Source organism: Calothrix sp. NIES-2100 (assembly GCF_963875285.1).
In the GTDB taxonomy this organism is placed as follows: Bacteria; Cyanobacteriota; Cyanobacteriia; order Cyanobacteriales; family Nostocaceae; genus Aulosira.
This window is the reverse complement of the sequence record NZ_CAWNLA010000001.1, coordinates 3,870,435-3,985,777: the sequence shown is the minus strand read 5'-3', so window position 1 is coordinate 3,985,777 and position 115,343 is coordinate 3,870,435. Positions and strand designations below refer to the sequence as shown.

Below are 115,343 nucleotides of genomic sequence, written 5' to 3'. Positions count from 1 at the left end.
AATCACTGTTAAACTCCAAATAACTAATTAGTAAAGATTCATCCCAGTTCCCATGAGAGAAACTATCCTAGAAGTTCGGAATCTCCAAGTTGAATTTTCCGGTGATGGCAACATCCTCAAAGCCGTTGATGGAATTTCCTTTCAACTGCATCGGGGAGAGACTTTAGGAATAGTGGGAGAGTCGGGAAGTGGTAAATCAGTAACATCCCTAGCAATCATGGGTTTGTTACAAAGTCCTGGTAGAGTTAGTGGCGGGGAAGTTTGGTTTCACCCTCAAGGAAATGGTACGCCAATTAATTTGGTAGAGTTACCGCCACAGGAAATGCAGCTATACCGAGGCGGTGACATCGCCATGATTTTTCAAGAACCGATGAGTTCACTGAATCCAGTTTATAACATTGGGTTTCAGCTAACAGAAGCGATTTTGCGACATCAGAATGTTTCAGTAAATGAAGCGCGACAAATTGCGATCGCACTTTTGCAAGAAGTCAAACTCCTGCCCAGTGATGATCAGATAGCACAGCAATATCTGGAAACTTGGAACCAAACTAATTTTAAATCACCTAAGCCAGAGGGAAATAAACTAGCTTCTTTGGTGAAGCAGCATAAACAATCGATGCTGGAACGCTACCCCCATGAACTTTCTGGAGGACAGTTACAGCGGGTAATGATCGCAATGGCAATTTCCTGCAACCCATTGTTATTGATTGCTGACGAACCAACCACAGCCTTAGATGTAACAGTACAAGCGACAATTCTGGAATTGATGCGAGAATTGCAGCAGCGCCGCAACATGGCAATAATTTTCATCACCCACGATTTAGGATTAATTTCGGAAATTGCTGACCAAGTAGCGGTGATGTATCGAGGCAAAATTGTTGAATATAATACGGCGACGGCAATTTTTAGCAATCCCCAGCATCCATATACTAAGGGTTTAGTTGCTTGCCGTCCCACACTTACCCACCATCCCCACAAACTCCTCACTGTTTCCGACTACATGAGTGCAGAGGAAACAGCAACGGGATTGGTAATTCAGGAGAAAACACCCGCACCACCCCCAGAAATTACCACCGAAGAGATAGTTAAAAGATTAGCTGACCTCAACGAAAAACAACCTCTGTTGGAAGTCCGCAATCTCAAAGTTGGCTTCCCGATCAAAGGCATATTTGGCGGTACAAAACGCTACATTATGGCAGTGAATAACGTTTCCTTTGATGTCAAACCTGGGGAAACAGTGGGATTAGTAGGAGAATCAGGTTGCGGTAAAACCACTTTGGGGAGAACTCTGCTGCGCTTAATTGAACCGATGAGTGGTCAGATTATCTTTGAGGGACAAGATATTACCACCCTCAAAGGCGAACCGTTGCAAAAACTCCGGCGGGAAATGCAAATAGTCTTCCAAAATCCATTTAGCGCCCTTGATCCGAGGATGAAGGTAGGAGACGCGATCGCCGAACCCTTGGTAATTCACTCTGTCGGGAAGACAAAGCAACAACGGCGAGAACGGGTAGCAGAACTGTTAGAACGGGTGGGATTGAGTGCAGATGCAATCAATCGCTATCCTCATCAATTTTCTGGTGGTCAACGTCAACGAATTTGCATCGCCCGTTCCCTAGCATTAAATCCCAAATTTATTATCTGCGATGAATCAGTTTCCGCACTGGATGTATCGGTACAAGCGCAAGTATTGAATCTACTCAAAGAATTGCAGTCAGATTTTCAACTCACTTATATCTTCATTTCCCACGACTTAAGCGTAGTCAAATTTATGAGCGATCGCATTTTAGTCATGAATCGCGGTCAAATAGTCGAACAAGGTACAGCCGAAAGTATCTACCGCGAACCAAAAGAAGAATATACCCAAAAATTAATCGCCGCCATTCCTACAGGTAGCCCTGAGCGGAGGCGGAATCGGCTCGCTTCGTAAAGAGCAGGGGAGCAGGGGGACAAGGGGACGCGGGGAAATGACAAATGACAAATGACAAATGACAAATGACAAATGACAAATGACTAATTTTCAAAAGTAATAGCTTCAGATTGGTAGGCTGGGGGTTCTACATGAATGAGAATTCTCACAGGTCGGAAACGTTCTTCTAGTTGTCTTTCTACTTCTTCGGTGATGCGGTGGGCGGTTTCTACATCGGAAGCATCGACAATTAAATGCATTTCTATAAAGACTTGACGACCGAGAACGCCACGGGAAGCAATGTCATGACAGTTAATCACTCCTGGAACCGAAAGAGCGATCGCATTAATGGCTTCAGGTGCGATCGCCATTTCATCCACTAGTGAAGGTAAATTGTCTTTTAAAACTGACCAACCACTCCAAAATACCAGCAAAGCTACAGGAAAAGCTAAAACGACATCCAGCCATTGATAACCTAGCCATACCCCAATCAAGCCACCAATGACGGTAATAGTTACCCACACATCACTCATGGTATGAGTAGCATCAGCAATCAAAATCGGGCTACCTACCCGCTTTCCTTCGTTGCGTTCGTAAAAAGTCACAAAAATATTTACACCCAGCACAATTAGTAATAACCACAATTCTGCTGCTGATATTGTTACAGGTTTACCACCTTTGAGAATTCTTTCGACTGCTCCTTGGAGAATTTCAAAACAAGCTATTCCTAAAAATGCAGAAATTCCCAAAGCACCCACAGCTTCAAATTTTTGGTGTCCGTAGGGATGCTCGCGATCGGGTTGTGGCGAAGAAAACTTACTCGTAATTAATCCTAAAACATTGTTGGCGCTATCTGTGACACTATGTAACGCATCAGCTAGCAAGCTAAGAGAACCTGTTGAGTAACCCACAACAGCTTTCAATGCCATGACAAACAGGTTTAACAGTAAGGTGATAATTAGAACCTTGCGTACCACCGCGCGGTTATCGTAAGTCATAAATTATTTTTAACATCAAGTTCTACGTTTTTTAATTAAAACTCAAATTGTCATTAATTAAGTATCAAACTATTTTTGATTAAAAGATACATCTCTCTACAGACTAAATTTTTTTTATAAAATTATTGACATTAATTATAATTAACAACTGCTAAAAGCCGACTATTTATTAGTACTTGCTTTTTGTCTTATAGCTAATTAATAGCAACAATTTAATTTTGAGATTCTCTGACTTTTAGTAGATTCAGGTAAATTGATACTCTCGTGAATTCTCAGTCAACCACTGGAAATAAACATAACTATCTTAAGAAGGAGTAAAAGTTTTGACATTTACCCTTTAACCTTTCCCCTCCTTTAGCCCGAAACTCCGCTAAAAAAGCTGATTGAGGGCGCGACGCACATATTCTGTCCAAGACTCAGAAGTCGGTGGAAAAATTAAGGCGTAAAGCATGATACCGCTCATTGTGTCGAAAACTAAGCCAGGATCAAGGTCTACCTGTACTTCCTGTCTGGCTTTGGCTCGTTCTAATACCACAGCAAAGGCTTGTCGTCGCGGTTGCAGATATTTTGTCCAGTAAATCTCAGCAAACTCCGGATTGCTTGATGCACTGCTAATAATCATGGCAACCGTTTGTCTTCCGAGAGGGCTGAGGGTAATTTGGGCAGCGTTTTCGATTAAGGCATCTAGATCTTGTTGTAGATTTCCCGTATCCGGAATAAGTACTTCCTCTCGCAAACTCTCGATCGCATCCGCTACAAGTTCTGCCTTACCGTTGTAGCGGCGGTAGATAGTTGCCTTGCCAACCCCTGCACGGGCGGCGATCGCATCCATACTCATCACATCAAAGCCCACTTCTGCCAGCAGTTCTAAAGTGGCTTGCAGCATAGCTTGATGGGATTGGATACTGCGAGGTCTTCCTGGTGCTTTTTTATCACGGTTGCTCATAGGTGTTATTATAATTTACGGAACTGTCTCGTATCAAAATTAAAATATGAGCCAACAACCCCGCTACATGGACAAACAGAGTACTCAAACACTGCGAGAAGGGTTGGCAGAGTACTACGCCTTCAATCCCCACGTCACAGATCCAGCGACTCAACCCTCAGATTTTGCCAAAATTTTACGGGCGCACGATGTTGGTCATGTCATTTATGGTTGCGACACGGGAATGTACGATGAGTTAAAAATCCTGCCACTGTTTTGGTGGACGAGCGAATGTACCTTTGGGACTTATCTGAGGATGAAAAATTCACCCGCAGTTGATGTCATGTATGACGATTTGATCAAAGAGAAAGGGGCACTCTGGCTGTATGGATCAATTTTGAGAGTACTCCCGGCGGTGATTGTCGAGTTAATTCCCATTTGGTTCAAAACACGCAATCGTCAAAAGCTGCTGCCGTTTCTGGAGTTTGAGCCATTACTAGAGCGATCGCTTTTAGATATTCGCCAAGAGTTTGACCTTTTACCATTGATCAAATAAGGCTTTACTAAAAAAATACAGTCTCTTTATATCTTCAGCATCATTTATGAATAAGATTTTAATATTATCAGGATATTTCAGTAGAAAATAGCAAAAAGCTTTGTAGCTTATAAGACATTGAAATGTTCAAACCCACATCTTTGAGCGTACTGTTTGAGCTGTTTCCTTAGTCATAAAGCTTAGTAGCAAGGACAAAACCCCTGAGGAAAATATGTTATCAGAGTCAACTATCAGAATTAATGCTGGTGGAGATACCTATACGGATATTTCCGGCAATGTTTGGGCAAAAGACGCTTATTTTACGACTAGTGATACTTCTGCTACAAACAAACCTATTAGTGGTAGCAGCGATCCACTACTGTATCAGACAGAACGTTCCGGAAAAGAGTTTTCGTACAATATTCCCATATCCAGTAGTGGTACTTACACAGTAAATCTGGACTTTGCGGAGATTTTCTGGTCTAGTCCAGGGCAGCGGGTTTTTGATGTGAATATTGAAGGTGAATCTGTCATCAAAAACCTGGATATCCTTGCCCAAGCAGGGGTAAATACAGCACTGAGAAAATCAGTAGACGTTCAGGTTACAGATGGGACACTCAATATAGACTTTTTGGCTAGTGTAGACAATGCAAAAGTTTCTGATATTGAGGTTATTCCTATGTCAGAACCAACACCACTAGCAACACTACAAGCAACGGCACCAGCAGTAGCGATTCGCCTAGAAGCAGAAAACATGGCACTGACAAACTACAAGGTTGAATCGAATAGTGTCGCTTCTGGTGGCAAGGTCGTTAGCCTTTCGGGTAAAACAGGCACAGCCACCACTACTTTTAATGGTGCTGCTGGTATCTACAATATCGTAGCCGGTTACTATGACGAAAATGACGGAGTTGGTAATTTTGCCGTGAATATTGGCGGTAAGCAGGTAGATACATGGAATCTTGACCAGAACCTGGGCAGTAATAAAGCCACCACCCAGACTTTTGTACGTCGAACCGTTGCTACTGCGCTAGCACTCAAGCCTGGAGATTTAATTGCGATCAAAGGTACACAAAACAAGTCAGAGTACGCAAGGTTTGATTACATTGAATTTCTTTCCCCTAACCAAACAGACTCAACACCACCAAAAGCAAGTTTAGCTGCTGCAAATATCACTACTAGTGGTGGCAAAACTCAAAACTTGACGGTTTCCTATACTGATAACGTCGGAGTAAATGTATCTACCCTGGATTCTCAAGATATTGTAGTCACAGGCCCCAATGGATATAAGCCGTCGGTAACATTAGTAAACGTAAATACCAATAATAACGGTACACCGCGAACAGCCACCTACCAATTTACTGCTCCTGGTGGTAGCTGGGACGCTGCTGATAACGGAACTTATACTGTGTCAGTACAAGCCAATCAAGTTAGCGACACCAGCAATAACTATCTCCAAAGCGGTACTTTAGGAACATTTACAGTCAACATCTCTTCCGGAAATTCTTTAACAACTCCAGGTATCTGGGATTCGCCTGCAAAAATGCCCGTATCCCTGGGTGAAGTGAGTTCGGGCGTAATTAACGGCATAATTTATGTTGTAGGTGAAGCTAACAAGGCCACCCTTGCCTACAATGTGGCAAGTGGAACCTGGAGTAATGTCGCTGTTAGACCATTGGCAGGCAATCACCATGCAGCCGAAGTTTTCAATGGGAAACTCTACCTACTGGGAGGTTTAGGTAGTGGTGCCAATGGGAAAGTACAAATCTACGATCCAGTCACTAATAAGTGGAGTTTAGGTGCTAATATGCCTTTTGCACCAGGCTCTAGTTCATCTGCTGTCATTAATGGGGAAATATATGTAGCTGGTGGAATTATTGGTTCTTCTACGACTAATCAAGTAGCTAAATACAATCCATCAACGAATACTTGGACAATGCTAGCACCGATGAAACAGGGACTTAATCATTCAGCATCGGGTACGGATGGCAGTAAACTATATATATTTGGTGGTCGTCAAGGCGGTAATTCTGTATCTAATGGATTCGATACTGTAGAAATCTACGATCCTGCTACTAACACCTGGACATCCAGTCTAGATGCTGGCTCATCGCTCAAGCCTCTGCCACAAGCAAGAGGCGGGACAGGTAAAGCTGCTTATCTCAACGGCGAGTTCTATGTAATGGGCGGCGAAACTCGCAGTGGTGGAGGTACAGCTGGTAATGGTGTTTACAATCGTGTCGATATTTACAACCCAAAAACCAATACTTGGCGAGTTGGTAAACCTATGCCAACTGCTAGACATGGCATTTTCCCTGTAGTTTATGGTGGAGAAATTTGGGTTGCAGGCGGTGGTGTGAAAGCAGCGTACAGCAATTCTAACGTTTTTGAGGTTTTTTAATTGACAAAAAAGGCGATCGCATCCACATGCAGTCAATGCTTATAATTGCTCATCAGGATAGCGATCAGCCTATTTTCTTGTAAAATATCAAGAACAACTGGTAAGGGCTGCACCACATTGATCTTCTCTGACCAACCAACCTTTAATTCCTTTATATTCCACCAGCGCCCATCCTCCTTGACAGCCTAATAAATTAACACTTGTATTAGGAGGAACGCGAACGATTACTTGGCTGTTCTGATTAGTTTTGGCATAAAGTTTCACACCTTTAGTACCATAGCCTTTTGTCGAGAGACCTAACTTTGGCAAAGATACCCACCCAGTACCTTTAAAACCACCACTAGCATTAGTCACCTTTGCCCAATTTGGTACAACAGCCACAACCTTAACAGTATCGTTAACAGGTACTTGTCCTAAAATTTTATTTTGGGTACTTGCGCCAGTGCGCACATTTAAAGCTTGTCCAGATGAGACATTAACGTAGGCATAAATATTACACTTTGTGGGATTTGTGGTTTTTGCTAAGACCATTTGATTAGCTATACCCGTGTTGATAGTTACACTAGTACATATAAGTGCTAATCCGGTAGCTACCCTCAATACTTGGTTTTTCACTTTTTTTGTCCTAATAAGCTTCGATTTCAGGGCACCAATATTAACATTGATGTCTTATTTCTAGCTCATATGTTAACGGATCGAGTTAGGCTCGAATGAGAACCATATTTTTTTTCCAGATTCAATATCCTTAATTTTAATTTATATTAAAAATATTCACCTTTTCACTATTAAATGCAATATAGTAATTAACTTTGAGTAAATAAAATATTGCTATTTGGCTAACAAAACATAAAAAAATAATAACTTTTTGCAAGTTTTATTAAAAAATACAAACATATCAAAATTTTTGTCTGATGGGTACTGTTTACCTATGGTTAAAACCTTGATTGTTTTATTGTGGGCACAAAGAAACCCGATAGTGATAGTGGGTGACGCGATCGCATAACCCAGCCACAGGCGTAGTAGAGTAGGGTAGTTCATGGCTGTAGATAATTGTCGCAAGCGATCGCTATCTAGGTTAGTAGGTTACTTCATCGCCCGCCAATTGCCGGAAGGAATAAAACTCGCCCAATAATAAGGATGCTGATATTGCGGATTCTTGAGTAACTCTAACTGCACCTCTCGCAACGCTTCATGTCTACCCTTTCCCGCTCGCAATTTATCATAATATTTCACCATTAAATATTTAGTACCATCATCAGCAACTTGCCATAAACTTAACAGTTGAGTTTGCGAACCTGCAATTACCAAAGCACGCCGCAACCCGTAAACACCGCCACCAATTTTCACATCACCAAGCCCAGTTTCACAAGCAGATAAAACTACTAATTCTGTACCCCGTAAATTTAAACCTGCAACTTCTAAAGCCGTGAGAACTCCATCATCTGTATCAGTTTTTTGTTTATTTTGACGGTTATTGACACCAGCTAAAGCCAAGCCAGAACGTAATAAGGGATTTTCTACATTTAAAGCTGGGGCTTTTTCTAATTGCTGATTAAAATTATTGCTTGGGGGTTTAACTTCTTCATCTGGTAAAAAGAACCCATGAGTAGCTAAATGTAAAATTCTGGGTGCGTTTAATTGTTTAATCGCGGCTTCTGTGGCTTGTTTTCCTAATATCAGGCTTGCTTGGGGGAAAATCTTTTGGATTTGTTGCCCTTCTGCTAAAGTTGATGTTAATGAGCCAAATGTTAAATTAGCAAAGTCAATAGAACGCTGATTTGCACCACGGGATTTGGCTGCAACAGTGGTATCTTGTTGATCGTAGTCGATATTTGCAAAGACTACAGGATTTGCGGCTACTTTGGCTGTGGTTTGCAAGCTGAGTAAATCTCGCCCAGTGGTGAGGTAAGAGAAAGCGTAACGTTGGAGTAGATATTGATTTTGCTCATCTTTGAAGGCTTCAAAGGGTATCAAGTTTAACTGTCCATCTGGTGAAAGCAACAGGTGACGCGCATCGCTTAACAGGGGACGGATGGGAGCCATGATTTGCTCATCTAAAGCGCGGGCGGCTTTCTGGAGGCGAGATACAGAGGTTTTACCATCAACTGGTTTGGGTATAATTCCACCCCGTTGTTTGGAATTAGTGTTATTAAGAAAGGCAGAGGGGACACTTCGACTTCGCTCAGTGTCCCCACCGCCTTCTTCAATTCCTTGACTAATTAGAGGAGGAGATACCAAAACCTGGCGGAAACTCGCAACAGATTTATCAATAGTTGCAGCATCACCCAAATCAACCCACTTCGGTTCCCCCGCAGCACGCAACACTGCTGCTGCATAACGCGATTTACCAAATTTTTCGCTGTCTTTTTTAGCTTTGGGATTAACTGGCTGATATTGCACAATTTCCACCAGTGCAGCATCCTGGGGAATTTGGGCTTGGATAGCAGCTAATTCCACTGGTTGAATTGCTTGGCGGAACTCGGCACTTTTAGCACTTACCTGTTCTTCTAACTGTTCTTTTTGGGCTTCTAGTTGTTTAATTTGAGCTTGATAAACTTCAAATTTTACTTCTCCCTTGCCGCGATATACTAGGGCGGCTAACTGTTGCTGCACGTTCAACCAATCATCAAACAGCTTTTTGGTTTCTGGGTTGGCTGCTAACTGGGTGCGTAATGTCTGCACTGTGTCAGTCATGGCATCTAGCACCCGTCCTTTACGCCTCAGTACAGTAGTTAGGGCGAGTTTGGCTAATGTGGGATTTTTGGGAGATTGTTGTAGGGCGAGGGAAACAGAAATGTCTGTACTGCCGCTAAAGGTTTGAGCGTAGTTTTGTTTTCTTTGTTCTGAACCCACAGCATAGATGAGTTGCAAATTTTGTTCTTGAATTGCGAGTGCGCGGGTGAGAAAATCAGTAGTGCGATTGATATCACCCTTTGCCCAATAAAGTAATGCTAAATTGTTGAGGCTACCTGCCACATTAGGATGTTCTTGACCCAGTACTTTCTCCCAAATCCCCAGAGAGCGCAGGTACAGGGTTTCAGCTTTGGCATAATTCCCCTGTTCCCGGTAAAGTTCTGCTAAATTGTTGAGGCTACCTGCCACATCGGGATGTTCTTGACCCAGTACTTTCTCCCAAATCACCAGAGAGCGCAGGTAAAGGGGTTCGGCTTTAGCATAATTCCCCTGTTCCCTGTAAAGCTCTGCTAAATTGTTCAGGCTTTGTGCGACATCGGGATGTTCTTGACCTAGTACTTTCTCTAGAATCGCCAGGGAGCGTAGGTAAAGCGGTTCAGCTTTGGCATAACTCCCCTGTGACTGGTAAAGTGCTGCTAAATTGTTGAGGCTAGATGCCACAAGTGGATGTTCTTGACCCAGTACTTTCTCCCGAATCGCCAGAGAGCGCAGGTAAAAGGGTTCGGCTTTAGCATAATTTCCCTGTACTCGGTAAAGTTCTGCTAAATTGTTGAGGCTAGATGCCACAAGTGGATGTTGTTGACCCAGTACTTTCTCGTAAATAGCCAGAGAGCGCAGGTAAAGTGGTTCAGCTTTAGCATAATTCCCCTGGGACTCATAAAGTGCTGCTAAATTGTTGAGGCTAGATGCCACAAGTGGATGTTCTTGACCCAGTACTTTCTCCCGAATCGCCAGAGAGCGCAGGTAAAGGGGTTCGGCTTTGGCATAACTTGCCTGTGACTCGTAAAGTCCTGCTAAATTGTTGAGGCTAGATGCCACAAGTGGATGTTGTTGACCCAGTACTCTCTCCCGAATCGCCAGGGCGCGTAGATAAAGCGGTTCAGCTTTGGCATAATTTCCCTGTGATTCGTAAAGTGCTGCTAAATTGTTGAGGCTAGTAGCCACATCGGGATGTTCTTTCCCCAGCACTTTCTCTCGAATCGCCAAAGACTGGAGGTAAAGGGATTCGGCTTTAGCATAACTCCCCTGTTCCCTGTAAAGTTCTGCTAAATTGTTCAGGCTAGATGCCACATTGGGATGTTCTTGACCCAGTACTTTCTCCCAAATCGCTAGAGAGCGGAGGTAAAGCGGTTCAGCTTTGGCATAACTCCCCTGTGAGTAGTAAAGTAATGCTAAATTATTTAGGCTTTCTGCCACATCGGGATGTTCTTGACCCAGTACTTTCTCCCGAATCGCTAAAGCTATTTCTGCCAGGGGGATGGCTTCACTGTATTTGCCTTGCTGATACAACTGCACCACTTGTTCATTCAGTCGCTCGACTTCGGCTAACTCTGCGGACTGTTGGGCTGATAGTGGTGGTTGGGTAACTCCTGCAACTTCCCTGGGTATACTTACCAGTAGTCCTAATGTCATTGCTGTAGCGATTGACCAAGTTAGCAATTTCATAGGGTTACGCTTGGGGGGTTGTGGCTGGGATAATTGAGGAGACAAGTCTTTCTGCTTCCTGGTACGGTTGGCAAACACTTTATAATTCGTAGTTCGTAAGCGGGAAAGCTGGCTTTTGGCTGTAGTAGCTAGTATTGCAGGGTTTATCAGTAGTTTTTTGGATATTTTTTGAAGATTTAATGAAAGTTGTCTGAGCATAAGAATCTGCTGACGCTGTTGGTGCTGAGTTTTTCGGTGTTGCGATTATATATCTCTGAGGCTTGAGGGCTTATGCAGTTGAGAATTAGGTTATGAAGCAAACACACCTATCGTAGGGGTTTAGCAGTGCTAAACCCTCCATAGCGCGGATATATAGCGATTCTCGTTCGGATGCATTACACCATAGGGCATGGCAGTGCCATGCCCCTACGAATGAATCTGTATTCTCAGTTATGAAGCAAACACACTGATCGTAGGGGTTTAGCAGTGCTAAACCCTCCATAGTGCGGATCTATAGCGATTCTCGTTCGGATGCATACACCATAGGGCATGGCAGTGCCATGCCCCTACGAATGATCTGTATTCTCAGCAATTGAGAACTGTCTACGCATTTGTCGTTTTCGTCACCAACGTTACCTCATCCATAGAGAACCTGATAGGAGATCCGACAAACGTTATTAGGTTACTTATTGCTGTTACTTCATTCATAAGTAACGTTATCAGAGATGTGACGAACGTTATAACGTTACTTATGACACTAACTTCATCCATAAGAACCATTAATGCATTTGTGATGAAAGTTATAACGTTTCTTATCTCCGTTATCTCATTCATCAATAACCTGAATGGATTTGTGTCTTTTGACTTCCCTTAGGGGGCTGGCTATAGTTTACGCATAATTACATAATTGTATTCCAAAATTTTGTAAAAAAAAGCCAAAAATTTGTGAATTTCCCTGAGCCGGAATACAGCTTGTTTAAGACAAGCTAACACTAGAACATTTATTAGGAGTGCATCTATTATGCGTCCCAAACAGTCATCTCCCATTCTAAAAAAAGCTCAACTTAGAGTTTCTGGACTGCAAGCCATCGATCCAAATATCGATTTTGGCAATGCTAACAGCTTGCAGAATATGCAACAACAAATTGAGCAGTTACGTAATAAGCTGAATACTCATAACACTGCTCTGGCTGTAATTAATGCTGCCAAAAAAGATATTGCAGAGCTAGAAAAAAACTTGGGCGCTTTGTGTGAAACGATGCTGATGGCAGTTGCGGTAAAATACGGAAAAGATAGCCAAGAGTATGTGATGGCTGGTGGCGTGCGGAAAAGCGATCGCATCCGCAAAGGCACTATCACCCGGTTAAAAGGCGTTGCAGAAAAAGCAACTGTTGATCCGGTGGAAGGCGTATAGTAAATCATTTGGAGGGCACAGCAGTGCTGTGCCCCTACCCATTTGTGACATTCTTTTTTTTAATTGGTATTACGCAAGGTTTTGGAGAAGTTCATCTCAGAGGTTGTTTGAAAAGTGGTTGGCTGTATCTTCGCACTTATTGATCCCCCCTAGCCCACGCCAGTCGTCTCAAGTCGGGAAACCCGCCCACGACGCTGGCTCCCCTTAATAAGGGGGGAACCGGAAAAAATCTCTCAAAGTCCCCCTTTTTAAGGGGGATTTAGGGGGATCTAGATATGTGCAACTTCACATTAAATTGGTATTAAAGGCGGGAAAACCCCGCCCATACTAACACCAAATTTGAATAACACGACCTTGCAATTGTTGTCCTAGCCAAGGTGTATTACTAGAAAGTGTATGCAGATTTTTGCTCTCAACTTTCCAGCTTTGCTGCGGATCAAAAAGAGTTAATTCGGCTTTTTGATTTGCTGTTAACCCTGTGATTTGCTGTCTCAAACACTCTGCTGGACGGGTACTCAAAGCACGCCATAATTCTAATGCTGTGAATTCCCCTGTTTCTACAAGATGTTGCCATAACAATGGTAATGCTAACTCATAGCCTATTGCTCCCGGTGGTGATTCTGCAAAGGCTTGGACTTTTTCTTCGTAGGTGAATGGTGCATGATCGATCGCGATCGCATCGATAATTCCTGTTCGTACTCCTTCCCGTAACGCCGCTACATCCCTAGGCGTACCCAATGGTGGATCTAAATGCAAGCTTGTGTGATAACTCTTAACAGCTTTGGTATCTAATAACAAATGCATCCAGGTAGTACTGGCGGTGATTGGTAAACCAGATGCCTTGGCAGATGCAATTAATTCTACACTCCGCGCCGTAGAAACACGCATAATATGCACATGGGAATTACCTGTGGCGGCGATTAATTCCAATAAAGATGCGATCGCAGCAGTTTCTGCACTCTCTGGTATCGGTGGTAACCCCAGACGAATCGCATCTGCCCCTTCGCGCATCACCCCATTAGCGGCTAATTGCTGGTCACAAGGCCAAAAAGCTACTGGTATGTTCAAAGGTAGTAGATATTCTAACACCCGCCTCACCAGCCCCAAATTTTCCCAAGGCTTAGCATCAGTAAATCCAACAACCCCCGCCGTAGCTAAATCGGCTAATTCTGTTAACTGCTTTCCCGCCAAATCCAAGGTAATCGCACCCCAGATTTGCAGATGGGGGAGAGGAAAAGACGCGGAGAGTGAGAGACGGGGTGACGCGGGGATGTTATTAACAACTTCTCCGCGTCTCCTTGTCTCCTTGTCTCCTTGTCCCCCTTGTCCCCTGCTTATGTTCTGCAACTGTGCCACAAGCGCCGGGTTATCGATAGGTGGAGATGTTTTGGGTAAGATGCTGACTCTGGTAAAGCCGCCAGCCGCCGCCGCTTGCAACAGCGATGAGAGGGTTTCCCGTTCTTCAAACCCCGGTTCGCCAGAGTGGCTGTACAAATCCACTAATCCCGTCCCTAGAACTAATCCCCGACAATCTCTAATTTGAGTATCGGAATTGATATCGGTAATGTGCGGGGCGATCGCTTGGATATAATTATCAGCAATTAGCACATCCACTAGTTCGTCTGTTCCAGAAACCGGGTCTATCACCCGTACTTGTTGTAGCAATTCAGTTGTCATGTGAGCTATCAGCTATTACTTATGAGTGCGTCAACTGTTTGTCTATTGGGATCTATCTTTTGACCGACAGTTTAGCACTGACCGAAGAAAGGATAAAGGATGTAGACGCGGAGCGGCTTGCCGCAGGCTAGGATGAAGTGAGAATTGGTACAAGCTGGACTTCGTCCCGCTACGCTAACGCCCTTTGGGAAGTCAAAAGTCAAAAGTGAAATTCTTTAATTTTGACTTCCACGAAGTCGCGTAGGTGGGGTAATTTCATACGGGCGGGTTTATCCAAAATATCGTGAATAATTGAGGATATCTGTGAACCCGCCCCTACTTAATACTGAGCGCCTTCAGTTGACCTCTACAATGCTCCAGCTGCGGTTTTATCGAACACGCCACCACTTAAGTGAGTGGTGATATTCATTGCTTGCAGCACTGGTAAACCATCTAATCCAGATGGATAATCAATGACGCTGACCGCGCCGTTACCCTGGCGGAAATTCCAGAAGCTGTCTGTTGGTAAACCCAAAATGTGACATAGTAAAGTCTTGTTAGTAGCGTCGTGAGCCACTACTATTCCAGTTTTGAGTTGATTGTTTGCTGCTGCTTGCACAATTGACTGCCAAGCGGTAACGCTACGTTCCCACACTTGTTGTAAATTTTCCCCTTCTGGCATTTGGACTGCTGCTGGTTCTGTCCGCCAGCGTTCCAATTCGCCGGGAAATTCTTGTTCTATTTCTGCTTCTAATTTTCCTTCCCAAAGTCCGTGGCTGATTTCCCTTAAACCATCTTGCAATTCCAACTTTACACTAGGATGGTGCTGCAAAATTATCTCTGCTGTTTCTTTGGGACGTTGCATTGAGCTGCTAACAGCAAAGTCAATGGCGACATCTTGCAGAAATTCTCCAGCTTTTTGCGCCTGTTTTCTGCCGTTGTCGTTGAGCGGAACGTCAATTTGTCCTTGAAATCTGGTTTGGCGATTCCACTCTGTTTCCCCATGACGTACAAGCAACAATCGTATTCCTTGATGACCTGGGCGAAATGTCGGCAGAGTCTCTCCTGTATGTTGCGTCTGATTTAGCGACTCTAGTTGAACTGGATCTGCCAAACCACCAGCAAAATTTAATACAGTAATGCCACAGTTAGATTGTTGAATAGAATGGTAGCGACTGGGAGAAATGCCTAGGGCTGTGCTAATTAAGGCGCGATTAATACCGTTATGCCCCACGATCAAAATGGTTTCGCCTTGATGATGGGGTAAAATTTCTTGCCAAAACTCTCGCGCCTGTGCATACAAAGAGAGGACAGGAAAATGTTCTTTGGTTCCCGCTGCATCTTCTAATAACATCCGGAATTCGTCGGGACGTTCGTGCCAAGTTTTGTAGTCTTCAGCATACTTTTCTTTGACCTCAGCCGTGAGCATTTTCTCCCACAAAGGCAGGTCTATTTCCAGCAATTTATCAGAAGTTTGTACAACAGCAGGTGTTCCCGTTGGAATTGCTAACTCACTATGGATAATTTCTGCTGTTTGTTTGGCTCGCCGTAAGGGACTGCTGTAAATCGCGTTAAATAAAATACTGCTGAGGGCTTTGCCTAATTGGGTAGCTTGATTTTGACCTTTTTCAGTCAATTGCGACGCATCAATGCGCCCTTGGATACGCCGCTCGGTGTTATAGCTACTTTGACCGTGGCGTACAATGATGACTTTTAAACCTTTATTTTTCAATACTTTCAGCCTCCAACTTAGGAATAATGCTCAAAAAGTGCTTAAAAGTCCTATTTTGAGTATCTGAGACGAGTATATGAGCATACTTTTATACCAAGTATCATGCTCAATGAATGCTCGTCAGATGTAGAGTGCATGGTAAATTTTATCAGATATCTTTTCTGATAAATCCCAGACAACCACACTAACCTTCCCGTACCGTCGCCAAAATAGTCGTCGGGTTATAGAAAAACGAAATTCTATAACCTTAGTTGATTTTGTTTTATTGATTTTTCATTTGTTCAAGTTGCTCTTGCAGTTTTCTCATTGCTTCCTGCTGTTGTCTTATTTGTTCCTCAAGTAATTCAATTTTGGATTGTTGGTTATCAATCTGAACTTCCGCAAACTGTTGCTGACTGTATGGTATCTCTGGGTTGATTCCCTTCATGAATATCGCCTCATCTTGATAATGCTTATTGCTTACATCTGGTTTGTGACCACACATATAACACACAACTTTCTCAGGTATTCCTAAGTCATGAATAGCGTGATTGATGAAAGTATGACGTGTGTTATATGGACTAAGGTATTTACTGAGTAAGCCTTGCTCTACCAAGTCAGGGATAATTCCCTTGCGGTTAAGGTGCTTTCTTCCGCGCCAAATTTGACTAAAACCTGTTTCATCAATTATTTTTCCCGTCTTACTTTTAAGTACTATGTCGTTGAGTTCACCTTGGGGTATTGACTTTAGTAGATTCCAAAGTTTCCCGTCTTTGGGCATAGGGAACTTTCTAACATCCTCACCTTTATAGGTTTTATCGTTCTTTAAGGGGTAGAACTTTTTGGTTATTCTGTCGTATGTTCTCCTAATCAAAACTCGTTCTTTATCCCATTCAACGTCACACCACATCAAGCCTATTGCTTCACCAGTTCTACAGCCTGTTAGGAACTTGAATTTAAGGAAACTGTGCCAGTGAGGGTATTTATCCTGAAGGCATTCGAGTATTGCTTGTGCCTCATCCCAGGTATAAGCTTTGGTTAAATCATCCGTATCGTTATCAGTCCCAATCTCACTTTGTTGTCTACTCTTAGCGCCTATTTTTCCTATTTCTTCCGCTAAACCGTCATAAGGGTTATGAACTAGTAATTTATTTTTAATTCCTAGCTGATAAGCTTTTGAAAGATTAGAGAACAACAATTTGATTGTTTCTAAGTCTCTATTCTCTATCAACCAATTTCTGATCTTGATAGCATCCTCAGATTTAGTAGCTTCAATTGCTGATTTGAGGTAGTTTTTGTACCTTCCCTGGTATTTCCCCAAGTAAACAGTTTCTCTCAAGTCAGTTCTGTACTCGCAGTACATATCCCAGATTTCTAGAAGTGACAGTTCAGGTTTAGGTGGTGATTGGTCATTGACTGCTGCTACAGCATCTCTGACTAATCTTAATTTTGCTCTTAACCCATATTCCTCAAGTATTTCTAAAGGACTAATTTTACAGACTACAGGGGGAGAAAGAAAGCCCATCGCTTCTTGCTCATCTACCCAATTTGTTTATGGGAAATTCCTTAGTGCTGAATACCGCTATTTTCTTCACAGGCAAAATAGATAAATTTCCAGAGTAGCGCGGCGATCGCACGAGGTATCTTTGCGTTGTCTTACATAAAGAGTGAAATTCTCTTAATTTGAGGAATTACATCAGTTTCGGTGGTAATTGAACCACAGACAGGTATATCTGCATTCGCGTTCCTCTGCGATACCATCCCCAAGCGATTCTTTCACAATTAATTTCTCGCTATGGCTTAACAGTGAATAATCCCCATTCCCTTGTAGGAAAGGGGGGGTAGGGGGGTTAGGTTTTTGAGGCTTACACATCCTTTAAAGTTAAATTAAGATCCCCGACTTGTTTAAGAAGTCGGGGATCTTAAGAGCAATTGTTGCTGTTGACTATCAAACGTTAATGCGATCGCTAAACTCGGAGTTGTAACCTTCTTCTCCGTGTTCGTTAATATCTAGACCTTGTTGTTCAGCTTCTTCTTTGACGCGCAGACCGACTGTAGCATCAATAATCTTCAGAATGATCCAAGTCCCCACGGCGGCAATAATATAGGCAATAACAATGGCGGCTAGTTCAACTCCTAATTCGCCAAAATTACCTTTCAATACGCCGTCTTTACCGCCTCCGTTGACTTCTACGGTGGCAAAGATGGCTGTTAAAATTGCACCGACTGTACCACCAACGCCATGCACTGGGTAAGTATCTAAGGCATCGTCAACTTGTAATTTGTGCTTGAAACTTACAGCATAGAAGCAAATAAAAGCGGTGATGAAACCAATAAAAATCGCTGACAAGGGAGTCACAAAGCCAGCTGCTGGGGTAATCCCCACTAAACCAGCAACGGCTCCTGTAGCTGCTCCCACTGCGGTGGGTTTACCGCGTAAAGCTGCTTCCAGAATCAACCACATTAAAGCTGCTGCGGCTGCTGCTGTATTGGTGGCTACAAAGGCTGTGGTGGCTACATTTGTGACTAAGTTTCCCGAAGTTCCACCAGCAGCAGACAAGGCACTTCCAGCATTAAAGCCGAACCAGCCAAACCAGAGCAAGCCCGCACCCAACAAAATAAAGGGAACGTTGTGTGGTGGACTGAGACGATCGGGATGGTTTTTCCGGGGGCCCAAAACGATCGCGGCGACCAGCGCCGAAACACCTGAACTGATGTGAACTACTGTACCACCAGCAAAGTCAAGGGCACCTAAACCACCATACAAGCCCAAAAATCCACCTTTAGCCCAAACCATGTGCGCTAGGGGGGTGTAAACAAAGGTTGACCACAGCAACACAAACAGAGCATAAGCTTTAAAGCTCATCCGTTCGGCGATCGCCCCAGAAATTAAGGCTGGGGTGATGATGGCAAACATGGCTTGATAGATCATGAATGCTTGGTGAGGTATTGTCCCCGCATAGGAAACAACCTCAGGCGGGTTGGAACCTTTGAGATAATCTGTGACCTCTAAGCCAACGCCATTCAACCCTAGCCATTGCAATCCACCGATAAACGGCGTTCCCGGTGCAAAGGAAAGGCTATAACCCCACAGAATCCAGGTCACTCCGACGATCGCCATCAACACAAAGCTCATCATCAATGTGTTTAGGACATTGCGCGATCGCACAAACCCCCCATAGAAAAATGCCAGTCCTGGTGTCATCAGTAGCACTAGTGCTGCTGATATCAGCATAAATGCTGTATCTCCTGTATCGGCAGTAGGAGGAGGAGTAGCAGCCGCTTGGGCTAAAGCATTGCCCATTAGCGGGCCTCCCAGCAGTATTAGGGTCATAGCCCCAATCATTACAACTTTCTTCAACACTTTTTTGTCCCCGATCACCAACATTGTTGAGTTCATTCTCGACAATAGAGTACTTTTTTATACCCTAATCTCTATTCAGTTCATCAACTTTAGTTATTTAGAAAGGTTTATAAAAATATAATACTAATTGCAGTTGCGAAATGTTCAATTATTAGATAAAGATGCAAAAATTACATTTTTATATTTAATTAATGTAATTTTTTTTTAAATTCTAGAAACTTTTTTGCTTTTTATGGTATCGAGTCGTTCCTATCAAAAACTCAGCAACTAGTAATAATTGATAATTCAGAAAATTTCTCATTAGCGTTAACAGCAAAGTAAGTAATTTTTGTGTGAATTTTTATTTTTATCTCAGACATCAATTCTGCTATAGCAATTCTCAATCATGCGTCAAAAAATCTATTACCTATAGCCTCAAGCAGCCTCAGCTAGTAGTTTAAGAATCAATCAAAATCGAATGTCTATATTCTGCGTGCATACATAATAACGAAAACACTAACTAAGCTTAAACAGGCTCCAATTAAGTCGTATCTATCTGGAGCTACACCATCTACCTTCCATCCCCAAAGCATTGCCATAGTTATAAATACACCACCATAAGCAGCATAAACTCTACCAAAATTTGCCGGTTGGAGGGTAGCGATGATCCCATAAATAGCTAAAGCGATTCCACCCCATATCCCCCACCAAATAGACTTACCTTGCCGTAACCATAACCATATTAAGTAACCACCTCCTATTTCAAATAAACCAGCCCATAAAAAATAAAACAGGGACTTAATCATTGGCGCAATTTTTGAGTTGTGAAATTTTAAAAAAAAATCCTACCACCTGTATCAGGATAAAAGCTACAGGGGTAGGTTTTTATCTTATAAAACCAACAGACTCGAAATTTACAACAAGGGGGGAAAGACCATTCCTCTAAACTATGGAATCAGCTTAAAGGGTATTTGGTAAATCACTACCTTGGGGAATTTCTCCAGAACTATAACCTTGAGAAAATCCATCTGTGTTAGTTTCTGTGATAAATCCGCTATAGGCTTCCATACCGTGTTCGCCAATATCCAAGCCTTCCAACTCTTCTTGGCGAGATACACGGATACCCAAAGTAGCTTTTAGTGCTAACCAAAATACACTACTGAGGAGGACAGTGATACCACCTACAGAAAGAATGCCAACTATTTGCGGAATTAATGTACCGAAGTGACCACCAAAGAATAAACCATGCGGCCCTATTGGTTTACCAGCTAAGTCAACCATCCAAGGATAGCCACCAGGCCCAACCGCAAATAGACCAACGGCTAGAGTTCCCCAAACACCACAAACTAGGTGAACCGAAGTTGCTCCTACTGGGTCGTCAATGCCGAGTTTGTCAAAGAAGGGAACAGAGAAAACTACTAATATTCCCGCAATTAAGCCAATGACCACGGAACTGCCAATGTTAACGTAAGCACAAGGTGCAGTGATAGCGACCAAGCCAGCCAAAATCCCGTTGATAATCATTGATAAATCTGGTTTGCCTAGGTACAGCCAAGCTGTTACTGTCGCCGCAATCCCACCAACTGCTCCTGCCATGTTGGTTGTTAACGCAATGTGAGTAATTGCGCCAGGATCGGCAGCCATGACTGAACCAGGGTTAAAACCAAACCAACCCAGCCACAGAATTAAACAGCCTAAGGTGGCAATACTCATGTTGTGACCGGGGAGGGCGACAACTTGCCGATCTTGATATTTACCAATGCGGGGACCGAGAAATGCTGCTCCCATTAAAGCCGCCCAGCCACCGACTGAGTGAACGACTGTCGAACCAGCAAAATCCCAAAAACCCATATCAGCCAGCCAACCTGCACCCCAAATCCAGTGTCCGGTAATGGGGTAGGCAATACCAACAAGTAATAGGCTGAAAACTAAGAAGTCAACAAACTTAATTCGTTCTGCAACCGCACCAGAAACAATCGTGGCGGCTGTTCCGGCGAACACTAACTGAAATAAAAACTTACCTGCTAAAGGAATTCCTGTCCAATTGAGAGCGCTAAAAACACCTTTGTAGGCATCACCAGTAGCGGGACTGTTATCTGCACCTGCGAGGAAAAATCCATTCAGTCCAATAAAGTCATTACCATCGCCAAACATTAAGCCAAAACCAATTGCCCAAAACGCGACTGTCGATAAGGCAAATACAATCAAGTTTTTAGCCAGCACGTTAACCGCATTTTTTTGGCGACAGAAGCCGGTTTCTAACATACAAAAACCAGCGTTCATGAAGAATACCAAAAAGGCGGCGATCGCTACCCACAACGTGTCAATCGCCACTTTTAGTTCTGCTGTTGTTGGCCCTGCTGCTGGAGTCTGGGCAACTGCTGCATAGCCCCATCCCAAGACTATTAACGCAGCTAAAGACAGGCAAGCTTGCCAATTGGGAGACAGTCGCTTAATTGTTGTGAATAAGTTAATTTTTGATGTAGATTGTGCAGTTTTAGAGAAGGCCTTTACAGACCTACGCCTATTTTTTGTTTTTAATTTCTGCTTGTGCATGAAGTTGAACATTTTACTCCAAACCATTCTTAATGGGATAAATATGTCAGCACGCAAAACTAAGGCTTGAATTTTCATCAAGACATTTTTGACATTTGTGATGCAAGCAATTAGTTTGCCAACCAGAAACTCAAATAACCTAAATAAAAGTTTAGGAAACTATTGCTACTTTTGTAAATAACTTGGCAAATTTTGGGATGAGTTGAAAGAAACAATTATTATGTAGCTTCGACAACAATCAGTCAAGCTGTTTTCACTAAATCTTTAATTTTTAACTAAACTGGACATTGATTCATGCAGATTATCCTTTGTCATTAGTCATTGGTGTTAACAAAGCAGAAAGCGCAAAATTTTACCGCCAAAAGCCTCCGCTCATAACTTGATCACAGAGGACTAATGTCCCAGACGCTACACAAACATGAAAAAATGTTCAATTTACAACTGGATTAACTTATGATGGCAACTCCGAATTCTACAAAATGTGGGTTTTGAATTTATAAAATGTTGTTTTTAAGAATTAGATCAAGTAATTCCTCAAGACAAGTTTTTTATAAACTCACTCATAAATTTGATTGATTGTCTATGTTACCAAAAACATAATTCTGTATCAGGATATACGATTTGTTTGTTTAACCTCTGACATGAGCTGCTGAATATTTGAGTTCAGCAAACTGAATTCTCTGTATTTCAGCATTTCCTGACATCAGAATTAAAAAAAACCAAAAAATATTAATTTTTCATACAAAAGATTAAACAAACTTTGTTCCGTAAAAGCTGTTCTAATCTTTACATTGCATAATTAATGACAATACAAATACAGTAGTTTTATGACATACTTAGTTGTTTAATTACAATTAACTCTCCGCTTGGGCTATAAAATATTACTTACAATTCCAGTTTTAATCCAGTTCTAAATATTTTTCGTAGCCGAGTTGTTCTAGTTTGGCTTGCTTTGCCATGACTGATTCAGACAGCGTTTGTCGGTATTTTTGGACTTTTTCCAGTAATTCTGGTTGCTGGGTAGCGAGAATTTGAACTGCTAAAAGACCAGCATTTTTTGCATTACCTATAGCTACTGTTGCTACAGGTATACCAGCAGGCATTTGTACAATTGAATACAAAGAATCTACACCTTGCAAGTTACGAGTAGCTACAGGCACACCAATTACTGGAAGTGGCGTTAAAGAAGCTACCATTCCCGGAAGATGGGCAGCACCACCAGCACCAGCGATAATCACCTTAATGCCGCGTTGATGTGCAAGTTGAGCGTATTGCACCATGCGTTCTGGGGTGCGATGAGCAGAAACGATCGCCACTTCGCGCTCAACACCAAATTCGTCACAAACTGCGATCGCGTCTTTCATGGTGGGCAAGTCAGAATCACTGCCCATGATAATACCGATAAGGGGAGCCATAGAATTTTAGATTTTGGATTTTGGATTTTGGATTTGGGATTTTGGATTAATGGTCAATGGTCATTGGTTGTTCACAAATGACAAATGACAAATGACAACCCTAACCTGAATTTAGTGTGTCAGTTGCGTAAGTCCTACTAAAATCAGATTTAGCCATTTTCCCGCCAATGTGATGACTAAAGCAACACCAAGCGCGATCGCCACAAATCTAGATATTATCAATGCACGAGTACCAGGGTACCAAGGCTTGCAAATGCTCTTGATTAATCAACAGGGCATAATTGAGCATATCTTAACGATGGGTACTGTGTTGAAACGCTTTCCATCAAAAGACTTGCAAGTGTTAGATGTTGCAGGTGATTGGATTTCCTTGGGTGGTGTTGATTTGCAGATTAACGGCGCATTGGGATTAGCATTTCCAGAATTGCAAGCAGATAATGCCCACTTGCTGCCAAAAATTGCGCAATTCTTGGGTAATATGGGTGTAGATGGATTTTTACCGACATTGGTGACAACTTCAGTAGAAAATATTCAGCGATCGCTTTCGATCATCGCTGATTATAATTCCTCCCCTCTCCTTGAAAGAGAGGGGTTAGGGGTGAGGTTAAATGCTCAAATTCTGGGCGTACATCTAGAAGGGCCATTTTTAAATTCGCAAAAACGCGGCGCACATCCAGCAGAATACCTGTTACCCCTAACAATTGAGCAAGTAAAGCGTGTTTTGGGTGATTATGCCCAGATTGTCAAAGTCATCACCCTAGCGCCAGAGTTAGATCCCACTGATGAGGTTATCCCATATTTGCGTTCTTTGGGTATCACTGTCAGTTTAGGCCATTCTCAAGCCACAGTAGCCCAAGCGCAACATGCTTTTGAACTTGGTGCCACAATGGTAACCCATGCCTTCAACGCTATGCCACCATTACATCACCGCGAACCAGGATTATTAGGCGCAGCAATTACCCATCCTGGTGTGATGTGTGGTTTTATAGCCGATGGACAACATGTCGCACCGACAATGTTGCAAATTTTACTCCGTGCTACCAAAGGACTGTTTCTCGTCAGCGATGCTCTCGCGCCTCTGGGGCTACCCGATGGGGTGTATCCTTGGGATATTCGGCAAATAGAAGTCAAAAACGGGACGGCGAGATTAGCTGATGGTACTTTATCAGGGACGACTTTACCTTTATTGGTGGGTGTGCAGAACTTGGTGAAGTGGGGGATTTGTGACGTAGAAACAGCCATTTTACTAGCCACCGATGCACCCAGAAAAGCGATCGCTTTATCAGGAATTGCACCCCATCAACCCGCTAATTTATTGCGTTGGCATTGGAATGAGTCCACAAAGGAACTTAACTGGGTGAGATTATAGCAGTCCTACATACCCTCAGATCCCTGACTTCTTTCCTTCGGGGATCTTGTTTTGAAGAGCATGGGATAATTTGAAAGTGCGATCGCTTGAAGCTTTCGAGATAATCAGAAGCTTCTGAAGATAATATGTTAGGTTGCACGTTCACTCATCCTATAAAATCAGCGATCGCACTATAGAGCCTTGACTCTGAGCGTAGTCGAAGGTTTAAAATTCCAAATTAAGAATCTGTCGCTGAATTTTGGATAATTGGTGTAAGTAGCTAATCTGATAATTGATAATTATGAATTAGCTGCTTTTGAGTTAAACACATAGCAATTCCCTTTTCGTAATAAGCAGCTTCGTTAATAAAAACTGGATACACAGTTAATTCACCTTCGTAAGTAATAGTCTGTCCATCAAAAGTTAAAAACATCGGTTGTCCTGGAGCAAGTGGCTGATAATCTTGAAACTGAAGTTGCGGATGAATCATCGCTTGCAATTCACCAGATTCATTTTTGGGATAATCAATCGTTCCCAGATGGCGATAAATGGTGAGGCTGTTGTCAAAAGGTAGAATTTCTCCGCGATTATATTTTTCCAAGTAATTTAAAGCATTGATGATCAAGGCTTCAGTTTGCTGAAAGCAATCAGCTTGTAAAACGCCTTGAGCTACTGCTCCCACTTCAATTGTGCAGCCGAATTCACAAATAGATGGCAAACTAGAGGATTCTTTCGACTTAGGTAATATGTAGATATTTACCGCAGGTTTTAAGCTTTGAAGATAAGCAACTAATTGCAGGTTGAAAGGGCGATCGTTGGTGATTACAGTTAAGCCCATGTTTGCAGTTGTGCTATGAATATCTAAAATCACATCAACCGGAGTTTTGCCATTTGCACCAAATAAATAATTGATTTCTTTGGCTCGGATATCTTCATAACTAGAGCGCGTCAAATCTTGTAAATCGGACTTTCTAAAACTCCGGTTGAGGTCTTGATCAATATATCGACGTACTGCTGCAAATGCTTTGGGATTCGCTAGCAATGTCAAAGTTTCAAAGCTATTTCGACGTATCAAATCGGGATGCTGTACAAATTTTTTGAGGGCATAAATACCATTAAGTTCATTTCCGTGAACTCCCGCAACTATTAACGCTCGTTGAATTGAGTGTATTATGTTTGTCATCAAATTTTTCTCTTCCAGTGATTGTTGCAATTAATTTTAGGATGTCACTGACTATAAATCTAGTTATGGGGCTATATCTAAATTGGTATGCATATAAGTTGAAAATTCGTAGTAATTTTGATGATATCTATCTACTTTTAACAAATCTGGTTTAAAATGAACCCAGAATATCGAAAACCCATAAATATAGAACGTCTAAAACGTTTTGTATTTTTAGCAGAGCAAGAAGATATAAATCTCAGTCATGCTGCCAAAGAACTGCACATTCCTCAGCCCTATCTCACCAGACAAATTCAACAACTAGAAGAAGAATTAGGCGTAGAACTGTTTGTCCGTAACCCTCGCTTGGAACTAACATCTTACGGCAAAGTATTTCTGAAACAAGCACAACACCTCCTAGGACAAGTTGAGCAGTTTCAACACTTATCTCAACAAGCAAAGCAGGGTGAGATTGGACGATTAAGCATTGGCATTAATACTTCGATTTCTAATAGTTTGTTGCCAGATATTCTCCGTGTTTTTCGTCAGAAATTCCCGCAGGTAGATTTAGTATTGCAAGAGCTGTTATGTAAAGAGAGTCGCCAAAGACTGCAAAATCGGACTCTAGATGTAGATTTTGAGAATTTATACAATTTACAAGATGTGGACAAGCACCATGTTCTTACCTACGAAGTTATCAGCAAAGAACCACTGGTGATGGTACTACCTCAGCAACATTCCTTAGCTAATAATCCACAAGTTCAACTCGCAGATTTTGCCAATGAACCTTTTATACTTCCTTGTCGTGAAACAGTACCAGCACTACATCAACTGACGCGAATGGCTTGTATAGAAGCCGGATTTCACCCAAATGTAGTGCAAGAAGCTACATGGATGCCAACAGTCCTCGGTTTGGTTGCGAGTGAAATGGGGGTAGCATTATTACCAGCCAATGTGATGAATCTTCAGCGTACTGGTGTTGTGTATCGAGAAATCATCGGCAAAGTGCCGATGTTTCAAATGGCGATCGCTTGGCGACGAGATAATCACTCAAAAATTTTATTTAATTTCCTCAATGTAGTCAGAGAAATTTCTCCTGGTGTCTATTAACCTAGCTCCAATATCAGGAATTAGGCTAGTCATACAATTGAGCATTTTAAGACTCGTTTGGGAACACTAAATCTGTAACTTATCAAGATTTAGTGGTAAGAGCATGACTCCAGTATATATTTCCGGATACCACCTTAGTGAACAGCTCTACAATGGTTCGAGAACCCTTGTTTATCAAGGGTATCGAGAAAATGACGCATTACCAGTAGTCATTAAACTGCTGAAAAATCCCTATCCTAATTTCAGCGAACTGGTGCAATTTCGCAATCAATACACCATCGCCAAAAATCTTAACTCACCTGTAATCATCCAAATCTATGGCTTAGAAACCTACCAAAATGGTTACGCCTTGGTAATGGAAGATTTTGGGGGCATTTCTTTAAAAGATTATTTTACCTCTGGAGAAACATTCAATACCAAGTCTCTCCCAGATTTTTTCCAAATTGCCATCACCCTATGCAATGCTCTAGAAATACTCTATCGAGAGTGCATTATTCATAAAGATATTAAACCCAGCAATATTTTAATTAATCCCCAAACAAAACAAATTAAATTAATTGACTTTAGTATTGCATCTTTGCTGCCTCGAGAAACCCAAACACTAATCAGTCCCAATATTTTAGAAGGGACACTAGCTTATATTTCTCCAGAACAAACAGGCAGGATGAATCGTGGTATTGACTACCGCACTGATTTTTATTCAACTGGTGTCACTTTCTATGAATTACTCACAGGTGAGTTACCATTTCCATCAAACGATCCAATGGAGTTGATACATTGTCATATTGCTAAAACCGCAACCCCAGTACATGAAATTAACCCACAAATCCCGATTGTACTTTCGGAAATCGTTCACAAATTGATGGCGAAAAATGCCGAAGAGCGTTATCAAAGTACATTGGGTTTAAAATCAGATTTAGAAAATTGCTGGTTTCAAATAAAGGAAACAGGCAAAATAGAAAACTTCCCAATAGCTCAAAGGGATGTGTGCGATCGCTTCCTCATCCCCGATCAACTTTATGGTAGAGAAACCGAAGTTACAACCCTGCTGCAAGCATTTGCCAGAGTCAGCCTTGGTGCTACAGAAATGATGCTAGTTGCTGGGTTTTCTGGTATTGGTAAAACCGCAGTCGTCAACGAAGTTCACAAACCAATTGTCCGGCAGAAAGGCTATTTTATTAAAGGCAAATTTGACCAATTTCATCGGAATATACCTTTGAGTGCATTTGTCCAAGCCTTCCGCGATTTAATGGCGCAATTATTAACTAATAACGATGCTCAAATGCATTCATGGCGGCGCAATATTTTAGCGGCTGTTGGGGATAATGGACAGGTAATTATTGAAGTCATCCCCGAATTAGAACGCATTATTGGTAAGCAACCACCAGCACCAGAATTATCAGCAACGGCTGCCCAAAATCGTTTTAATTTATTATTCCAAAAGTTTACCCAAGTCTTTACTACTGCTGAACATCCATTAGTGATATTTTTAGATGATTTGCAATGGGCTGATTCAGCATCGCTGAAGTTAATGCAATTATTAATAGCTGATACTGGGCATCTTTTCATCATTGGTGCATATCGCGATCGCGAAGTTCACCCCGCCCATCCTTTAATGATAACTTTAAATGAATTTGCCAAAACCTTAGTCACAATTAATACAATTACTCTCACACCTTTAAGTCAAGTTCAAGTCAATCAGTTAGTGGCGGATACATTGAAATGTTCAAAAGATTTGTCCTGGAATCTTTCGCAATTAATCTTTCAGAAAACACAAGGTAATCCGTTTTTTACCACCCAATTTCTTAAAGCGTTATATCAAGATAAACTGCTTCAGTTTAACTGGGAATTAAGCTTTTGGGAATGTGACATTACCCAAGTGACTCAGCAAGCAGTTACCGATGATGTCGTGGCTTTTATGACATTTCAATTGCGCAGATTGCCGCCATCAACGCAAAATGTATTGCAGTTAGCTGCTTGTATTGGTAATTCTTTTGATTTGGCAACTTTAGCAATTGTTTCTGAACAGTCAGAGATAGAAACAGCAGCTTGTTTGTGGAAAGCTTTACAAGAAGGTTTGATTATCCCAATTAATGATGTTTATAAATTTTATCAACAAGAATTATTGGTAGATAATCAACCACAAATTACCAACGATACCGAATCAGTGAAGGTTGTTTATAAGTTTTTACATGACCGAGTACAGCAAGCAGCTTATTCACTGATTCCTGATGATCAAAAAACAGTAACTCATCTGAAAATTGGTCAGTTACTCCGGCAAAATTTATCGGCTATCGAACAAGAAGAAAAACTCTTTGATATTGTTGAGCATTTGAATTTAGGACAAGAGTTAATTACTCAAGCAAGTGAACAAGAAGCATTAGCTCAGCTGAACTTACAAGCCGCAGGTAAGGCGGTAAATTCTACAGCTTACGCCGCCGCCAGAGTATATTTACAAACAGGAATTGAGTTATTACAGACAAATTGCTGGCAAACTCAGTACGAATTAACTTTAAATCTCTATATTGCTGCTGCTGAAGTTGCCTATTTGAATGGTGACATTGATGCTATGCAACAGATGGCAGTCATAGTGTTACAAGCAGCCAAGTCTATTTTAGACAAAGTTAAAATTTACGCAATTCAAATCGCTGCACAGACAGCACAAAGCCAGATGTTAGAGGCGATCGCTACAGCCAGGAATGGACTGTTACAATTGGGGGTAGAATTGCCTAGGGAATCTGATACCAGCGAGATAAACAAAGCTCTAAAAGTTATTGCGCGCCAACTCCAAGACAGAGAGATTGCAGACTTAGTGGATCTGCCAGTAATGACTAATCCTACATCCTTGGCAGCAATGCAACTTTTAAGCAAATTATTTTCCGCAGTTTTTGTGGGAATGCCTGGTTTATTGCCCTTTCTTAGCGCCAAAATGGTGAGTTTGTCACTTCAGTTCGGCAATGCACCGACATCGACGGTGGGGTATGCGATTCATGGACTGGTACTGTGTAATTTTGTTGGTGAGGTGGAAACGGGCTACAGCTTTGGTAAATTGGCACTGAATTTAGTGGAGCGGTTCAATTTACCAGAATATCACTCCATGACTTTACATCTGTTTGGGGATTTTATTCAGCACCAGCGGGAAGCTTTGTTGGCAACAACACAAACGCTAAAAGATAGCTATCGGATTGGTATGGAAACTGGCGATTTTCTGCGCGCAGGCTACAGCATCGTCGGTTATAACAGTTTGAGATTTTTGAGTGGGGTAGAACTGGATATTTGCGAATCCGAACTCACAACTTACAGCAGCGCCTTGGCTGAGATCAAACAATTTTCTCCTCAAGTTTATCTCAATTTAACGTGGCAGACAGTGAAGAATTTGAGAGAAACGGTAAGCCAACCGGATTGCTTAATTGGTACTGCCTATGATGAAACAGTGATGTTTTCAAAACACCATCAGGATTATGAGCTGACAGCGATCGCTATGGTGTACATCGACAAATTAATGCTAGCTTACTCATGGGGCAATTATTCAGCGGCGATTAATTATATTGAACAAGTCCAGCCTTATTTGATGGCAGTATCGGGATTAATTTATGTTCCTATTTTCCATTTTTATGCAGCTTTGACTTACCTAGCTTTGTTTCCCACACAGCCAGAGCATCAGCAAGCCGAAATTCTCACTCTTGCACAAACTTATCAAACTAGTTTACATCAGTGGGCGCAAAATGCCCCAATGAATCATTTACATAAATGGTATTTAGTTGAGGCAGAAAAACAGCGTGTATTAGGTGAAAAAATCGCGGCAATTGAATGTTATGACAAAGCAATTTCTCTAGCTCAAGATCATCAATTTATTCACGAAGAAGCTCTAGCCAACGAACTGGCAGCTAAATTTTATCTTGACTGGGATAAAAAGCAATTTGCTCAACTTTACATCATCAATGCTTACTACTGCTACGCTCGTTGGGGAGCAAAAGCCAAAGTTAATCACCTAGAAAAAAGCTATCCCCAACTATTGCAACCCATCCTGCTGCAACAACGAATCAATCTCAACCCTTTAGAAACCTTAGCTGTTCGTGGGGTTTCTTCATCGAATCGCACTTCTAGTTCTGATAGTACTAGCATTTCTGAAGTTCTGGATTTTACCTCTGTTCTCAAAGCCGCTATTGCTATTTCTAGTTCTTTGGAATTAGATACACTAATTTCCAGTCTCACCCGCATTATCTTGGAAAACTCTGGCGCGAAAAAAGTTGTACTGCTACTTCCCCAAGATAATACTTGGCAAGTTCGAGCAATTACTTGGATTGATGAGCGGGAAATTCAAACTCTTCTTGCTCCCCAATCACTAGATAATTGTGCAGATATTCCCAACGAAATTATCTACTACGTTAAGAATACGCAAAAAACAATAGCGCTTAATAATTGCCAAACAGATATTCCTGGTTTGATGGGGAAATATATGCTAGAACATCAACCCCAGAGTGTATTATGTACCCCGATTATTAATCAAGGGCATTTGCTGGGAATTCTCTACCTAGAAAACCAACTGACGAATGGGGTATTTACTAGCGATCGCCTTTCTGTATTAAAATTCCTTTGCGCCCAAGCCGCCATTTCTTTGGATAACTCTCAATTATATCATCATCTTCAGGAGCGAGAAAAGTTTCTTAGTAGTATTTACGAAGGTGTTGGCTGTTTGATTTTTGTGGTTGATGTCCGAGATGGCGAGCAATTTGAATATACAGGATGGAGCAAATCCTGTGAATTAGCAGTTGGTATACCTGCTGCGCAAGTGTTGGGTAAAACTCCGCAAGAATTACACCCTAAGGATCAAGGTACAGCAGTCTATAAAAACTATCTGCGTTGTTACCAAACTGGAATAGCTGTTACATATGAAGAATGTCTCATATTTAATGGAGAGGAAACTTGGTGGTTAACCACACTCAGTCCCTTAAAAGACGAAACAGGCAAAGTTTATCGTCTAATCGGGACAACTATTAATATTAGCGATCGCCGACAAGCTGAGAAAGCGGTGAGCGAAAAATCTCAAGCACTCACCACAGCTTTAGATGACTTACAACAAGCCCAATTAAAAATCGTCCAAAGTGAAAAAATGTCTGCATTGGGTAATTTAGTTGCAGGTGTAGCTCATGAAATGAATAATCCATTAGGCTTTATTTCTAGTAGTTTGAAACAAGCTAAACCTACGATTACTGATATTGTGACACATTTACAACTTTATCAAGAAAACTTCCCCAACCACAGCAATGAAATCATAGATCATGCTGAAGAAATCGACTTGGATTATATCTTAGAAGATATACCCAAAGTGATGGATGCAATGGTGATGGCTTGCGATCGGTTAAAAAATATCAGCACTAGTTTAAGAACTTTCTCCCGCGCTGATAAAGATTATAAAGTACCATTCAACATTCATGAAGGCATCGATAGTACAATTTTAATTCTCAAACATCGCCTCAAAGCTAACGAGCAACGTCCAGCCATTGAAGTGAAAACTGAATACGGTAAGTTACCGCAAATAGAGTGTTTTCCTGGGCAATTAAATCAGGTTTTCATGAATATTCTGGCAAATGCCATTGATGCCTTAGATGAGACGAATCATGGGCGCAGTTTTGCCGAGATTCAAGCACGTCCTAACAGAATTACCGTGAAAACTTCACTCGCAGAGAATCAAGTCAAAATTATCATTGCCGATAACGGTAAGGGAATGGGCGAAGACATTATCACCAAAATATTTGACCATTTATTTACTACAAAAGCAGTCGGTAAAGGTACGGGTTTGGGATTGGCGATCGCCAGACAAATTGTTGAAGAAACTCATGCTGGTAAATTGAGGTGCAATTCAGTTTTGGGTGAGGGGACAGAATTTTTGATTGAACTACCCATTTCAGGAATTAGGCTCTCCTAGCAACACAATTGAGCATTTCAATTCTCTAATTACCTCGGTTGTCACATAGCTGACGGCTAATCCACCTGCTGTGCGATAACGCACAGAACGTAATACTGCTAAATCAAATTTCTCGGCTTCGCGAATGATAACTCTAGCAATATTATCACCCCTAATTGTTTGAATGTTGGTATTTACCTGTAACTGGCTTTTATCAACGATTTCCGACAATTGCGAGACAAATTTTTCCACTAATTTGGGGGGTGTTTTGCGATCGCTCACATGTAAGAGTACCACTTCAGCTTGATTGACATCAGCTAAAATTTGGGCGAACCGCACAGCGCCTATGGTTTGCTTTGTCAAGTCACCAACTGGGACAAGAATTCTTTGAATAGTTGCAGGGCTGCTTAACAAACGTGTCACTGCTACCGGACAGTGAGAAGACCAAAAGACGCTATCAATTACATTACCAAATAAACGGGCACGCAAACCGGTTGTCCGCGACCAACCCATCACCACTAAATTCGCATTTTGTTCTCGACTGGTGCGGCTAATTCCTAACGCTGCATCATCATCAATCCGAATTACCGGTGATACTTCTACCGCAAATTCTTGACTAATTTCTTTGGTAAAATTTAGTCTTTGCTTACTTTCTTGCAGCGCTATTACTAATTGCGGATCATCCATATGTATGTGAGCTTTGGTAATAGCTAATGGCACAATTCGTCCAGATTCATGACGAGCCAATAAAGCTGCCATTTCTATCAAATAGCGTTGAGTTTGCGGGTTATATATCGGTACTACGATAGTAAATGGTTCTGGTTTTATTTCTGCCAGCGGCTCCTCAGAATCTTCCCACCAAGTTGTCAGTTTATCTGTTGCTAAATCTGACTCAGACACCTGCAACAAAGTCGCAGTTCTAGCTGTGATTACCGGGCCGAGAATCGCAGTCACCAACATCAGGACAATTACACTATTTAATACACCTTCATTAATTAACCGCTCACCAGCAGGATTGACAGTTTGATAAGCAACTAATGCTGCTGCTAACGTCGCTGCTACTTGTGGTAGTGATAATGACCACATCGTCAGCAATTGGGCTGTGTTATATCGGTAAAGTAATTTAGCTAAGAATGCTGCGATAAATTTGCTGCCAATTAAAGCCACTACAATCACTACAGTCAGCCAAATTGAACTGAGCGTTTTCAGAAATGCGGGAATATCAATCAATAATCCCATGTCTACAAAGAAACAGGGGATAAACAATGTACTGCCAATAAATTCAACTTTTTCTTTAACTGGACTGCGTCCTAAAACATCGTTGACTGCTAAACCTGCTAAAAATGCCCCAACAATTTTTTCAACTCCAATGACTTGCGCTCCCACAGAGGCTAGAAATAATGCTAGTAAGATAAATAAGAACTGGTTACTTTGTTCGTCTCCAGAACGGCGAAAAAACTGTTTTCCAGCCCAATCAAAACCAAAGAGGACAACAACAGCATAAATTGCTAACCCACCTAATAAAGTTGCTAAACTCAGGGCAGAGAATTCCCCACCGTGAATGCCCACACAAATTGCTAATACTAGTAAAGCACCTGTGTCAGTAAAAATTGTCGCACCAATTGTGACTGTTACTGCTTCATTACTTACTACTCCCAGACGACTGACAATTGGATATGCCAAGAGAGTATGAGAAGCCAGCAAAGAACCAATCAAAAGGCTAGTATTCCAACTAAAATTGAATATCCTTCCGGCAATAATCCCAGCAATTAGTGGAACTATAAATGTTAAAATTCCAAAACCAATTGAGCGATTTTTAGTTTTGCGGAATTGTTCTAAATCAATTTCCAAACCTGCCACGAACATCAAATAAATTTTACCGATTTCCGAAAGCAAGTGGATAGTTTCAGATTTAGAGTTTAACAATCCCAACCCATTTTCTCCTAATATGACACCTGCTACTAATAAACCAACTAAGCCAGGTAGCCGCAGTCGCTCAAATAATGGGGGTACAGTCAAGATTACTGCCAAAAGAATTGTAAATGCAATAATCGGACTATCTACTAGCGATTTTAGTGCCATTTTTAATGAATAAAACTAAAGAGTAAAATTAATCAATGGGAGATGATGATGCTTTTTAAGCCAATAATGCTTAGTTAAAAAATATTCACCCAAAAGGAAGGCATAAAAGATTAAATCGTTAACAGCATAAATGTTGCGATCGCATTTACGATTCTCTCTAAAGTTAGTATTTTTTATATCTCTGGTCAAAAATAATCAATCTTCTCTACCACTGAAGCTGCGTTTTTGTCAATAGTCAATGGTCAATAGTCAAGGTCATTAGTTATTTCTCCCTCATCCCCCTCATCCCTAGGGCGTGTTTTCAAACCCCAAACGCCTTCAGGCTAAAGCCTGAGGCTACACGAACAAAGCCCACCTTCGTGGGCTAAAAAGCCTAATTTTTCGTAGTCCGCGCAGGCGGACTTTGTTTATATAGCCGCACCCTTTAGGGTGACGGCGACTTTGAAAACACGCCCTAGCCCCTAGGGCGTGTTTTCAAAGTATCGAATGCAACTACATAAGGCTGACAACGGGACAATGGGACGCGGCGACGCGGTGAAAATTTGTTCAAAAAGCTCTCCGCGTCACCGCGTCTCCCCCTCTCCCCCTCCTCCCCTTATTCAAGAAATGAGTTTGAAAACACGCCCTAGCCCCTAATTAAAATAGAAAAATCTTTAAACAGAAGCGTTCTTGGCGGTTTCTTTCAAGGATAATTTTAAGGATTGGGAAACCTTAGAAATGGAACTTTATGAACGCAGCCGACGATAAAACGATTGTTCGTGAATATTTCAATTCCACAGGGTTTGACCGATGGAAGCGGATATATGGCGATGGAGAAGTCAACAAAGTCCAGCTAGACATCCGCAACGGACATCAACAAACTGTGGATACAGTCATCGGCTGGTTGAAAGCTGATAACAATTTAGCAGCCTTGTCAATCTGCGATGCTGGATGTGGTGTTGGTAGTCTCAGCATTCCCTTGGCGGCAGATGGTGCTAAAGTCTATGCTAGCGATATTTCCGAAAAAATGGTCATTGAGGGCAAAGATAGAGCCTTACAAACCTTGGGAAATAATGAAAATCCCACCTTCGCCGTGCAAGATTTAGAATCCTTAAGTGGTAGCTACCACACAGTCATTTGCCTAGATGTTCTCATCCACTACCCCCAAGAAAAAGCAGATGAGATGATTTCTCACCTATGTTCATTGGCACAGTCACGGCTAATTCTCAGTTTCGCGCCCAAAACCTGCGCTTTAACTTTACTCAAAAAAATTGGCAGTTTCTTTCCCGGGCCAAGTAAAGCAACTCGCGCTTACTTACACCGTGAGGCTGATGTCGTGAAAATTCTCGAGAATAATGGCTTTACCGTACAACGACAGTCGATGACTCGAACTCGCTTCTATTTTTCTCGCCTGTTAGAAGCTACACGCAAGTAATAAAAAAGTGTGATATGAGTTGCGCCTGATTACTTGCTAAATCCCCAGAACCCCACCCCGACAAAGCGTCGCTTTATCTCCCCTCCCCTTGGTAAGGGGAGGGGATTGAGGGGTGAGGTGCAATTACTATGGGAATCATAACTAATTACCCGGACATGATATGAAGGATAAAGGATGAAAAAATTTATAATTTATTCTTCATATTGACCGGATAAAAGTCTTTGTGAACGTCAATCTACAGCACCTAAAAATTTTAAGGATTCCCGTTGAACTTCTGTTAAACCTTTGGCTCCTGTGATACACATCCCTTCATAGGGTCGTTTTGTTCTCAACTGATCTAAGCATTTTCCTGTCTGAATATCCCACAGTTGGATCTTTTCATCTTGACCACCGCTGGCGACAATTTTCCCATCGGGACTAAATGCTACCGACCACACCCAACTCTGATGAGCTGGTATCGTTTGCTGACATTTCCCCGTACTTGGATTCCAAAGCTTTACAGTCTGGTCGCAACTACCACTTGCTAAAATTTCCCCATCGGGACTAAATGCTACTGATTGTACCCAACTTGTGTGTCCCCGTAACGTTTTTACACATTCTCCTGTCATGACATCCCATAAGCGGATAGTACAATCACAACTCGCACTCGCTAAAAGTTTGCCATCGGGACTAAAAGAAATTCCTTGTACCCAGCTTGTATGTCCTAGGAGGGTGTTGATACAGTTACCTGTGCTAATATCCCAAAGTTTAATGGTTTTGTCTTCCGAAGCACTGGCCAGTGTGACACCATCGGGACTAAATTTGACAGACCACAGCCAACCCTCGTGTCCTTGTAAAGTTTTTAGGCAGTTGCCTGTAATGATATCCCATAACTTGATAGTGTAGTCGCCACTGCAACTGGCGAGGGTGAGTCCATCGGGACTAAACGCCACCGAACCGATCCAACGGTTGTGTCCCTGGAAGGTTTTCAAGCATTGACCTGTTTTGACATCCCAAAGCTTGATACTATAATCGCTGCTACCACTGACAAGATGTCTGCCATCAGGACTAAAGGCGACTGAACACACCCAGCCACGATGTCCTTCCAAAGCCACTGAAGTTGGTGGAGTGTTTAAAGATTGAGCTTGGTGAAGATTCCACAAGCGGACAGTCTTATCTTCACTACCACTAGCTAAGGTTTTCCCATCAGGACTGAAGGCGACTGATTGAATCCAACTACCGTAACCTTGCCAAATGTCGATGCAGCTACCCGTACTGACTTCCCATAGTCGCACCGAGCGGTCTTCCCCACCAGAAGCGACAATTGTGCCATCGGGGCTAAAGGCGACTGAAGTTAAAAGACTGTTATGACCATGTAGGGTTTTGAGACATTTTCCGTCACTGACACTCCAAAGTCTGACGGTGCGATCGCCACTACTACTGGCTATGAGTTTACCATCGGGACTAAAGGCAACCGATCGCAATCTTTGCGTATGTCCTGTTAGGGTCAACAGACATTTACCTGTACTCGGTTGCCAAATTTTGAGAGTGCGATCGCCACTACCACTAACTAACAGTTTACCATCGGGACTAAATGCTATGGTACGTACCCAACGGTGATGTCCTAAGAAAGTTTGCCAACATTCACCTGTGTTCACATCCCACAGTTTAATACTTTTATCTTCACTTCCACTGGCGATCGTGCTGCCATCTGGGGAGAAGGCTACAGACCAAATATAATTTTCATGTCCTAATAAAACTTTCAGACATTGACCGCTGTGAGTATCCCACAGTCTGATGGTGCGATCGCTACTACCACTAGCTATGAGCTTTCCATCTGGACTAAAAGCGATCGCACGCACTCGCTGATAATGTCCTGTCAGGGTTGACAAACAACTGCCGTCGGACACTTCCCATAATTTTACTGTCTGGTCGCTGCTAGCGCTACACAGCATTTTGCCATCAGGACTAAATGCGATCGCATGTACCCAACCTGCGTGTCCTTTACAGCTGAGGATCGGCTGTCCTACAGCAATTTCCCATAGATGTATTTCGCCATTCACATCTCCAGTAGCAAGTAATTTGCCATCGGGACTAAAGGCCAGACATAAAATGCTGGTTAACTGTTTTGCAAATACCGACTCACTCAAATCTGCACCACTAAAGTTGACATTTTGTAACTTAGTATTTTGTAAACACCCAGACCTAACAGTTAAATTTGAGAAGTCATATCCAGTTAATTCACCTTGCAGCTGACATAACATATTAATCAGGTTTCCCGCTGCATATCCTGGCTGTAATGTTTTGTTTTCTTTGATTTTTTCCAGATTTTTGGCAAATTTATTCTCTAGCTGTTCCCGACTTTTATATAATGTTAACAGCCTGTCTAATAAAGGTTTGATAATCCGCTTGATTTGAGCTTGTTTGAGATATTCTTTGGATTTTGATTTTATTAAAGGATATTGATTTAACAAAATTATATTTTCGCTCTCAATCTCGGCAATAATTTGCTCGATTAGCTGGTTTTGTAAATATTCTCTCACAACAGGTTGGAGAAAGAATTTTTTGTGCTTTTTCTCTAAAAAAGAACGATGCAACAGTGATTGAATAGTTTCAATAATTATTCCAGGGTAAATATCTGGAATCATGCCAGCACTTAATTCGCTTTCATCGATTGGTTCTTGTTCGATAGTTAACCAGTATAAAAAGGTTTTTTCTGAATTCGGTAAGCGATTAAACTGCTGGTCTAAAACTGCGTTAATTTCTCCAAAAATTAACGATTTATTTCTCATGAATTCCGAAATATTCCCATGAAACAATTCGGCAGCTATTGAACAAACAATTTTTAAAGCTAAAGGATTACCTCCATAGTTGTCGATGAAATTTTGATAAGATGCTTCCGATTCTAAAAAGCATCCTTTTAGCTCCAATATTTTCTGACCTGCTGCCAAATTTAATCCGGCTAATTTTAAACAGCGAACGGGTAAAGTTTCTCCTTGCATTAAGGTAATTTCTTTCGGTTTTTCTCTGGATGTCAGCAGCAAGCAACTGCTATGATGGCGTTCGCCTAGCCGTTGAAAAAATGTTCTGTAATCCTCATATCCTTCTTGATATTGACCAGCTAAGACACCGCTTCTTAAAATTGTTTCAGCATTATCTAAAATTAACAAACACCGTTTTTTTCTTAAAATCTGAATCAAATAAGAAATTTGCTCCTCAAGTCTGATGGGTAAATTGTTGGACTCTCCTTGCGTCAAAAATTTGAGTAGGTCAATTACTAGCTGTTGTAAAGGAGGTGCGGGAACTAGCGATCGCCAAATCAAATATTCAAAATTATGCTGAATTTGTTCGGCTAACTTAACACTGAGATGGGTTTTACCGATCCCTCCCATTCCTAGCAAGACAACCAAGCGACAACCATCGCCGACGATCCATTGTTCTAAGGTAGCCAGTTCTTGAGTGCGATTGTAGAAAACGGAAACATCAGGCGCATCTCCCCAGTCCTGATATCTTGTCGTTTCAGTGCTGTTGGTGTTCACCAAACTAGGCGATCGCGATGGCTGTTTGCTGGCGCTGATATTTTGAGTAAAATTTGCTACATCTGAACTATCCTCGACAACTAAAGTCATGTCTGCTTGATGCGATCGCCTTTCTAAAGCCGAACGAAAATTAGTTTTACTAACTTTTTCATCGCACACTTCCGATAGCAGCTGCCATAACTTCGGTCCGACATCTTGCTTGAGATAATTTACCGAATAACCGTATGTTTTGGCGATGTCATCGTAGCGCAGGCGCGGATCTGACCAAGACGAATGCAGAATGAGCCTTTGCAAATCGCTCAGATACTTACCTGTTTTAGTAAACAACAAAGCGTCTACAAAAGCTAAAGCTTGTTGAGCGTCCATAAATTCTAGATTTATCTAAAGTTATCTTCAATCAATTCACAAGCAGATAAATATCCAACTTTTTGACTTTGTTTATTTAATTAGCTTCTTCAGCACCCATCTGAATATTTCCGCAAAACTACTCCAGCCAAGAGCAAAGCTTGGTGAGCAGGAAAATTCCTTTCTGCTATTTAAATATAATGTTGTAAAAGTCAATAAATATTTATATTGACTTGCAGTCGAAATTTAAGTATTAAATTTACCTAGCATCATTATTTTAACAACAAAGGCAGCAAAACTTCCTAGAAGTAGCATCAACTGAAGGCGCTCAGTATGAAGTTAGAAGTAACGCATTCCCCACGGATAAATCTGGGGGCTTTTAGCAGAGAAAGAGAAATAGCGGCTTGGTTCCTGTGCAGGTTCCGAAACACTATCCCCCGAACGTGTCGAGCGAGGGCGCGGTAACGATTTAATAGTAGGGGCGGGTTTACAAATATTCTTCAATTATTAGCCGAGATCTAGGTAAACCCGCCCCTACTCATCCCCACGCCCCAAAAACACATTGTTTTGCCTGTTAGCAAGCAGTGTGCTTTTACCCTATCAAGGCTACGCGACAGCCTTTATGTCTACTGGCACAACTGTTTATGTGGGGTCACACAGTGCCTTTGCCCATTTTGACATGTATTTATTATTTGTACAGTGCGTAAGTGCGTAATACCAATTCTCTGTGAGGCTACATATTAATGCCCTCACCCAACATTGGTTGGGGCTAAACAAACTTAACCTGCGCAGGCTAAGTTATGTACATCTTCATATTGAATTGGTATAAGTCCTAAGATAATAGAAATTGTTAGCATTTTTGCATCATTAGACTGGGAGGACGCAATCAGTAGCTGTATATTTCCAGTAAAATGACTTATGGGCACAGGTCTTAGAGGATGTTGTCAAAGTATTTTTGGTAAAATCTCAGCTTCAAAAACCTCACCCCCCGAGCAAGCCTTCCCGACAAGGGTTAAGGGATTTCAAAGCCTCTCTCCTGCAAAGACAGAGGAATGGAAGTGAGGTTTGGAGTAAACTTTGCAACTTTTCAAACAACCTCTTAAGTGTATTTGATAGAATGAACGTAACATTTTCTAATGGATAGCTTTTATTGTTATATTTTTGTAATTTTTAGCATAATTAATTGAGATGGCAAAAATTATTTGTATTCATTCGTATCGCGGTGGGACTGGCAAATCTAATACCACAGCCAATCTTGCAGCCCTGATTGCTCGTGAGGGAAACCGCGTTGGGATTATCGATACTGATTTACCTTCCCCGGGAATTCATATCCTCTTTGGTTTGGGTGATAATCAGCCCGAACACACACTCAATCAATTTCTTTGGAAAAAGGGTAAAATTACCGAGGCCGCCTATGATGTCAGTCATGTTCTTGAAGGACAGGGAAATCAAAAAAGCAAAATTTATCTAGTTCCTGCCAGCGTTAAAGTCAATGATATTTCGCGAATCTTAAGAGAAGGTTTCGACACCGAATTATTATTTGAAGGATATCACCAGCTAATTAAACATTTAAAACTAGATTATCTATTTATTGATACCCATCCTGGTCTTAATGAAGAAACGTTACTGTCTTTGACAGCTGCTCAGATTGTTCTGTTTATCCTGCGACCCGATCAACAAGATTTCCAGGGAACAGCAGTCACAGTAGATGTGGCGCGGCGGCTGAAAGTGCCCAATCTCTACCTGATCATCAACAAAGCTTTGCCGGAATACAACTTCGAGCAAATGCGCCAAACAGTCGAAGCTACTTACAAAGCGCCAGTGCTGGGTATCCTCCCCGACTCTAGTGATATGCTCCGTTTAGCCAGCAAAGGGATTTTTGCTATTAAATACAATAAACATCCCATCAGTCAAGTTTTGCAAAAAATGGCTAAACAAATTACTGACAGCACAGTTAAGATTTAACCTCATAGCGACAAAAAATCTGAGCAGCAACCGTGCCCTATTTAATCTACGCTCCGGAAACTCCCGATGAAAGAGTTTATGAATTGAAACCAGGAGTTAACACCCTGGGACGCAAAATCGATAATACCATTGTCTTGCTTGGAGAAACCGTATCCCGTTACCACGCGCAGATTCACGTCACTCCATTGGGGGTGACGATTCAAGATTGTGGCAGTAGTAATCATACTTTTGTCAATCAAGTCCAAATCAATATCTCGGAACTCCGTGAAGGCGATGTGATTGGTTGCGATCGCTACGAGTTCAAATTTGTTAATCATCTCACCACATCGCGGCCAAAGCCTATCGGCAATAATCAAGAATTATTAAGTGATAATTTCAAACAAATTCCTCTACCCCAAAGTCAAGCTCCACTTGAAGATTTGATGGAGCAGAAGTCGAGCGACGACTCAATTCTCAAATTTCAGTCGCGCGATCGCGAGAAACAAACGGTCAAAAAGCTCAAAGTTCTCTTAGAAATCAGTAAACAACTCTGTTCGCTTGACGAACCAGACCGACTCCTCCAGAAAATCCTCGATTTACTGTTCCAAATTATGAACATCGATCATGCAGCGATTCTTTTGGTTAATCAAGAGTCTAAACAACTCGAACTAAAAGCTGCCAAGTCACTAGAGGATCTTGTTGATCGGCAACAGTTTTACAGTCACAAGATTGTCGATCTTGCCTATCACAGTGGGGATGCAATTATCACTAAAGATGCCAAGGGCGATCAGCGATTTAAAGATTCTAACTCGATTTTTCAAGAAGAGATTCAGAATTGTATGTGCGTCCCGCTGAAAAACTATACAGAAGTCATCGGGGTATTATATGTTGATAATTTATCTCTTTTTATCAGCTATACCGACGAAGATTTAGAGTTTTTGAGTGCTTTGTCCAACCAAGCCGCAGCAGCGATTCATATGTCTCGCGAGTTTCACAAACGAGAACAGAAGCTCAAACAACAAGTATTAGAATTGCAAATTCAAATCAACCAAGCGAAAAAAGAAAGCGAAGTTGAGGAGATTATTAACAACGATTCTTTTAAACGCTTGGTTCAAAAAGCCGAGCATTTGAGGAACAAAAATAATCAATAATTCTATTTGAAAAAACTCGGATTTTTCACTTATGATCAAAATAGCCAATTCCGTATCCGACTTCAGTAAAACTGGGCTTCGTCCATTGACCGAATAATTTGGGAATCCCTTCTATCAGCACTGAGAGAATGTTTTTTTCGGTTTTTGCTACTGTTAATGAGAATTCTCGAAAATTTTCAATCGGATGAGGCGATTTTGACCCCGATTCTAAAACCTCATAAAATTCCTCTAACAGCTTTTTATTTTCTAAATTTTCAATTTCTTGGTAAAAATTAGCTTTGGCAAACTCCCAAAATTTTGTGTGGAAACGAGACCCCATCGCATAATGCCAACCGACAAACAAAGACATTTTATAAACATAATTAATAAAATATTGATTGAATACTTTTAGATCCTTTTCAGCCAATTTTTCTCTGGTTTCGAGTTTGGCGAAAGCGGGAAGTAACCAATAGCCTATCGCTTCTACCTGTTTCAAAATACAGCCAATAGCGGTGGCTTCTAAAGGTTCGAGAAACGAGGCGCTATTACCAATTTTAAAAAGCGCGCCATCAAAACAATTACGTACAGTAAAATTAGGAAAATTTAGGTGTTTGGGTTGACCGGCATAGGTAATTGCTTCTGAATCAAAGAATTCATCAAAATCCGCTTCTATTTCGCTGACAGAATTAATGTTGCGGTTGTAAATATAGCCATAAGATGTGCGATTTGTCAGCGGAATCGTAAAAATCCAACCATGAGGTCGAGCAATACTTCTAGTAGCCGATTGATATTTTAACAAATCGCTGCCAATTTTTAGCTCAATAATATTGTCATTAGCTCCAGGAATTTGGCGAATTAAAGCTGCATTAGTCGGAATCCAAGAGAGTTTAACGTAATTCTCATCAAGAGTTTTCGGAAAACCTCGCGCATCAATCGCCAGATCGACTTCTAGATTAGTGTGATTTGCAAAGGCAATATTAACGGAAATCCCGTCACTTTTGACATCAGTAACCTGGCAATCAATTTGTGTAGCACAAACGTATTCTTGCAAAAGATTAACGATTTCTCTGGCAGAAACATGATAGGAATATTGTTCACCAATCGGGTAAAAATGATGGAAAAATTTTTCGTGTTCAACTCCCCAATTTTCAAAGCTAATGCCAAATTTACGAGTGACATGACATCGTTTTTCAAGTTCAGCATAGCTCAAGTTAGTAATTCGCTCTAGCCATTCTAAAAAATACGGGGTTGTTCCCTCGCCGACTCCAATTGTCGGGATATTAGAATCATAAATATGATATAAATCGAACTGGGGAAAATGTTTGCTGATATGGGATGCAGCAATATATCCCGCTGTTCCTCCACCAATAACTGCAATTTTCATAATTCAAGAATTAAAAACTTGGTTAAGTTGACGCTATTCAATATAAGTCAATATGATGACTGCTATCGTATCTACCAGGAGCCAGTATATTATAAGGATCTAATTGCTTTTTAATATTTCTAATTAACTGGTCATAATCATCTTGTGCTGTTGGTAAAGAATTCATTGATTGAATTCCCAAACGATAGGGAATATATCCTTCTTGAAGCAAGAATTCTAACAGGCGATCGTGACATGCCATTGCTTGGGAATCTGCTTCGGGTTCCTGGCGATCGTACATAATCGCGATAAACATTTTTACACTTCTACTTGTGGAACAACTTATGGCGATGTTTGGTTCAAATCCAGAGGCTTTAATTATTGATTCAATGGTTGTTAGGGCGGCAACAATTGATTGTCCATCAAAAGGAAAAAGCGGACACAGCCAAAGAACTCCACAAGCATCTCGATCGGGATTTATATCGGTAGGAACTTTAATTTTTTTTCGCCAATAAGTACTTTTGATATTGATATCAGTGGGAACCCCAAGCCCTAAATTATCTTTTAATGGGGCGCTGGTAGGGTCGCGATCGCTAAAAATTATTTGCTCAACTTGTCCGGCTAATGCCTCTTCAATTATCTGGCGTTCTGCTAATCCTTGTTCGCGACTGGCGCTATATAAATCTCCACTCCCGAACCAAGGTTCGACACCCTTTAATTCTTGGATAGATAAAGGCGTTTTACCTCCTAAAAGTTGCCAGGGATATCGCCCTTCTCTAGCTAAAACTTTGTAGCAATTCCAAAAAGTAAAACAGTTTTCCTTAATCGTGCCTTGGAGGATTAATTGCTGAATGATATCGATGAGTTTTTCTAGACGCGAACTATCTTTAACGATACAACTAAAAAATTGATAATATTTGGGGATAGGCGTTAACCAAACAGTCATTTGTGTGACTATTCCCAAGTTAGATTGGGCGAAAATGCCATCTAGAGAAGGCCCCACACCCCAACGACTCAAAGGTGTAGTTTTGGCATTAGCAAACCGTCCAAATCCAGTGTGAATTAATTCTCCCGTCGGGAGAACTACCTCAAACCCACAAACATAACTGACGCGATCGCCTAATGGGCCAATACCATCTCCTCTTTCTAGGGTATTTGCAATCACACTCGCTTCAGGAGGGCCGCCAATCACTGAAAGAAATAAGTTGGACTGAATATCGCGCAAGTATGCAAATACTTGTTGAAAGCTGACTCCTGGCTCGACAGTGATATAAGCAAGTTTTTCGTGATAATCGACAATGCGATCGAGCCTGCTTAAATCCATCACCGCACAGTTATCTTGAACGGGAACTCGCGAACCCAAGCCCCAATTTTTACCGCGACTAACAGGATAAATAGGCGTTTGGTATTGATTGGCAATTTTGACACATTCTTGAACCTCTGCGCGATCGCCAGGGCGAATCACCGCCAGCACTCGCTGTGTGGTTGCAAATGTTGCTGTTTGCACAGCAGATATAGTTTTTTCGTCCGTTAAAACATTCTCTGGACTTAGGAGTTCCCGCCAAGCTTGAAGTACATCCATCTGTTGCTCTTATGTTAACGTCAGGCGATCGCGTGCTGGATCTCACATTTCTCACTAGGCGATTTCTAATCACCCGGTTCAAGAGGTATTTATCAATAAAATATTTAGATTGAAGAAAGACAGGACACCTCACTACTTCAATCAGCCTCAAATCTTCAAACCATCCACCAGCGACAGCATCAAAATTACCAGCCGCTCAAGTTAATTCTCACGTTATCCGTCCATTTTCCATCCCAAAAAGACCCGCCCGCGACAGCATCCAGAGCGTCCTCGGATAGTTCTCCCTCTTGGCTCCCTTCGAGAGTAATACCACGTTCTCTTAAAAACGCTTGTACTTCTTGTTCTGTAAACTGGTAGCCTTTCTCAGCTCCAATTTGAACGACTGCTGCAAATCCTTCTGCGGCTTCTAGCTTTTGTTGCAAAGCTACATCTTCTCCAGCAGCTTGTATTAGCTGCTCAACAGCTTCTTTTGACATTTGAAACCTCCTAATTTTAAATCAACAAGAAAATATCTTGCTACCACTGACGAATTGTGATTGGCGCGTTATTACCAAATCTAATTCTTAAATTCTCAAACCATCCACCAGCAACAGCATCAAGAGCTGCTTCTGATAGTTCTCCCTCTTGACTTCCTTCAAGATTAATGCCACGTTCAGATAGAAAAGCTTGCACTTCTTTTTCTGTAAATTGATAGCCTTTCTCGGCTCCAATTTCCACAACTTCTGCAAACCCTTCTGCGGCTTCTAGTTTCTTTTGCAAATCCGCATCCAGGCCTGCGGCTTGCATTAATTGCTCGACAGATTCTTTTGACATTTTGATCATTCTCCAGAAAAATCTGTTGACAATTGAAAGTTGACTGCTAACTGTTAACAGTCAACAGTCAACAGTCAACAACTTCAAATGGTTATTTTTATGCTTGCGAGTTATCTGAATCGATAGCTGTAGAATTGTAGAAATTACCAGCCACCCCAACGAACTCTGACGTTCCAGTTGTCAAACCATCCACCAGCAACCGCTTCTAGGGCTTCTTCTGATAATTCGCCTTCTGGTCCTTCGATGATCCCGCGTTCGACTAGGAACTCTTGTGCTTCTTCTTCAGTAAATTCATAGCCATGATCAGCACCAACTTTAACGGCATCTGCATAGCCATCAACACTTTCTATCTGCTGTTGCAAAGCTAGATCTGTACTAGCGGCTTGGAACATTTGTTCAATAGCTTCTTTAGACATGATGTAACTCCTATTAATTAGTGGAAGAGGTTGATTTTTATTTGTTCAGACTCAAATAAGAATGTGTTTGATTTTTATTTGAGGCATCAGAAAATTGAACATATATTTTTTATATCGCCTGCCATCTTTTTGCGCAATCCAGATAAATTCAGAAAAGTTCAGGAGTTCAATTCCCATTTGGTGCGGAGTTAAATAAAAGTTATGGAAAGTTCAGGATGTTGATTTATTTGTGGTTTTGAACACTGGATATTGTAAATTATTTATAACAGTTATGTTATTAGTTGAGTAGGTGAATAATATAATAATTATTTACCAAAAAAGCACTGAAAAATAAAAAAATAATGAAAACCATAGTATTTGAAGAGCATTCTTCTGTATTACCAGAATGGGTGCGATGGGGCATTAAAGGCAAGACTTTAATTTATTTAGATGCACATATAGACCTACAGTCGGTCAGTGAACAGCGAATAGAAGCGCTAAAAAATTGCCTGAGTGCCGATGAATTGGCTAAGTTTGAGAAACCTCATCACATGCTGCCCGATCGCGGTTACAGCTATAGCATAGAAGATTTCTTATATCCAGCTTACTGCTTGGGAATAATTTCGCGTTTGATTTGGGTAAATCCCCCCCAAAAGTCCAAACAAACTCAAGAACAAAAAACCCAAGAAATTCTGGGCAAGTTGCAATCAATGGAAGGTATAAGCCTCGAAGATTTATCGAGTTTCCAGCTAGTCGGTAATATCTTAAAAGGTAAACTGCTGGGATTGGATGTAGTGATTTGTGAATATCGCGATCTCCCCCAATTACAACTGCCAGAAGATAGCTTAATTGATATTGATATTGACTATTTCATTGAATTGCCTGCTGATGAACCCTGGATTGATCCACAAGAGGTTTTTGCTAGCTTGCAACAGTTGCCTTTAACATCCGATGTTGTTACCATAACTCGTTCAGTTAGTAGCGGTTACATGCCATTGCGCTATCGTTTTTTCGCAGACTATCTAGCTGCTTTGTGGTTAGGCGATCGCCAAAAATCAACTCATTACTCGCGTTTGTTCCACCTCGACAAGAGATTGAGACAAAAAGAAGCGGCGGCTGTGGTTGCGGGTTGTCTTGATGAACTAGAAAAATTCCCTGACTGCGCCGCGACTTACTACCTACTGAGCCTAGCAGAATCCAAAACCGAACTTGCTCAAGAGTATCAAAACAAAGCTGCTAGTTTAGACCATAATTATCAGCCTAGTGTGCTGCGTTCCATCTGTGAACTAGCGAGTCGGGACTTAAAATTTGACACAACGAACCTGGAAGAATTGGAAAATCGACTAGAAACCAGCGTTGTGAATCGAGAAGAATTAGCGATCGCTCATTTTACATTAGGGCTGTTATATAGCAAATTGGGTGATTTTCGCCAGGTGTTCAAGCATCATCAAATTTACAAGAAAATCAGCGCTCGACACCCTCAACTCAACTTCCGGTTAGGAAATTTACTATTGCAAGCCGGATATCCCCAACGTGCAGCCAGCTTTCTGCGCGCAGCATTACAAGATGACATGACTGTCTGTGGCGCTCATTCATTGCTTGGCAGAATTTCTGTCAAACAAGGGAATTTAAAACAAGCTTCCGAGCATTTTTTAAAAGTCAGCGAACTCATGCCAGCTTTTAGTCAACCTGCGAACGTACTTGCCAAAATTTACAAGCAGATGGGAGACGAGGCAAATTCACAAGCCATGTACAAAAAATATCAACGCATCCAGCTTGCCACTGCAATATTATTCCAAAAATTAGCCAATTAATTTTATCTTTTCAAAATATGGAAATTCATTTACTCGGACATGCTTCTATTTTTGTCAAAACCCAAGATTGTCAAATTTTGATGGACCCGGTTCTTTGGGACCCTCACCAAGAAGGGTTATTTGATATTTTCCCGCAACGAGAAGTAATTCATGAGAACATTCCCGAATTCGATCTCCTAATTATTTCCCATCAACATTTGGATCACTTTCATATTCGTTCTCTGGCTTATTTACCCAAAACCGTTGATGTTCTCATTCCAGAAGACAAGTTGATAGAAGACTGTCTGCGCCAATTAGGATATTCATATATCTATCCCTTAAAAGATTTTAATCAAGTTAAATTTGGTGCAACCAATTTACTCACAACTCGTTCGGAAAACCGTGTACCAGAATACGGCGTTATCTTTGCCGACGAATCAGGAGTTTTTTGGAATCAAGTCGATACCGTCGTCAGCCTGAACACCATTCGTTTCATTAAATCTCGCTACGAAAAAATTGACTTTCTCTTAAGCATGTGGCAACCCATGCTAGAGATGAACTATCAGCTGAATATGAGTTTGTCTTTTCCTGATTCTATCTATAGCAAGATTCTCGAAACTATTAGTACAATTCAGCCCCAAGCAGTTGCTCCAGGTTCTAATGGTTTTAGATGTATTGGCGGTTCAGCTTGGATGAATAAAATTTTATTTCCGGTTGCCAGAGAACGATTTTGTCACGATATCAAAATCGCTTGTCCCGAAATAGGCAACAATGTATTTCCCTTAGATCCTGGCGATGTGTTAACTTTTGAGCTTGGCGAATTCAGTCATTTAAAAGCTAAGTGCCCATTTGTCAACAAGATTACCGACAACCGAGAGGAATTAGATTTTTCACCGGTGCGAGTCGGCAATGCAATGATCGATCACAACCCCGATAATTATAATCTTCAGGACATGAAAGAGGCAATTTCTGAAGAAATTAGCGTTAACCTGTCCCAATTTATCAGCAAAAAGCGAAATTTTTTATTTATAGAACATTGTCGCTGGCAAGTTATTTATCAATTAGAAATTGTCTTCCCTGACGGCGCGAAAATTTGGAATTTTGATTTTTCCCAAACCGATATTCAAGCTCAAGAAGGGAGAAATCCTTTGGCGAATTTATTTACTTATATGACCGCTTCCAGCTTGTATGGAATTTTGCAAGGAGTAAAAAGTTGGGATTATGCTAATCTTGGCGGTTACTATCGCAGGTTTCAAAAATTATATATTCCCACGCCTCAAGGAATAATCAAACCAGAACAAGAAGAGGGAATTCCCGATCCCCTTGTCTTTAGATTTCCTTATAACCAGGTCTTTAAGAGCATGTTACAGAATGAAATTGCTCAATGGAGTCATGAAAATGGCAATGGAGCCAAACCCCACGAACCTAGAAAGCTGATGATGCGGATGGGTAATACCCTTGTTAAGCTAGCTCAGTGATATCGTGTCCGGTGAAAGACTTATTATTAAGGAAGCGCCGGATTTATAACTAATCAGCCGGAAATGATATGAATTAATTTGAGATTTTGGATGAAAATTTTCTCAATCCAAAATCTCAAATCTCAAATCTAGAATTCGGTTAAGCTAGCTAACAGACAACAAAAACTATAAGTTTTCTATGCTAAAAACACTTTATTTCATACAACAAACATTCGATTTATCAGAAGCAATCCGCTACAGCATTGGCTTGGTAATAGTTTGTCTATTAATGCTAATTTTGTTGTGGTTGCCAGATATTCTAAAAGAGAAATAAACTAATCCAACTGTCGAGCCACCAATCGTGCAAATATTCCATCTTGTTTGACCAACTCATCAAAATTGCCTACCTGGACAACGCGCCCCGCTTCGACAACATAAATTCGATCGGCATTGCGAATCGTGCTGAGGCGGTGAGCAACCACAATTCGAGTCGCATTTAGTTGATCTAAACTTTCAGTGACAATGGCTTGGGTTTGATTATCCAGCGCACTAGTTGCTTCGTCCATCAAGAGAATTTTGGGTTTTAAAACCAGCGATCGCGCAATTAAAAGTCGTTGTCGTTGTCCGCCAGAAAGATTAGTTCCGCCTTCGCTAATCACCGTGTGCATTCCCATCGGCATGGCTTTAATATCTGCGTCAAAACCTGCCATGCGAGCTGCTTCCCAGGCTTCATCTAAACTCACCAAGGCTCCAGCGGCAATGCTGTCAAACAGAGGGGCTGAAGAAATGCGCACATTTTGCAGCACCACGCCCAATTGTCGTCGTACCGCTTGGACATCAAGTCCGGCTAGATCTTGCCCATCGTAATAAACCGTCCCGCTTAACGGAGTCTCAAAACCCAACAATAAACGAAACACTGTTGATTTACCGCTACCACTCGGACCTACTATAGCGATAAATTCTCCGGGTTCGGCATAGATGCTGACATCATCAAGGGTGAGGGGGCCGTCTTCCCGATAGCGGAAAGTGACGTGTTCTAGAGAAATACGTCCTGTTAATCGCCCTGGATCTGCCTTGGTCGGATCAGATTCTAGTTGTGATTGTAAAATCGGTTTAGCTCGTTCCCATAGCGGAACGATTTCCAAAACCTCGCTCAGGGTGTTGCTAATCTCTGTGGCACCGTTAAGAAACACAGCAAAAGCCGAATTAAACGCCAGAAATATACCAGCCGATAATCCGCTGCTGGTTCTTTGAGTCGCTGCTATCTGAATAAATAGAATCGCAAACCAATATATCAGTACAGAACTGACCACGGGCAGGGCTTCGTTAAAAACCGTCAGACTATCATCAATTCGTTTGATTCCTGATTGCAACTTTGTGCGTTGGCTGTACTTTTTCGCCCAAGAGGCAAACGCCCGTTCCTCAGCCGCAGCAACGCGCAACTTGGCTACCCCTTGAATCAGTTCTACGGTAAGTCCGTTGATATCTCCATCTAATTCCTCTTCTCTTCGCTGTTTGCGGACTAACATCCGACTGGAAACGACGGTGACGATGATGACTAAAAAGCACAGACCAACACCCACCAGTGCAAGTTGCCAGCTATAAGCGAACATTAACCCCAGGTTGAGGAGAGCGAAGATACCACTTAAGAGCGTGCGTTGTGTAGAACCACTGAGATGACCGCGAATTTGACTGATTGTCAGTAGACGATTGACGAGATCGCCAGAGGCATACTGGCGAAAAAACGCCGGACTTAATTTGAGTATCCGATCCCAAACGGCTGGTTGAAGTGAAGCATCAGCAGCACTTTCTACCCTCAAGCTAACAATTTGCTGTGCTAATTGAAAGGCGGCTTGCCCGAAAGCAGCAGCAAACAGACCCAGTCCGAGTTGGAGTAACAAAGAGCGATTGCTGTCAGGAATAGCATCGTTGACTAAGATTGCTGTTGCTTGGGGAGTCACCATGCCCAGCAGCGATGCCATGATACCTAAGAGGATGATGCCAACGAGGTCTTTTTCATAACCTTTGATGCCAAAACGGAAAATATCCACCGCACTGCTGAGAAACTGCGGTAAGGGTCGATAAAATACGTAGGCTTCTGGGTTGAGGTTAGCGATCGCCAGAGCATCTACTGTCCTTCGGGTCAAAGATTCGGGGTCGAATAGCAGATAACGATTTCCGCGATCGGGTAATAAAGCCACTGGCTGGTTAGCTTTGGTGTAGGCTAACAGGGCACCGTGTTCTTCTTGCCACCAGTTACCGACCAGCAATACCCGGCGAGTGCGGCATTGGGAAGCGCGGGCAATCACCTCTACAGGATCTTTGACGCGCTCAAAGTCTTCCGATGCTGGTGGGGCGACAATCTTAATCCCCATTGCTCTACCTACCGCCCCAGCAGCAATCAGCAAGGGAGTTCCTTCATGGAAGAATTCCGCCTCTTGGGAGTGCAACACCGCAGCTAACTCTCCCATTGAGCTTTCGATCATCTGGCGGTTGAGCTGCTGTCTTTCCTGAAAGCGCCGAAATTCCGACTCTTGCTGCTGCTGTTCTAGGAGATTCAAGTAATGAAAAAAATCAGCGTGTAATTGGGCAAAACTGGCGGGGATTTCCGCGACTTTTTCTAGTTCTTGGGTGGGAGTGGTATAAACTTCTACAGAATTTTCTGCCTCCAACCAAGTACCAAACACTAGCGGTATTGGTGGGTAAGTACTATCGAGTTTTAGGTCTTCGATTCCTAAAAAGCGAGTACTCCCTTTTCGCACCTCAACCCAGGCAACTTTTTGTCCCATTTTCTCATCGTTGGCAGCCGGGCGGGGTGGAACTAGGGTTTGCTCTTTGAGCAATGATAAATAGTGTGTTCCTGCTGCTGTGATACTATTCATCGGACCGACTCCAGCGATCGCCTGCTGTGTTAGCCATTCTCCCAAGTGACAAAGCCAGCCTTCCACAAGGGCGATCGCTTCTAAGTTACCCGAATTCACCAGTCCTAGCAAATCCTCAAAGGTCAATAGTTGCAGTTCGGTTTCTTCGAGGGCGACTGCCAAAATGCCTCTTAGGGCGTTCGGGCTGGCGCTTGGCGCTAAACTGCTGCCAAACAAGGCTTCGCCTGCACCGATGTTAAACAGAAAGCGGCGATTGCCTTTTAGCTCTTTGTTTTCCACCAAGATGCTATGCAAAACCAGAGAACCCGATTTCACTACCCAGATCGTCTCGGGGTCATCCAAAAGTAACGGTTCGTTGCCTTTAACGATGCGTCCTTGCTGAGCGATAGTCATAATTTAACCTTCTTGAGTGCCAACTAAGCGGGTATAGACTCCAGGATTGCGGCGTAACTCTTCGTGAGTGCCTCGCTGTACCACTTTCCCCCCCGCCAAGACAATAATTTCATCGCAATCGCGAATCGTACTCAGTCGGTGGGCGACGACGACGCAGGAACAACCGCGCCGCCGCAGGTTTCTGTCAATAATCAGCTCGGTTTCGGCATCAAGAGCGCTAGTTGCTTCATCTAGAACCAAGACTGCCGGATTTCTCACCAAAGCACGGGCAATTTCCAAACGCTGGCGCTGTCCGCCACTTAAGTTCATTCCTCCTTCACTGAGTTGGCTATTATAGCCCCCTGGCATATTCAGAATTAGATCGTGGATCGCTGCATCCTGACAAGCTCTGATCATGTCTGCTTCCGGTACGGTGGGGTCCCACAGGGTGAGATTTTCCCGCACGGTGCCGGCAAACAGAAAGATTTCTTGCTCCACCATCGCCAGAGAATTGGCGAGAACGGGGCGAGGAATTTGCTCGCGCTTAATCCCGTCTAATAAGATTTCCCCTGACCAGGGTTGGTAGAGTCCGGTCAGTAACTTGGCCACGGTAGACTTGCCCGAACCACTACCGCCGACGAGGGCGACTCTCTGACCTGGTTTCAAGCTCAAACTCAAATCTCGAATTAGGGGGTCTCCGAGGCGATTGTAGCCAAAGGTGAGTTCTGTTAACTGCACATATCCTTGCAATTTAAAGGTATCTTGGCTGTATAATTCCCAGCGATCGCTGTTTGGCTGGGATTGTCGTTCGGCTTCTGGATCGATGGGGTTTTGTAGAACGTCATCCAGGCGATTTAACTCGGCTTCTAATTCTTGCAGCGTGCTGCCAAAATTCACCAAGTTGTTAACTGGTTTCAGGAATTCCTGAGTGAGGGTTTGGTAGGCAATTAGTGCCCCGATACTCAAAGTGCCCTCCATAACGCGAAAGCCACCAGCAACTAAAATTGAGGTGATCGCTAAAGAGGTCAACACTGTTGGCAAGGTTGCCAGCAATCGGGTGGGTAGTCCTAATTCCTGCTGGGCGTTGATGGTTTTGGCATAGTATCCAGCAAACTTAGAAAACAAGTCTGACTCTAAGCCGCTGGCTTTGACTGTTTCGATGGTTTGAATGCCGCTAATAGCCACCCCAGCAACTTTCCCCGTTTCTTGAGACAGCCTGATATTGGTATCCACTCGGTTGCGGGAGAGGGACTGTAAGGCAATAAAGTTGGCGGCGGCGAAGAGAATAGCTATTAATGTCAACAGCGGATCATATAACAACATGATCAGGGCATAAAACACCATCATGATCGAGTCGATCACGGTGGTTGCTAACCGCCCTGAGAGGATCTCGGCCACCTTATTGTTGAGTTGAGCGCGACTACTAATTTCCCCGGCGAAGCGTTGGGCATAGAATCCGACTGGCAAGCGGATGGTATGCCAGAGAAACTGACCGGACATGGCAACTGACAGCTTCAGCAATAACCGTCGCAGATAAGTCAGCCGCAGGCGAGCTAACAGCCCTGTGAGCAATGCTGCCAACACCATGCCCAACAGCAGGGGACGCAACCAGTCGGTGCGATTTTCTACCAAAATTTCATCGACAAACACTTGCGTAAAAGCTGGGATTGCCAACCGGGGCACTGTCAGCAACAGTCCCGCAATCAAGCAGAAAATCAGGGCTAGGCGTGAGGTTTGCAAGCGGGAGGCCAAGGCGCTGAGAATCCCTTGTTTTTTGCCGCCTTTTTTAAAATCTGGCCCCGGTTCCATGACCAGGATGACGCCGGTGAATGCTTGGTCGAATTCATCGAATGTCACCTTCCTGGGCCCTGTCCCTGGGTCGTTGAGATAGACGGTGTTGCCAGCAAACCCATCTACCACAACAAAGTGGTTGAAGTTCCAGAAAACGATAAATGGGGGTTTAATCGTTTGCACATCTGACAAGGATTTTTTAAATCCTTTGGCGTTTAAACCGTACAGCCGAGCCGCTTTGAGAACGTTAGAAGCCTTACTGCCATCCCTGGAGACACCACACTCGCGCCGTAATTCTGTGAGGGGAACTATTCGACCGTGGTAGCCCAAGATCATGCCGAGTGCGGCGGCACCGCATTCTACTGCTTCCATTTGTAGCACGGTGGGAGTTCGCACTCGATTGCGATCGCTATTTTTGAGAAATTTGGAAATAAATGCTATCGCCATAGTCTGCTAATAAATCCCCGTCACTGACTTAAATAACGGAATGATGTAGGAAATTGGCGCGACTTCTCCCACCTTGACGCGAACCTGTACGGTAGTACCCGAAGACAATTGGATGTCGGGGCCTTTGGAGGAAGACCATTTGTAGCCGCTGTAGGTCTTGCTTGTCTCTAGTTCGGCAAACACTTGTATGGGTGCTTTAGTGCCACTTGGGGCGAGATTTTCTGCCAAACTTTCGGCGAGATTTTGGTTACCAATGATGGTTGACATATCTTGCACTGTCACCGGGAAAGCTGTCACGGTTTGCACCTTGCCGAGAATTCCACCAAATCTTTCTCGCTTCACTAGACTGGGGGTGACTTGGACTTGCATTCCTGATTTAATTTGCTTGCCATCTTTATCGGCAAAGTAGATGACGCTCATCAGTTTGGCATCAGTGCCTTTGGCATTAATCGATCCTAGACGAGTGCCTCCAGAAACTATCTGCCCCGGTACGACGGCTAACTCAATGATTTTGCCATCGTATTCGCTGATAATTTGGCTTTTTAATGTTATTTCTTGCTCTATTTGCGCTATTTTGCGTCTGACCTCTTGAATATTATTATTTGTATTGTTATTTGCTTCTGATTCTTCTTGAGCTAACTTGGCGAGTTGACTGTTGACATCTTGTAGTTTGGTATTCAGTTCGTCAATCGTGTTCAGACTTTGCTGATATTGTCGTTGGATATCAACTTGTTGAACTTGAATTTCTTGCAGTTTGGCACTGAGTTCGTTACTTTGGTTGATACTATCTAAATACTGCCGTTCTGTAGTTGCTTGCTCAACTTCTAGCTGTTTCTGTTGGGATTCCAAATCCGATATTTGGGCTACACTGTCTAAATAATCTCTTTGAGCGCTTAACATGACATCGGCACTAACGATTTTTTGATTGTACAAATTGCGCCGGGCTTCTAGCTGTGTTTTTAATTCCGGTATCGATGCGTTGATTTGTTCTAAACGTCGATTTAAACCTTTTCTTTTTTGCTCCAGAGATTCCAGGCTTCTTTGACGCAGACTCGGTAAAACTTTTTGGTCGGTACTAAGTCTTTTTTCTATGGCAGAGCGATTTTGCGCTAGTAAAGTGAGATTTTGTTGGCGCAACTTTGGCACGATGTTCTCTCGCTCCAAGCTGGCTTTGAGGTTGGCTTGCTGTTTGGCGAGATTTTTTCTCTCTGAAGCCAGCCTTGTACCGCGCAGTGAATCACTGTTTTTTGCTTGCGCCAAAAATTCTGCTAGCTTTTTCTTTTCTTGTAGGAGTTGCTGTTCTAGAGATGGTTGGCTGATGATGCCGATGATATCTCCTTTTTTGACGTTATCTCCAGAGCTTATATTCAGTTTGACTACTATACCGTCGCTGGGCGCTTGAAATTGCACAACACTGCGAGGATACAGCAACACCCCTTGTCCGGTGACATTTAGGGGGAGCCGACCAAATACGCTCCACAACAAGGCAATACCGACTATAGATCCCAATCCTGCTAAAGGCAACCAAGCTCTAGGATTGACGACATTCATGAGCTGGTCAAGCCGTTCTGGTGAGGATAGGCGTTCTAAGGCTTCTTCGCGAAATAGTTTTTTTGCTGAATCTGACATAACAACCAGGGTAAACACGCCTTACAATGGCACATAACATGTTTGACACAGAACTTGGTTAATGCACTTGATGAAAAAATCCGATTTGTTTGTTAGCTAATTGTGCCTACTTATTAAATTTAGGTCAAAAGTCAAACTAAAAGATGTTTGTAAAATAAATCTTAAATAGCGTGGTAGGTAACACAAATAATTTGCTTCCTTCAATTAGGGATAAGTGTGGCTGAGGAGTTTCCCATAGCTGGACTCGGTAGTTTGTTAATCCAGTTTTCTACTATGCTTAGACGACATTAAAACTGCATGTCAAATTTTCGGCTAATTTCTCACAAAATTAACACCTAGTGTTGAATTGCTCATCATGTAACTTTTGGACTATTTGCAATTTTGATTGAGGTGTTTTTAGTCATCTTCAACAAAAAACACAGTTATCCAATGAGGACTAACGGACGATTTTCTTCAGTCCCTTTTCGTTGTTAACTATTGATATTATTTACATTTTAATAAATATTTTTTGGTCTTGAGGAGAACTATCAACAATCGCTCTCTCGTTTTGCTTCCTCTCAAAAAATCCTCTTACTCCTGGTTTAATTAAACTTTTAATCGTTTGAGCATCCAATCAAATCTCGCTCCGCCGAGGGTGAGGTTATCCATAGTATCAAGATCGATTTCATCTTCGTAGTCTGCTTCTAGTTCTAGACTTTGCCCGATTTCGTAGCGACTTCGTCCGTATCCCAAGCGGCTAATTAACCCTTGCAATCTCCCTGACAGCAGCATTGCTACGACTCGGTAGAAACGAGATGCAGTACCCACATCCTGCTGTAATTTGAGGAGCAGTTGTCGTTGTGGAATTCTCAGTAAAATAGAATTTTCTAACGCTCTCAAGGTGTAGGTTGAATTGGCGTTTTCTAAGGTGATGGCTTCTCCGACAATTTCTCCCCTCTCCAGGCGGACAATCTCTGTTTCTAAGGATTCATCGGTTTCTTCATCGCTTTCTAGGGCGGCGAACAGACTGACAAGCCGATTCGGTTGTTGTTCTTTGACGAAGACCGCAAGGGTACCTTGAAGGATAACGTAAAGATTTTCGATCTGCTCGCCAGTACGGATGAGAACTTGTCTAGCTCTTACTTCTTCTAATCTACCTACGCCCAGCATCCAGTCAACATCGCTGTCGCTGAGTTCTCCAAAAATCAGTGGTACATCCTGTAGTGGCGGAATTTGCGGTCTTTTGGGACGCAAAACGTATTGCACGAGTCGCCCGAAACGCTCTCTTAGTAAAATCGCAATTGCTCGATAAAATCGCGCCGCAAAATCTAAATCTGCTTCTATTTGCTCTGTGAGTCTCTCATAGGGAACTGCAAGCAAAGCTGACTGTTCTGTAGCTCTAATAGTCATTGCTGCTGGGGTTAGCTCAACCACAGGCATTTTTCCTAAAACCTCTCCTGGGGTAAAGGTGGCAATTTCTTGCTCTAAATCTCCCTCGTCTTCCAGGGCTGCAAAAGCTCGCCCCAATCTTCCGCCTTGGTTTTGGCTAATGCTCGCTGAGAGTTCACCAGTAATGAGCAGGTAGAAAAAATTCGGCACGCGCTTTTGTTCGATTAAGACATCTCCCCGTTTAATTTTCTGTTGATGTCCGTTGTGCTTGAGCCATTGGATATCGCTATTACTTAACTGTTTGAGAAAAGTATCTATCATGATTTCACATTTCCCATGTATTTATATTTCTTAACATACTGTTGTTGATTCCCCCGGCTGATTTCAATCTTACCCAAGCGACTTGACTAATGAATAGCGGGAATTAATATCAAGCCTCATCCTGGGCAAAATCTTAACTAGTAGACGACTTTCTTACAACTTGCGTGCTATGATTAACGCCATTTTCTTGTTGCTATTTAAGTAGAGGTAACGAAATTGTACCAAAGACACAGGAAACATTTGTTAAATTTGCAATGATTCTTTTAATGGTCAGAATCCGGGCTGAATAAATGTGTTTATTACTTGACAAACAACTTCAGGACTTAAGCCAAAATCCCTCTTCATCTATTATTGTAGACGCGCCGCAGTCAGGCATAGTGGTATTTTGGGTTTTTACCTAAAAGCGACTAACCAACTGTGATGGTTTTTTGCTCAGGGTTTTAGGGTTCGTAGTCAGGAATCAAGTCGCTTGGGTGCGCACAATTCAACACCAACAAGTGGAGACGTTGCTTTCATGAGTACTCGTTTTGATTTTATTCGAGTAGATAATAAGTTTTTTGAGAGTTCATGGCTATTTCTATTAGAGATACTCCTTGCTGGGAAGCTAATTCTTCCAGCCTTAGTGTTGTTAAAGCTAGTAAAATTGCCATTTCTTCTTGTCTGCTTCTTGGCGATTGACGATATTTTTGAGCGAAAAGTTCGAGATTTTCCGCAGCGTTTTTAACCAATGCTTGGAGAATTTTAAACGCCCCTGCTGAAAGTGGCGGACTGCCGCGATAATTTTCCAATCTTCCCCCTTGACGATAGCCGGGAAATGCTTCTAAACCTACAAAATGTAAAAACCAGTTTGCCCGATAATCGCCGATCGCACTCACAATCCCGCGATAATCTGCAATTAATTCGTCGAGGATGTTATTTCGCATCGAGCCGAACCAACGGCGTGTGACATAATGGGTGCATTCGTGTTCTAAGCGAATTTTCAAAGATAGTTCCAGCCATTGAAGTTCTTCTAGTCCTAATTCGGTAGCGGTAACGTTGCTATATGCCCCCCGACTCAGTAAGATAAACTGATCTTGATACAGTTCTTTTCGCTGAATCAACTTTTGAAACTCAACTGCCCAATCTGCTTCACTACATTGATGGGGATTTTTTTCCAGCCATTGTTGTTTGTATTGGCGCACCCGATGCCAGTTGTTATATCCTCCCACAATGCAAGACCCCATTGAGTCGGGGATGGGCTGGGGTTCGTTGCGTTTGGTTAGTGCTTGGACTAAGCTGATAAAATCAGAGCGGTTGCCTGCAACTAAGACGGGAATCGAACCAGCTAAGGTTTGATGAATATATAGTTGGAGTTGTTCTGGTGCGAGCAAAATCAAACCCGTAGCAGTCTTCATCTGTGCTGTTGACTTTCCTTTGCGAGTTGCTGCGCGATAGTCTGCGGTTTCACTGATTCCAGCGAGAATGGGAAACTGTAACTGCACTAGATGAGGTTGCAAGGTTGCATAAGTCCCCACAATCGCGGACTCTTGAGCATATTGTTCCCATGTAGCAAGATAGGGTTCAGACTGCGGTTGATACAGATGCTCTCGTTGAGGGGAAGTGAAGACATTTTGATTGTAAGTCAGCAATTCCAGAATTTCTGACTCGTTAGCTCCATAAGCTGCCAACCTATCGGTACAAAACTGTAAAGAATCCATTGCTACCGCAGAAGTTAACAACCTCATATTATGATGAATAATATGAAATTATTGTATGTTTGCTCATTTTTTAACATCTGCTCAGAGGTGATGTCATAGTGTGATCGCACTGACAGCAGGTATTCTTACACAAAGCGATCGCTCCAAAAGCAGCAACCGCTGAGTTTGAGGCTAGCGATCGCAATCAGCAAAATTTTCATCTAAATAAAAGCGAATTCCTTGCAAGCCGATGCAATCGTATTGCAAGCCGATGCGATCGCATTGCAACCCGATGCAATTGAATTGTCACCCGATGCGATCGCATTGCAACCCGATGCAATTGAATTGTTACCCGATGCGATCGCATTGTCACCAGATGCGATCAAATTGCAACCTGATGCAATCAAATTGCAACCCGATGCGATCGCAAAACTAGAAGATTATGCAAGCCTGCGTCAGCCAAGCGCGATCGCTGTTTGGTTATAAGATGGCTTTGGCTCAATCCTTTTGCTACTATTGATCAGTATAAGGAATAAATGCTATATCAGTTATATCTTTAAGGAGATGCACTGCCTTAACGCCATAAGTTAGAGGTGATTGTAGCTTTAGAATCAAACAAAATGGTTTTTTATTCCCGAATTTTTGCCTTAAATAACTATCGTAATTTTTATTCAAATAGTGAACTGCTCCCCGATTACCTTTTGATGTCTGCCCACAAATTAAGATTACAGGATAAGAATCAGACTCTGGATAAAATCTTGCCAAAATAGCGTGTTCATCCTTATTGTTTACAAATCTATACTTTTTTTCTTTCGTTACGAATGCAATATTATCAGGATCATCAGGCATATAAGGATTAATATAAATGCCTTGAAGAAAGTTTTCTAAATGAACTTTAGTTCTCGGATTAGAGTCGGGACCTCCTATACAAAATTCGGTTGTTTCTCCTGCGGGTTCCAATATGCGATCAAAACGTGCAATGACTAACTTGCCATCAATCTCAGCTACGAGCTTTGCAATCTCAATCAATGTTTCCACATCTCCATGCGTCACTGAATTCTGATTGCGAGGATCATGATTTATAACTAAAAGACAATTTTCTTTAGGAGAAATACCGAAAAAAGCAGACTTTCGATCTAGGATCTGGGATGCTCGTATTTTTCCCCACAACCAAACAACGACAGCAGTTACGAGACTCGTTACGATCCCAACTGTAAAATTCTCAATGACTGATGGAGTTATTAATTGTCTCACTGGCAATCTCGCGCTAACCTAAACTTAAACACTAACAGATTAAACTATTTCATATATTTGATGGAATTAGCAACTGTAAGTGCTTCCAACAGGAGCAATAAAGCATTAACAGAGGTAAGATTTTGCTTGTGAGTGCTTGACATGAATTTATAACTTGAAGAAGGTCAATTCCTCAGTTATCGCCTAGCACTGGAAGAAACTGAGCCAGAGCGATTATTATATTTAGCAGTTCCAGTAGATGCCTATCGAAATTTCTTTCAACTTGAGTTTACGCAGACAGCAGTAAAAAAATATCAAGTATTGTTAGTTGTCTACGACCCTGTGAATGAGGTGATTGTGCAATGGATAAAATAGCAAAATATCGAGAATATATTCAGACATTACTCACTCGTTATGCCCATGACGATATTTCAGATGAGCGGGTAGAAACTCTACTCATATTTGATACAGAGCGAGATCATTATCAGTGGATGAATGTAGGTTGGCAACAATTTGATCGCATTTATCGATCTGTGATTCATTTTGATATTAAAAACGGCAAAATATGGCTTCAGCAGAATTTAACAGATCAGAATCCGGCTGAGGAGTTAGTTAACATGGGTGTTCCCAAAGACGATATTGTTTTGGGATTGCAGCCTCCGTATAAAAGGCAGTATACGGATTATGGTGTTGCTTAAAGATTAGGTATCAAGCAATTATTCATCCAGCAGCAAAAGGCGGTTATTGTGCTTTTGTGGTGCGTTGTGCTGCGCGACAACACACCCTTAAATAAGATTAAGAGCGATCGCTCTCTTTCAACCAAAGCTATTTTACTCAAACGCAACGCCGCGATAAATTTCTGCCATTGGTAATTCAATCCCAACTGACTCTAAAGAAATTGATACTTCCAAGCCGTTAAATTCACTGAGCAACCAACCTTGAGTTTGCTTGCTATAGCGTTCAACAAATGGTTCATCTTGTTCGACTAATAAATATTCGCTAAAACTAGGAATTGAGCGATATATGCGAAATTTATTTTGGCGGTCGTAATCTGCGGTAGAAGCAGATAGTACTTCAACAATCAGGATGGGATTTAAAACTTCATCTAAGCGATCGCCATTCAGTTGCGGTTCACCATTAAAAGCCATCACATCTGGATATACTCCGCGTCGATATTCGGGAATCCACAGCCGCAAATCGCTGTTAATTGGCTCGAATTGAGTATCGCGCAGCAAGAACTTGAGAAAGGCAAAAATATTACCACCGATCCGGCTGTGTTTAAGTGTTCCTCCGGGCATAGGTACAATTTCTCCATCTCGATATTCGCTGCGTCCTTCTGCTTTTTCTTCGATGGCGCGATATTCATCCAAAGTATAGCGGCGCTCAATGGTAGAAATCATAGGTCGTAGGCGATCGCACTGCGGATAAGGACAATAAGATTATTTTCTCACAGATCTATTTGTGAGGTGATGTCATAGTGCGATCGCGCTGACAGCAGGTATTTTTACAGAAAGCGATCGCTAAATTGATGTAACTTTAAGTTTGAGGCTGGCGATCGCAATCAATTTTTCATCTAAATCAAAGCAAATCCCTTGCAACCCGATGTAATTGAATTGCAACGCCATGCAATTCAATTGTCACCCGATGCAATTGTATTGCAACCTCATGCAATACAATTGCAACCCGATGCAATTGAATTGTCACCCGATGCAATCGTATTGCAACCCGATGCAATTGAATTGTCACCCGATGCAATCGTATTGTCACCTTATGCAATTGAATTGCAACTCGATGCGATCGCAAAACCAGCATATTGTACAAATCTGCTTCCATTTCACACAAACTCGACTCACCCCACCATTTCTTCAGGTGTCATCACCTCATAAATCAAAACCAAGGTTTGAATAATTTCACCAATGGAACGAGTCCCTTTTTTACAGTAGGTAATACCAGGATGATCGAGTCTAGAACTTGCGATAATCAAAAAATCTGTATCTTGGGTGAACAGTACTCGCTGTGTTTCCTGAATAAACGCTAACTGAACCTCATCGCTTTGAGTGCGTAATTCCACGTCATTGGTTGTTGTGACATCAATTCCATAACGGCGTAAACCAAGTGCGATCGCCGGATCGACATTTTCATCCAGATGAAAGCGAATTCGTTCACTCATTCCGCAACTGTCTAAGTTTTTCTTGAAAACGCGAGGGATGATTTTGCTTCAGTACCTCAACTAACTCATCTTCTTGGGCTGTGCGGCGATCAATTTCGTCTCGATGATCGAAGTAATAAGCCATTGCTGCATAAACAGATGCCAGTGACAGGTCATACTTACCAGCAATCTCTACCAAGAAATATCCTAGCTTTAAATGCATCACAGCCACATCTTCTACAGCAATACGAGTACCGACAATGCAGGGCTTCCCACTCCGCACATCAGAAGCGATTGCGATATGCTCCCGACTGACTAATTGCATTGTTAAATGTTCCAAGTCTGTTAGATTATTTAATTAATATACACTTGTCCTGGCTTTGACAAAGTTATCTGTAGAAACAGACCAGCAGATTGCTTTTTTGAGCAAGCTGGGCGATGCTTAGTAAACAGATATTCTTACAGAAAGCGATCGCTCCAAAAGCACCAACGCCTGAGTTTGCGGCTGGCGATCGCTCATGCTTGTTTGCAGGCAGTCGTAGTTTCAGAATGATTGCTACTATTTATCTTTAGTCTCAGTTAAATTGAGAATTTGCATTTTGAATTGTTTATGAAGCTACGCTCATACATGCTTATAGGGTTATTGCTCAGTCTGCTTCTTTCTACTGTGCCAGTTTCTGGTAATCTGACCAATGCTGCAACACCCACAGCCGTAGCACCTGTATCTGGTCTTTCGCTCTCCCAAGGAGTGAAACAAACGGTGTTGGACAATGGTTTAACAGTACTGACTAAAGAAATACATACTGCTCCTGTAGTCAGTGTGCAGGTATGGTATAAAGTAGGCTCTCGCAATGAAGGTAAAGGAGAGAGTGGGATCTCCCACCAATTAGAGCATTTGATGTTTAAGGGTACAAAAGAGCGTCCGGTGCAGTTTGGGCGGTTATTTAGTGCTTTAGGCAGTCAATTCAATGCCTTTACTAGCTACGATGAAACCGTATACTTTGGCACAGTGCGGCGAGACAAACTAGAAGCACTGCTGACTTTAGAAAGCGATCGCATGAAAAATTCCTTAATTGGATCTGAGCAACTGACAAGTGAAAAACGGGTAGTTATATCCGAGTTGCAAGGGTATGAAAATTCACCAGGCTATCGTCTGAGTAAGGCAGTAATGCAAGCTGCTTTTCCTAACCGTGCTTACGGCTTACCTGTAGGAGGTACAAAAGCCGATGTCGAGAAATTCACGGTGGAGCAAGTGCGCAATTATTACCAAACTTATTACAGTCCAGAAAATGCCACGCTGGTAATTACAGGGGATTTTGCCACAGAACCGACACTTAAGGCTGTCAAAGAAACTTTTGGTAAAGTAACGCCAAGAGCCAAAAAAGATTTAGGAACGCAGCAACCTCAGAATGCGGTGAATTCTGTTGCTGCGCAAACAGCGCCGATTGTTTTGAAACAACCAGGAAGTGCAGCACTACTGGAAGCTGTTTATCCTTTACCAGATCTAAAGCATCCTGATGTTCCAGCAATCGATGTGATGGATGTCATCCTCACAGGTGGACGTAGTTCTCGGCTATATCAAGCTTTGGTAGAATCGGGACTGGCTAGTTCTGTTAGTGGTAGCGCCGCAGAATTGCTAGAACCGGGTTGGTATGAAATTAATGCAACGGCGGCTCCAGGTAAAGAGTTAAGCAAAATTTCCCAAGTACTGCAAGCATCTTTGGCGAAACTGCAACAGCAGCCAGTGACGACGGAAGAATTAAACCGCGCCAAGACACAACTCCAAGCTTCATTTATTTTGGGTAACCAAGATATCACCAGTCAGGCGCAACAACTGGGATATAACCAAACTATTGGCGGAGATTATCATTTTGTCGAAAAGTATCTAGCTGCGATCGCCAAAGTTACCTCAAAAGATGTGCAACGAGTGGCGAAAACTTACCTCAACCCAGCTAAACAAACTATAGGTTTCTTTGAACCAACTCAACCAGATGGTCAACAAGCATCTGCTAGTGGTGGTTCTAGCCGCACTGTAGAGAATTTTAGTCCTGGTAAACCTGTAGATCCAGCCGAATTGGCTAAATATTTACCTCCCCCTACCGCTGCTACTAGCGCCAGCCAACAAGCACTACCAGAACAGTTTACTTTAGCAAATGGTTTACGGGTGCTGCTTTTACCTGACCACAGTGTTCCTACTATCAATTTAAGTGGACAAATTAATGCGGGGACTGTGTTTGATGGTAATCAAAAAGCTGGGCTAGCGAATCTCACTGCTAACAACTTGATGAATGGTACGCAAACTCAAAATGCTTTGACTTTGGCGAAAACCTTAGAAGACAGGGGTGTAAGTCTTGACTTTGGTGCTAGCCGCGAAGGAGTCAGCATTAGTGGACAAGGACTTTCAGCAGATTTGCCAATATTAATTCAAACTTTGGCGGATGTTGCCCAACATGCTACCTTCCCCGCCGACCAGTTAGAATTGACTCGTCAACGAGCATTGACTAGTCTGAAAGCCCAACTTGATGACCCCCAAGCCTTGGGAAGAAGAGCATTCCAGCAAGCAATTTACCCAGAAAATCATCCGTTCCACAGCTTTGCTACCGCCGAAAGCTTAAACAGTATTACTCGTGATGATTTGCTGCGCTTCTACCAAGAACATTACCGCCCAGATACAACAACGATCGCCTTAGTTGGAGATTTTAACCCAGCGAAGGTCAAAGCGTTGCTCAATCAAACTTTTGGGGAATGGAAAGCTCAAGGTAAACCACCGCAGCTCAATTTACCGGCTGTAGACTTACCCACAACTTTGACACGCTTGAACAAGGTAATTCCCGGTAAAGCCGAGGCTGTTACCTACCTCGGTTATAATGGCATCTCCCGTAAAGACCGACGTTTTTATGCAGCTTTAGTGCTGAATCAGATTTTGGGTGGTGATACCTTGTCTAGTCGCTTAGGTACAGAAGTACGCGATCGCCAGGGTTTAACCTATGGTATTTACAGCGCCTTTGCTGCTGGAATCAATCCCGGCCCCTTCTTGATTCAGATGCAGACAGATCCCCAAGATGCGGATAAAGCGATCGCCAGCACCCTCGCTTTACTTAAACAGCTGCGGGAACAAGGCGTGACTGAAGCCGAATTGAACACCGCAAAACGCTCAATTTCCAACAGCTACCCTGTCGATTTAGCCAATCCCAGCGCTGTCGCCAGTATTATTTTGGACAATGATACATACGGACTTTCACGTAGGGAAATTCGAGACTTTCCTCGAGAAATAGAATCTGTAAGTATGGCACAAGTGCAACAGGTCATCCAGGAGTTAATTAAGCCTGAGAATGTAGTAATTGTCACCGCAGGTTCGGAAACTACTGCACATAAGGGCAGCTAATTATTTATGTAGATGTAGGGTGGGCAATGCCCACTCTACTGCACCAGCAAAGTCTGAATTTTTTTGTATTTTGATTGACTTGTTTTGTGCAACATACTAAGAAAAACTAAGAATAGTAATTCTAGATATAAACAAACATAGGTGAGACAAGCATTCAATCAGGTTTTGCTGGTAGGAGTAACGGCTATTACTACTTTCACAGCAATCAACTTACCAGTTTTCGCGGCTAAGGATGATTCTAAATGCATCAGCCAAATCACCGGTAAACCAGGCAATATCTTCTCAGGAGATTGCATTCCTAATGGGCTGTGGATCAACTCCAACTTTGGTGCGGAATATGCCCGATTGATGCGTATAGCAATTAAAGCTGCCAATAGAGAAGATTACGATACAGCAATTATTAATTTTTCTAGGGCACAAAGCATATCAGGTGTGACAGATTCTGAAGTGCGTCGTGGATTATTGGGAGCAATTTTAGCGAAATCACTGCAAAAAAATCCAGTCCAAGGCTATTTTCCTTCGAGAATTTGGCTATTAGTTACTGGAGAATTTAGTGAAGGCGGCTAATAGAAAGTCAAAAGTTTACACTCTCGCAAGTCGAAGTGTCAAAAGTCAAAAGTCAAAAGATAAGGGGGATAGCTCCCCCTCAGTTAGTCAGTTACCTACAAAGGTGATAGCAGGGCGATCGCTTCTTCCAGTAACAACTTAGCCCTATATATAGCTAGTAGCTTTTCCTGGTCATATCTAGCAGGGTATTCCATCCTCCTACCTTCAAATGAAATTCTAATCAGTGCTACTTGTTCATCGGTGAGAGAGTTCATCTCATCCAGTGCTAACCCTAGATTCTGGAGATTAGCGAATGAGGGCATCCTTAACCCCCTCCCGTCCTCAAGCTGTTTGAGAGCGATCGCAGGGAATGCTATCAATGAGGTTAGGTAGCTGGTTTTGTATGCTAGCGAACCCGTCGGCTTAATCCCGTATCGTTGAGACAATGCCCTCAACTCAGGGATTGTCAAGACTTCTAATTCAGTCCTAGTGAACATAAAATGTAATTACCTCTGAAAAGTGGTATCGGTAGGTAACAAGTTTCCTAGGCTGGATACCTACCGATTAAAAACTCTATCCCGTTGTTAACATCGGGTTCAAGCAATATTTATTTTTCTAAACAATGTCAGGACGCAAGGGTAAACCAGAAAATTTTGGTAACCAAGAAAGCAAAGAGTTAACAGAACAGTTAAATTTTCGTGTGACTAAGGAAATGAAGGAAGAAGTCAAGTCAAAAGAAGACCCCCCGGAATTTTGTCGTCGTGCTATCCAGGAAGCATTAGATAAGGATAAGAACAAGTAGTTAAAAGTTATTAGAGTATTTGTGAACTTTAAATTGTCGGGTGCATTAAGCGTTGCTATAACGCACCTTATTTAGTAAAAGTAGGTTGGGTTGAGGAACGTAGACCCGTTAGCGTTAGCGCAGCGTTAGCGAGTCTTCGAGCGTCAGCGGTAGCGACGTTCGCGTAGCGTCTCCCCGAGTGAGAAGGAGCGTCAGGGGCTTCCTGCAGGGTAACCCAACATTTGCGTTACTAGCCCCTTTATATTCTCAAAGTTGCCAATCAATCTCTGGCTTACCAAAGGAATGTAATGCAGAATTAATAGCTGAGAAAGGTTTACTACCAAAAAAGCCATTACGTGCAGAAAGCGGTGAAGGATGTGCCGATTGAATCACGACATGTCTTGTTGTATCGATTAATTTCAGCTTCTTTTGTGCATACCCGCCCCACAAGACAAAGACAACAGGATCTACTTTTTGGTTGACTTTCTTAATTACCGCATCTGTGAATGTTTCCCAACCCTGATTTTTGTGAGAATTGGGTGTATGTGCTCTGACAGTTAACACTGCATTGAGCATCAAAATGCCCTGTTTCGCCCATGATTCTAAGTAGCCATGATTGGGGATATTAAACCCAACATCATCTTTGAGTTCTTTAAAAATATTGATTAGTGATGGCGGTGCTTTAAAACCAGGTCGCACAGAAAAGCATAATCCATGTGCCTGGTTTTGGTCGTGGTAAGGATCTTGACCAAGTAATAGGACATTTACTTTCTCGTAGGGTGTCAATTCAAAAGCTGAAAAAATATCTTCCTCAGGCGGATAAATTGTGTGAGATTGGCGTTCCTCCAATAAAAAATTTTGGAGTTTCACGAAGTAGGGTTTATCAAACTCTTCGGACAACACTGCTTGCCAAGAAGAGGAAATTTTGGTGAATGTCAAAATTTTTACCTTTACTTAATTAGGCAACCCCCTATTGTAGCAATTTTTATTTTTGCTACATCTCAGTATCTTTATGTATAAAATACAATAAAAAAATCTTAATTTCATGTTTTTTGCTGAAATAGCGAGAATTTAAAGTCAAAAAACACGACAATCTAAGTATAAATACTGTTATTAAATAAAGATTTAATGAATAAATAAGCTGTTTTCAGCTTGATTATTGAAGAGTTTGTTTACTTTTAACTTTTAATACTATATTTATTTTTTTGTATGTAATAATTCCGAGTAGCTTTGCTTGTAGCTACACTGCATTCGTTATTTAATATTCGTCAAATGGGATTCTGCTTTTTTGAAAACCATAGAATTACAAGTCTGCTTTGTTGTAGGGTGTGTTAGCAGATTTTTGTAGAGTAAATACTGCCTAATTTTCGCTCAAATCCTGATTTTTAGGTGACCGGCAGTATCGGCTGATTGAGAATGGTGCAAGATTTCAGTTTACTAATTTCCAATTTTCTTGGGTGTGTTCTGTGTAGTCTTCATCGAGTCTATAGGGATTTGTGCTGATTAATTTGCATAATCTTTAGGGATTTCTCTGTATAAGACTGTAAATATATTTAGTTCCCTATTCAGCAACATTACTTGAAGTAAAAGCCATGCGTATAACTAAGAAAAGAGCCGTTGTGACCATCGGTCTAGCTTTGAGTTTGGCTAGTTTTGGTTCTAAACCCTCTCAAGCCGCTACTCTAGCTATGTCTGAGGCAGAAGTTAAAATGTATAATTTTAACTATTTAACCCCAGATTTCATACCTTCTGCGATCGCAGACACTAATACTTACACTTCGTCACAAGATGGAAGAGTCACCGCTAACGCTGATGCAAATGCTTTGGCTTTTGAACCCGATTCCCCAAATGAGACTTATAACATTTCTCAAAGTATAGTTGTAGGCAAAGGCAGTAACTACTCTGGACTAGCACAAAGCTTTGCTAATGTTAATATTACTAACTTCCTGATTCCTAAAGATACAACTCTTTCTTTCAACTTTGAAGCCTATCTAAAGTTAACAACATCAATCGATACTCCAGAAAGCGAAAGTGCGAGTGCTTATGGAATTATAGATTTTCAATTTTGGGATCAATCTGGCAAGCCATTGGACTATTTTCAGATAGCAGCTAATCTATCAAGTCTAGATGATCATGATTTTCTGGATTATTACAATAGTGAAGGTATAACCTTTGATAGCCTAGAAAAAAATAAATCTTTTGGGGGAAAGGAAGAAGAGGCTTTTACGGTGCTCAAGGGCACTTATTCGCGGAAGTTTACTGAAGATACTTTTTTAACTATCCAAGAAGCCAAATATAATGATGCTAGTGTTGAAGTTCCTGAACCTGTTTCCAGTGGTGGTATAGCACTGGCTGGGATTATCGGATGGTGGATGAAACGCAAGCAGAGGCGATCGCATAATTGATTAAGCTAGAGTTAGCTATCATTAATACCTATGCATCTACTATTATTTTTACCTAGTACTGAATTTGTCAAGCAAAATTAAACACAATCACATCTGTATCTATACAATTTCAGTTGAAACACGTTTAATCTGCATCAATTCATACAGCGAACACATAATGTTCATATGATTTTTATGTAATTGCCGCATTTAGTTGTTACACTAGATTTCAAGCAAACATTGAGTTTGCTCCTCACACCATACCTTTACCTTCTTGTTTGTCAATGGCAAGAGGGTTTTTTTTATTTGTCAGTTGTCAGTTGTCAGTTGTCATTTGTCATTTATCCTCCTTGTCCCCCTCATCCCCCTCATCCCCCTCATCCCTTTAGCCCCTAGCCCCTAACCTCTAGCCCCTAGTCCCTCATCAGGGATTGCAGTACATACATTGACTTGGATCGGCAAACTCTTTACCATTAGGAAATAATTTTTCTTGGCTGTAACTACATTTTTGGCACTGGTAAATTACAGAATGAACTAAGCTGGTAGGCATACCGCAGATTGCACAAGGTAATCCTGTGATTCTTTGAGTAATATCAAACCCAGGTATATTACATTGCGGGCAATGATGTTTAATCTTGCTTAACAAATTATAGGTAGCTTTGGCGATATTTTTCATCCTTGTGGGGTTGTAAAGTGCGCGCATGTCTGTTTCCAGATACACTTTGCCATCGGGTGAATTATTCATTGCCCAATTCCAAGCTTCTATTAATTTTTCTTCGGTAGTAATACCTTTAATAATTTCACTACTATCTTTGACTATTTGCTGATAGCTAATAACTAGCCCATGTTCTGGGAAACCAACTTTGATCGCAAAATCATAGGCTTGTTGGATATTTTCCGCAACCTGATGACTAAAATTAGTTTCTAGTGACAATTCTTCCCCAATGAGTTCTAAATCGTTTTCTATATCTAATAAAATGACAATTTCTCGATTCGAGTAAATATAAGGTATATATGGATGGGGTGCAAAGCTTCCTTCACTGGCGATCGCTAATTTTTCGCCTGTTAACTCTAGTGCTTTTGTGGCTTTTAATTTAGCTGCTGCTATCTGAGTACCAGGACGTTCTATCTCTCTAGTAAATGTACCAAAAATGTCAGTATTAAAATCCGTTGGCACTAAAATTTTAATACCTAACTCCGGCTCCAATATGGGGGCGATCGCTTGCTGTTTTTGATGCATTGTCGCCAGTATTGCCACACGATTACTAAACAAATGCTGATTTTTCATCGTGGGTTTACCTCCTATTGATATTTCGGCAAGATTAGTCTGCATTAAAGCTTAATTTTCATCAACCATTATCCCTGAGTAACTCACTCTAAAACTGACTAAACTTGCCGAAAATATGGAAAATTACGAACCTTGTTCTTGAGCAACCTGTCCTAGTTCTGCCGTCAGCTTTTCTTTATCACGCTTGCGTTTTTTAGCATAAAGCTGAATGGTCACTGCCATTAAAATAACTGATGCAAAAATGACCCAGACTGTGATATCTGTAGGCAGATTGTTTTTGAATACAGCTAGCAGTACAATTACCATCAGCATAACTGTAGGTGCTTCATTTAAAGCTCGTAACTGCTGACTATTCCACCGACATTCATCTACTGCTAATTTTTTCATGAGTCGGGAGCAATAATGATGATAGCCAATTAATAAGGCAACAAACACCAGTTTGATATGCAGCCAACCCTCTTTTAAAACATCTGGTTCAGTACTTAAAAGACCGATTGCCATTGCTACAGTCACCAACATTCCTGGAGTTGTGATGATATTGTAGAGGCGTTTTTCCATAATTTGATACTGATTTTTCAGTATCGTCCGTGCTGGTTCTGGTTCTTGGTTAGCTTCAACGTGATAGATAAATAAACGTACTAGGTAGAACAAACCAGCAAACCAGACTACGAAGCCAATAATATGAAACGCTTTAAACCAGGAATAAGCCATGAATTGAACCTGCCTGTCTCAACTTGTTTTAGAATAGCTTTTGCCTACATGGACGCAACTACTCTCTTTATCAGGGTAAGGTAAAACCTTCGGCCACGGCTGATTGCTAGCCAAGAGATAGATTAAGAAGTGTGAAGTTAAATGACAAGTTTAACAGCTAGCGATCTCTTCCCATTGCCCTGCTTTTGCTAAACTCAAACTCATGATTGACGACTACATCCGCAACACAATGGCTAAAAACCAAATTCCGGGACTCTCGGTAGGAGTGGTACGGGAGGGGGAACCGGTTTTGGTTAAGGGTTATGGGTTGGCGAATGTAGAACATTCCGTTCCCGCAACCGAAAAAACAGTTTATGAAATAGCTTCTGTTGGTAAAACCTTCACCGCTACCGCCACAATGATGTTAGTGGAGTCAGGAGTAATTTCCCTAGAAGATGCGATCGCACAATACCTGGATAATTTACCTTTACCTTGGCAGAGTGTGACAATCAAGCAGATTTTGTCTCACCAGTCGGGACTTCCCAATTATACTGATGCTCCAAATTATTGGGAAATTACCCGTAAGGATTTATCAAAATCAGAAATTTTGGCTTTAGTTACCCATTTACCTCTCAAGTTTCCACCAGGGGAATTGAGCGCCTACGACAACACAGGCTACTATTTACTGGGGTTGATGCTGGAGGAAGTTACCAAACAATCCTATGCAGATTTCTTGCAACAGCGAATTTTTCAGCCTTTGGGGATGTCTGCAACTGTGATGAATCATCCCAGAGATATTGTGTTGCATCGCGCTGCTGGCTACCGTTTTTTACAAGGAAAGCTTGTTAATAAACCATACTACAGTCCCGCAGTGACATATTCAGCTGGTGGGCAATTATCCTCCGTGGAAGATATGGTGAAGTGGGAACAGGCGCTTTGCAATGCAACTTTACTGAAGCCAGCAACCTTGGATTTGATGTGGACTCCCCATCCGCCAAATCAAGGCGATAATTGGGAAAAACTCAGATATGTAGCTGGTTTAGGTTGGTGGGTATTGAATTACGACAATCGTCGAGTAGTTAGTCATAATGGTTCAATATTAGGATTCGCAAGTAACATTACACGTTTTATTGATGACAAGATTACCGTAATTGTGTTATTTAATTTAGATCAAATTGCGCGACCAGATGCGATCGCTAAACAAATTGCTGGCTACTACTGCTCAGAACTGAGTAAACTTGCGCTTCAGCCACCACTAGAGGCAAAATCACAGGTATTATCTACTTGATTGTGAGCGCGATCGCCTAGACAACGAGTATCATCATAAGCAATATTATATTTACGCATCTATGAAAAGTGCGATCGCCGTTAGGCGTGCCAAAGGTATCGCTCGGCAAACTGTCTTATTATTTACATGCTCTGTGCTGTTGATAGGCTGTGGTAAAACGGTCAGTACTGATAATCCTACACCAACATCAGCCACCGCTAATACAATTCCTATTGGTATCGCTTTTGCCCAAACTAGCAATGTCGCATTACTCGGACAAGAAGGAACTGATGGAGTTAAAATTGCTGAAAAATATTTTAATAACAAAGGCGGTATCAACGGTAAACCGATTAAATTAATATTTCAAGATACTGGTGGCGATGAAGTTGGAACAGTTAATGCTTTTCAAACTTTAATTAATCAAAATAAAGTTGTGGGGATTATTGGACCGACTCTATCACAACAAGCGTTTAGTGCTGATCCCATAGCCGAACGCAATCAAGTTCCAGTTATTGGCGCATCAAATACCGCTAAAGGTATTCCCGAAATTGGTGATTATGTGGCGCGTGTTTCTTCCTCTGTGGCTGTGGTTGCACCTTATGCGGTGAAAGCGGCGCTCAAACAAAATCCGAATATCAAAAGAGTGGCTGTATTCTACGCCCAAAATGATGCTTTTAATAAATCGGAAACAGAAATATTTCAGAAAACAGTTAAAGATTTAGGATTGGATTTAGTCACAGTCCAAAAATTTCAAACTACAGATACTGACTTTCAAACTCAAGCCAGCAGCGCGATTAATTTAAAACCAGATTTAGCGATTATCTCCGGGTTAGCTGTGGATGGAGGTAATTTAGTTAAACAACTACGAGAACTTGGGTATAAAGGTATTATTATTGGTGGTAATGGTTTTAATACATCTCATATATTTTCTGTATGCAAAGCGCTTTGTGAAGGGGTGATTATTGCCCAAGCTTATAGTCCAGAATACAAGAGTGAAATTAACACTGCTTTTCGCCAAGCCTATTTTGAACAATATCGTCGAGAACCACCCCAAGTCAGCGCCCAAGCCTTTGCTGCATTACAGGTATATGTAGAAGCGCTGCAATCTTTAGATAAAAAGAGTAAAATTAATCAACTTTCATTGCCACAGTTGCGGAAAGAATTGAATCAGGAGATACTCAAAGGAACATATCAAACTCCTCTGGGTGAAATTGCTTTTACACCAGTAGGTGATGTAATTCAGAAAGAGTTTTACGTTGCTCAACTGAAGATGGAACCCAACGGCGTTAAGGGTAAATTTGCGTTTTTAACCGTTAAATAAGCTCATGTAAATTAATTGGTAAATAAAAACAGAAAATTGCTATAGATTGGTGTTTCTGGATGTAAAATATTGTCGGTATAACTCACAGCTTGGTATCACTTTATCCTTTAACTGTTTGATCAGTCCCATACTGCTGAGTTTATAAGTCATGCTTGCATCTATTGATATCGGTTCTCGAGCATTGATAACGGTATCTAACACTTTTGCTAATTCAGGTTGTTCTTGCAATGTTGCTTGATGACGTTGCAAATGATATGAGTAAATTCCCTTTGATGTTGCTGCTGTATCGAGGAATTGAGCAAAGCTAATTTCCCCGCGACTGAGATGATAAATAGCCATATGTACCAATGCTGGATGTCCTTCCACCATAGCCATCAGTTGTGTAGCTTCCTGTCCATCAGTCCAGTTGAGTCCATAGCGTTGAGCTAAGTTTTGTACCTGTTCTAAATTAAAGTAGTTTAACTCTATCGGTAACCCTACATTAAATGGGGATTGCTTTAATTGGAGAGGTACATAAATTTCCGTGGAGTGAACTATAATTAGCCGTAACTTTTGCCAAATTGGTTCTCTTTTAGCTTCCTCATACCAGGAACGAAATAAAGGTAAAACATCTTTTGCTACCAGAGGATGCTCAAAAAGATATTGGACTTCATCTAATGATAAAACTAAAGGAGTATCTATTTGTTTTAATATATGGTTACGGATATAGAGCGAACAACTAATTTTACTGCCAATATCTTCATCCCAATAATCATCTAGTTTCGGTTCCAGTTGCAATTGTTGGGTAATGTTAGCACACAGCCAACGCAAAAATCGATGCAAATCGTTCAAAATTACCTCGTCAATTTGCTCTATATTTAAGCTGACAATGCGATAGCCAAGACTAGCAGCATCATTCAAAGTTCTCAATAGTAAAGAAGTTTTACCCATTTCTCTTGGTGCTTTAATGCGGACTAAAGCACCAGGTTTTCTAATTTCTTGAGCAACTTGCATTTCCACTGCTGTTCTTTCTATATAAAACGGAGAATCGAGAGGAACTGCGCCACTTGGGTAACAGGGAAAATTCACGGTGTTGGGAGTAATGTGGTATAAAAATACAGGTTCTGAGATACCTCTGAGATGATGCTGCCCCAAATTAACTACATTTACCGATAAGTTATTTTTAACTTGATCGTAGACGGTTTGAGATAAGCAAATTCCTCCAGGTTGAGCTTGTATGTACAATTGTGTCACCAAGTCTACCCCTGAGCCGACGACATCATTGTCTGTGAAAAATACCTGTCCCAAATGAATGCCAATTTGATGTAGCATCAAATCTTGTTTTAGCAAATTAGTGGCAGCGATCGCCACTGTTTTTTGTATTTCTATCGCACTATTCACTGCTGTTTTTACACTCTCAAAGTAAAATAATAATCCATCATCGCTAGACTGGAGAAGTTTAGCGCCAAATTGCTGGCAAGACTGACGTATTTGTTGCCATTCCTGTTTTAAAATATCTGAATTTTTCGGAAATTCTGCTGCCATTTCTGGTGTATAAGATACTCTGCCCAAAAACATCAAGGTAGAATCAGTAGCTAATGTCTGAGAATTGGCAAGTTCTAGAGCTAGATTTTGCTTTACCCAATCCAAATTAAATACTCTAGCATAGATAGTATTTTTAACTATTAAACTGCTTTGGTATTGGCAGACAAGCCCGGACAAACGTAATTCTAGGTACTCAGGGGAGTTGTGATTAGGAATTTTTCCTTGTTCTAAAATCTGTTGATATAACTGCAATAATTGTATGGTTTTTGGGGTATTGCGGAGCAGGCGATCGCGGATTGTTCTTAAATGTTCTGGTTCGTCCTGAGCCTCCCAATTGGTGATAATTTGCTGCTGCACAATTTGCTCAACCCACTGTGCTTCTTCATTTTCTGGAGGCGGGCAATATTCTGTCTTGCTATGACAGTAATTGACAATTAACCAACACAGTTTTTGCGTCAGAAAAGGCTGTCCGCTAGTCCAATACAAAATCTCTTTTAATACGGCTTCTGGGTTGCTAACTTTGCCTACTAATCCCGTCAGTAAAGGCTTACTATCTTCGATTTGAAATCCTTGTAATTCAATAGCCCGACCGATATTAAAGGGTGTAGAATAGTGTTTATCTTGAATCAAATCTGAAGGTGAAGCCACTCCCAACAAAGCAAATGACAGTCGCCTGTAGGCTGGTTTAATAGCTCGATTTTCATAACAGTGGCGAATCAGCGCAAAAAATTCATCTGTAGAAAACTTCAGACCCAGCACATTATCAATTTCATCGATAAATATAACAATTTTTTTCTGAATCTGGGTTAGTAATACCGTTTCGATAAATTCATTTAAGCATTGAATGGGAGATAAATCATCCCGTTCTCTTAACCAACTGCGCCGGTCTACTTGGAGTTGAAAACCGCTGACTAATTCCTGAATTATCCCCCCATACCATTGGGGAGCCGTAATTTGCTGACTACCAATTCCGCTTAACTCTATTTCTGCACAAGCAAAACCTTGAGTCCGCAACTTATTCATCGTCCGGACTCGCAAGCTAGACTTCCCCATTTGTCTAGCGTTGAGGACATAGCAATACTCAAGTGCTAATAACCCTTCATACAGTTCAGTATCAGCCTGTCGCACTACATAAGTAGGCGCATCAGGCGGAAGGCTACCACCTGCTTGATACCGATAGGTGGTGTTGAGTTTGGCAGACATTTGTATTTGATAAATACTTAAAACCTGGTGCAGTATTAATTGTTACATGTTTATATATTTTTGAATAGCTGAAGTTAACTGAAATTAACTGAGTTTTCAGAGTCCTGAGTTTAACTCAACTATTCACTTCAAAAATCCAAAATAATAAAAACTAAGCGAACCAGATTGGTAGTAGCTACAAAAAGAATATCTCAAGAGCCTGCATCGCCAACTGAAAACCTCATACTGGCTTGTAAACAGCTCTTAAAACCCTGCTAATTATCTAGCAAAATCTTCCATTATTTTTCTTGAACAAGGAATTTAAAACATGACAACCACCGATCAACTTTGGCAAATTTATGCTAGTCAACTGAAACAACTAGTTACTTCCGGACAGTTGGCTACGACAGGACAGGTTTTATCTTTAGCAGGAACAACTTTAGTCGTAGATTTAGCTAACTCCAATTCTAACGTTATTAACGATATTGTCTACCAGATTGGTAATACAATTCCAGCTTGGAGTTCTACTTATTCTAACAACAGTAGTAGTCTGCTCGATAGTTATACAGTTTTCCTTGATAGTATTGATCTTAAAGGCGATCCAAATCCCAACTTAGATAGCCAAATCAATCTAGCTGCTGCTGCTTTAACAAATGCACAAAAAAACTTTACACAAGTTCAGAATGAAGCCTTTACAGCCTATAGCAATTATAAAGCAACATTAGGTTCTGACATTACTTTTCCTCAGTTTGTCCAGGCTCAATATCCAACATACATCTCTGCCAAAAGCGCTTTATCCGCAGCCGTTAGCCAGTATCAAGGATTACAAATTCAGAAGTATGGTGAAGGATACCAACTTATTGCTACTGCCCGAAATGCAGTAGGGCCTACAGGAGGTGCGTCAGATATAACTATGCAGACTCCCTATAATATGACTGTTGCCACAGGAGCTACAGCCCCAAGTGGATCAGGCAATTCTGTTCTTCCAGGTCAAACACCATCAAGTCCAAGTAGTTCGCTTGTTAGTAGCTTTGCACCTGCCTTTACACTTACTGGTTTTACAACCAAATATCAAGAATGGCAAACAGCAAGTGTTTATAAACGGATCGCTGGTACAATTACTGTGACAGAAAACTCACAAGCTTCTCAATGGAGTGAGTTTGGTTGGGGAACTTCAGCTAACGCTAGGTTCGGTAGTTTCTTCTCTGTCATGGCTTCTGGCCAAGCTAGCGGTCAAGCTCAAAATTACGACTGGCAGCACGAGGATTTTAGTTTCTCAGTATCTTTTACTGGATTAGGAACTTTCCTTATTAGCCCTGGTCAATGGTTCAGTTCAGGTATTATCAAAACCTACCACAATCAATTACGAGCGAATTCCCCAGACTTTTTTGGAGAAGGTGGCTCACTAAGTTTGCTACCACAGTCTGTGATTGTTGGTTTTGAGCCACAGATTAAGTTAACTCTTAGTCAAGCAGACTATCAATCTGCTAAGAGTAGTTTTCAAGCTAGCGCAACTGCCTCAATTGGAGTTGGTCCTTTTCAGTTCGGCAGTGCCACATTCTCTACTAATGGCTCTAAATCAAATATAAGCTACGATGATAACTCTAATTCCATTACAATGGGTGGCAACAGTACATTGCCTATACTACTTGGTGTAATTAGCAATAAGCTGTAAATTCTGATTTAGAATAGGCAATCAATAAGAAAATTGATTGGATTAATCCAATCAATTTTTCTATCAACCATTAAAGGAATATATATTTATGTAAATTAACATAATCAATTTTTAATATTTAACAAGTAATTGATTTATTTTTTTATGAATTTTTGTATAAAAAGAAGACATTTATTAAAAATAACAACCTTCATTGTAGTAACGGCAACTCTGAATAAATTTGATAAGATTTTTAATAGTCGAGAAAAAAAAGTTTTAGCTCAAGATATACATTGCCAATTAATTGATCGGCTTTGGGAAAATTATACAAACGTTATTGAGTGTATATCTATAAGTAGTAACTTTAACAACAACGAACAATTATTTACGCTTACAGCCCCAATTATAGCAGTTGATTTTGCTAATAAAGATGTTGGAGTTAGTAACCGTAATATTTACAATCTCGGTAATAGTGTTCCAGCATGGAGTAGAAATTACATCCCTAAAAGCGACTTTTTAACAAGTTATAGGCTGTTTTTGGATTGTATTGATTTAACACCCAATACTGATTCTAATAAGAATAAATTTAGTTATAATGCTAGGGAGAACCTGGACAAATTTTACGTGAATCTTATCAATGCCTATGACAAGGATAATATACCTAAAAATTCTGTTTTTATAAAAAAAATAGAGCATGAAATACATAAAATAAAATATAACAAATACGGTTCGGTGTATCAAATTATTGAAGAAGCAAGGCAAAAGTGCAATTTAGCTTTAAATTCAAGCCAGCAAAATCTTTATAATATGCCTGTTTCTATTACTTTTAGTCCCCCAGCAGGAAGTCAGGGAGTCAGTGAACCCCCAGTTAAAACTTTTATGCCTGCGTATTTTCTGTCTGGATTTCTAAAAAGATATGAAGAATGGCAATCATTAAGTGTTAATTCTAAAAAAGAAGTTTCAATTATAATTGATAATGACACTCAATCTATTTGCTGGAATCAAGAAAAGTATCGATCTATTATATTTCCTGAATCTGCTATTACTTTGAATAAAGTTAGTCAAAAAGAACAAGATTGTAAAATTAAATTTTTAAAGATGAAAGTTGAATTCACAGGATTAGGAATTTTTCAAATAAAGCCAGGTGATTGGTTTGATCCAAGTATTGTTATGATGTTTAAAGACAGACTTATAAAGGGGTCTCCCCTTTTTTTTGGACAAAATGGTTTGATGGGTTTACTACCATCTAATGTAGTTATTGGCTTTGAGCCAAGCATTACTATCTTATTCGACAAGCAACACTACACAGCTGTTAAAGAAGCTTACAATGATTATATAAATCAACTAGGCTCTAAAACTTATTTTAAAAAGATTGATATTTCATCTTTAATTGGCAATTATAAAGCAGTTGTTTCTTTTGATGATGAGTCTCATCTTATAAAGATTGTAATTAATAGCACAGTGCCTGTAATGCTTGCCTTAATCAGCACCAAGTTATAATTCATATTTGTTATCCTAAAACTTAGGGAACTTTTTATTATTGAAATATTCACTAATATTTTCGGAATTAGCATTTTTTGGCAGGTGAATACAGAGCGATCGCCTTTTTTGTTTTGTCCCTAGTGCGATCGCTCTCTGCTAGCCTCTATTATGGGGACTACTATAGTCGATTTACACTCATCTGAGTCCCAATTACATCACCAAAATAACTCCGATACAACTGACAACGCGGCTCTACCTCATTCGCCGCCAGCTTCACCAAACCCATACTCTGCAACTGATAAGCAGGTATAGTTTCCAATCTCACAGGCTTACTAGAAGTAATCACCGTTTGAAAAGCTGACATCAATTTTGGCTCTTGTTGCAAACTCAACCAATATTCCCGCAAATGATGACGATAAATACCCGCATCTGTTGTCGCTTCTGCTAACAGTTGTTCAAGGGTAATATCAGGATAACTTTTCAGGTGAGAAAATGCCTGCTGCAACAAATAAGGATGACCACCTACCAATTTCATTAAGGGGTCTACTAACGATGAATCTCCTGATAATCCATATTGTTTTGCAAATACCTGCACCTGCTCTTTAGTGAATTCTGGCAACTCAATAGGTAAGCCTATATTAAAGGGTGACTGATTAATATTCAGGCGGATATAAACATCAGTGGAATGGGCAATAACCAATCGCAATTTTTTCCAGTTTTGGCGACCTCTGGCTTTCTCATACCAAGAACGCAACAAACCAAAAAAGTCTTCGTAAACTTCAGGATAAGGGAAAAGCGCATCCACATGATCTAAGCAGAGAACAAAGGGGGTATCTGCATCAGCCAAGAGATATTCCTCTAAATAAGTTGTGCAGCTTACCTTCGCACCCATACCCTCTTCATCCCAATATTTATCTATCTGACTGGATAAGTGCAATTCTCGACTGATATTGAGACAGAACCAACGCAAAAATTTATTCAGGTTGGTAAGATGAGTCTTCCTATCTGCCATCTCCAAACTTAAATTAACTGTGCGATATCCTCGCTTTGCTAATTTAGCCAATACCCGCTCCATCAAATAGGTTTTACCCATGAATTTTGGGGCTTTGATCCGAACAAGAGAACCAGGTTGTAATAGAGTTTCATAACATAGCGATTCTAGAGGATATCGCTCTATATACAATTCTGGATTTAGCAACTCTTGTTTCAGATTGTAATTTTCTTGTGCAGTTGTAAGAGTCACTGATTCTGGAGTTGCTAAGTAAGATGGAGATGTGGATTTATTTTCCCAACTCCGTTTCAAAGCTTCCTTAAAATTACTTTTTTTGACTCTTTCTCCTAGCGCATCTGTTAGTAAATCCCAAAGTTTTGGTGCAACATCTTGACTGATATAACTTGTCGCATATTGATGTTTAGCGGCAATTTGATCGTATGCGTATCGTTCCCAAGCTCCTTTAAGAACAATGATTTCAATGTCACTTAACTTTCTACAGAACTTGGCGAAAACTGCTTGGTTAGCAATTTTAATTGCTTCATTTAAGTCAAAATACATAATCGTCAAAAATGAATTTTTGCTAATGGGGAATAAAGGACAGGACTTACGCAAGATGTGACCGAAAACCTGATTCTTGCGTAGCGGTAATTCATGAATTACCGCTACTTTCGTTATGTTTTGCGTAAGTCCTAAAGGATCAGGACTAGAAAATAGAGATTTTCATGTTTGATAGTGGGTTTTTCCCATGAGGGATTAACTTGAAAATAGTTACTAGTACAGCGTTTCATAAATTCGTGCTGTTTTGGTTCGTAATTGCGCTTTAGCGCTAACGCACAACTATGAACAATTGACTTTATTTTGATTTCTTCCCGAATTTGTCAAACCCTGTACTCAGGTTTTACATCTAGCTTCACGAATACATGGTATGAGTGAACATCACTAGTCTGTAGCCTATAGTTGTTCGTCCCATTTTTCTCAATTTTGGTGTACGTACTTCATAATAGCTAATTATGCTACAGCTAATATGGTTTTCTACTTAATCAACAACCCTGATGATATCAATTATTTTACTTCTAGACTAAAAACTGAACTCAATACTATTAACTTCAGAACTTGTCGATACAGTTCCAGAATTTTAGTTTTAGTAACTTTATATTACATTAATTTTGATCATGCGATCGCATATTTTCCTTAAATGTCCTAGTTCCTCTTGCTCTGACAATTTATATAATTTTTATTTATATTTTTAGGAGTAATAAGGCTATTTATATAAAAAAAATAAATTATTTAGGTAAAACAATTTCCCAATTTTTTTCATAAGTAGGGTATGTGAGTCTGGCGATTTTTATCGACTCATTACATAAAAAACTATAAGAATTAATGATTAAACTTGTGGTATAATATTCTATATATTATCTTCAATCCAACTGTCGTTAAAAATCAATTCGTAAATCCGGTTGTGGATTTTTAAATACCCTTGTTGCTTAATCAATAAGCCTGATAATATCAATTCCCTCGCTTCAGGGCTATCAACTGCACCCAGTTGTTTTAACCGTAAAACTTGTTGGTATAGTGCCAATAATTTACTAGTTTGGCACTCTCCTTTGAGGATGCGATCGCTTATCGTCCGGAAATGCTCTGGTTCGTCTTGGGCTTCCCAATTTTCGATGATATTTGTGTGGATTAAATTCTCCACCCATGCTTTTTCAGTTTTCTGGGGGACAGAAGATGAGAAACAACGGATCATCTGGCAAATCTTTTGAGTTAAAAACGGTTGTCCGTTAGTCCAGAACAAGACTTCGTTCAGCACTGCTTGCGGGTTGCTCACTTTGTCTGCGAGTCCTTGCAGCAAGGGTTGGGCTTCGTGTTGCTGGAAGCCATGCAGTTGAATTGCCTGACCAATATTAAACGGTGTTCGGCGATAATCAGTAATTAAATCATGAGGAGTGGCAACACCAAATAAGGCAAAAGATAACCTTTTATATTGGGAATTAATATTACGCTGGTTATAACAAGAGCGAATTAGCGCAAAGAAGTCATTAACTGCAAAATCTAAACCTAAAACACTATCAATTTCATCTAAAAAGATGACTATCTTTGGTTGCGTATCCTCCGGCGATTTGACTTGAGTTAATAAAACTTCTTCAAAAAATCGACTTAATCGCTGTATAGGAGAAAGATCCAATTGTTCTTGCCACCAAACTTTTAAATTTACTTTGTCTAGTAGGTCAAAACCTTGCCATAATTCCACAATTAATCCCTTATACCATTGTTCCGGGGTAATGTTTTCGTTGCCGATTCGTGTCATATCGATGGCGGCACAACAAAAACCCTTTTGTTGTAAATAGTGCATCATTCTTACCATCAAACTTGATTTACCCATCTGTCGGGTATTTAAAATGTAACAAAAATTGCCATTTTTCAATGCTTTGTAGAGGTGTCTGTCGGCGGAACGCACTACATAAGTAGGCGCATCAATTGGCAAGCTACCACCTACTTGATAATCATAGTTTGAAGCTTGTTCGCCACTTTTCAGCAACGAATTTTCAAATTCTAATTTAGCTTGAGTGGCTTTGAGAATTTCCAGTGTTTTTGATAGTTCTTGGGTACGTTCTTCTACTTTTTGTTCCAGAGTGGCGTAGAGACGAGAATTTTCAATAGAGATTGCAGCTTGGCTAGATAGGATATTTAAAACTTGGACGCGAGCTGGTGTAAATGCGCCCGTTGTGAGATTATTTTCTAAATATAAAATGCCGCTTAGTTTCCCTTGAGTGAGTAGGGGAGTGCAGAGAATTGATTTGGGTTGAGTGGCAATAATGTAGGGATCGCTGATAAACTGTTCGTCATTAGTAGCATCATTAATAACTACATTTTCCTGGCTGTGGGCAACATAGTTGATGATAGCCACAGATAGCAATGGTGTCTGAGTGGAGGTATCTGGGGAATATACGGGGATTGATTGTAGTATGGTAACATCATCGGTGTCTAATGAGGCGATCGCTTCAATCACCCATGTATCTTGAGAACGCAGCAGCAAAAAGCCTTTTTCAGCGCCAGCATTCTCTATCACGATCTTCATTAATTTTGCCAGCAACTTGCTCAATACAATTTCTTCAGCTAAAGCTTGAGATGCTTTAGTTACAGTTGTTAAATCCAGGAATTCTCCATCACTTTCTGTTGTAGATGTAGTTGTACTGAAGCGTTTAACTAGACCTTGCTCGACAGTTCCTATAAAATATTGTGGATATTCCTGTTCTAATTGTTTAACTTTGGCTTTAGCTCCCCAGCGAGCATAACAGTGATGGGAATTTCTGAGATATAACTGACCAATTTCTTCCCGTCCCAGATATAAATAAAATTCTGCTGCTCTTTCATAAGCTAGTGCTTCTTCTTGGATAAATTCATATTTTTTAGCACCTTTAATAGCTCGTTCATAGAGTTCTTCTGCTTGCCAATATTGACCTAAAATACGTGCTTTTTCTGCTGCGACTAAATCATACTTATGTTGAAAATTGGCGGGACAATTACTAGCCCATATTTTCATACTCTCTTGATTTTTATCTATTTGCTCAATAAACTCCTTTTGCTGATTGATTTCACAAGAATTATATTGAGCAATTAAAGACAGAGAAAAGTAGAAATTATGCTGTGGAGCATGTAAAAATACACTACAAGCTTTCACATATTTTTCTGCATTACTTGCGTTAGCAGCAGCCTGTATATAATTTTTAAAAAAATAACAGCCAATTGTTATAACAAGATATTTAATAAATAATAACCATTCGTTATTATTTTGCGTTAAATTTTCCAAATATATATTTTCTTTACTTATTAACTCTCCGACGATACTTTGACATATTTTAATATAATTAAGTGAATATTTTTGCCGTAATTTCAATATATGTCTGGTATATTTCGTATAACTTTGCTCTACATCATTTAAATTATCTCCTCTAAAGAACTGGATAAGACAATAATCGATAGCTGTATAACTAGCGTATTCATAGTCTCCTGTGTCTATACCTATTTGAAATGCTTTGAGCAATTTTTCTTCTACAATTCTATTTTGAATAGATTCTTTCCAATGCCATAATGAAAAATAGTAAACATGCGCTACCAAGGCTTCTAATTTAAGGATATTAAATTTTGTAAGTAGTTTTATAGACAGATTACCAAACTCAAATCCTAAATCATTATCTCCCCTTAAACATAAAATCATTCCATAAAGAATATATATGCTAGGAGATTGAGAAGGATTTCCATATTGAAGACAGAGATGTACCTGAGTTAATATAACTAAAATGAATAAGGAAAAATTTATGGTAATTGTAGCAGTAATCATCTGCTGTAGTATTGATACTATTGCAGTATGCTCTAACTCATTCATTAAATGAAAATTAATTAAATCTTTAATATTTATATTATTTAATAATAAATTTATATCTTTTTGTTTTTGATTAATTTCTTTTTCTATCGCAGCTGCTTCTATTGGCAAATATATTCCTAATTCTGCTAAAGCTTTTTGCCCAGTATCTATAATTTTTTCTGGTTGTAATTGAGCATAGTACGACAAGTTAATTATTTGGTATACTTTTACCTTTTCGAGATTGTATTTAGCATATTTAAGAATAGTTTTAGATAAGTATTCTACTTGTTCAAATTTTGTAGTTAAAGCAAGAGCTTCTAAATATTCTATATATATTTCAATAGTTAATGCATATTCATCTTCCCAACTATTTAAGCTTAATGCTTTTACTCCATTTTCTAAATATTTCAAAGCTGATTCATAAGCTGTTGACAGCTTAGCTTTTTTTCCTGCATGAAGATTTAATCTGGCTAACTCATTTTTCTCTAGTTGGTCGCCGATCAAATCCATTCCTTCATTGAGTTGGTTAACGATATTAAAAATATTTTCTGCCAATTCATATTGTTGAGTGTTTTGCAATAAATGACGACCTATTTGGAGATGAACTGCTTTTTTAGCATCTTCCTGAATTAGACTATAAGCTGCTTGTTGAACTTTATCATGTAAAAATTTATAAGGTACAAATTTCGGATATTTTGGGATAAAATTAGAGGATACATTGACAGTAGCATTTAAAACTTCTTCCTGACTCCATAGTAAAGGTACTTTATAATCATTACTTAATGGAATAATCAATCCTTCTTTAAGGGCTGGTTGTAATTCTTGAGAAGTAACAGTTTGAGATTTTTTATTGACGAGCGAAAGAATTTCTAAGGTGAATTTATTTCCTATACAAGCAGCTAATTTCAAAATATTCTGAGTATTTTTATCTAGAATTTTAATTTTGTTCACCATTAAATCAACTATGTTATCAGTTATTGCTACTCCTTGGATTTGCTCAATATCCCAATGCCAAAACACATTCTTACTAGGTTGAAAAACTAATAATTTTTCTTGATGAAGTTTTTGCATTAATTGATTTACAAAAAATGAATTACCTCCTGTTTTTTTATTTACTAAATCTGCTAAAGGTTTTACGTGTTCTGTTGAACAATTTAAAGTATCAGCTATCAATTGGTTAATATGGGTTATTTTTAAAGGTTGAAGCATGATTTGATTGATTTTCGCATCTGCCTTTTGAATTTTATCTAAGGTGTACATTAAAGGATGAGTAGGACTAACTTCATTATTACGGTATGCTCCTACAATCAATAAATAGTGAATATCACAATTAGTTATTAATGACTGAATCAAATTTAAAGATTGTAAATCTGCCCATTGTAAATCATCTAGGAAGATGACTAACGGATGTTCTTTTTGGCTAAAAATGCTAATAAATCTTTCAAAGAATAAATTGAAACGATTTTGTGCTTCATTGGCTCCTGTTTGCTCAATAGGTGTCTGTTTCCCAATAATTTTTTCCAACTCAGGAATTAGATCAATGATAATTTGAGCGTTATCTCCTAAAGCTTGTAAAATTTTCTCTTTCCAAGTTTGGAACAACTTTTTTGATTCACTCAAAAGTTGACGGATTAAGTCTTGAAAAGCCTGGGTGATTGCTGCATAGGGAATATCTCTTTGCAACTGGTCAAATTTACCATGAATGAAATATCCTTGTTTAAGGGTAATAGGTTTGTGAATTTCGTTAACTAAGGCGGTTTTGCCAATACCTGAATAACCAGAAACCAGTATCATCTCAGTAGTACCTTGGCTGACTCGCTCAAAGATAGTTAAGAGTTGAGTGATTTCCTGTTCTCGTCCATAGAGTTTTTGCGGAATACGAAACTTATCGGAAATATCCTGACTACCCAAAGAAAATGGAGAGATTTCTTCTAGAGTTTTTAATTGCTGTAGACACATTTCTAAATCTGCTGTGATTCCCCAAGCACTTTGATACCGTTCTTCTGGGGTTTTAGCCAATAATTTCATGACAATATTAGATACTGTCACAGGAATTGAAGAAATTAATTCATGAGGTGTTTTTGGCTGTTGCGCGAGATGACAATGGATTAATTCTATCGGGTCATCCGTTGTGAAAGGAAGTTGATGAGTAAATAGTTCATATAAAGTCACCCCTAGAGAATAAAAATCACTGCGGTAATCTATACCCCTATTCATTCTCCCAGTTTGCTCTGGAGCAATATAAGCTAATGTTCCTTCTAATTGATTGATGTTGCAAAGCACTTGATTTTCTTGGGATAAACGGGTAGAAATCCCAAAGTCAATTATTTTGAGTTGTTCAGTTGTGCGATTATATACAATGTTGGAGGGGTTAATGTCTTTGTGGATAATGTTAGCAGTATGAATAGTTGCTAAACTCTCAGTAGTCTTGATAGCAATAGTTAGAAATTCTTCTAAGGTAAAGTAATGTTTGGATATTAATAGATTTAAAGATTGTCCACCGAAATCTTCCACTATCATTACTAAACTATTTTGATACCGAAGTAAGTCATAAGTTTTGATAATTTTATCATCATTTAATGTACGAGTGATTTCATATTCTTGTTTATATCGGCTTAGTTCTGAAGGTGTAGGGTAATTTTCTTTAAGTATTTTCAGAATAATCTGTTGATTTTTCGGCTGAAAAATGCCTCGATAAACTAGTGAGTTGTTACTTTCATATATTTTTTCATGTGTTTGATATTCTGCTATTTTTAGCATAATTTTTGCAACTATTAATTTGTTATTTTTGTTTTTTAGTGGTTTTTAGTAGCTGAAAAATTTGATTAAATTATTTTCTAGATATTTCATTCATCTAGCTTTTTAGAGTTTATTTTCCGGTAAATTTCTGTAATTGTAGTTGTGAAAATTGCGTATTCTTGTGCAGTAGATGTTGTTATTACTTGTGACATCCATGTATCACAGTTTTTACATATATGTCTATTTTCTAACTGATTAAGTATTAAATCTTGTCTGAGTTTGTTAAATAAATCTCCACACCAAATACTTTCCAATGTTTGTTCATTATAATTGCCTAAATTTTCAATATTATTCTCAAACCCAAGTCTAAACAAGGTTTCAATACAGTAGTATATTTTACCGTCAGGTAAAACTGTAATTTCCGTGAAAGGAAACAAACAAGGCCAGCGTCCACCTGCTTTTTGTCTGTAATATTGCAGTGTAATATTACCAGTTTGATTCATGGTTTCCAGACGCATATTATTTTCTTTATACTCGGCAAGGTTCAAGATAAAAATACTATTTATTTTTGATAACCAATACTCTCGAAACTGTTGTTCTTCTTCGATAGTTACGTCTTTATTTCTCACAAAAGACGTTCTAATTTCACAGTCAATATTCAATTGCTCTTGAAGGTTAATAAAATTAAGAACATTAGATATAACTCTATTGAAATCGGCTCCCCTAACTTTTCGATACGTATCTGAAGTAGCAGCATCAATACTAATATCAATACTAGTTAAGCCAGCTTCCAATAATGCTTGAGAACAAGTCTGATCTAACAGTTGTCCATTAGTTGTGATATGAACTCTGGGAACTCCTTGCTGTCTACAGAGTTGAATAAACTCCACAAGTTGAGGATGAAGTATTGGCTCTTCAATGCTGCCAATTAAAATGCTAATTTTTGCTTCTCCACATTCTTTGGCTAACTTCTGCATCATCTCCCAAGACATTGCTTTCTTAGCTTTGAAGAAGTCTGTGCTATGAGTTGGTTTTAACTCTGCACTGTGATAAGGACACATAACGCATTTTAGATTACAAGTATTCCCCACAATCACTCTCACATAGGAGGGTTTGACTGCTACTCCATAATAGTTAGCAAAGTAATGTAGCTGCTCATCAATATCAGTTTGCGAAACAAGAGTATAAGATATTTTGGGAAACCCTTTTTCTTGATTTTGAATTACAAATGTTTGGCGTAAATGTTCCCAGATATGACTTAATTCTTGCGGATATAAATATGCCAGTATGGGATAAGAGGGTAAACCTAATTCTGATGCGACTGGTAAGATAGGTTGAAAAGCTATGATTTTTTTGGTCATTTTTACTGTTCTTAACAGTTTTTCTATACTTTTTGGATGTAAGGGAACATTGTGAGTGGGAATCTCAAGTATCATTTCTGGTATTTCCCAATCACAGTTTTTAATATTTGGTAGAAGTCTCTGAGGATCTTTAATAATCATAATTATTTATATAGAGTAAATTTTAATACTTAATAAGCATTATGAAAATTATGTTCATAATACCCTGAAACCAGTTTCACTAAGTAAGCTGATAAGTATGGAATGGGCAATAATCACTATATTGCCCTTACTAGTTATTCAACCTAACAAGCTTAATACTCAAAATTAAAACTTTTTGATGATTTCATTTAAGTACAGGTTGTAGGAATATAAGGGTTTGGTGAACAGTAAGGCCATTCATTAGAAGGAGACTGTATCCAGTCTTGCAAATCTTTTTGACTGAGTGGTGCAGTTTTATCAGATTCATCATCTGAAATAAAAGGACGTGGAGGATAGGGAATGTGGCAAATCAAGTAGTTTCCCTTGTCGCGCTGAATATCTGAAATATAACCTTCAAAAGCATCATATATGACTTTTGTACCCCAATATTTCTTATATGATGGCTTGAATATGGGAAGAAAGTCTTTTTGCTCTCCAAAGGCTTTCAATAGCAACTTATATGCTTCCTGATGCTCGTCGTGAGCAAATAACAGGTCATCAACTTTCTTATGAGGGTCTGTGAAGTATTTACTTAAAGCTACCGCAGTTGGACTATTTTTATGCAGCCATATATAAGCAATAACTTGAGAAAGTTTTTTACTCATTCGCAATAGTTCGTCCACTACTATTACATCTTTAACTTCGGAATTCTCACTATGTAGCTGATTATGCAACAACAGAAAGTTTCTAGTTCCAAACACGATGATTCTCCTTGGATGATTTCGTAAATTTTCTTGAGCAAAGTGGCAATATTTATTTGTTTTTAGATATATACAAAACAGTTGAGTTAATTTTGGATAATCGAAAACAAATATTAGATTTATGTGCAGTAATAGAACCTAGCCGGATTATCCCAAACAATCTTTTGCACTGTTTCTGGAGATAACTGCGCCTCAAGCTTTACGAGTTTGTTCACAATGTCTGGCTGATGATCCATGTGAGGGTAATCGGAACCAAAGATTAAGTTATCAGTACCGATGTAATCGATAATTTGAGGTAAGTAAGGTTCAGAAGGGTCAATTGCTACAAAACACTGACGGCGGAAATACTCTGATGGTCGTATTTTCACATGATTACTAACCTCCCAATGTAAATTTTTGTACTCTTCATCCAGTCGCCAAAGCCAGTAAGGAAGCCAGCCGCAACCAGACTCTAGAAAAGCTACTCTCAAGCGCGGGTGACGTTCTAAGACTCCGCCTTCAATTAACGCTAACAAGGCCATCATTTGTTCCATCGGATGGGAACAAGCGTGCATGGCAAAACGAGTGTGAAACCTATCTGCGCCTATAGTTGGTAACCGGCTATGAGTTCCTTCGTGAATTCCTACGGCGATATCTAACTCCTCGCAGGCTGTCCAAAATGGTTCATAAATGCGATCGCTCAATAGCCTCCCTTTAACAGGGTTGGGGCGTAAAAAGACAGCTTTCCAGCCAAAATCGGCGATGCGATGTAATTCTGATACCATTTGCTCTGGTGCATGAAGATTAATTGCGCCTACGCCTTTCAATTTATCTGGAGCATAGCTACAAAATTCTTCATATAACCAAGTGTTATAGGCATGGGTAAAGCCTCCGACAACTGCTGCTGGCATACTATCAATGGCAAATAGCCACAGTCCATAAGTTGGATAAATAAAGGCGATATCAATCCCCATCTGTACCATTGCTTGGAGGTGAGATTCTACATCGTAGCGATGAAAATAAGCATGGGGATGAGCCTGGATCATCTGCCGATTACCTTCTTCCCGCACTTGCTGGGATATTTTTTGGGCAATGTCTTCCCCTTGAATTTTCATGTCTGCTGAGGGTGCAAACTGCTTAAATTCAGGGGCGAGGTACTTAGCCCACATCTGCGGAGGCTCAATCACATGGGAATCGGCATCAATAATTTTGTATCCATGCAGCATAGTTATACCAATTCGTAATTCGTAATACTTCGACTTCTGGTGCGTCTGCTACGCTCAGTACAAGTTCGTAATTCGTAATTAAGAAAGACAGATATGGTCTGAGTTTTGGGGTTTGAATGTGTTAGCGGATTTAAGATAATTGGTATTAAATTTATCGAACTCCTATTTGATTGTGTGAAAAAACTCCGTAGCTTATTGTCTAAGTAAGTCGGTAATTGCACCAAACTATGTACTTTACGTAAATAGCCTTGAAACCCTTACCAATGACAAAGGACAAATGACAAAGCGCAAAGTCGGAGCGGAGGTTTCCTCCGATCAGAACTTTGTAAGAGAGGACAAATGCAAATGACAGCCCTGACTAGTTATTTTTAAATGCACCGCCCTACTTAAATGTAAATTACATCCACATGGGATAAGGGTTTAGTTGTTCTTCTGTGAGAGGTTGTTGCAACCAACCCATTTTTACGGGAACATCATAAAGCCTGCCTGAACCTAAACGTTTCCACATATGGCGCATTCCCGGTACAATTACTTTGGCTACTCTCAGTCCAATATCGGGGCGAGTCTGATCGAGAACGAGCATTTCTAGACCATTTTTCTCCACGATTTGTTGGCAAAGTTTGACATCTTCTAGGAGGTCGTGACTTGCCATTTGGGGATAATCTGCATAGACTCTAGGGACGGTTTGGCGATCGGGAATTAGTAATGGTTGATTTGAGACTTTCGCAGATTTCCACCAAGCGATCGCTAGGGAATCCGCAGATAATGGATATTGAGTATTACCCTCTGCGTTGGCTGGCAACACGCTCGGTAGAATTTGGTTAACCTCGGTTAAAGCTCGACTAATAGCCAGCTTTGGATCAAAATGAGCGCCATACCCGAGGATAATATCTTCTACTTCTTTATCCGTTCTGCGACTAATCGCAGCAAAGGCAGGAATATTGAGATCATTAGTAATATCTAACACCCACAATTGCCTGTCAATAGCTTGATAATATTTGTTCAAATTTGCAAAGTAAGGCTCACGAAAACTCTCTAAATCTACCTGAGGTTTGGAGAGGCTATTATACCACCACAAGGCCACACAATCTCGTTCAACTAATTCCATAAATCCCTGGAGAATAGCTTCTTCGAGGGTATTACCTGCCGCACAGCCATTGGAATCAGCCCAACAGTCTGGTTCATTTTGGGGATAGCCATAATAGCAGTAAGCTGTTGGTAGATATTTGAATTCCTGGTGAGTTAAAGACCAAACTGGTGTCCAATCTATTTCTCTTTCTATATCAAAAGGTGGGGGAACTTTTTGAAACCAACCTTGACACTCAGCATTCCATTGTTCCCGATCTTGATATTGCTTTTGGCTAAAATTCATACAAGCATTGGGATGAATTGCTTTGTCTCCCAGCTGTTGGTAGCTGCTTTTGTGTCTGATTTCATCTCCTTGAAATACCCCAGAATATCTCTCAATTGCTTCACAAAAACCGCTAGCCCTTGCTTGAATATCTGTCCTACCTTTGCCGGCACTTCTACCACCAATGTTTTGCCGTAAGCTGTTTAAATCATCAAAGATGCTGTGAAAATGATGCTTGGCAATATATGTATGGGTAAAGCCATTGCTTGGTATTTTGCTCAATTCGCGGACAATACCTGTAATCGGACTAATATGATGTTGATATTTGCTTAAAGTTTCTTGGGGTGAACAAGCCCGATGTCCTCCATCTGTGATAAAAGTTTTTTGGTGGTGTCCTAAAACAACGGGTAGGGGTTGCTTTTCTAATGTGTTGAATTGTTCTTTGCAACTAGGACATTGGGGACGCTTGACAAGGATATGTTCTTGGGTTTGCAGAGTCAAGGTATCATAGGTGATGAGAGTCCCTGCTAATCGTTGATGTTCCCCTTGGACAAGCCACTTAAAAATCTCTGTCGCCGCCATTCCTAATGCTGTTTGTACTGTAGAAGCGAGAAATCCTAGAGGAGGGGATAGAGAAATTTGTTTGTGCCTGTGAATGAAACTGGCAATTGGTCTATTATTTCTTAAGCGATGTGCTAGACATTCCCAGCATCCGGTTTTGTGGGGATGAAATATCGGCCCTATCCACGGGACTGTTCCTAGAGGGTTGACTAGCATCCAGGGCGATTGGGACTTTAAGGCTTGGTGATTAAATTCTGCTAGCTGGGGGTGGAGGTAGTCGTCGGTTAAAACTACGGTGATATCGCCAATATCTGCTAGTTGAATATCTAGGGCTTTGAGGATGGCGATCAAGTCATCGGTGGGAAGAGAACCACAGGCTTTGACGGCGACTGTAGTTGATTGCAACCGTTGCGCAGCTAGTATGGGCGCTATATTCAGATGATGGCAAAAGATGGCTAAGCTCGATCGCAGTGAATTATCTTGTTCCACCAGATAACCCTGTTGTTGCATCTGGAATAGAGCATATTGAGTCTTGATACTGACATCAAGAAGACTTTGGAAAAACTCAGCCTGTTCCAAAGAATATTTTTGTTCTTGCAGTAATTCCAATTGAATTATATCAATAATTTCGTCAACGCTATAATGGTTTTCTTGTAGTAAAGAAGCTATCCGACAAGAAAGGCGATCGCTTAACAAAATTCCCTCTCGCTCGGATAAGAGAAATACTTGGTCTACTTCTAGGGTTTCAACAGAGTAAGAAGGTTTAAAATGCAGTTTGCTAATCATTTTGTTGGTTTGATGGAAGTAGTAGCGGAGTTTCGCCCGTCAACAGAAGCTAGGGACTAGCAGAAAAGGATTTCCGTATACTTGTGGTGGGTGCGTTCGTCGTACTCCTAGGTTGAAGCAAGCTACGCGTAGCGGACGCACCAGAAGACGTTGCTACCCCTAGGCTTAAGCAAGCTGGCAAGAGCGTCTCGGACAGGAGAAGGCATCGCTAAATCCTCAATTTAACATTTACAGCGTATTTCAGGTAAATGAGGTACGCTCTTAGGGGCATGGCACTGCCATGCCCTGATAATTATCTGTACCTCACCAACTTGCAATCTGCTGTATCCTATAAATAAGCTATTAGTAATCCAGATATCCCAAATATAAATAATAGTAATTAAGTAAAAAACTGCAATTATACATAACTATGTAAATCAACTTCAATGAGGCTCAAATCCTCTATATTTCTGACTTGTGCCTCACTGCGACACTTCGACAAGTTCCCTTCTCTCCGAGAGGCTGCGCCAACGACAGGCTCAGGGCGGCGCAGTGCATCGCTACGCTTAGTGACCACATGTCTTCTGCCTAATCTCAAATAAAAATATTTACCTCTACTTAGTTAATAATTACTTAACTTACATAAATCTTGAAATAATTAACCTGACTACATTCTCTGATATTGCTCTGCCTTGAGAGTGATTTTATCACCAATAAATCTGAATTCAATTTCATTCTTCAGATTGATGTAAGCCTGAAAAAATCAAGATAAAAATAAACTATCGACCTCAGGTGAAGAATCTAAAACTTCCAACCAAATGTATTTGTTGAGTAATAATTATATATTAATTCATTATTCAGCTAATTACCAAAGAAGTCTATTTCTTCACTTGATGGATTGCCCAACCACTTTGAGATAGAGACTCAACTTAAAAATTGGGTTAAAAATTTAATCCAATCCAGACAGATGCTTCTCTTCTTTAGTGAATTACAAGTTCTGCGTTTTTGACGCTGTTATTGAGGAATGCAAATGAAAATTATTGCTTTGGTTTCAACTTTACTACGTCCAGTGCGTTTTCTAGTTATCGCCTTCACCTGTACACTATTATTTGTGTCTAATGCGTTTCCTGCTTTTGCAATTGAAAGCTATCAAAGTAATCCCGAAGAAGCCACTACACAACTTTTAGAAACTCAGCGTAAAACTGATGAAGTAGGCAGATCAAACCCCCCAGGATTGAAAAAAGTTCAAGAAGAATCAAATAAAGGGCTGAATGAAGTTCAGGGAGATGCAGATATCGACAAGATGAAGCGTCCTAGCAATTCCACGAGTGCAACTTCCGTAGAAGACGAGGTAGAAAACTTCCTAGAAAAAGTAACAGGTAAAAAGTAAGCAGAATTGATACTACCTGCGGCCAGTTGCGGTAAATTTACATAGGTTGTTCTTTGTCATTAGTTATTTGTATTAACAAAGGACTAATGACAGTCTTCACAAATGTTGCAGTAGAGGCATCTTGATTCCAGACAATAGTCAAGATGTCTCTTGCTATAGATATCAAATATAAATAAAATACTTGATTATTGTATATTGCCACCTGTAACTCGTTTATATACGGTTAAGAATTAAAATGCTAATAATTATTGATAACTCACCATCCATCTATTAGCATAAAAACCAAATTAATAACGTAAATTTTAATATATTTTATTATCTTTCTATAGACTGATGTATGTTGGTGATTAAATTTGGAAACTTAGTAAATAAGTTAGCCAAGAGAGAGCAAGTAATGCCAAAAATCAACATAGGGTTAACAGAACAACAGCGTCAAGGTGTGATTAATCTGTTAAATCAAGATTTAGCAGATGCCTACGTGTTGTTAGTTAAAACCAAAAAATATCACTGGGATGTTGTCGGGCCTCAGTTTCGTACCCTGCACCAGCTTTGGGAAGAACACTATGAAACACTGACTGTAAATATCGATGCTTTAGCAGAACGGATTCGGGCTTTGGGTGGTTACCCAGTAGGTACATTGGAGGGATTTCTCCAAATTGCTAGCCTCAAAGAACATGCAGGTCAAGTTCCCGCAGCCACAGAGATGGTGGCTAATTTAGTACAAGATCATGAACAGGTAATTCGTAACTTTAGGGAACATGTAGATCGGTCTGGTGAAGAGTTTCATGACCAAGGAACTGCTGACTTTTTAACTGGATTGATGGAACAACATGAAGAGATGGCTTGGATGCTGCGATCTTTTATTGAAGGACAGGCATTAGATCCCAGTAATAAAGCATCAGCAGCAGCAGACACTCAAACTCCTGTGGGTGTATAGCTTAGTCGCTAAAGCATAACATCTAACTTTAAATGGCAGTTTGTGGAAAAAAGAAATTTATCCGCAGCTGCCTATTTAATCTTTCATTTGTAAGAAAAAGATTCAAAGACTCAAGGAGAATCCAGTGGCATACACAGCAGAACGTACAATTTCATCTGTATTTAAAGAACAAAAGCAAGTTGATGATGTAATTCGCCGTTTACTAGATCGGGGTGTACCCAGAGATCATATTTCTGTATTGGGTAGAAACTTTCAATCAGAAACGAGAATTGCTGGTTTCATTACGAAGAAAGATGTGATTTTAGGCGGTTTGAGAACAGGGGCAATTTTTGGTTCTTTATTTGGTTCTTTTCTCGGCTTGCTGACAGGGGTAGGTGTACTGTTTATTCCCTTCGTCGGTCCGATTGTAGCAGCAGGCCCAATCAGTGCGGTATTGCTGGGGGCTGCAAGTGGTGCGATCGCAGGTAGCGCTGGTGCAGGATTGGTATCAGTTTTGACCGCTTTAGGAATGCCAGAAGATAAAGCCACAGTTTACCAAACCCGCTTACAAGCTGGCGAGTTTGTCTTAATGGCAGAAGTGCCGAGCGATCGCGGTGGAGAATTTCAATTATTATTAGAAAGCGCGGGTGGCGAAGAAATTCACACATCTGAGAAAATCCTCGCCCGTCCTTGTCCTGGCCCTTGTAACAGTCCAGAAGACTTATCTCCAGAGGTTCGTTCTCACCTGTCATCAGAAGCACAACGCACCTTCATTGAACGCTATAACGTAACACTCGCTGAAACCAGTGACGAGTTCACATCTGAACAAGCCGCTTGGGAAGCAGTGCGTCAGCAATTCGATGAAGATGAAAACGGTGTTTGGTCAAAAACTAAGGTAAACGTTTAATACCAGAATCTAACAAATGCATTTGTCGAGGCGGGGATACCCCGCCCTTGCTTGCGCGATCGCAAAACGGGGATTCGACAACAGCGATTATTCTAGCCCAACCAAAATTTCTCTATTGCTATACAATGCTATACAAAGGCGTTGTAGTATTTTTATATATATGCGCTTTTAATTACATTAACTCATACAATCTTTAAGTAAAAACACATAGAATCTTTAAGGGAAAATACTCCGTTCCATTTTATGCTACTGACAGTGAAAGATGTGGAGTATGTATGCGTTTTTCTCAGTTGGCGGCAATTGTTGGCGGTACAACAGCAGCTTTAGTATCGTTTGCACCGGTGCAGGCGGAAGCTGCTATTTTTCAAGTAGAATCTGGAGTGACCAGTATTTATCATGACTTGAGTTTTCTCAGTAGTATTGGGCTAAATTTGACAGGCAGCAATAATACTGTTGAACCCGTTAACAGCAATTTTATAGTTGGCTTCGGTATTATCCCGGATACCAACTTCACATTCAGCGATGTCAACGGTTTTACACCGATTTCAGGTACAATAAAACACGTTGGCACTGTTACCTTTAATAATCAAATTACTATTGGTAATTTTTTCATTGATTACGATCCAACACGTACCATCAACAATGGCAGCGGGCTAGTTCTCAAAGACACGGTTTCTCTCAATACGGTTTTGTTCGATTTGAGCATTCCCGAAACCGTGGCACTTGATAGCAAAGATTTGACTATTGCTAATGTTAAACTGCTCATTTCTCCAGAGTTTGCCAGTGTACTTGGCAACCCTAACTTAACAGGTGTGTTGGGTGGGACTGCACGAATTGATGCTAAAGTTGTCTCAGTTGCTGCGGTACCTGAACCAACAACTGTACCAGCGATTGTTGCAGCGGGTGTGGCTCTGTTGGCAACCAAGAGTGTGACCAAATTTAAGAAAAACCGCGTGCTTTAACCGCACAGTTTGATGCTATCATCCATTGACATCTTGCAGTCCATCAAAATTAATGTGGTGGAGTAAGTAGCCGTCATGAACTGCGTAGGACACATGGAAAAACTTCTGGTTCCCCTCCTCGCTTGCGGGGAGGGGTTAGGGGTGGGGTCTTATTTTCAAGTTAGCCCCTCATGAAAAAATTCCACAACCAAACATGAAAATCTCTCTTCTCTAACCCTGGTTCCCCTAGCCTCTAGGGCGTGTTTTCAAACTCATTTCTTGAATCAGGGGAGGAGGGGGAGAGGGGGAGACGCGGTGACGCGGAGAGCTTTTTGAACAAATTTTCACCGCGTCGCCGCGTCCCATTGTCCCGTTGTCAGCCTTATGTAGTTGCATTCGATACTTTGAAGACACGCCCTAGTCCCTAACCTCTATTTTCAATTTAGGTGATCGTCAATAAACATAACTACACTTTTGTCATTGCCCTAAGCGTTGGCGCAGCCTCTGGGACAGGAGAAGCTATGCCGTAGGCTTTACGCGAATGCGTCTCCCACAGAGGAGGTACGACATAAGCGCAGCCTTCAAGGGAGAGTAGCAATCGCAAGAGTTAGGTTTATTTGTGCCGACTTACTTACTAAGGCAATTTATAGCTAGCAACGCGGATAGTTAACTTACCTTGATGAGGATTTTGGCTAAATACAAATGCGCCTTCTTCCTTTTCATCACGAGATAAAAAGTCAATCTGTTGTTCTCCAGTTTCCGCAACTTTACCGTCAATTTCTAACTCGGCGATTATTTGCACTGATTCTGCTGTGTCTCCACCAGTATTCACGACTTCAAAAGGAATATAAAATTGTCCATTAATTTCGCGAATTGTTGGTTTATTGCTCACAGAGACAATTGGCGGTTGATTTTTGTCAGTTAACCAAGTGTATCCTACTAAGCTGACAATTACTGCCAAGATGAATGAAGCTACACTGAATGTCACCCACTCAGCAATGGAACGTTCTTGATGCTGGTTTTCTGTGTGATTCATATGGCTAACCTACCGGCTGCACCGCCAATAGTTGCAGGTAATCCCAGCATTAAGGTATGATCTAACCACATTGTCCAAGGGTCACTCCAAGTCAATTTTTGAAAGAACCACAACATCATCGCGCCTGCTAAAAGTGAAACCAAGTAGGACATAATGGTTTCGCTAGATGGTCGTTGGAAAATGCCTTTTTGCTGCCGACGTTTTTGCTGATCGGAAAAGCCTGCTTGAAAGACTATGCCATAGGAAATTATTAAGGATGTGGCAATAATTCCTAATTGCCAAGGAGGTGAAACTGTGGCTGCTAGCATGGGGATTTCATCTGTCGGCGCAATATTAAATGCAATCACAGTCGCACCAATTATCGTTGCACCTAAATCGGCGAAAGTGGCAGATAATTCACTTTTTGGTTTTTTAGTTTCATTACCTGTTCCATTATTGCCATCAGTATCTCCTAAAAATTGATTCGCTAATGCCACACCCAATGTAAAGGGTACACTTTCAAAGATGATTTTACCCAAAGCTTCTTTGAGAGGCGTTGCAATTGTTAATTCCTGTAAGAGAAACAGCACAAAGCTAGAACAAGCTAGCCCAATCGCGATCGCTTCTACAGTATCCATTGCAGCTTGGTTAGGACGCTTTCTATGTCTGCGTTTACGAAAGCCTTCCGTTTGATTGAGTAAGAATACGCCAATAAACATCAAAGCGATCGCTATCATCATTAGTTGCGGTTTTGCCAGTGAACCAATCCACCACACCTCCATTGTGTACAACAACGGAATCCCAAACAAAAACCCTCCACACGCACCTCTAATGATGTCATTAATCTCACTTCTCCAGATATTTTTCTGGCGGTTTTTGACCACTCCGATACTTTCCTTATACTGAAAATTTGGGTTTTTAATAACTATACTCCTAGGAAAAATATTTTATATATTATAAATATCATCCTTAGCTAATAATTATTGCAATATAACTTTAGGATTATTTATTATATATTTTTTGATATTACATCCACCTTGAGAATCAGTATATTGCCACCAACAAACTATCCCATGATAGATACGCCACCTCTAAGCATATTGTAGATTATTCTTGTCAATCAAAATTTAACCAAGTAAAACACACACCAAAAAACCATGAACATTGAAAAAAGAGTAGAAGCTACTGCTAAAAATATTGAAGGTAAAATTCAAGAAGTCATCGGTGAAGTAACCGGCAATCCAGCAGATAAAGCCGAAGGTAAAGCTAAGCAAGTTGATGCTCAAGTGACCCACACCACCGAAAATATCAAAGATGAACTTAAAAAAGCTATAGATTAAGTAGGGCTACACATTGAAACTACTGGCGGGGTTTATCCTTTTTCCTTTCGTCAGTTTGGTTCAATTGCCAACTTACTTAGTTCTCTAGGTCAAATATTTGGGTGCGATATTTAAAATTGAGAACTCCACTTCTGCATAGCAGATGGAGTTCTTTTTTAATGAGAAGTATAAAAGGTTAGTACAAAAGCTAACCATGAATTTGATTGTATTTAATTAATAACTGCTACGACCAGTTAATAAACCCCATAAGAAAATAGCAATTATTGCACCAATCACAGCAATAATTAAGCTAGGTATGCTGAGAGTTGCAGCAGCATATGTTGCTCCGCCTTTCCCTAAAATAGAAACTAAACTCCCGCCGATCAAAGCACCAATGATTCCTAAAACCATTGTGGCAATAATCCCACCACCCTGACGACCAGGGTAAATTGCTTTCGCTATAGCTCCGGCAATAATACCGAGAATTATCCAAGCAAGTAGGTTCATAATTTTTTGTTAAAAGCTTGAATTTAATTTTATTTATTTTGTACTATATTGCCTTCTATCCCAGGAAATAAATATAAAAAGTTAAGCAAAAATTTTATTCATATAAATACATATTAGTGAGCATATGTATTGAAAGTTATACTTTAGTTAAGTTTTTGCAAAATAGCAATCCTATATGATTTGTGAAAATTCGCGGCTTCTAGATCCCCGACTTCTTTGAAGAAGTCGGGGATCTAATTTTTCCTGATATCAAATTTGTTTACAACCCAGTTTAGACCAAACTTCCTGATCTACCTCTTGCGCTTCACCCGCTGCTGTATTTTGAAAAAGCACGGTGAAAGCACCAGCGCCTAAGCTATCTTGAGGAAAAAGTCGGTAACAAGGTATATTCGTTAAATGCGACTGGTAGTCAGATAAATGATTAATATGTAATGCCTGAAATTGGGGAAAGCGTTCTAAAAACCATTGGCAAACTTCCTCGTTTTCTTCAGGTGAGTAAGTACAAGTCATATAAGCAAGATAGCCTTGAGGTGCAACAATTTGCGCGGAGTTAGCGATAATCCGTTTTTGACGATTGGCACATTTATTAATATTAGTCGGGTGAAAACATCCGGGTGCTGTTTCACCTTTAGCTAGTAAAGATTGCCCTGTACAAGGAGCATCTACTAATACTAATTTACTGGATAATGGTATAGTTTCAGCAAAAATCTTAGAATCTCTATTCGCGACTAAACTGGGGTTGATATGGCAACGTTTTAAATTAGAAATTAGCATTCCTAAGCGTTTACCAATGACTTCATTACTAATCAGTAAATCAGGTTGCAAAGCTTTCCATGCAAAGACACTCTTTCCACCTGGCGCAGCGCACATATCAAAAATTAAATTCACAGGTTGCTCAATTGCTAACAAGGTAGTAGCCGCAAATACTGAAGAAAAATCTAGACAATAAAAATTTCCTTGGTCATGTAGCGGATGTTTACCAGGCTTTTCTCCTAAGTGTAAACGATCTACAAATTGCGGTTGCCAACTTGTTGGGGTTTCTACTGTAAAAGGAGAAGTTTCTGGTCTTTCTTGACACCAAAGAATGCAAGGAGAGAAAATTTGCGGATTAATTAACGCCTGAATAAATTTTTCTTGAATATCAGGATTTGCAAACAAACGCCGCGAGAGTTTAAGTAAGAGATTTGAAGGTTTTTCCATTGGGAAATCAAACTGTTATAGAAGAACAATGCCATGCCAGGGTTTGGCTGCATACTGAAAAATAATGACCGCCATTCTAATCATCGCCAAGTGCTACCTGCATAAGCTTCCAGTTCAACCCTGGAAGCTGTTGCCTTTAGAAATGCACTCTTTGCGCATTAAACTACACCACTTCACTGGAGATGGTCATGTTCTTAGATAATTTTCAGCGAAAAATACAAAAAGAAGCACAACTATGGAGAGACGAAGGCATAATTAGCGCCTCACAGTACCAGCAGCTAGCAGACCGTTATCAATTTAATAACATCGAAGCGGCGGCGCGCGATCGCTCGCGAATGATTGCGATCGCCATTGGCGGTATCCTGTTAGTGTTAGGTGCGATCGTTTTTATCGCCGCCAGCTGGCAGGAATGGTCACGGGATGTCAAGTTTATCTTGATGATCAGTTTGTTTTTCGCTGTGACTATCACTGGTTTTTACACCTGGCGAGAACCCGCACAAAGGAAAGCTGAAGGTAAAAAACTAGATCGTAGCAAACGCAACTTGGGTGAAGCATTACTCATCTTAGGCGCTTTCATCTTAGGCGTAACTATCCTGTTGATGGCGCAAGTCTTCAATATTGCTGGTTCGACTTCCGAATGGTTTCTCGCCTGGGGTTTTGGTGTTTTGGTGATGGCTTACAGCCTGTCTTTAAATTCCTTGGGTATTTTAGCCATTCTCCTGATCCTCATTGGCTATTGGAGTGGACTAGGTGACTGGTGGTACACTCCCAACGAATGGAGTTGGGCGCGGTTAATAGTCCGACATATGCCTCTGGTATCATGGTTGCTGTTTGTACCTTTAGCTTATGTTTGTCGATCGCGTTGGATTTTTGGACTAGCAGCTTTTGCCTTTGCTAGTTCCTTGCAATTCAACCTCAATCCTTTGCAAGTACTGACTTATTCCGATATTGCACCTTGGGTAGCCTCCTTAGCCTTTGCACTCCCCCCAGCTTTATTGTGGAGTTACGATGACCTACTATTTCCCACGATTAATTATAGGTTGTTTCAACCCCTGGCACGGACTTTAGCCTTAGTATGTTTTGGCTTTGCCTTTTATATCTTGTCCTTCCGTTGGCAATGGCAATTTCCAGATTATGGTTATTCTCCACCAACTACTAACAGCAACATCTTGAGAACTCTTCCCATAATTGATGTCGGGATTCTCAGTGGTTTGGCAGTTTTACAATGGTTATTTCTGTTGCGTCAACGTAACAATCCTGCACGCCGAGAAATGGTTTTCACTCTGGTTTTGATTGGCACATTTATTGGCATCATAGTATTAGTACCTTTTTGGCATCAAGGTATTACTAGGATTAGCGAACTGGGAATTTTTGTTTTTAACGTTCTGCTAGTAACCTTAGCATGGGGACTAATTCAAGAAGGATTGAAATTAAACGATCGCCGTTCCTTCTGGGGAGGTATGCTATTGTTAACTTTACAAGTTATCAGTCGCGTGTGGGAGTACAATACAGACTTGCTGTTTAAGTCGCTGGTCTTTGTGATGTGCGGTTCTGTGCTAATTAGTGCTGGGCTGTGGTTTGAACGCCGCCTATTGGAAGCGAAAAGCAAAAAAAGTAATAGTAATTCGTAATTCGTAATTCGTAATTCGTAATTACAAAGTTTAATTGCTGATCGTTATATTTTCTCTGCGTATTCCTATATTTAGTATTTAGTGTCTCTCTGCGTCAGTCCTAATTCTGGGTATTTAACCAGACTGTTGTCAATTGCCTCTTTTTTTAGGACTACGCCCATGAAAAGTAACTCCTCGGAATCGAATAAATCTACTACTTCTGAATCAAGTAAATCTCAGGGCGGCTTATCTCCTGAAGCCGAATTTTCTGGGAAGTTGACTTTTAGAGATTATCTAATTGCAACTGAACAGAAAGCAAATAAGCCTCTACCTTTTTGGCGGCTACTAGTTCCCCTAGCGCTGCAAACAGGGTTAATTATGGCTGTACCTACCCAAGCTTTTTACACAGATGTTGCGGGAAAAACGGTAATTTTGCAAAGTGCGGCTGTAGATGCTGATGATGTGCAGCAAAACTACGCGCTCAATTTGGACTATAACATATCCCGCGTCTCAACTTTGAGAAGGCTTCCTGGCTGGGAGGAGTTACTGCGGCAAAATCGCGGGAGAAATAGGCAATTGGCTCAAGGAACTAACTTGTATGTCACTTTGCAAGAGAGAGAAACTTTTGGTCGTGGTGTTCCTCGGGCTTGGAGACTGGTGCGGGTAAGTAGTAACCGCCCAACAAATCTCCCTAACGATCAGGTAGCCTTAAAAGGCGTATATCGGGATGGCCTTGTTAACTATGGTGTGGAAACATATTACATTCCCCAAGAGCAACGGGAACGGATTAGTAGAGATATCTCCCGCACTTTAGAAAGTCGAGAAGGACAACGACAACCAATAGCAGTCAAAGTCAAAGTCGATCCCCAAGGTAACGCCGTACCGATTAGTTTGTGGGTAGGCGATCGCAATTATCGCTTTTAGGAATTCAGGGGCTAGGGGCTAGGGGCTAGGGCGTGTCTTCAAAGTATCGAATGCAACTACATAAGGCTGACAACGGGACAATGGGACGCGGCGACGCGGTGAAAATTTGTTCAAAAAGCTCTCCGCGTCACCGCGTCTCCCCCTCTCCCCCTCCTCCCCTGATTCAAGAAATGAGTTTGAAAACACGCCCTAGGGCGATGGGAATCCTGCCCTCTTTGAGTGATTTATTGGTATTTTTATATACCTTCTGCCCTCTGTCTTCTGCCCTCTGCCTTTTTCTGTAATGTTGAGCGATAACGATAACGCCACATCACAAAACCAGTGACAGATAAAATTGTGGGAGCAAGACCAACAAAAATATATAAAATCCGCGTTGGTAGTCCGCCAAAAGTACCGAAGTGCAGGGTGTTAAAAGCATCTACTACTTCGTCACCAAAAGAAAGCGATCGCGAATTACGAACGCGCAACACCTTTCCTGTATATTGGTCTAAATAAACTCCGCTGCGCCAAACTTCTTTTTCTTCAGAAAATCGTTTACCCACCAAAAATACCCCCTCTGGACTGGTTGGGAAAGCGATATAAGTAATCACAGCTTCTGGTAAAGCAGCATCAGCACGTTCTAAAATTTCTACTACACCTAATGACGATTTACCAGGTATGGGTGTGGATTGCGGATCTATCGGTTTAGGGGAAAAAGTCACACCATAAATTACAGGTTCAAGATAAGAATAAAAATTCCAACAAAACCCGGTGAAAGCAGTGATTGTCAGAAATACTGCTGTGATGATTCCTGCTACTTTATGGATATCAAAATTTGTCCGTTTGATATGACCGTTCCATTTAATTTTGAAACCTGTAAATAGTTTTCGCCAACCAGGCCAAAGCATAATTCCTGTAACGCTGAGGATGAACATTAACAGCGCCGTAATCCCAACAATTGCAACCCCAGTATCCCCGGCTAATAACGAATAGTGAAGATTGTCGATTATAGCTATGATAGTATATTCACTCAAGCGATCGCCGAGAATTTCGCCTGTGTATGGGTTGAGAATTACTTCTAATGTCGGCTTCTTGGGCGATTCTAAATGGATGTGTATAGGTGCGTCAGGTTTTTGGGGGAATTCCAAAAAACTCAAACTCAGGCTGGGATCAGGATAAACTGCTTTGAGATTATCAATAATAGATAATATTGAAACCTGCTGCTGTTGAGGTGTAATTTTCCCAAACTGAACTTCCAACAGAAAATGGCTAATTTCTTCCTTAAAAACCAGCAGGCTACCTGTCAACCCAACAAGCATAATAATTAGTCCGGCGGCTAATCCTAAATAACGATGTAACTGGAAAGCCAGATGACGAAGTTTCATATTATGACAAGGGAGTGTGGGGACAAGGAGGACAAGGAAGACAAGGGGGATAGGGGATCAATGACAAATGACAAATGACAAATGACAAATGACAAATGACAAATGACAAATGACAAGCCATTAAAACTCAATAGCAAATGAGCCAATAACAGTCAGCGGTGCGCCTGGAATTACTGTTGTTCGACCAAGTTCGCTGGTTTCAAAATAGCGAACATCAAATAAATTTTGGAAGTTAATTGCTGCTCGCCAATTGTTTTGTCGGTAGTAAATCGCTGCATCGGTACGAATATAACTTGGTAATTCAAAGCTATTTTCTAAATCACCCTGTCGTGCATCTACATAAAACAATCCCATTCCTAAACCAAATCCTTTGAAACCACCGTTTTGAAACTCATAGGTTGTCCATAAACTGGCTTTATTATGTGGAACGTTAGGTACTTTATTACCTACTGGATAATCAGTACTTTCACTAATTTCAGCGTTGGTATAGCTGTAAGAAGCAATGACGTTCCAACCTGGGGAAATTTGCCCGGAAACATCAAATTCAATCCCTCTACTACGTTGTTCGCCAACAGCAATGCTAAATGCTTGATTGATTGGATCTGTAGTCGCAATATTGGATTTGGTAATTTCGTAAAATGCCAAATTAGCTGCTAGTTGAGGACTGAATTCAAATCGAATACCTGCTTCGTATTGCGTTCCCCGTGTTGGTTCTAATAATGAACCATCAAAACGCACACCACTGTTAGGAGCAAAAGAGCGGCTGTAGCTAGCATAGAGTGAAATCGGTTCAATAGGTTGATATACGATACCTACACGCGGGCTAAATGCTTCATCTGATTGGCTACTTTCACTATCATTTAGCTTGTCATCACGCTCTTGGGTAACAGTATCAAATCGACCACCAACCAAAAGTTTAAGATTATCTGTCAGCGCAATTTGATCCTGCAAGAAAAAACCTAAGCTATCAGTTGTAGTTTTGTCATCCCGGAGCAAGAGGAAGGATGAAAGATCTGGCGGAAGTACATTGTAGATGGGATTAAAAATATTAATGCTTGGTGTTTGGCGATCTACTATTGAGGTATCAAAAGCATCAGATGGCGTTCTAAAAAAACCTTCTGATGTATTTCTTTGTAAATCAAAACCAAATAACAGCTGATGGTTGACTGAACCTGTTTTAAATTTACTCGTGAGGTCAGTTTGCATCGAATATATCTTATACTCATTGGTACTATCAAAATAATCACGAAATAAAGTACCAGTCTCTTCATCTAGTTCTGTAGCGTTGGTGTTGAATACTTTTTCATTGTTTTGTAAAAATTGAAAGGCGTTACGGATTTTGAGATTGTCGTTAAACTCATGTTCTAAACGATAACCAATCCCAAACTGCTCACTACGCCGAAAGTCCCCCGGTTCGCCTAAAAAGCGACTAGTGGGAATATCCGCAATTCCTGTTCCGATCGTAACAATCCCGCGATCAACAGTGCGTTGATCGTAGAGATAGCTAGTGTTAATCGATAAATTAGTGCGATCGCCCAACTTCACATCAAATACAGGTGTAGCAAAAACTCTCTCACTATTGACAAAATCACGGAAGCTACCTGTATTTTGATAAGCTAAATTTAACCTATAGAGTAAAGCTTTATCTGGACTTAACGGCCCAGACAAGTCCAAACTACCACGGTAAAAACTATTACTACCAATAGAGAACTCTGCACTATAAAAAGGATCAGCTAAAGGTTGTTTAGTAACAACATTTACCACGCCTCCTGGCTCAACATTGCCATACAAAACCGAAGCAGGCCCCTTTAAAACCTCTACTTGCTCAATACTCGCTGGATCTCGCAATGAGAAATTACCATCTGTATTGCTTTGTCTAAAGCCATTTTGCAAGATACCAGCATCGTCAAATCCCCGAATATTGAAACTATCTATCGTACCGCCAAAATTATTACTGCTAAAAACACCGCTCACATTTCGTAGTGCATCAACCAGGCGTATCGTTTTTTGATCCTCTAACACTTGTCGAGGAACTACCTGGATTGATTGGGGAATATCCCGGATAGGTGTGTCTGTTCTCGTACCAGTTGAAGATTCTGTGACTCTATATCCGTCTTCTTCTCCTGTCACTACCAATTCAATTGGTTCATCAGTTTGTGCAGATGGTGTTTCCGGAGGCTGTTGGGAAAATGGTTGTATAGGTTGGGTTGGTGTTTGTGCTGATGGTGTCTTTGGAGGCTGTTGGGAAGATGGCTGTGTAGGTTGGGTTGGTGTTTGTGGCTGTTGCGGTTGGATAGAAGCAGTCTCTGATGCTACCCCAAAAATCAAACCTTCATCACTATCAAACAGTTCAATTTTGGGTGCTATTTCTTCGCCTATCAATGTCACCCGGATACTATTCGCATCTTGATTAGTGACAATTACCTCTGCAATACCTGCGGCTGGCTTTTCTTGGCGAAATGTCTGGCCACTAGAAAGGCGTAACTGTGCATTAGAAATGTTTGCAATATAAGTTTTGCCATCAATTTGCGGCGTTATTTGTAACTTTTCGCCCAAGGTAGTCTCTAATATCAAATCTACCCCTGTTGCTGTGGCATTAATCTTGACTCTCGTAATCTCGATAACTTGATTTACAGGCGGCGAAGTGGGGGTAGAAGACTGAGCTAACCTCAAGGAACGCTTAATTTGACTCAATTTTGAGATTTTTTTAGTTGATTTGAGATTTTCACTTGTCTGATTTGGCTTTAAGACTTCTGCACTCAAAACAGCAGTGGTATCCCACACAACAACAGAACTTATCAGTAATAAGCTTGGCAGTATTCGCTCTAGTTTCATGCCCAATCGCAACTCGCAGGTTGTAATCAATAATCTTGGTCAAATTATTGCAAGTAACTCTCAATATGTAAAGCCCTATGCCAAATATTGTCTTTTGCAAATATTTCTCAAATTTTTAGGATACAGCAAACTCTACCCTCGACGGCGAAATTTTCTCTTTACTGAAAAACTTCCCCTAATCGCTTTGCTATTTTCCATACAGGGCAATGAATAGAGGTGATAATTTTCATATTCTAATTTTAATTGCATCTATCCCAAGATATAACTATTTTCTGCAACTAAAAATCAATAAGACTAGAAAAGAAATATAAGCATTTATTATGTATAGGGGGTTGTAAGATCGAAAGACTTGCATTAGTGTGATTAAAGTAATTGAAAATTAATAGCAATAGTTGAGATAGAAATCGGCGGCATTTGGCTATTGATAAATAATCAGATGACTGCCATTGCATTTGCTTGCAATTCAGTCCAGGATTGGCATCTAGCTCTTGAGAATAAAATGGTTCAACCTTTTAATGACTTGAAAGATATTGGCTGTCGCTATTCGACGTTGGTTGAGATTCTGCAATCGAGAGCAAAATCTCAGCCGCACACAGAAGCTTTTAGCTTTTTGCAAGATGGGGAAAATACAGTAATCACACTCACATATCAAGAGCTAGATCGACGATCGCGGGCGATCGCATCTCAACTACAATCAATGAGTATGGCTGGGGAACGTGCATTACTGCTGTACCCACCAGGGCTAGAATTCTTAGCTGGTTTTTTTGGTTGTTTGTACGCTGGGGTGGTAGCAGTTCCCGCATACCCACCGCACAACCAGCGCAACACACCCAGAATTCAAGCCATTATTGTAGATGCACAGGCAGCAGTTGCTCTCACAACCAGCACTTTCCTGCCTAAACTCCAGTCTTTGCTAGGTGACAATTACAAATTACAGTGGTTAGCTACTGATAATCTAGAACTGGGAAGAGAAAATAGTTGGCAAGCACCTTTTATTAATCAAGACTCTTTAGTCTTTCTGCAATACACCTCCGGTTCTACAGGCACACCCAAGGGAGTGATGCTAAGTCACAGTAACCTACTGCACAACGCAGCTGTGACTTACAAATTTATGGAACACTCACCACAAAGTAAGTTTGTTTCTTGGCTCCCTGTTTACCATGACATGGGGCTAATTGGTGGGATACTCCAACCTCTATATGGAGGGTTCCCTTGCATCTTAATGTCTCCTGCTGCTTTCTTACAGCGTCCATATCGTTGGTTACAGGCGATTTCCCGCTATCAAGGAACTACTAGCGGCGCTCCTAACTTCGCTTATGAACTCTGCATTGATAAGATTACACCTGAACAACGTGCCACACTCGATTTAAGCAGTTGGAGTGTAGCTTTTAACGGTGCAGAACCTATCCGACAAGAGACATTAGAAAAATTTGCCGCTACTTTTGCAGAATGTGGTTTTCCCAAAGAAGCCTTCTATCCCTGTTATGGTATGGCAGAAGCAACACTGATGGTTTCTGGTGTGGCGAAGAAATTTGTACCTCGTTGCAAAACTATTGATAAAATTGCCCTCTCTCAAAATCAAGTATGTGAGAGTGATGCGAATCAAGATAGCCAAACCTTTGTTAGTTGCGGTTACAGCATTCCCGAACAGCAAATAGTTATTGCCCATCCGGAAAATTGCACTCGCTGTCAACCCGATGAACTTGGAGAGATTTGGATAGCTAGTCCAAGTGTGGGTAAAGGCTATTGGCATCGTACTTTAGAGACAGAAGAAACCTTCCACGCCTATGTCAAAAATACAGGAGAGGGGCCATTTTTAAGGACTGGAGATTTAGGCTTTTTAGATAATGGCGAACTTTTTATTACAGGTAGAGCTAAAGATTTAATTATTATTCGTGGACGTAATCTTTACCCACAAGATATTGAATTAACAGCAGAAAAAAGTCATCCTTCTTTGCGTTTGGGTAGTTGTGCTGCTTTTGCGGTTGAGGTAGACAATGAAGAACGCTTGGTAGTAGTGCAAGAATTGGAATTTCGTGCCAAACCCAACTATGAGGAAGTAATTAGTAACCTACGCCAAGCGGTTGCAGAAGAGCATGAAATACAAGTCTATGCAGTGGTTTTGATAAAACCCGGCACTATTTCTAAAACCTCTAGTGGCAAAATTCAACGCCGTGCAACTAAAGCAGCATTTCTAGCAAACAACCTAGATATAGTTGCTAGCAATCTCGCAAAAAATGCTGAATTTGCAGTTAAAGAAAATAGATTACAACGCCAAGTTTTGTTGAGTTTAAGTAAAAATGAGAGCCAGTCACTACTAGAAGTATATATTCAAGAACAGGTAGCGCGGGTATTAGCGATCCCACTGCATGAGGTAAACCCAGAACAAGCATTAAGTAGTTTGGGGCTGGATTCCTTAAAAGCCTTTGAACTGCAAAACCGCATTGAAACCGACTTAGAGATTACCTTATCTATAGCTGACTTCTTTACAGGCTTGAGTGTGCGATCGCCGATAGGCGTGCCGCAGGTATCGCTCTCTACTAAAATACTTGCTCAACTCAACACATCTGCAATTCCCTCAGAATCAATTCTTCCAGCTTACAAAGATAGCGAATTTCATCCCCTATCTTTCGCTCAACAACGCTTATGGTTTATTCATCAGCTAGCACCTGATACACCTGCATACAGTATTCCTTTGATTATTCGCTTTCAAGGACACGTTAATGTTGCAGTTCTAGAGCAAAGCCTAAACGAAATTATCAAACGCCATGAAATACTACGCACAAATTTTCTTCTTATAGAAGGGCAACCTGTGCAAGTCATTCAGCCAGAACTCAACATCAAATTACCCGTTGAAGATTTACAAATATTCCCAGACAATAGACGCACTCAAGAAGCCCAGCGTTTTACTAAAGAGTTAGCACAACAAAGCTTCGACTTATCCTCTCAAGCTCTTTTGCGTGCTAAACTTCTGCGTTTAAAAGAAACAGAATATCACTTAGTCGTGATTCTAGACCATATTATTGTCGATGCTTGGTCTATTGGTATCCTCATTAGTGAACTGGCTGAAATTTACGAAGCACTAATAAATAGCAAACCCTCTCTTCTCTACGAGAGGCTACGCCAACGAGACGCTACGCCAACACCAATACCAGAATTACCAATACAGTATGTAGATTTTACTTATTGGCAGAGACAATGGTTGCAAGGCGAAAGATTAAACACTCTAATTACCTACTGGAAGCAACAGTTAAGCGGAAACTTACCAGTATTAGATTTACCTACAGATAGTCCAAGAAAGGCTTTTCCAACCTTCAACGGCGCTCAAGCAAAATTAGTTCTATCACCTAGCTTGAGTGCTGAATTGAAAAACCTCTGCCAGCAAGAAGGTGTTACCCTATTTATGGTCTTGCTGGCAGCATTCAAAACCCTGTTATATCGCTACACTGGGCAAACAGATATCCTAGTAGGTTCTCCAATTGCGAACCGCAATCGAGCCGAAATAGAATCATTAATTGGCTTTTTTGTAAATGTTTTAGTTTTGCGTACTTCCTTAGATGGTGTACCGAGTTTTAAAGAATTACTGCAACGGGTAAAAGCAATAGCCTTAGAAGCTTACACTCACCAAGATTTACCCTTTGACAAATTAGTAGAAGCACTACAACCAGAACGCCATCTGAGCTACAATCCTTTATTTCAGGTAATGTTCGTTCTGCAAAATGTGCCACTAGCAAAGCCAAATTTATCAGATATAGATATAACTTTTGCGGCGGGTTTTAACGACACGGCTAAGTTTGATTTAACTCTGTTTATGGAAGACAGAGAACAGGGATTGATTGCAACTTTAGAGTACAACACGTCTCTGTTCAGTGCAGATACAATGGAGCGGATGCTGGGACATTTACAAACATTACTAGAAGGTATTGTTGCCAATCTTGATCAGAGTATTGCAGAATTACCCTTGTTAACTGCATTCGAGAGAAAGCAAATCCTAGTTGATTGGAATCAGACACAAATATACTATCCGCAACATCTATGTATTCATCAATTATTTGAACAGCAGGTAGAACTGACACCAAATGCTGTTGCACTAGTATTTAAAAATCAAAGACTAACCTATCGTGAGTTAAATACCAAAGCTAATCAACTAGCACATTACCTACAAAAATTAGGAGTCAAACCAGAAGTTTGTGTTGGGATATGTATGGAACGTTCACCAGCAATGGTGATTGGGTTGTTAGCAATTCTTAAAGCT

The 115,343-nt window shown here is 40.8% G+C and carries 80 protein-coding genes and 1 pseudogene (1 of these 81 only partly in view); 33 read left to right on the top strand and 48 right to left on the bottom strand.

The features are described from left to right. Positions 1 to 52 precede the first annotated feature (52 nt). On the top strand, positions 53 to 1,930 hold the full coding sequence (locus AACU32_RS16190) for an ABC transporter ATP-binding protein (protein WP_096601123.1): 1,878 nt from the start codon (positions 53 to 55) through the stop codon (positions 1,928 to 1,930). 83 nt (positions 1,931 to 2,013) lie between these two features. On the opposite strand, the gene AACU32_RS16185 is transcribed toward AACU32_RS16190, so the two are convergent. Beyond that, entirely contained in the window at positions 2,014 to 2,907 is an 894-nt protein-coding gene (locus AACU32_RS16185; RefSeq protein ID WP_096601121.1) for a cation diffusion facilitator family transporter, read from the bottom strand. A gap of 370 nt (positions 2,908 to 3,277) precedes the next feature. Then, positions 3,278 to 3,853, bottom strand: coding sequence for a TetR/AcrR family transcriptional regulator (locus tag AACU32_RS16180; RefSeq protein WP_096601119.1), 576 nt, complete (start codon positions 3,851 to 3,853; stop codon positions 3,278 to 3,280). A 46-nt stretch (positions 3,854 to 3,899) separates the two neighbouring features. Here AACU32_RS16180 and AACU32_RS16175 point away from each other — a divergent pair, with 46 nt between their 5' ends. Continuing rightward, on the top strand, positions 3,900 to 4,388 hold the full coding sequence (locus AACU32_RS16175; protein WP_096601117.1) for a hypothetical protein: 489 nt from the start codon (positions 3,900 to 3,902) through the stop codon (positions 4,386 to 4,388). Between the two features lie 211 nt (positions 4,389 to 4,599). Beyond that, on the top strand, positions 4,600 to 6,768 hold the full coding sequence (locus AACU32_RS16170) for a malectin domain-containing carbohydrate-binding protein (RefSeq protein WP_096601115.1): 2,169 nt from the start codon (positions 4,600 to 4,602) through the stop codon (positions 6,766 to 6,768). Between the two features lie 87 nt (positions 6,769 to 6,855). On the opposite strand, the gene AACU32_RS16165 is transcribed toward AACU32_RS16170, so the two are convergent. From AACU32_RS16165 to AACU32_RS16155, 3 genes are all read right to left on the bottom strand, one after another. Beyond that, a complete protein-coding gene (locus AACU32_RS16165) occupies positions 6,856 to 7,383 on the bottom strand; it encodes an SH3 domain-containing protein (RefSeq protein WP_339377962.1) in 528 nt (175 codons plus the stop codon). 213 nt (positions 7,384 to 7,596) lie between these two features. Next, on the bottom strand, positions 7,597 to 7,806 hold the full coding sequence (locus tag AACU32_RS16160; protein ID WP_339377961.1) for a hypothetical protein: 210 nt from the start codon (positions 7,804 to 7,806) through the stop codon (positions 7,597 to 7,599). Positions 7,807 to 7,851: 45 nt separating this feature from the next. Then, positions 7,852 to 11,325 carry a CHAT domain-containing tetratricopeptide repeat protein gene (locus AACU32_RS16155; RefSeq protein WP_339377960.1) on the bottom strand — a complete coding sequence of 1,158 codons (3,474 nt, stop codon included), beginning with the start codon at positions 11,323 to 11,325 and terminating at the stop codon, positions 7,852 to 7,854. A 799-nt stretch (positions 11,326 to 12,124) separates the two neighbouring features. Here AACU32_RS16155 and AACU32_RS16150 point away from each other — a divergent pair. Beyond that, on the top strand, positions 12,125 to 12,520 hold the full coding sequence (locus AACU32_RS16150) for a hypothetical protein (RefSeq protein ID WP_096601111.1): 396 nt from the start codon (positions 12,125 to 12,127) through the stop codon (positions 12,518 to 12,520). 327 nt (positions 12,521 to 12,847) lie between these two features. Here the strand turns inward: AACU32_RS16150 and AACU32_RS16145 are convergent, their stop codons facing one another. The 7 genes from AACU32_RS16145 to purE form a co-directional block, all read right to left on the bottom strand. Beyond that, positions 12,848 to 14,197 carry a dihydroorotase gene (locus AACU32_RS16145; RefSeq protein ID WP_096601109.1) on the bottom strand — a complete coding sequence of 450 codons (1,350 nt, stop codon included), beginning with the start codon at positions 14,195 to 14,197 and terminating at the stop codon, positions 12,848 to 12,850. Between the two features lie 346 nt (positions 14,198 to 14,543). Further along, positions 14,544 to 15,908 (bottom strand): histidine phosphatase family protein, encoded by a 1,365-nt coding sequence (locus AACU32_RS16140; RefSeq protein WP_096601107.1) that lies wholly within the window; start codon positions 15,906 to 15,908, stop codon positions 14,544 to 14,546. Between the two features lie 262 nt (positions 15,909 to 16,170). Beyond that, on the bottom strand, positions 16,171 to 17,412 hold the full coding sequence (locus tag AACU32_RS16135; protein WP_096601105.1) for a site-specific integrase: 1,242 nt from the start codon (positions 17,410 to 17,412) through the stop codon (positions 16,171 to 16,173). A 423-nt stretch (positions 17,413 to 17,835) separates the two neighbouring features. After that, positions 17,836 to 19,233, bottom strand: coding sequence for an ammonium transporter (locus AACU32_RS16130; protein WP_445223227.1), 1,398 nt, complete (start codon positions 19,231 to 19,233; stop codon positions 17,836 to 17,838). A 479-nt stretch (positions 19,234 to 19,712) separates the two neighbouring features. Beyond that, positions 19,713 to 20,036, bottom strand: a complete 324-nt coding sequence (locus AACU32_RS16125; protein WP_096601103.1) for a YnfA family protein — start codon at positions 20,034 to 20,036, stop codon at positions 19,713 to 19,715. Positions 20,037 to 20,190: 154 nt separating this feature from the next. Further along, positions 20,191 to 21,786, bottom strand: coding sequence for an ammonium transporter (locus AACU32_RS16120; RefSeq protein ID WP_096608036.1), 1,596 nt, complete (start codon positions 21,784 to 21,786; stop codon positions 20,191 to 20,193). An 899-nt stretch (positions 21,787 to 22,685) separates the two neighbouring features. Next, positions 22,686 to 23,201, bottom strand: coding sequence for a 5-(carboxyamino)imidazole ribonucleotide mutase (purE, locus tag AACU32_RS16115; protein ID WP_096601101.1), 516 nt, complete (start codon positions 23,199 to 23,201; stop codon positions 22,686 to 22,688). Positions 23,202 to 23,373: 172 nt separating this feature from the next. Here purE and nagA point away from each other — a divergent pair, with 172 nt between their 5' ends. Further along, complete coding sequence (nagA, locus tag AACU32_RS16110) at positions 23,374 to 24,570, top strand: N-acetylglucosamine-6-phosphate deacetylase (RefSeq protein WP_096601099.1); 1,197 nt, start codon at positions 23,374 to 23,376, stop codon at positions 24,568 to 24,570. A 259-nt stretch (positions 24,571 to 24,829) separates the two neighbouring features. On the opposite strand, the gene AACU32_RS16105 is transcribed toward nagA, so the two are convergent. Then, on the bottom strand, positions 24,830 to 25,732 hold the full coding sequence (locus AACU32_RS16105; protein WP_339377958.1) for an aspartoacylase: 903 nt from the start codon (positions 25,730 to 25,732) through the stop codon (positions 24,830 to 24,832). A 156-nt stretch (positions 25,733 to 25,888) separates the two neighbouring features. Between AACU32_RS16105 and AACU32_RS16100 the strand changes: the two genes are divergently transcribed. Together AACU32_RS16100 and AACU32_RS16095 are read left to right on the top strand one after the other, a co-directional pair. Beyond that, positions 25,889 to 26,821 carry a LysR family transcriptional regulator gene (locus AACU32_RS16100; RefSeq protein ID WP_096601097.1) on the top strand — a complete coding sequence of 311 codons (933 nt, stop codon included), beginning with the start codon at positions 25,889 to 25,891 and terminating at the stop codon, positions 26,819 to 26,821. Positions 26,822 to 26,924: 103 nt separating this feature from the next. Beyond that, positions 26,925 to 32,750, top strand: a complete 5,826-nt coding sequence (locus AACU32_RS16095) for an ATP-binding sensor histidine kinase (protein ID WP_096601095.1) — start codon at positions 26,925 to 26,927, stop codon at positions 32,748 to 32,750. On the opposite strand, the gene AACU32_RS16090 is transcribed toward AACU32_RS16095, so the two are convergent. After that, on the bottom strand, positions 32,730 to 34,811 hold the full coding sequence (locus AACU32_RS16090; RefSeq protein WP_096601093.1) for a cation:proton antiporter domain-containing protein: 2,082 nt from the start codon (positions 34,809 to 34,811) through the stop codon (positions 32,730 to 32,732). The genes AACU32_RS16095 and AACU32_RS16090 overlap by 21 nt on opposite strands. 727 nt (positions 34,812 to 35,538) lie before the next feature. Here AACU32_RS16090 and bchM point away from each other — a divergent pair. Continuing rightward, the gene (gene bchM, locus AACU32_RS16085) at positions 35,539 to 36,225 is read left to right on the top strand and encodes a magnesium protoporphyrin IX methyltransferase (protein WP_096601091.1); all 687 of its coding nucleotides are present in this window, start codon (positions 35,539 to 35,541) and stop codon (positions 36,223 to 36,225) included. Between the two features lie 230 nt (positions 36,226 to 36,455). Here the strand turns inward: bchM and AACU32_RS16080 are convergent, their stop codons facing one another. Beyond that, positions 36,456 to 40,109 carry an NACHT and WD40 repeat domain-containing protein gene (locus tag AACU32_RS16080; RefSeq protein ID WP_096601089.1) on the bottom strand — a complete coding sequence of 1,218 codons (3,654 nt, stop codon included), beginning with the start codon at positions 40,107 to 40,109 and terminating at the stop codon, positions 36,456 to 36,458. A 1,167-nt stretch (positions 40,110 to 41,276) separates the two neighbouring features. Here AACU32_RS16080 and AACU32_RS16075 point away from each other — a divergent pair. Both AACU32_RS16075 and AACU32_RS16070 read left to right on the top strand, forming a co-directional pair. Continuing rightward, a complete protein-coding gene (locus tag AACU32_RS16075) occupies positions 41,277 to 42,053 on the top strand; it encodes a MinD/ParA family ATP-binding protein (protein ID WP_096601087.1) in 777 nt (258 codons plus the stop codon). A gap of 32 nt (positions 42,054 to 42,085) precedes the next feature. After that, positions 42,086 to 43,183 (top strand): GAF domain-containing protein, encoded by a 1,098-nt coding sequence (locus tag AACU32_RS16070; RefSeq protein ID WP_096601085.1) that lies wholly within the window; start codon positions 42,086 to 42,088, stop codon positions 43,181 to 43,183. A gap of 25 nt (positions 43,184 to 43,208) precedes the next feature. On the opposite strand, the gene AACU32_RS16065 is transcribed toward AACU32_RS16070, so the two are convergent. The 5 genes from AACU32_RS16065 to AACU32_RS16045 form a co-directional block, all read right to left on the bottom strand. After that, positions 43,209 to 44,546, bottom strand: a complete 1,338-nt coding sequence (locus AACU32_RS16065; protein ID WP_096601083.1) for a tryptophan 7-halogenase — start codon at positions 44,544 to 44,546, stop codon at positions 43,209 to 43,211. Positions 44,547 to 44,583: 37 nt separating this feature from the next. Beyond that, a complete protein-coding gene (locus AACU32_RS16060; RefSeq protein ID WP_096601081.1) occupies positions 44,584 to 46,107 on the bottom strand; it encodes an FAD-binding oxidoreductase in 1,524 nt (507 codons plus the stop codon). Between the two features lie 185 nt (positions 46,108 to 46,292). Continuing rightward, positions 46,293 to 46,583 carry a Nif11-like leader peptide family natural product precursor gene (locus AACU32_RS16055; protein WP_096601079.1) on the bottom strand — a complete coding sequence of 97 codons (291 nt, stop codon included), beginning with the start codon at positions 46,581 to 46,583 and terminating at the stop codon, positions 46,293 to 46,295. Between the two features lie 40 nt (positions 46,584 to 46,623). Further along, positions 46,624 to 46,920 (bottom strand): Nif11-like leader peptide family natural product precursor, encoded by a 297-nt coding sequence (locus tag AACU32_RS16050; protein WP_339377957.1) that lies wholly within the window; start codon positions 46,918 to 46,920, stop codon positions 46,624 to 46,626. 143 nt (positions 46,921 to 47,063) lie between these two features. After that, positions 47,064 to 47,336: a Nif11-like leader peptide family natural product precursor gene (locus tag AACU32_RS16045; RefSeq protein ID WP_096601075.1), complete on the bottom strand. Its 273-nt coding sequence runs from the start codon at positions 47,334 to 47,336 to the stop codon at positions 47,064 to 47,066. Between the two features lie 341 nt (positions 47,337 to 47,677). Here AACU32_RS16045 and AACU32_RS16040 point away from each other — a divergent pair, with 341 nt between their 5' ends. Both AACU32_RS16040 and AACU32_RS16035 read left to right on the top strand, forming a co-directional pair. After that, positions 47,678 to 49,129 carry a UPF0489 family protein gene (locus AACU32_RS16040; protein WP_096601073.1) on the top strand — a complete coding sequence of 484 codons (1,452 nt, stop codon included), beginning with the start codon at positions 47,678 to 47,680 and terminating at the stop codon, positions 49,127 to 49,129. Between the two features lie 17 nt (positions 49,130 to 49,146). Continuing rightward, on the top strand, positions 49,147 to 50,586 hold the full coding sequence (locus AACU32_RS16035; RefSeq protein WP_096601071.1) for an MBL fold metallo-hydrolase: 1,440 nt from the start codon (positions 49,147 to 49,149) through the stop codon (positions 50,584 to 50,586). Between the two features lie 314 nt (positions 50,587 to 50,900). Here the strand turns inward: AACU32_RS16035 and AACU32_RS16030 are convergent, their stop codons facing one another. The 7 genes from AACU32_RS16030 to AACU32_RS16000 form a co-directional block, all read right to left on the bottom strand. Continuing rightward, positions 50,901 to 53,840, bottom strand: coding sequence for an NHLP bacteriocin export ABC transporter permease/ATPase subunit (locus AACU32_RS16030; protein ID WP_096601069.1), 2,940 nt, complete (start codon positions 53,838 to 53,840; stop codon positions 50,901 to 50,903). A 3-nt stretch (positions 53,841 to 53,843) separates the two neighbouring features. Next, a complete protein-coding gene (locus tag AACU32_RS16025; RefSeq protein ID WP_096601067.1) occupies positions 53,844 to 56,057 on the bottom strand; it encodes an NHLP family bacteriocin export ABC transporter peptidase/permease/ATPase subunit in 2,214 nt (737 codons plus the stop codon). Between the two features lie 6 nt (positions 56,058 to 56,063). Further along, entirely contained in the window at positions 56,064 to 57,686 is a 1,623-nt protein-coding gene (locus tag AACU32_RS16020; RefSeq protein ID WP_096601065.1) for an NHLP bacteriocin system secretion protein, read from the bottom strand. 585 nt (positions 57,687 to 58,271) lie between these two features. Beyond that, positions 58,272 to 59,375, bottom strand: coding sequence for a cyclic nucleotide-binding domain-containing protein (locus tag AACU32_RS16015; protein ID WP_096601063.1), 1,104 nt, complete (start codon positions 59,373 to 59,375; stop codon positions 58,272 to 58,274). A gap of 533 nt (positions 59,376 to 59,908) precedes the next feature. Further along, positions 59,909 to 61,072: a DUF7005 family protein gene (locus tag AACU32_RS16010; RefSeq protein ID WP_096608034.1), complete on the bottom strand. Its 1,164-nt coding sequence runs from the start codon at positions 61,070 to 61,072 to the stop codon at positions 59,909 to 59,911. 200 nt (positions 61,073 to 61,272) lie between these two features. After that, complete coding sequence (locus tag AACU32_RS40745; RefSeq protein WP_445223180.1) at positions 61,273 to 61,437, bottom strand: hypothetical protein; 165 nt, start codon at positions 61,435 to 61,437, stop codon at positions 61,273 to 61,275. A 127-nt stretch (positions 61,438 to 61,564) separates the two neighbouring features. Next, entirely contained in the window at positions 61,565 to 62,305 is a 741-nt protein-coding gene (locus tag AACU32_RS16000) for a hypothetical protein (RefSeq protein WP_096601059.1), read from the bottom strand. Positions 62,306 to 62,467: 162 nt separating this feature from the next. Here AACU32_RS16000 and AACU32_RS15995 point away from each other — a divergent pair. Together AACU32_RS15995 and AACU32_RS15990 are read left to right on the top strand one after the other, a co-directional pair. Beyond that, positions 62,468 to 62,659, top strand: a pseudogene (locus tag AACU32_RS15995) (element excision factor XisH family protein); the annotation flags it as partial. After that, complete coding sequence (locus tag AACU32_RS15990) at positions 62,647 to 62,982, top strand: XisI protein (protein WP_096601057.1); 336 nt, start codon at positions 62,647 to 62,649, stop codon at positions 62,980 to 62,982. The pseudogene AACU32_RS15995 and the gene AACU32_RS15990, both read left to right, overlap by 13 nt. A gap of 132 nt (positions 62,983 to 63,114) precedes the next feature. On the opposite strand, the gene AACU32_RS15985 is transcribed toward AACU32_RS15990, so the two are convergent. Further along, the gene (locus AACU32_RS15985) at positions 63,115 to 63,684 is read right to left on the bottom strand and encodes a Uma2 family endonuclease (RefSeq protein ID WP_096601055.1); all 570 of its coding nucleotides are present in this window, start codon (positions 63,682 to 63,684) and stop codon (positions 63,115 to 63,117) included. Between the two features lie 192 nt (positions 63,685 to 63,876). On the opposite strand from AACU32_RS15985, the gene AACU32_RS15980 reads away from it, so the two are divergent. After that, positions 63,877 to 64,170, top strand: coding sequence for a hypothetical protein (locus AACU32_RS15980; RefSeq protein WP_339377955.1), 294 nt, complete (start codon positions 63,877 to 63,879; stop codon positions 64,168 to 64,170). Here AACU32_RS15980 and AACU32_RS15975 read toward each other — a convergent pair. Together AACU32_RS15975 and AACU32_RS15970 are read right to left on the bottom strand one after the other, a co-directional pair. Next, the gene (locus AACU32_RS15975; protein ID WP_096601053.1) at positions 64,134 to 64,454 is read right to left on the bottom strand and encodes a DUF5615 family PIN-like protein; all 321 of its coding nucleotides are present in this window, start codon (positions 64,452 to 64,454) and stop codon (positions 64,134 to 64,136) included. The two genes, AACU32_RS15980 and AACU32_RS15975, sit on opposite strands and share 37 nt — an antisense overlap. Further along, a complete protein-coding gene (locus tag AACU32_RS15970; protein WP_096601051.1) occupies positions 64,447 to 64,758 on the bottom strand; it encodes a DUF433 domain-containing protein in 312 nt (103 codons plus the stop codon). Before AACU32_RS15970 ends, AACU32_RS15975 begins: the two co-directional genes overlap by 8 nt. Positions 64,759 to 64,871: 113 nt before the next feature. Here AACU32_RS15970 and AACU32_RS15965 point away from each other — a divergent pair, with 113 nt between their 5' ends. From AACU32_RS15965 to AACU32_RS15955, 3 genes are all read left to right on the top strand, one after another. Beyond that, entirely contained in the window at positions 64,872 to 65,006 is a 135-nt protein-coding gene (locus tag AACU32_RS15965; protein WP_339377954.1) for a hypothetical protein, read from the top strand. 37 nt (positions 65,007 to 65,043) lie between these two features. Next, on the top strand, positions 65,044 to 67,818 hold the full coding sequence (locus AACU32_RS15960) for an insulinase family protein (protein WP_096601049.1): 2,775 nt from the start codon (positions 65,044 to 65,046) through the stop codon (positions 67,816 to 67,818). Positions 67,819 to 67,959: 141 nt separating this feature from the next. Beyond that, positions 67,960 to 68,385 carry a hypothetical protein gene (locus AACU32_RS15955; RefSeq protein WP_096601047.1) on the top strand — a complete coding sequence of 142 codons (426 nt, stop codon included), beginning with the start codon at positions 67,960 to 67,962 and terminating at the stop codon, positions 68,383 to 68,385. Positions 68,386 to 68,480: 95 nt separating this feature from the next. Here the strand turns inward: AACU32_RS15955 and AACU32_RS15950 are convergent, their stop codons facing one another. Further along, positions 68,481 to 68,861, bottom strand: coding sequence for a hypothetical protein (locus tag AACU32_RS15950; protein WP_096601045.1), 381 nt, complete (start codon positions 68,859 to 68,861; stop codon positions 68,481 to 68,483). Positions 68,862 to 68,986: 125 nt separating this feature from the next. Here AACU32_RS15950 and AACU32_RS15945 point away from each other — a divergent pair, with 125 nt between their 5' ends. After that, positions 68,987 to 69,166 (top strand): hypothetical protein, encoded by a 180-nt coding sequence (locus AACU32_RS15945; RefSeq protein WP_096601043.1) that lies wholly within the window; start codon positions 68,987 to 68,989, stop codon positions 69,164 to 69,166. A 246-nt stretch (positions 69,167 to 69,412) separates the two neighbouring features. Here the strand turns inward: AACU32_RS15945 and ung are convergent, their stop codons facing one another. Further along, positions 69,413 to 70,084 (bottom strand): uracil-DNA glycosylase, encoded by a 672-nt coding sequence (gene ung, locus AACU32_RS15940; protein WP_096601041.1) that lies wholly within the window; start codon positions 70,082 to 70,084, stop codon positions 69,413 to 69,415. 653 nt (positions 70,085 to 70,737) lie between these two features. Here ung and AACU32_RS15935 point away from each other — a divergent pair. Next, positions 70,738 to 71,550, top strand: a complete 813-nt coding sequence (locus AACU32_RS15935; protein ID WP_096601039.1) for a PEP-CTERM sorting domain-containing protein — start codon at positions 70,738 to 70,740, stop codon at positions 71,548 to 71,550. A 403-nt stretch (positions 71,551 to 71,953) separates the two neighbouring features. On the opposite strand, the gene AACU32_RS15930 is transcribed toward AACU32_RS15935, so the two are convergent. After that, entirely contained in the window at positions 71,954 to 72,817 is an 864-nt protein-coding gene (locus tag AACU32_RS15930) for a DUF6671 family protein (RefSeq protein WP_096608032.1), read from the bottom strand. 123 nt (positions 72,818 to 72,940) lie between these two features. Further along, the gene (gene hemJ, locus AACU32_RS15925) at positions 72,941 to 73,528 is read right to left on the bottom strand and encodes a protoporphyrinogen oxidase HemJ (RefSeq protein WP_096601038.1); all 588 of its coding nucleotides are present in this window, start codon (positions 73,526 to 73,528) and stop codon (positions 72,941 to 72,943) included. A 202-nt stretch (positions 73,529 to 73,730) separates the two neighbouring features. On the opposite strand from hemJ, the gene AACU32_RS15920 reads away from it, so the two are divergent. Beyond that, complete coding sequence (locus AACU32_RS15920) at positions 73,731 to 74,795, top strand: serine hydrolase domain-containing protein (protein WP_096601036.1); 1,065 nt, start codon at positions 73,731 to 73,733, stop codon at positions 74,793 to 74,795. Between the two features lie 61 nt (positions 74,796 to 74,856). Then, positions 74,857 to 76,095: an ABC transporter substrate-binding protein gene (locus tag AACU32_RS15915; RefSeq protein WP_096601034.1), complete on the top strand. Its 1,239-nt coding sequence runs from the start codon at positions 74,857 to 74,859 to the stop codon at positions 76,093 to 76,095. Between the two features lie 39 nt (positions 76,096 to 76,134). On the opposite strand, the gene AACU32_RS15910 is transcribed toward AACU32_RS15915, so the two are convergent. After that, the gene (locus AACU32_RS15910; RefSeq protein WP_096601032.1) at positions 76,135 to 78,822 is read right to left on the bottom strand and encodes an AAA-like domain-containing protein; all 2,688 of its coding nucleotides are present in this window, start codon (positions 78,820 to 78,822) and stop codon (positions 76,135 to 76,137) included. Positions 78,823 to 79,129: 307 nt separating this feature from the next. Here AACU32_RS15910 and AACU32_RS15905 point away from each other — a divergent pair, with 307 nt between their 5' ends. Both AACU32_RS15905 and AACU32_RS15900 read left to right on the top strand, forming a co-directional pair. Continuing rightward, positions 79,130 to 80,476 carry a hypothetical protein gene (locus AACU32_RS15905; protein WP_096601030.1) on the top strand — a complete coding sequence of 449 codons (1,347 nt, stop codon included), beginning with the start codon at positions 79,130 to 79,132 and terminating at the stop codon, positions 80,474 to 80,476. Positions 80,477 to 80,620: 144 nt separating this feature from the next. Continuing rightward, the gene (locus AACU32_RS15900; RefSeq protein ID WP_096601028.1) at positions 80,621 to 81,955 is read left to right on the top strand and encodes a hypothetical protein; all 1,335 of its coding nucleotides are present in this window, start codon (positions 80,621 to 80,623) and stop codon (positions 81,953 to 81,955) included. Positions 81,956 to 82,115: 160 nt separating this feature from the next. On the opposite strand, the gene AACU32_RS15895 is transcribed toward AACU32_RS15900, so the two are convergent. Continuing rightward, complete coding sequence (locus AACU32_RS15895) at positions 82,116 to 83,489, bottom strand: AAA-like domain-containing protein (protein WP_096601026.1); 1,374 nt, start codon at positions 83,487 to 83,489, stop codon at positions 82,116 to 82,118. A gap of 466 nt (positions 83,490 to 83,955) precedes the next feature. On the opposite strand from AACU32_RS15895, the gene AACU32_RS15890 reads away from it, so the two are divergent. Next, the gene (locus AACU32_RS15890) at positions 83,956 to 84,126 is read left to right on the top strand and encodes a hypothetical protein (RefSeq protein WP_339377952.1); all 171 of its coding nucleotides are present in this window, start codon (positions 83,956 to 83,958) and stop codon (positions 84,124 to 84,126) included. A 210-nt stretch (positions 84,127 to 84,336) separates the two neighbouring features. Here AACU32_RS15890 and AACU32_RS15885 read toward each other — a convergent pair whose 3' ends face one another. From AACU32_RS15885 to AACU32_RS15860, 6 genes are all read right to left on the bottom strand, one after another. Then, the gene (locus AACU32_RS15885) at positions 84,337 to 90,057 is read right to left on the bottom strand and encodes an AAA family ATPase (RefSeq protein WP_096601024.1); all 5,721 of its coding nucleotides are present in this window, start codon (positions 90,055 to 90,057) and stop codon (positions 84,337 to 84,339) included. 86 nt (positions 90,058 to 90,143) lie between these two features. After that, the gene (locus AACU32_RS15880; protein WP_096601022.1) at positions 90,144 to 91,538 is read right to left on the bottom strand and encodes a radical SAM/SPASM domain-containing protein; all 1,395 of its coding nucleotides are present in this window, start codon (positions 91,536 to 91,538) and stop codon (positions 90,144 to 90,146) included. A 188-nt stretch (positions 91,539 to 91,726) separates the two neighbouring features. Continuing rightward, positions 91,727 to 92,278, bottom strand: coding sequence for a hypothetical protein (locus tag AACU32_RS15875; protein WP_096601020.1), 552 nt, complete (start codon positions 92,276 to 92,278; stop codon positions 91,727 to 91,729). A 119-nt stretch (positions 92,279 to 92,397) separates the two neighbouring features. Beyond that, positions 92,398 to 93,483 (bottom strand): amidohydrolase family protein, encoded by a 1,086-nt coding sequence (locus AACU32_RS15870; RefSeq protein ID WP_096601018.1) that lies wholly within the window; start codon positions 93,481 to 93,483, stop codon positions 92,398 to 92,400. 397 nt (positions 93,484 to 93,880) lie between these two features. Further along, a complete protein-coding gene (locus tag AACU32_RS15865; protein ID WP_096601016.1) occupies positions 93,881 to 96,181 on the bottom strand; it encodes a TOMM precursor leader peptide-binding protein in 2,301 nt (766 codons plus the stop codon). A 397-nt stretch (positions 96,182 to 96,578) separates the two neighbouring features. After that, positions 96,579 to 96,737: a hypothetical protein gene (locus tag AACU32_RS15860; protein WP_339377950.1), complete on the bottom strand. Its 159-nt coding sequence runs from the start codon at positions 96,735 to 96,737 to the stop codon at positions 96,579 to 96,581. Between the two features lie 453 nt (positions 96,738 to 97,190). Here AACU32_RS15860 and AACU32_RS15855 point away from each other — a divergent pair, with 453 nt between their 5' ends. The 4 genes from AACU32_RS15855 to AACU32_RS15840 all read left to right on the top strand — a co-directional run bounded on the left by AACU32_RS15855 (position 97,191) and on the right by AACU32_RS15840 (position 100,335). After that, positions 97,191 to 97,550: a hypothetical protein gene (locus tag AACU32_RS15855; protein ID WP_096601014.1), complete on the top strand. Its 360-nt coding sequence runs from the start codon at positions 97,191 to 97,193 to the stop codon at positions 97,548 to 97,550. A gap of 394 nt (positions 97,551 to 97,944) precedes the next feature. Next, complete coding sequence (locus tag AACU32_RS15850) at positions 97,945 to 98,487, top strand: ferritin-like domain-containing protein (protein WP_096608031.1); 543 nt, start codon at positions 97,945 to 97,947, stop codon at positions 98,485 to 98,487. A gap of 124 nt (positions 98,488 to 98,611) precedes the next feature. Beyond that, a complete protein-coding gene (locus AACU32_RS15845) occupies positions 98,612 to 99,373 on the top strand; it encodes a ChaB family protein (protein ID WP_096601012.1) in 762 nt (253 codons plus the stop codon). A gap of 275 nt (positions 99,374 to 99,648) precedes the next feature. Continuing rightward, positions 99,649 to 100,335 carry a hypothetical protein gene (locus tag AACU32_RS15840; protein WP_096601010.1) on the top strand — a complete coding sequence of 229 codons (687 nt, stop codon included), beginning with the start codon at positions 99,649 to 99,651 and terminating at the stop codon, positions 100,333 to 100,335. A 613-nt stretch (positions 100,336 to 100,948) separates the two neighbouring features. On the opposite strand, the gene AACU32_RS15835 is transcribed toward AACU32_RS15840, so the two are convergent. Then, complete coding sequence (locus AACU32_RS15835; RefSeq protein WP_096601008.1) at positions 100,949 to 101,350, bottom strand: TIGR02588 family protein; 402 nt, start codon at positions 101,348 to 101,350, stop codon at positions 100,949 to 100,951. Continuing rightward, positions 101,347 to 102,213: a TIGR02587 family membrane protein gene (locus AACU32_RS15830; protein ID WP_096601006.1), complete on the bottom strand. Its 867-nt coding sequence runs from the start codon at positions 102,211 to 102,213 to the stop codon at positions 101,347 to 101,349. The genes AACU32_RS15835 and AACU32_RS15830 overlap by 4 nt, the downstream gene beginning before the upstream one ends. Positions 102,214 to 102,486: 273 nt before the next feature. On the opposite strand from AACU32_RS15830, the gene AACU32_RS15825 reads away from it, so the two are divergent. Further along, the gene (locus tag AACU32_RS15825) at positions 102,487 to 102,669 is read left to right on the top strand and encodes a CsbD family protein (protein ID WP_096601004.1); all 183 of its coding nucleotides are present in this window, start codon (positions 102,487 to 102,489) and stop codon (positions 102,667 to 102,669) included. Positions 102,670 to 102,882: 213 nt separating this feature from the next. Here the strand turns inward: AACU32_RS15825 and AACU32_RS15820 are convergent, their stop codons facing one another. Next, the gene (locus AACU32_RS15820) at positions 102,883 to 103,155 is read right to left on the bottom strand and encodes a GlsB/YeaQ/YmgE family stress response membrane protein (RefSeq protein ID WP_096601002.1); all 273 of its coding nucleotides are present in this window, start codon (positions 103,153 to 103,155) and stop codon (positions 102,883 to 102,885) included. 249 nt (positions 103,156 to 103,404) lie between these two features. Further along, positions 103,405 to 104,355: an RsmB/NOP family class I SAM-dependent RNA methyltransferase gene (locus tag AACU32_RS15815; protein ID WP_096601000.1), complete on the bottom strand. Its 951-nt coding sequence runs from the start codon at positions 104,353 to 104,355 to the stop codon at positions 103,405 to 103,407. Positions 104,356 to 104,543: 188 nt separating this feature from the next. Here AACU32_RS15815 and AACU32_RS15810 point away from each other — a divergent pair, with 188 nt between their 5' ends. Together AACU32_RS15810 and AACU32_RS15805 are read left to right on the top strand one after the other, a co-directional pair. After that, positions 104,544 to 105,986, top strand: a complete 1,443-nt coding sequence (locus tag AACU32_RS15810) for a DUF2157 domain-containing protein (protein WP_096600998.1) — start codon at positions 104,544 to 104,546, stop codon at positions 105,984 to 105,986. A gap of 159 nt (positions 105,987 to 106,145) precedes the next feature. Then, entirely contained in the window at positions 106,146 to 106,889 is a 744-nt protein-coding gene (locus AACU32_RS15805) for a GDYXXLXY domain-containing protein (protein WP_096600996.1), read from the top strand. Between the two features lie 236 nt (positions 106,890 to 107,125). Here the strand turns inward: AACU32_RS15805 and AACU32_RS15800 are convergent, their stop codons facing one another. After that, the gene (locus AACU32_RS15800; protein WP_096600994.1) at positions 107,126 to 108,253 is read right to left on the bottom strand and encodes a PepSY-associated TM helix domain-containing protein; all 1,128 of its coding nucleotides are present in this window, start codon (positions 108,251 to 108,253) and stop codon (positions 107,126 to 107,128) included. 120 nt (positions 108,254 to 108,373) lie between these two features. Next, complete coding sequence (locus tag AACU32_RS15795; RefSeq protein WP_096600993.1) at positions 108,374 to 111,088, bottom strand: TonB-dependent receptor; 2,715 nt, start codon at positions 111,086 to 111,088, stop codon at positions 108,374 to 108,376. 499 nt (positions 111,089 to 111,587) lie between these two features. Here AACU32_RS15795 and AACU32_RS15790 point away from each other — a divergent pair, with 499 nt between their 5' ends. Next, on the top strand, positions 111,588 to 115,343 hold the 5' portion of the coding sequence (locus AACU32_RS15790; protein ID WP_096600989.1) for a non-ribosomal peptide synthetase. Its footprint extends 1,608 nt past the window's final position; the window shows 3,756 of its 5,364 coding nt (coding positions 1–3,756); the start codon lies at positions 111,588 to 111,590; the stop codon falls past the right edge of the window.

What these genes read in the sequence shown, in the direction of transcription:
- AACU32_RS15950 (WP_096601045.1), bottom strand. Translation starts at nt 68,861, where the DNA reads ATGTTCACTAGGACTGAATTAGAAGTCTTGACAATCCCTGAGTTGAGG.
- AACU32_RS16130 (WP_445223227.1), bottom strand. Translation starts at nt 19,233, where the DNA reads ATGATTGGGGCTATGACCCTAATACTGCTGGGAGGCCCGCTAATGGGC.
- AACU32_RS16035 (WP_096601071.1), top strand. Translation starts at nt 49,147, where the DNA reads ATGGAAATTCATTTACTCGGACATGCTTCTATTTTTGTCAAAACCCAA.
- AACU32_RS16030 (WP_096601069.1), bottom strand. Translation starts at nt 53,840, where the DNA reads ATGACTATCGCTCAGCAAGGACGCATCGTTAAAGGCAACGAACCGTTA.
- AACU32_RS16105 (WP_339377958.1), bottom strand. Translation starts at nt 25,732, where the DNA reads ATGACAAACATAATACACTCAATTCAACGAGCGTTAATAGTTGCGGGA.
- AACU32_RS15905 (WP_096601030.1), top strand. Translation starts at nt 79,130, where the DNA reads ATGACAACCACCGATCAACTTTGGCAAATTTATGCTAGTCAACTGAAA.
- AACU32_RS16155 (WP_339377960.1), bottom strand. Translation starts at nt 11,325, where the DNA reads ATGCTCAGACAACTTTCATTAAATCTTCAAAAAATATCCAAAAAACTA.
- AACU32_RS15795 (WP_096600993.1), bottom strand. Translation starts at nt 111,088, where the DNA reads ATGAAACTAGAGCGAATACTGCCAAGCTTATTACTGATAAGTTCTGTT.
- AACU32_RS15985 (WP_096601055.1), bottom strand. Translation starts at nt 63,684, where the DNA reads ATGATTTCTACCATTGAGCGCCGCTATACTTTGGATGAATATCGCGCC.
- AACU32_RS16020 (WP_096601065.1), bottom strand. Translation starts at nt 57,686, where the DNA reads ATGTCAGATTCAGCAAAAAAACTATTTCGCGAAGAAGCCTTAGAACGC.
- AACU32_RS15820 (WP_096601002.1), bottom strand. Translation starts at nt 103,155, where the DNA reads ATGAACCTACTTGCTTGGATAATTCTCGGTATTATTGCCGGAGCTATA.
- AACU32_RS15965 (WP_339377954.1), top strand. Translation starts at nt 64,872, where the DNA reads ATGCTTAGTAAACAGATATTCTTACAGAAAGCGATCGCTCCAAAAGCA.
- AACU32_RS16080 (WP_096601089.1), bottom strand. Translation starts at nt 40,109, where the DNA reads ATGGACGCTCAACAAGCTTTAGCTTTTGTAGACGCTTTGTTGTTTACT.
- AACU32_RS15810 (WP_096600998.1), top strand. Translation starts at nt 104,544, where the DNA reads ATGTTCTTAGATAATTTTCAGCGAAAAATACAAAAAGAAGCACAACTA.
- AACU32_RS16055 (WP_096601079.1), bottom strand. Translation starts at nt 46,583, where the DNA reads ATGTCAAAAGAAGCTGTTGAGCAGCTAATACAAGCTGCTGGAGAAGAT.
- AACU32_RS15800 (WP_096600994.1), bottom strand. Translation starts at nt 108,253, where the DNA reads ATGAAACTTCGTCATCTGGCTTTCCAGTTACATCGTTATTTAGGATTA.
- AACU32_RS16125 (WP_096601103.1), bottom strand. Translation starts at nt 20,036, where the DNA reads ATGATTAAGTCCCTGTTTTATTTTTTATGGGCTGGTTTATTTGAAATA.
- AACU32_RS16145 (WP_096601109.1), bottom strand. Translation starts at nt 14,197, where the DNA reads ATGACAACTGAATTGCTACAACAAGTACGGGTGATAGACCCGGTTTCT.
- AACU32_RS15945 (WP_096601043.1), top strand. Translation starts at nt 68,987, where the DNA reads ATGTCAGGACGCAAGGGTAAACCAGAAAATTTTGGTAACCAAGAAAGC.
- AACU32_RS16185 (WP_096601121.1), bottom strand. Translation starts at nt 2,907, where the DNA reads ATGACTTACGATAACCGCGCGGTGGTACGCAAGGTTCTAATTATCACC.
- AACU32_RS15805 (WP_096600996.1), top strand. Translation starts at nt 106,146, where the DNA reads ATGAAAAGTAACTCCTCGGAATCGAATAAATCTACTACTTCTGAATCA.
- nagA (WP_096601099.1), top strand. Translation starts at nt 23,374, where the DNA reads ATGACTAAAGCAACACCAAGCGCGATCGCCACAAATCTAGATATTATC.
- AACU32_RS16010 (WP_096608034.1), bottom strand. Translation starts at nt 61,072, where the DNA reads ATGGATTCTTTACAGTTTTGTACCGATAGGTTGGCAGCTTATGGAGCT.
- AACU32_RS16015 (WP_096601063.1), bottom strand. Translation starts at nt 59,375, where the DNA reads ATGATAGATACTTTTCTCAAACAGTTAAGTAATAGCGATATCCAATGG.
- AACU32_RS15880 (WP_096601022.1), bottom strand. Translation starts at nt 91,538, where the DNA reads ATGATTATTAAAGATCCTCAGAGACTTCTACCAAATATTAAAAACTGT.
- purE (WP_096601101.1), bottom strand. Translation starts at nt 23,201, where the DNA reads ATGGCTCCCCTTATCGGTATTATCATGGGCAGTGATTCTGACTTGCCC.
- AACU32_RS15870 (WP_096601018.1), bottom strand. Translation starts at nt 93,483, where the DNA reads ATGCTGCATGGATACAAAATTATTGATGCCGATTCCCATGTGATTGAG.
- AACU32_RS16060 (WP_096601081.1), bottom strand. Translation starts at nt 46,107, where the DNA reads ATGGATGTACTTCAAGCTTGGCGGGAACTCCTAAGTCCAGAGAATGTT.
- AACU32_RS15835 (WP_096601008.1), bottom strand. Translation starts at nt 101,350, where the DNA reads ATGAATCACACAGAAAACCAGCATCAAGAACGTTCCATTGCTGAGTGG.
- AACU32_RS16180 (WP_096601119.1), bottom strand. Translation starts at nt 3,853, where the DNA reads ATGAGCAACCGTGATAAAAAAGCACCAGGAAGACCTCGCAGTATCCAA.
- AACU32_RS16050 (WP_339377957.1), bottom strand. Translation starts at nt 46,920, where the DNA reads ATGTCAAAAGAATCTGTCGAGCAATTAATGCAAGCCGCAGGCCTGGAT.
- AACU32_RS15915 (WP_096601034.1), top strand. Translation starts at nt 74,857, where the DNA reads ATGAAAAGTGCGATCGCCGTTAGGCGTGCCAAAGGTATCGCTCGGCAA.
- hemJ (WP_096601038.1), bottom strand. Translation starts at nt 73,528, where the DNA reads ATGGCTTATTCCTGGTTTAAAGCGTTTCATATTATTGGCTTCGTAGTC.
- AACU32_RS16190 (WP_096601123.1), top strand. Translation starts at nt 53, where the DNA reads ATGAGAGAAACTATCCTAGAAGTTCGGAATCTCCAAGTTGAATTTTCC.
- AACU32_RS16040 (WP_096601073.1), top strand. Translation starts at nt 47,678, where the DNA reads ATGAAAACCATAGTATTTGAAGAGCATTCTTCTGTATTACCAGAATGG.
- AACU32_RS16025 (WP_096601067.1), bottom strand. Translation starts at nt 56,057, where the DNA reads ATGGCGATAGCATTTATTTCCAAATTTCTCAAAAATAGCGATCGCAAT.
- AACU32_RS16120 (WP_096608036.1), bottom strand. Translation starts at nt 21,786, where the DNA reads ATGCACAAGCAGAAATTAAAAACAAAAAATAGGCGTAGGTCTGTAAAG.
- AACU32_RS15975 (WP_096601053.1), bottom strand. Translation starts at nt 64,454, where the DNA reads ATGAGTGAACGAATTCGCTTTCATCTGGATGAAAATGTCGATCCGGCG.
- AACU32_RS15890 (WP_339377952.1), top strand. Translation starts at nt 83,956, where the DNA reads ATGGTTTTCTACTTAATCAACAACCCTGATGATATCAATTATTTTACT.
- AACU32_RS16175 (WP_096601117.1), top strand. Translation starts at nt 3,900, where the DNA reads ATGAGCCAACAACCCCGCTACATGGACAAACAGAGTACTCAAACACTG.
- AACU32_RS15840 (WP_096601010.1), top strand. Translation starts at nt 99,649, where the DNA reads ATGCGTTTTTCTCAGTTGGCGGCAATTGTTGGCGGTACAACAGCAGCT.
- AACU32_RS15825 (WP_096601004.1), top strand. Translation starts at nt 102,487, where the DNA reads ATGAACATTGAAAAAAGAGTAGAAGCTACTGCTAAAAATATTGAAGGT.
- AACU32_RS16160 (WP_339377961.1), bottom strand. Translation starts at nt 7,806, where the DNA reads ATGAACTACCCTACTCTACTACGCCTGTGGCTGGGTTATGCGATCGCG.
- AACU32_RS16045 (WP_096601075.1), bottom strand. Translation starts at nt 47,336, where the DNA reads ATGTCTAAAGAAGCTATTGAACAAATGTTCCAAGCCGCTAGTACAGAT.
- AACU32_RS15920 (WP_096601036.1), top strand. Translation starts at nt 73,731, where the DNA reads ATGATTGACGACTACATCCGCAACACAATGGCTAAAAACCAAATTCCG.
- AACU32_RS15970 (WP_096601051.1), bottom strand. Translation starts at nt 64,758, where the DNA reads ATGCAATTAGTCAGTCGGGAGCATATCGCAATCGCTTCTGATGTGCGG.
- AACU32_RS15935 (WP_096601039.1), top strand. Translation starts at nt 70,738, where the DNA reads ATGCGTATAACTAAGAAAAGAGCCGTTGTGACCATCGGTCTAGCTTTG.
- AACU32_RS15855 (WP_096601014.1), top strand. Translation starts at nt 97,191, where the DNA reads ATGAAAATTATTGCTTTGGTTTCAACTTTACTACGTCCAGTGCGTTTT.
- AACU32_RS15885 (WP_096601024.1), bottom strand. Translation starts at nt 90,057, where the DNA reads ATGCTAAAAATAGCAGAATATCAAACACATGAAAAAATATATGAAAGT.
- AACU32_RS16135 (WP_096601105.1), bottom strand. Translation starts at nt 17,412, where the DNA reads ATGGGCTTTCTTTCTCCCCCTGTAGTCTGTAAAATTAGTCCTTTAGAA.
- AACU32_RS15910 (WP_096601032.1), bottom strand. Translation starts at nt 78,822, where the DNA reads ATGTCTGCCAAACTCAACACCACCTATCGGTATCAAGCAGGTGGTAGC.
- AACU32_RS15850 (WP_096608031.1), top strand. Translation starts at nt 97,945, where the DNA reads ATGCCAAAAATCAACATAGGGTTAACAGAACAACAGCGTCAAGGTGTG.
- AACU32_RS15865 (WP_096601016.1), bottom strand. Translation starts at nt 96,181, where the DNA reads ATGATTAGCAAACTGCATTTTAAACCTTCTTACTCTGTTGAAACCCTA.
- AACU32_RS16090 (WP_096601093.1), bottom strand. Translation starts at nt 34,811, where the DNA reads ATGGCACTAAAATCGCTAGTAGATAGTCCGATTATTGCATTTACAATT.
- AACU32_RS15960 (WP_096601049.1), top strand. Translation starts at nt 65,044, where the DNA reads ATGAAGCTACGCTCATACATGCTTATAGGGTTATTGCTCAGTCTGCTT.
- bchM (WP_096601091.1), top strand. Translation starts at nt 35,539, where the DNA reads ATGAACGCAGCCGACGATAAAACGATTGTTCGTGAATATTTCAATTCC.
- AACU32_RS16075 (WP_096601087.1), top strand. Translation starts at nt 41,277, where the DNA reads ATGGCAAAAATTATTTGTATTCATTCGTATCGCGGTGGGACTGGCAAA.
- AACU32_RS16095 (WP_096601095.1), top strand. Translation starts at nt 26,925, where the DNA reads ATGACTCCAGTATATATTTCCGGATACCACCTTAGTGAACAGCTCTAC.
- AACU32_RS15815 (WP_096601000.1), bottom strand. Translation starts at nt 104,355, where the DNA reads ATGGAAAAACCTTCAAATCTCTTACTTAAACTCTCGCGGCGTTTGTTT.
- AACU32_RS15900 (WP_096601028.1), top strand. Translation starts at nt 80,621, where the DNA reads ATGAATTTTTGTATAAAAAGAAGACATTTATTAAAAATAACAACCTTC.
- AACU32_RS15990 (WP_096601057.1), top strand. Translation starts at nt 62,647, where the DNA reads ATGGATAAAATAGCAAAATATCGAGAATATATTCAGACATTACTCACT.
- AACU32_RS16100 (WP_096601097.1), top strand. Translation starts at nt 25,889, where the DNA reads ATGAACCCAGAATATCGAAAACCCATAAATATAGAACGTCTAAAACGT.
- AACU32_RS15895 (WP_096601026.1), bottom strand. Translation starts at nt 83,489, where the DNA reads ATGTATTTTGACTTAAATGAAGCAATTAAAATTGCTAACCAAGCAGTT.
- AACU32_RS16170 (WP_096601115.1), top strand. Translation starts at nt 4,600, where the DNA reads ATGTTATCAGAGTCAACTATCAGAATTAATGCTGGTGGAGATACCTAT.
- AACU32_RS16065 (WP_096601083.1), bottom strand. Translation starts at nt 44,546, where the DNA reads ATGAAAATTGCAGTTATTGGTGGAGGAACAGCGGGATATATTGCTGCA.
- AACU32_RS15930 (WP_096608032.1), bottom strand. Translation starts at nt 72,817, where the DNA reads ATGAAAAATCAGCATTTGTTTAGTAATCGTGTGGCAATACTGGCGACA.